The following is a 109,981-nucleotide window of genomic DNA, read 5'->3' as shown; positions in this document are numbered from 1 at the left end:
TCCCAGGGAGGCGGTGGCAGTTTCGTGTTGCTTTATCTGCTGATCGTTGGGCTGATCTGCCTGCCCGTGCTGGTGGCGGAGATGGTGTTGGGCCGCAGTACAGGCAGCAGTCCTTTGCTGGCTCCCAGCAAAGCGGCTGGCAAGGCTTGGTGGCCGATGGGGTGGATGTTCATCGCGGCATCCTGCGGAATCCTGGCCTTCTACGCCGTGTTGATGGGATGGACGGGGCATACCCTCGTGCACGCCCTTCTGGTTGGTCTGCCTGAGAACAAGCAGGCTGCTGATGCGTTCTTCGCGTCCATCAGCGAGGGCAACAGTGCGCTGGCGGGTCAGGGAATCAGTCTCCTGCTCACCGCCCTTGTGGTGGCTGCCGGTGTTCAGGCGGGCATCGAACGGCTCTCGCGCTGGGCCCTGCCTCTGCTGCTGCTGCTGCTGATCGGTCTGGCGATCTGGGCCAGCACGCTTCCAGGCGCTGGCGAGGGTTACCGCACCTTCCTGCTCCGCTGGGATGGGGAGGAGCTGATGAACATCACCACCATCCGCAATGCCTTCAGCCAGGCTTTCTTCTCAATCGGTACGGGCATCGGCTCGATTCTTGCCTATTCGGCCTATCTGAATCGCAAGGCGCCACTGCCTCAGGAAGCCGTGGCTGTGGTGGGTCTGGATACAGCCGTGGGGCTGCTGGCCGGCATGCTCACCTTTCCTGTGGTGATCAGCTTCAACCTGGCAGATGTGGTGGGTGACTCCACGATCGGAGCCATCTTCATCGCCTTGCCCACCGGACTGGCCTCGATCGGCATCACCGGTCAGGTGGTGGCTGTGCTGTTTTTTGCTTTGGCCTATCTGGCGGCGATCACATCGTCGGTGTCTCTGTTGGAGGTGCCGGTGTCCTCCCTGATGGATCGCTTGAACTGGAGCCGCAGCAAGGCCACCTGGGTCAGTGCCGCTGTGATTTTTGTGCTCGGGATCCCCGCCAGCATGCGTACGGAGGTGCTGGGAACGATGGATGCCCTCTTCGGCGGCGTGCTGCTGATTGCTGGTGGTCTGCTCATCGCCGTGCTGATGGGTTGGGTCGTACCGAATCTGTTTTTGGAAGATCTCGAACAGAGTGACTCTTCACCCTTGCTCAGACGGGTGTTGATGTTCTGCCTGCAATGGATTTCCCCAGTGGTGATTGCTGCTGGCTTGCTGATCAGCACCGTGGATCTGCTGCGTAACTGGTTCGGCGCAGCCTGATTGGTGGGCAACCCGCTGGATTAAATCAGCCGGTTCAGTTGGACAGACGCCATGCGCACCTCCCTGAGAAAGAACACTGTTGCAAGCATCACCAGCACCATCGAGGTGATGAATAAAGGCACCACCACCAAGGTGAGATTCACCCTGGAAATCACACTGAGGAACATGGTGGCCACCATTCCTGCGATCAGCAGCGTGGCAGCGGTGAGCAGCTCGATCGAGCGGATCACCAGTTGCATTCGGCGCCTGGCCAGTCGTCGTTCCAATTCATCCACTGCACCGCCGGCATCGGCGGTCAGGCGCAACTGCTTGGCGCTATCGACGATCCTGGCCAGTCGTCCTGAAAGGACATTCATCAATGCGCCGATTCCCGCCAACAGGAACACCGGGGCAACAGACAGCTGGATTGCTTTGGAGAGGCTTTCCGGCTGCATGGGCTGTTGACGATTCAAATCCTCCTGAAGCTAGGTCTGATGACCGCTTGAATCCGGTAGACAGGTGCCCTGATGCAGGTCTTCCCATGCTCTGGCTCAAACGCTGGAACTTCATTGAGCGAGCTCGGCTGGAACGGGAGCTATGGGATGCCTTTGAAGCCAGGGAGAACCCAGAAGCCAAGATCACGGCATTGCAGGCCTGGATCGACAGTGCGGACCCTGCCGATCCCACGCTTGGCGACCAACGCTTTCGGCTTGAGGTGTGGACCACCACCCTCACGAGAATCCGCAAGATCGAAGCGCTGATGGCCAATCAGCAGCGCAAGCCCTGAGCTCTGCTGGTCAGCCCCGTCGCCACTCGGTGATTCCGCCCGGTTTGTCGATCAGTTCGATGCCCTGGGCGGTGAGCTCCTCCCGGATTCGATCCGCTTCCGCGAAATCCTTCGACTGTTTGGCCAACCGGCGAGCCTCAATCGCTGCTTCGATGACCTGGCTGTCGAGATCCGTCTCCGCCTCCTTGCCTGAGGGGCGCTCCAGCCGCAGCCCCAGAACCCCTGCGAGCTCCCTGAGCAGCAACCAGCGCTGTTGAAGCTCCTGGCCTTCCTCATCAGGGTGGTTTGGTGCGTCACCCCGATCCAAACGATTGGCTAGTGCTCTTAATGGACGGGCCAGGTCGAACAGCACCGCAAGCGCTCCGGAGCTGTTGAGGTCATCGTCCATGGCATCGCTGAAGCGCTGCCGGGCGCTGAGCAGCGTGTCGATGGCTGAGGGCTCCGATGCGAGAACGGCTCCGCCGTCCATGGGGTCTGAGGCACACCATCCCAGTGCTTCTGCATGGAGGTCCCCAAGGCTGAGTGCAGCGTTCAGCCCTTTCCAACCGGTCGTTGCGGCCTCCAGGGCCTCGGCGGTGAAATCGAGCGGTTTGCGGTAATGGGCCTGGAGCACAAAGAGCCGCAGGGTCATGGCCGACAGGCCACTTTCCAGCAGGGCGCGGATGGTGGTGAAGTTGCCGAGTGATTTGCTCATCTTTTCTCCTCCCACATTCACCATGCCGTTGTGCATCCACACGCGCGCCAGCTCCTGGCCGGTGGCTGCCTCGGATTGGGCGATCTCATTCTCGTGGTGTGGGAACACGAGATCGGCGCCCCCGAGGTGGATGTCAATGGTGTCGCCGAGCTCCTCGCGCACCATGGCGGAGCACTCGATGTGCCAGCCCGGCCGGCCTTCACCCCATGGTGAGGGGAAGCTGGGTTCACCGGCCTTGGCTCCCTTCCAGAGGGCGAAGTCGAAGGGGTGTTGCTTGCGCGCTTCTTCAGCATCGGCCACCCGCCCGTCCGCGTTGGTCTGTTGGTCGGCGAGGTCGCGGCCGCTGAGCTTGCCGTAGCCGGCGTGTTTCATCACCGCGAAGTACACATCTCCATCGGCGGAATAGGCAGCACCCTTCGCTTCCAGCTCAGCGATCAGGGACCGGATCCCTTCAAGGCAGCGGGTGGCTCGGGGCATGCGATCGGGACGCAGGATGCCGAGGGCATCCATGTCGGCATGAAACGCCTCGATGTTGCGCTCACTCACCACCTCCATCGACGAACCTTCCTCCGCAGCACGCTTGAGGATCTTGTCGTCGATGTCGGTGAAGTTCTGCACAAAGGTGACGGCGTAGCCACTCCAGATCAGATATCGGCGCAGCACGTCCCAATTGATGTAGCTGCGGGCATGGCCCAGGTGGCAGAGGTCGTAGACCGTCACGCCGCAGCAGTAGATGCTCACCTGCCCGTCCTTCAGGGGCTGAAACGGTTCCGTGCGGCGGGTAAGTGTGTTGGTGAACCGCAGGGACACAGGCATTCGGGATCTGCGGGCGAGGTTACGGCCTAACCGGTGAACCCCTGCGTGACGGCTATTTCGCTTCCATCCAATTGCTGCCGCAGCCGGTTTCGGCCACCAGGGGCACGCTCAGTTCCACGGCCTTCTCCATGGTGGAGACCACCAGAGCTTTCACGTTGTCCAAAGCAGAAGGCTCCACCTCCAGCACCAGTTCATCGTGCACCTGCAGCAACAGGCGAGCGGGTAGGGAGCGCTGCTGCAGAGCTGCCTGCAGCTGAATCATGGCCAGCTTGATGATGTCGGCACTCGAGCCTTGAATCGGTGCGTTGGCCGCGGCGCGCAGCTGCTGGGCTTCCATGCCACCGCGTCGGGCCACATCGAGATCGATCTCGAAGGGATCCTTGCCAAGCAGACGACCGAGACCGTTGCGGTCGAAGTGGAAGGGCCGGCGCCGGCCCAGGATCGTCTCCACATAGCCGCGGCTCAAGGCCAGGCGTTCCTGCAGTTCGAGGAAGGCGAACACCTTGGGATACCGCTCCCGGTATTTGCTCAGGAACTCTTTGGCCTCCGCTTGGCTCACCCCGGTTTCGCGGGCGAAGCGCTGGGCGCCCATGCCGTAAATCACCCCGAAATTGATCGTCTTGCCCAGCCGGCGTTCATCGGCGCTCACCTCGTCTTTCTCAAGCAGGAGCCGTGCGGTGAGGGCATGCACGTCGTCGCCATCGCGGTAGGCCTGCAGCAGCACCTCCTCCCCGGAGAGGTGCGTGAGGATGCGCAGCTCGATCTGGGAGTAGTCCGCACTGAGCAGGGTCCAGTGCTCCTGAGGCAGGAAGGCTTTGCGGATGCGACGGCTGTACTCGGTGCGAATGGGAATGTTCTGGAGGTTGGGATTGCTGCTGCTGAGCCGTCCGGTGGCTGTCACAGCTTGGTTGAAATCCGTATGCACGCGGCCGGTTTCAGCCTCCACCAACTGGGGCAGCGCATCCACGTAAGTGCTTTTGAGTTTGCTCAGCACCCGATGCTCCAACACCAGCGGCACCACCGGATGGTCGTCAGCGAGCTTGTCCAGCACCGTGGCATCGGTGCTGTAGCCCGTTTTGGTGCGGCGTGATTTCTTGCGGTCAAGCCCCAGCGTTTCGAAGAGCAGCTCTCCCAGTTGTTTGGGAGATGCCAGGTTGAAGTCCACGCCTGCCGCTTGTTTGGCATCAGCTTCAAGCCGCGTCAGGGTCTCGCCCATCTCCTTGGAGAGAGTGTCGAGATAGGCGAGATCAATGCGGATGCCGGTGGCCTCCATCAAGGCCAGCACAGGCTCCAGCGGCAGTTCCACCTGATCGAGCAATTGGGTCAGCTGCTGGCTACTGGCCTGGAGCTTCTGGCGCAGATCAATCGCCAGCCTGCGGGTGAGGTGCACATCCATGGCGCAGTAGAGCGCTGCCTGATCGCTGGGAACCTCGGCAAAGCAGCTGGCCTTGCCGTCCTTGGCCTTGCCCACCAGGTCACTGAACACGGTGGGAGTGATGCCGTAGTCCCGCTCGGCCATCACATCGAGGCTGTGTTTGGCCGCGGCATCGCGGAGGTAATCCGCCAGCAGGGTGTCCATCACCACGCCGCCGAGAACCAAGCCGTGACGCAGCAGGATCAGGCGGTCGTATTTGGCGTTCTGCAGCGCTTTGGGATGACTAGGGCTGCTCAACCAGGGGGCGAGCTGCTCCAACACGACCTCCAGCGGCAGCTGGGCAAGCGCGGGATCTGTGTGTCCCACTGGGATGTAAGCCAGATCGTTGAGTCCGGCCCCCCAGCACACGCCAAGGCCCACCAGTTGGGCTTTGAAGGGGTTCAGATCGGTGGTTTCGGTGTCTACGGCCACCGGCTCCGATGGGTTGGTGCATCCCATCAGCTGCTGCATCAAGCCCTGCAGTTGATCCTGTGTGCTGATCACCTGCGGCGCGAGTTGGGGCAGGCTGGATGGGGCGATCTCCTGCGCAGGCGCTGAATGCGCAGGTGCTGGATCCGTGCCTGCAGCGGCGGCTTTGGATGTTGATTCTTTGCTGCTTGCAGCCTCCAGCAGATGGGCGTTCGCCGTCAGTCCGCCGCTGGAGAAGGTGGCCACGAAGCTAGGGATCTGGCGGACCAGGCTGTTGAGCTCCAGGTCCTGAAGCTGCTCCTCCAGACCTTCACCATCCACCGGTCCCAGCTCCAGGACAGGCTCCTCAGGCAGGGGGATGTCGATGAGGATTTCAGCGAGATGGCGGGAGAGGTAAGCGTTGTCGCGATCGGCGCTGAGCTTCCCCTTGAGCGCACCTTTCACGGCACCGCGGCTGGCCTTGGGCCCCTCGGCCTCGACCTCCTCCAGCACGCGATACACGCCATCGAGGTCGTTGTTTTCCTTGAGCAGATTGATGGCCGTTTTGGGACCGACCCCCTTCACGCCAGGGATGTTGTCGGAGCTGTCGCCAGTGAGGGCCTTGAGGTCCACCACCTTGTTGGGCATCACGCCCAGCTTGGCCACCACGCCGGCTTCGTCGATCAGGGTCGGTCCGCTGCTCTTGGCATACGGTCCGCCCCCCATGTAAAGCACGGCAATGTCCCGCTGGTCATCCACCAGCTGGAAAAGGTCCCGATCCCCGCTGAGAATGCGCACGCGCCAGCCCGAGTCGGCAGCACGATTGGCCAGGGTCCCCAGCACGTCATCGGCTTCGTATCCAGGCGCCAGACAGAGAGGAAGTTTCAGGCGTTCGCGCAGGATCGTTTGCAGTTGATCCAAGTCTTGGAAGAACACCTCAGGAGCCACATCGCGATGGGCTTTGTAATTGGCATCGGCTTGATGGCGAAAGGTGGGTTCAGCGGTGTCGAAGGCGATGGCCACCCCTTCCGGTTTCAGGCCTTTGCTGTTGTCGAGCAGGGCTTTGAGAAAGCCGTAGGTCACGCTGGTCGGCCGGCCGTCTTTCGTGGCCAATCCACCCTCACCGCCTTTGCTGAACGCATAGAAACTGCGAAAGGCCAGGGAGTGGCCATCCACTAGCAACAGCAGGGGTTTCTCGAGGGTTTCAGGCATGGAGTCGGGCAGGTCGGATCTCGATCAGTCGCGCTTCTTCGCCCAGGGCGGAAGGTCGATGAACACCTTGGAGCCGGGTTTCACCCCCGAGAGAATCGCACTCTGGCCGCCGCTGCTGGAGCCCAGTTCCACCGGTTGGAAGCGGGGCTGGTCATCCTTACCTACGAGCAGAACGCCGGGTTGGCCGTTTTCGGTCACGATCGCCACGTTGGGAACCAGGGTGCTCTCTGCGGTCCGACCCGTTTGGAAATCCACGTCCACCGTCATGCCGATGCGCAGGGTTGGGGGTGGATCGATCAGGGTGAGCTCCACCTCAAAGGAAATCACGTTGTCGGTTTTCTCGGCCCGCGGAGCGATATCTCTCACCCGGGCAGGGAAGCGCTGATCGGGGAAGGCATCCACACGCACCGTGGCGTCTTGGCCGATCCGGATGCGGCCGATGTCGCTTTCGGGCACTTTCGCCGCCACTTCCAGGCCCTCGGAGAGCTCAACGATGGAGGAACTGGTGGCTCCGGCATTCGCTGAAGCGGTGGTGGTGGGAGTCACGAAAGCACCCGGTTCAGCGAACCGTTCGGTGATCACACCGCTGAAGGGTGCTCTGATCAGGAGTTCGTTCCCTTCCACATCGCGCTGCTGAATGCGTTCCCTGGCTGCCGTGAGCGCTTCCTTGCTGCTCAGGAAGGCTGCGCGGTAGCCATCCAGATCCGACGCACTGATGGCTCCGCTGTTTTCGAGTTTTTGATAACGGATGTAGTCGGCCCGTTTCGCCTCGAAGTCCGCCCGGGCCTGACGTTCGAGGGCCGAGAGCTCATCCATGCGATCGGTGAAGTCTCCGCTGTCCATGCGGGCCAGCACCTGCCCTTTCGTGACCGCATCGCCTTCATCCACATACAGGGCATCCAGTAGGCCTTGACGCTTGGGGCTCACATTCACGCGCCGGATGGGCTCCAATTCACCACTGGCAGTAATCACTCCCGGAAGGGTCCCTCGTTCAGCGGTGGCGGTGTAGTCCGCCAGTTGGCGCCGTCCTGTGCCGGCTCCACGGCTCCAGATCAGGGCCCCGCCACCGACGACCAGAACGACAGCTGCAGCAGCCATCAGGCGTTGTCGTCGCCGTTTGATGCCGCTGAGGCGGGTGAGCGGCCTGAGGGCTGCGTGCGTGGCCCCGGCGGAGGTCTCGCTCTTCTGGCTGCCCATGGCCCCTGAACATGTTTCGTTACGCAGTCTCGCGCGTAGGCGGCGCAACCGTGTAAGCCGCAGCCCTGCCGATAGATTCGCCGGCATGCTTAAAGCCGGAATCGTCGGGTTGCCCAACGTGGGCAAATCCACTCTGTTCAATGCCCTGGTGGCCAACGCGCAGGCGCAGGCGGCCAACTTTCCGTTCTGCACCATCGAGCCCAATGTCGGCACGGTGGCCGTCCCGGATTCCAGGTTGGAGCTGCTGTCTGATCTCAGCAGCAGTGCGGAGATCATCCCCACGCGGATGGAGTTCGTTGACATCGCCGGGCTCGTGAAGGGCGCCAGCCAGGGGGAGGGACTGGGCAACAAATTCCTCGCCAACATCCGGGAGGTGGACGCAATCGTTCACGTGATCCGCTGTTTTGAAGACGACGACGTCATTCACGTGTCCGGTGCGGTGGGCCCGGCCCGGGATGCGGAGGTGATCAACCTTGAACTGGGTCTGGCGGACCTGTCGCAGCTCGAGAAGCGGCGGGAGCGCCTCAAGAAACAGGTGCGCACCAGCAAGGAAGCTCAGGTTGAAGATGCTGCTCTCGAACGCATTCAAGCGGTGCTTGAGCAAGGAGGTGCCGCCCGCAGTGTGGAGCTCAGCGATGAGGAGGCGCTGATGCTGAAACCCCTGGGCCTGCTCACTGCCAAGCCGATCATCTACGCCACCAACGTGAGCGAAGACGATCTGGCGGGCGGCAATGCGTTCTGTGAGGAGATTGTGGCGCTGGCGGCCAAGGAGGGTGCCGAAACCGTGCGCATTTCAGCCCAAGTGGAGGCCGAACTGATCGAGCTCGGGGATGAGGAGCGACAGGACTACCTCGATGGCCTGGGCGTGAACGAAGGGGGATTGCAAAGCCTGATCCGGGCGACCTATCAGCTCTTGGGGCTTCGCACCTACTTCACCACCGGGGAAAAGGAAACCCGCGCTTGGACCTTCAAGGCCGGGATGACCGCACCGCAGGCTGCAGGTGTGATTCACACCGATTTTGAAAGGGGTTTCATTCGTGCTCAGACGATCAGCACCGACAAACTGCTGGAGGCCGGTTCTCTCGTTGAGGCGCGCAATAAAGGTTGGCTGCGCAGTGAAGGGAAGGAGTACCTAGTGGAGGAGGGAGATGTGATGGAATTCCTCTTCAACGTGTGATCACGTTCAACCTTTTCGTCACAGCGCATCGAGGGCTTTCATCGCTGGGATGAAGTCAGGGCTGTTCTGATCGAAGTCGTCGCAGGTTTTGTTCATGGCTTCGCTGGTGAGGGCCACCACCCGGATGGCTTGGGGCGATTTCAACCATTCAGCCTGCTGCTGCCAACCGTTGCTTTGGATGCCGCTCTGCACAATCGCTTGCGCCCTCTGCCGGCTGTAGCCAGCGTGCAGCACCTTGCATTCGGCATAGGCCGCCAGTCCCACCAGAGCCTGGCGGGTGTCGCTGTCGGCGGCCTGCACGGGGTGAGCAAGCTCCCCGATGCTGCAGGCCAGCAGCGCGAGTGCGCTCGAAGCCCCCGCCAGGATTTGCACGGTTGCGCGAGAGAACGCCATGGCTGTGGCAAGACTGGCGGCAGTTTATGGATCTCGCCGATCCCTCATGCCATGGACGTGGATGCGATCGGTTACACCGCTGCAGCCCTCACCACGATCAGTTTCTTCCCTCAGGCGATCAAAACCCTGCGTCTGGATGACACGCGATCCATTTCGCTTTCGATGTATGGCTTGTTCACTACTGGTGTGGCGATCTGGGGACTGTTCGGTTGCCTCACGGGGAATGGTCCTTTGATCGTGGCCAATGGCCTCACATTCATTCCGGCGGCCTTCGTGCTGCAGAAGAAGATCCGCCATCGCCTCCTGCGCGGCGAGCGTTAATACACGGCCCCGAAGGCTTCGCCTTCCGCGCTGCGAACACCAAGTTCCTGCCGCCATTGGCGCAGGGGCTTGTCCCAGGCCTCTTCCCAGCGCTGCAGCACCAGGGGCTTCGCCTCCAGTCCGATGCGGTTGCCGAAGGCAATGCTCCGGCTCACGCTGGCCAGGTTGGCCGGGGCGAAGCGGAAGGCGCGGAAGGACGCCAGGGTATTGATGAGCACGTAGGCGGGAAAGCCGATCTGCGTCGCTGTGATCGCCAACACGCCCGACTCACCAGCGCTTTGGGTGTTGAACCCGCCGATCACGTGATGAAGGTCGTGGGTGGTGGCGATTCGCTGGGTCAGCCAGAGCGCTTCACTGCTGGTGTCCCGTGGGCGAAAAAAGTCGGGGTCGTAATTGAGCTTGCGGATCATGCCTGCGTAGGCCCGGCCCAGGCTTCCCTCTGGAAGCGCCTCCAGCGCAGCAAGATCGGGCTGGAAGGGTGGGTAGCGCTGCTCGATCATCTCCGCACCTCCCGGCAAGGCCTTGAAGCGCTCTAGGCAGACGACCATCGCCTCGCTGTCGATGAAGTTGTCGACCAAATCGCCGACGCTCTGGAGGCCACCTTCACTGACGGCCATCTCACGGATGATCGCGAGATTCCTAACGGAGCGAAGCAGTTCTCGGGCTCGAGACATCGTTGGGCTTCTCCAGGGGAATGGCGCTCAACCCTGGTGTATAGCGGGGCCTTACCGCTTTGAGCAGCGGCACCATCAGAAGGCACACCGAAGCCATCAGGATCCAGAGCAGCAGGCCATGCCCCTGCCGATCGAGCAGGAACCCCGCCATCAGTGGAGCTCCAGTGGCGCTGATGGCAAAACACTGGGAAAACAGCGCCATTGCCAGCCCGCGATGCTGAAGGGGCGTTTCCTCCACCATCGCTTCAGCGGCGGTGGGAAGGAAGGCGGCTTCCCCGAAGGCAATCGGCAGCATGGCCAGCGCAATCAGGGCGATTCCACCACTCCAGAGAGCGGAGGCGGCCAACAAAAGGCACCCCAACACAAACCCTCCAAGCCCCATTCCCAGCCCAAAGCGCAGGCTGCGACGGGCTACCCAGTTGCCAACGGGCCATTGCAGTGTCACCAGTAGTGCCAGCTGCAGGGCAATCAGTGCGCCGCTCCAGGCTTCACTCAGGGGTGCTCTGGCCATGCCGCCGCGCACCAGATCGAGGGGGAGGGCGCTCTGCATGAGCGCAATGATCCCGGTGGCCACAATGCTCACCGCCAGTACTGGTGCTAGTGGGGGCAACCAATGCCAGCCTTCTGAAGCCGCATCCTTGTCGGCTGGGTCTTCTACGGCTGGATGCAGCAGGGCGGCCCGGCCATCCGGAAGGGGGCGCAGGCTGAGCACTACCAGCATCAGGATCACCGCTGCCGCCTCCACCAGATACACCGCACGGATCAGCCCTAAGGCGGTCACCACCGCACCCATCAAGGCTCCGACGGCGACGCCGAGGGCGTCGGCACTGCGCGCGAGGGCATAGCCACGGCTGGAGTTGAATCCTGTGCAGCTGAGGGGAACGGCTAGCTCAATCGCTGGGAAATACAACCCCGCTGCAACACCGATCAGTAGCTGGCCGGCGAGGTATCCGTTGAACCCCTGGGCCTGGAACAGCACCAGATCAGCGAGAAAGGCCAGCACGGCTGCTGCACGCACAGGCCAGGAGCAGGACAGGCCCCGATCGAGCAGCACACCACTCATCAACCGTGCTGCTGTGCCGATCAGTGCAGAAGCGGCGAGTCCCTGACCAACCTGACTGGCGGTGAAGCTGGCCTGATGGAACACCATCGGCGTCATGTAGATCACCCCTCCCGCACCGAGGGACGCCAGTAGACGGATGGAGGCCACTTCCTGCAGAGATGCGGGAAACTGGTTCCACCAGTGAATTGGCCTTGGCCTTGGGAGGACGCTTAACAGGACGAAGGGTGGCCGCAGGATTCTTGAGCAGTCTGCTGCTCTGCGCTGCCTCTCCGCGACTCGCACAGGCAGCCGGTGAGCTGGAGGTTCGTCTGGATGGGATGGCCTTACCGATTTCCATCGACGATCTCAGTGCCTGGGTTCGCAGTGGTGGAGAGCGTTCTTCTGAGTTGGGCGTTTGGTTCAACCTGCTTGAGGAACAAAGCAGGTCAGGGGTGATCGATCTGCTGCAGGCGCCTCTTATTAACGACAGCAGCATGACGCGGCAGATCCTCAAGAGCTGGGCAGGGCGGCAGCTGTTGGATCAGGTGGGTGATCTGGTGCAGGTGGATGATGAAACAACAGGTCTGACGGTTCAGACCACCCTCGAGCAGCTTCTGGAGCAGCGCCCGGAGGTGACCACGCTTGAGTTGCTGGAGGCTCTCCCGGCCAAGAAGGTCCGTCTCGATCTCGATGCTCTGCTGGAGGTGGCCGCCAGTTGGCGCCTGCAGCTCGAACGTCAGCAGCTGCTGGTGGAGCGCTTGGGACGCCAGCCAGTGTCCCTGCAACGCCTTAAACAATCCACTGAATCGGCAGCGTCCGCCGATGGGTCGCTCGAACGCTTGGCGTTGCCGGTGCCCCATCGCGAGCGGGCTCTTCAGCTGCAGCTTTGGCTGCCAGAGGCATCGATGGAACGAGAACGTCGCTCCTGGTTGGTGCTGATGCCGGGGTTGGGCGGAAGCCCTGATCACTTCGGTTGGTTAGGGCGTGCTCTCAGCCGCAACGGTTGGCCTGTGGTTGTGTTGGAGCACCCAGGAAGTGATGCGGTCGCCGTGCAGGCCCTCTTGGAGGGGCGGCGTCCGCCGCCGGGCGCCGAAGTGCTTCCAGAACGTCTGCGCGATTTGCAGGAGGTGCTCTTGGCTCAGGAGAGGGGAGAGCTTCCGCTTTCGGGGGATCAACTGGTGCTTGTGGGTCACTCTCTCGGTGCTCTAACGGCTCTGCTTGCCAGTGGAGCCCAGCCAGAGCCGGGACTGGGACGACGCTGCAAGAAGGTGATGGATGACCTGCCGCTCAGCAATCTCTCTCGCCTGTTGCAATGCCAGATCCAGGATGTGGCGCTGCCAGCCTCGACTCCGCCAGCTTCCCTGGCGGGGGTGGTGGGTCTCAACAGCTTCGGCAGCCTGCTCTGGCCGCGGCGCTTGCCTGTTGCCAGCGATATTCCCGTGTTGCTCAGCGGTGGCTCTTTGGATTTGATCACACCTCCACTCAGCGAACAGCTGGGTCTGCTGCGGGCATTGCCGTCCAATCCGGGCACGCGCGCTGTGCTGGTGGAGGGTGCTAGTCATTTTTCACCGGTGCGTGTCGAGGGACAACGCGGTGGCGAGGGGGAGGATCTCTTCCAGCTCGGCGAGGAGTTCGTTGGCGTGCAGCCGCTTCAGGTTCAGGCTCTGCTGGAACAGGAAATTTTGCGTTTTCTCGAAGCCTTGGAAACCGGTCGCCGGGTGACGACCGCAGACGCAGACGCGGAACATGTCCAGGTGGGGGCCCTGCATCTCTATCGCTTAAATCAAGCGGGAGCAGCGCGTCTGTTGGATTGAAGCCTTGAACATCTGGCCTGCAGCTGGGCCAGCTTCATTTCCAGGATCGGCAGGGACTGGCTATCCCGCAGTCTGTAAATCCCCAGAGGACTCAGGTCTGACTGTTGGGCATCGGGGGTCAGGCGTGGTGCAGGACCCTTGAGGTGGTCATAAATCAGGCAGGCCATGTCGAACGCTTCGGCTTCCGACAGTCGGGGGCGTTGCATTGTTGACCAGGTGGATCTGCCGGAATGGTGCAGGGGAGTCCTACCCCCTGATGCAAGCCGGTGGTGAGGCTTCGCTGAGAGTTCGCTGATTGATGGGCAGCCGTTCTTGCTGCCTCAATAACGCACCCGAGGATCCAGAAGTGCCACCAGCAGATCCACCGCCACACTCACTAACACCACCAAGGAGGCCACCACCACCACGATTCCTTGCACAACGGGGTAGTCGCGTTGGTTGATGCTTTCCTGAAGACGCAAGGCGATCCCTGGCCAGGAGAACGTCACTTCGATCAACAGCGCTCCACCGATCAACGACGCCACGGTGATGCCAGCGATGGTGAGCACGGGGAGTAGGGCATTGGGCAGCGCGTGCCGCAGCACCACCTGCGTCTCATTCAGTCCGCGGCTGCGAGCCGCTTCCACGTAATCGGAACGCAGGCTGCGATTGAGATTCAGGCGCAAGGCATTGGTGAACACACCGCTCAAGAGCAGTCCCAACGTGCAGGCAGGAAGCACCAGGTGGCGCAAGCTTCCTTGCAGAGCTCGCCAATCACCGCTGAGCAGGCTGTCGGCAATCAGAAAGCCGCTTCCTTCTGGCGGAACCATCCCCGGTGGAAAACGCCCACCCACCGGTAACCAGCCGAGCATCACGGCAAACAGAAGCTGGGCCAGCATCGCCACCCAAAACGGCGGCAGGGCGTAGGTGCCGATCCCGTAAAAACGGCCAGCAAGATCCAGGCGTCCTTCCGATCGGGCGATGGCGGTGAATCCCACGGCGAGTCCGACCACCGCCGCCACCACCAAGGCGGTGACACTGAGCTCCAAGCTGGCGGGGAGGGCTCGGCCGATGATCCCGGTGACTGGGTTTTCATCGATCAGCGACAAGCCCAGATCGCCATGCACAAGGTCCCAGAGGAACTTGAGGTACTGCTTGCCCAGGGATTGATCGAGGCCGAGTTGGGCGCGGAGTTCAGCTTTGACCTCCTCAGGTGCGCGGCTGCCCAGAACCGCATCCACAGGATCGCCAGGGGCGACCCTCAGGAGCAGGAACACGAGGGTGGAGATCAGCCAAAGCATTACTGGCGCCAGCGCCAGGCGCGTGCTGACGTAACGCAGCAGTTCGCGTCCGCGACTCATCGGCGCACCTCCTTGAGTTGGGCCAGCTTGACCTGACCGTTGCCGTCGAATTCCGGGGTGGCGAGGCTGGTCTGGCTCCAGGCCCGGGCTGTGACCAGCCAAACGGGGATGTAGGCCGAGCCTTGAGCGGCCATCGCTTCGATGGCTTCGAGCTCATCCAAACGCTTGCGGCCCCGGTTGCGATCGGACTGTTGCAAGGCGCGATCGAGTCCCGGTGTCGTCCAGAAACTGCCGCTCTTCGCCGCTTCACCGCGTTCGCAGATGAATCCTTTCGAGGCCTTGCAGCTCAGCAGCGGGGAGAGGTAAGCCTCAGGATCCGGATAAGGCCCCCGCCAATCGAGCATCACTGCTGCAAAGGTTCCATCCCCCAGCTGGCGATACACGGTGGTTGATTCCATGCCGTTGAGGTCCAGAGTCAGGCAGTCGGGGAGGTCGCGCTGCAGCTGCGCTTGCCAGATCAGGGCCATCAGGCGGTCCGCCGGCACATTGGAGCGATAGGTGAAGGGAACAGAGAGCACCCGTCCGTTGCAGTAGCCGGCGTTCTGCAGCAAGGTTCGAGCCTTGGCGATGTTGAGGCTGGGCCAAGGATCACCCTCCCCCCCTTCCAGACCGGGCGGAACGAGCGAGCGCAAAGGTGGTCGCAGGCCGTGGCTCACCCTTTGGCTGATGAGGTCGCGGTCGAGGCTGAGGGCCATGGCCCTACGCACCCGAGGATCCTGGAACGGTGGGGCGTTGCTCAGCAGGGTGACGTATCCGATCACCAAGGCCGGACCTTTGCCCTCGCGCAGCATCCCCTTGTCGGCCAGGCGATTCAAGGCCAGGCGCTGATCTTCGTCGATGGCATCGGAGAGAAGCACATCGACCTCACCGCTGCTCATGGCGCCGAACAGTGCCGTGGAATTGCTCAGGTAGATCATTTCGAGCCCCGCATTGCGCGGTTGCTCTCCCCAGTACTGGTCGAAGGGCTCCAGGCGCTGCTCAACCGCTCTGAAATGGGTCAGGCGGTACGGCCCGGTGCCGACAAAGCGGTCGTTGAGAGCGCGATTCTCGTAATCCCTGTAAGCGGTGGGGGACACCGGCGTGAGATTTGTGGAGGTCAGCAGGTTCACCAGGGAGGTGGACGGGCGGCTGAGCTGAAGGCGCAGCAGGAATGGTTCCAGGGTCTCCACCGCGGTGATGCGTCCGCCCACGATGTAATTCAGACGTCCGATGCGCAGAAACCGGCGCAGGCTGAAGGCCATCGCTTCAGCGTCGAAGCGGGTGCCGTCGTGGAAGAGAACATCCTCACGCAGCGGAATCGTGATGGTGCGTCCGTCAGCGCTGATGTCAGGCAGGGCTGAGGCCAGGGATGGTTGCAGATCACCGCTGGCTGAGCGCTTGTAGAGGGTGTCTCCGATGGCACTCAGCAGCTGCAGAGCTCCGAAGGTGTTGGCTCGAGCTGGATCAAGGGCACTGATCCGCCCCGCGCTGGCCACGATGAGGCGGTCGCTGGTGCGGCTGGGCTGACAGGCCGTCTGGCCGAAACAGAGCGCCAGGGTCCCAATGAGGGTCAGGGAGCCCTTGATCCAAGGAAACGCGGTGGGGCCGCGGCCTGTCGTGCTCGATTCGCTCACGCCTGGGAGTTCAGACCCAGCCATTCAAAAGCCCTGAGGCCTCAATCGGCACGGGATTCACTGTGAATCTGATCGAGAGGCACCTCGAACACGGGCGACCCTTTTGGTTCCAGAGGCCATTGGCGCACCCAGCAGCGATCGTGATCGCCATCGATGCCAATCACCTGAAACAACCCGTTATTGCTGTGAAGCCGGATGCAGTCGCCCTGGTGAAGGCTCATGACGGATCTTGATACGAGCTGGTCGCAGCGTTGCCCGAGCAGGACGGAGGTTTCGTTCGGCATGAACGGTTTGCAGCACAGATCTGCGAATGCAGACCCGCTCTGTGATGGTTCTTACGACTCTGCCCTATGCCGGGGGGTGTTCGCCAGGGCTCAGAGGCAACCCAGGTGGGAGGCCAGGAGGCGAACTTCCGGCAGGGCCGTGATCGCGCTCAATGCCTTCTGCATTGCACCGCTGCTCACTTCATGGGTGATGACAACGATCTCAGCGCCTTCATCGCAGGCATCGAACTGCACGATCGACTGGATGGAGACCTCCTGGTCTCCAAAGCAGCTGCCGATTCGGCCGATCACCCCGGGGGCGTCATCCGTGTTGAATCGCACATAATTCCGCTGGCGGATCTCGCCTCCCTGCACCAGGCGGCATGCACGCCAACTGCTGGCTGCCAGAAGCGGGTCGAGGCCGCCAGGCGCGGCATTGAGTTGGCGGATTCCAGCGATGTTGAGAATGTCGGCCACCACCGCCGATGCGGTTGGCCCTGATCCGGCGCCAGGTCCGTAGAACATCACCCGACCCACCGGGTCTCCCTCGACGAGAATGGCGTTGTTGACCCCGTGAACCCCTGCCAGGGGATGGTCTTTCGGGACCAGAGTGGGTTGCACGCGTACGGCTAGAGGCAGCGCCGGTGAAGCATCGCTCGTGGTTTCAATCCGCTCAGCAATGGCCAGGAGCTTGACGCCGTATCCGAGCTGCGTGGCGTAATCCACATCCTTGCTCTGCAGGTTGCTGATCCCGCTGGTTGGGATGGCGTCGCGATCGATCGGTCCACCGAAGGCCAGGCCCGAGAGAATGGCAATCTTGTCTGCGGCATCGTGGCCTTCGACGTCCGCGGCAGGATCGGCTTCGGCGTAGCCGAGATCCTGAGCGTCCTTGAGAACGGCGTAGTAATCAGCCCCCTCATCAGCCATGCGGCTGAGGATGTAGTTGGTCGTGCCGTTGATGATCCCGCTCACCCGGTTGATCCTGTTGCTGCCCAGGGACTGCTTGAGCGGTTCGATGATCGGAATGCCACCGCCAACAGCGGCTTCGATCAGCACGTACACCCCGGCTGCAGCGGCGGCGGAAGCGATCTCCACGCCATGGCGGGCGATCACGGCTTTATTCGCGGTCACCACCGACTTGCCCGCAGCGATCGCGCGCATGATCAGGGTGCGGGCTGGCTCAATCCCGCCCATCACCTCCACCACCACCTGAACCTCGGGGTCGTCCACCACGGCCTCCGGATCGGTGGTCAACCTTTCTTGGGGGATGGCGACTGGACGGGAACGGTTGAGATCGCGCACGGCGACGCGAACGAGGTCCAGCTCGGCGATGAGTGGGTGACGGCCCTCAGGACTCGTGAGAATGCTGGCGACACCGGCGCCGACGGTTCCGAGGCCGAGCAGGCCAATGCCGATCCTTGTCGCCATGGGGCGGGTCCGTTAACTGCGGTGAACTCCCGACTTTAGGCAGCGGTCGAACCGGATCCGGTCGTCAGGGCTGCGGCCTGAGCTTGCATGGTGCGCAGGATGTTCAGAAAACCGTTGGCGCGTGATGGCGTCAGGCTGGCCTGAAGTCCGGTGGCGGCGATCACGCCTGGGTCCACAGCCATCACCTCGGCTGGGGTGAGATCCGTCAACCCCTTGATTAGAAGGGCCAGAAGTCCTTTGGTGATCAGGGCATCCGAGTCACCCTGCCAGCGAAGGCGTCCATCGACCAAGTCGGAGGCGATGAACACCTGAGAGACACATCCCTTCACCTTGCGCTCCTCGGTTTGAAGCTCGGCGGGCATGGCCGGAAGTTTTTTGGCCAGCCAAAGCACGTATTCGTAACGCTTGCGTGGGTCTTGCGTGCCACTTAGGCGCTCGGTGAGCTGATCCAGGGCTGCGCTGCCATAGCGGGTCGACGCGTTGCCTTGGTCTGCCATGGCCGAGTCAGTGATCGCGATCGTGGCCTCGAACCTTAGCCATCGTGCGCACCAAGCCAAGCAAAGCCGGTGCGGACAGCCAGGCGATCCAGGGAAGAGGCTTTGGGGTCTCAACCACCTCGTCGAGATTCACGACGCCCTGTTGAAGCGGAAGGGTGAGGTAATCGCGGTGACCGGGCCCCCCGTCCACCTGAAGGTCAACCAATCCATCCTCCAGTGCCGAGAGTTGAAGCTGGAGGCGCCCGTCGGCGTCGATCGTGCCCAGTTCTTCGCCAGCGCTGCCGTCAGCCTGAAGCAACCTCACAACAGCCCCTTCCACGGGCTCTCCTGTCGAGAAACTGCTGGTTAACTCGAGCTGTCCATCGAGGTAGCGCAAGCTGCTTTCCACCCCGTGGGCATCAGCTGATGGCTGGTGGATCACTCCGGAGATCAAGGCGATGGCGGAGAGTGCAACAAGGCGTGGCCACACGGGCATGGGCTTCCGGGACTCGGGACCCCATCCTGCGGCTGATGCGGGCCTGAGGCCAGAGGGGGGCTCAGGATTGGTGCGCAACAGCGCGGAACATGTGCCCCATGGAATCCAGCATCAACCCCACCGCCTGAGGCTGATCGCTGCCTCGCTCGCTGAGTTCACGGGCAATCACCCTCTGGGCAAGGGTCAGATGTTGCGGGTCTGATGAATCCTGCAGGCGCCGCGCCGGGCTGATCGGAGTGTTTGGATTCACCAGCTTGCCTTGGGATCTCACCCTCCGACCCTACAAACGCCCTGTTCAGTCGCCCATCCATCAAAGGGGCGATCCCAGGGATCCCGGGGCAAAGCGTCTCGGCTGATGCAGGCTCCTGGAAGCACCACCAAGGCCGGCACCTCGCACCAGAGTGGCTGGGCCCTGAGGCGGTCGTAGTAGCCCCCGCCGTAGCCAAGGCGAATGCCGTCTCGGTCAACGGCAAGGGCTGGAACCAGCAGCAGATCCAGCTCATCAGCCGTGAGTGGGGGATGGTTGAGAGGAGCAGGAATCCCGCACCCGTCAGGGATTAAGGGTTCAGGTCCCCAGGGGTGATAGCTGAGATGACCCTGGCCATCGGCAGCCGGCAGGGCCAGCTTCAACGTCAGTTCCTCCTCAAGGCGGGGGCGCAGCACCGTGAGGTTCACTTCCCCCGGGAGGGGCCAGTACAGACCGAGATGTCCCTGGAATGGACGCTGCGCATGCCGCTCGCGGATCTCGGCGAGAACCTGTTGGGCGATGACGGCGTGCAGCGTGTGGTGATCGTTCAGAGCCTGGGATCGTCGCTGCCGATACGTGCGGCGCAGCTCCTGCTTGCTGGTGTTCATCGGGATCAAGCCAGTCAGCGTTGAAACCAACCGGTCAGAGCGACAGCAAGGGCGTCAGCGGCATCATCCGGTCTTGGTGGGGTCTCCAGCGACAGCTCGCGCATCACCGCTTCGAGCACTTCATCCTTGTCCGCATGCCCATGGCCTGTGAGGGCTTGTTTGATCTGCATCGGCGGAAATTCCACGATCGGCAGTCCGAATCGGGTCAGGGTCATGATCACCACACCGCGGGCCTGGACAACAGCGATCGTGTTGCTCGAGCGGTAGAAGAAGAATTTCTCGACGGCTGCGAGCTCTGGTTTCCAGGCTCGGATCAGCTGGCGCAGATCCCGGGCGATCTCCACCATGCGTTCACCCTCTGGACGCCCTGAATCGGTTCGGATGATTCCGCAGTCGAGCATGGTCTGCTCCCCACCTGCGGTCTCGATCACGCCGTAGCCCACCCGAGCGAGGCCGGGGTCGATGCCGAGAATGCGCACTGGGTAGGAGGGCGGGGCTCAGGCTGCCAGAGCTAGTTCGAAGTCGGTGCGATCGCCGCTTTCGCTGCGTTCGAACACCTTGCAGAACACCTTCACCACCCGATCGCCGGAATCGATCTGCTCGAGTGGATCCTTGCGCAGGCGGTGACGCAAACAGCAGGACGCCACGCGGGCCACATCGTCTTCAGTGACTTCCGTACGACCCTCAAAGGCAGCGAGAGCCCGGGCCGCTCGGTTGGTGACGATGTCTCCGCGCAATCCATCCACATCGAGCTCGCCACACACCGCGGAGATGCGCAGACGCAGGTCATCGTCGATCTCGACTTGATCCAGGCGCTGCTGTGCCTCAACAACACGCTGCTGCAAGGCTTTCTGCCCTTCTTCCACGGCGTTGGAAAAACCATCTGGATCCGTGTCGAAGGCTGTCCGTTGGTCCACCACCTGAACACGCAGCTCAGGGTCGCGGACGGTGCGAACCTCCACGCTCATGCCGAATCGGTCGAGCAGCTGCGGGCGCAGTTCGCCTTCTTCAGGGTTGCCGGAGCCGATCAGAACAAAGCGCGCTGGGTGACGCACCGATACCCCTTCCCGTTCCACGGTGTTCCAGCCCGAGGCTGCTGAATCCAGCAGCACGTCCACCAGGTGATCATCGAGGAGGTTCACCTCATCCACATAGAGAAGCCCTCGGTTCGCTTTGGCCAGCAGGCCAGGTTCAAAGGCGCGCACTCCCTCACTGAGGGCTTTCTCGATGTCGATCGTGCCGCAGAGCCTGTCTTCAGTGGCGCCCAGAGGGAGATCCACCATGGGCACCTGACGCTCCTCAGTGGTGAGGGTCTCGCCATGGTCCAGGCGTTGGCGCACATCACTGCTCTGCAGATCGGGATCGCTCGGAGAGCTGTTGTAGGGATCACCGGCAACCACCTCGATTCCAGGCAGAAGATCAGCCAGGGCTCGGATCGTGGTGGATTTCCCCGTGCCGCGGTCACCCATGATCATCACGCCGCCGATGCGGGGATCGATCACGTTGAGGAGCAGCGCAAGCTTCATTTCCTCCTGACCGATCACGGCCGTGAAAGGGAAGACTCTGCGCTTGCGCGGTGAACTCACGGACGACGGTTTGAAACTGTTGAGGATTGTTTCACAGGCAGGATGGACAAAACCTGTGGTGGGGTCGCATCCGCCGGGTAGATCAGCCTGATTCGCACCTGGCGACGCCCGCCCGGTGCCAGGGTCACCCGACCGAGTTCCGGGCCCTGCTGACCGCGGCGCAACACCAGGTGGAATCGCCTCCGGCCTTGCGCTTGGCCCTGCGCGTCATCCAGGCCGCGGATTTCAATCGGTCCGCGGAACATCACCGGGCTGCTGTTTCCGCCACCAAAGCGAAGCTGCTTGGCGTTGCTGCCGTTTTTATCGGGTGATTCCAGGGCCAAAGCCACCGTGCGGGGCGTGGAGCCTGGATTCTTGAGGGGAAGGGTGAGGTCGTATTCCACGCCGTAGTTGCCATGGGCGGCCCAGGCGGTGCCCTCATCAAACACCTTGAGTTCAGCCGTCTGCACCTGGCCCGTCTGCAGATCTCCGCGTTCCAGGCTGCTGATCGGCCAAGACACGGGCTTTCCGCTCAGGGCCAGATCACTGGATCCTGGATCGGTGAGTGTGGCTGTCCAGGTGGAGCCGATTTGGACGCCGCTCACCCTGGAATAAATGATCTTTCCCGTGCTGCCGCGCGGCGTGGGGGTGTGCTCCTTCGGGCTTTGCTGGCCAGATGACAGCAGGCTCTGCAATCGGCTGAGCGATGGTGCCCGATCGCCCTCTCCGTAGGCAGCCACCGTGGCCAGATGCACGGGCCCGGAACTCTGCAGGCGCATCTGCAGATTGCGGCCGTTCAGAAGGGGGTCGAGACCTTCCACCGGAATCGGCAGCACCACGAGGGCACTGGCTGATCCAGGGGCGATGCGCCAGGTCTGCGGCAGTTCCGGTGCGCTCTCACCCCGCAGCAGGTCTCCGGCAACACGGCTTCCAGGACCGGCGGCGATGGGGGTGCCGGTCTCGCTCATCAGCGCAGGCAGAGGAAGGAAGGGAGCCGCTGTTTGCCCCTTTTGGGTGGCCTGCGACAGGGAGGTGCTGCCTCCTAGCAGCTCCAGGCTGACCGCTGCATCGCCGGCCGGTTGCGCCAGCACTGCAAGCCAGAGCGTGGACTTCAAGGCGTTTTCTTTGCCTGCAAACACGTGATGGCTGAACAGGTCGAAGCGACCGTTCAACGCCAGATCAAGGCCAGGCGGTTGCCGGAATGTGGAGACCAGAATGCCTTCCCCGGTGATCAGTTCCGGGTTGTTGTCGTTCACCACCAGCACCTCATCCAGCTGGCCAGGAAGGGCACGCACCTGCTGGCTGCGAATCACAGCCTGGGGCGCATCGGCCTTGGAGGGTGTGCCGATCCAGGGCAACACCATCAAGGTGACGGCTGTTAAGGCGCGCCGGGAATGAAAACAGGTCATGGGTTGATGCTGGCGGCAGCGGCGGTGTTGCGGGCTACGGCGGGTTTGGGTTTGAGAACCGGCGCCATGGCGGCAGCCAGTTTTCGGATCAGTTCTGTGGAACGGGGATCATTGAAGGGGCCTTTCACCAGAAAAGCGGCCACGGCTCTGCTGCCATCAGGAAGTTCAATCAGCCCAGCGTCGGCGTAGGCGATTCCGATATCACCGGTCTTGTTCAGCACCCGGTATCCCTTGATCATCAGGCTGTCGTCAGGTGCACCCTGTTGACCGCCAAGTCCTCGCAGCAGGCCTTTGGGCAGCAGCGTGTTGGTTACCGAAGTGCCCATCACTTCGCGAAAGAGATCGCGGCTGCGGATCGACAGGGCTTCGCCAGTGTCGACCAGGGCGATGGAGCGGGCCAGATCCCTTGCGCTGGTTGTGTTCGTTCCCTTGAGGTCGGGCAACCAGTTGTTCACTGCGGTGGCGCTCAAGCCAAGGGCGTTGAAGCGGGCATTGAGGGCGTCCTTCCCCCCGAGCCGTTCAATCAGCAGGTTGGTGGCGGTGTTGTCGCTCACCCGGATCATTTCCGTGGCCACCTCATGGGTCGGGAAGCGGGTCCCCAGGGGCTTGGTCGCCATCCATCCCGCACCGCCGCCCACCACGGGTTTGGTGAGTGTGAGCGGTTCATTCCAGCTGAGCTGTCCTGCGTCGAGTTCTTCAAGGGTCACGACCAAGATCGGAGTCTTGATCGCGCTCGCTGCTGGGAGGGCCGTGTCGGGTGCCAGCTGGGCATAGCGGCCGTCATCGAGCACCAGCATGAAGGCGCTCACTGTGAGATCAGGCTGGCCTGCGGCCAGTTGCGTCCAGCGATCACTCAGGGCCTTGAGCTCATTTTTGGTTTGAAAACGGCCGAGCGATTGGGTGCGCTTGGCTTGCTGAGGCAGTGGGGTTTGCGCTGCGGCTCCCGTGTCAGCCGTGCGTGGGGAACCGGGCAAGGTCAGCCACGGCGGCAGGGAGAGGTCTCCCCTCTGAACCGCTGGGCCCGCCAGTTTGAGCAGAGAGCCTGTGATCACGCCGAGCCCGACGCCCATCAGGATGAGTCTGAGCAGCAACCGCAGCGGGCGTCCCCAGCCCGAGGACTGGCGACTGGATCGACTGGAGGACAAGGGGCTGCGCTGGAAAACCAGAGATTACGGGCGGTGGCAACGGATCGCCCAGCGCAGTTGACGCACCATGCCGCGCAGCATGGCGAGCTCCTGCGCCTGAACACTGGCTCGCCGCAGCAGGCCCTTGATCTTCGCCATGCGCGCTCTGGCGGTATGGGGCAGCAGAAATCCCGCCTCCAGCAGCAGCGCTTCAGCGTCCTGCAGGCAGGCATCCAGCTGGGGTGGTGCGGCTGCTTCTGATGGCTGCGGCGGCTGCGGGTCGTTCGCTGCAGGGAGATGCCTGCTGCGTTGAAGGTCGTGCAGCACGATCGCCACGGCATGGGACAAATTGAGCGACGGGTAGTGATCGCCCGTATGCAGCCGCACCGCGCGATGGCTGAGCAGCAACTCTTCATTGCTTAGACCTCGATCTTCACGACCGAAGACCAGGGCCACCTGAGCGCCGCCCCTCAAGCCTTCCTCAACCCAGGGCAACGCCTGATCGGGTGTCTGCAGAGGGATGTCTCCATGGTCAATGCGCCCGCAGCTGGCCACCACACGCTGGCAGTCGCTAAGGGCCTCAAGGAGCGTCGTGAAGGTGCTGGCCCGTTGCAGCACCGTTTGACCATGCACGGCCATGCGCAGGGCTTGTGCATCGGCGGGGTCGCAGCGCGGGGCGACGAGCCGTAGATCGTCGATGCCGAAATTGGCGCACAACCTGGCCACGCTGCCCACATTGAGAGGGCCTGCTGGCTCAACCAAGACAACGGCAAGACCCAAAAGCTTTAAGTAACGGTCTTGAGGTAGCTGAGCAGATCGGCCATGCCCTGGGGTTCGATCTCGAAGCGAGGCATCGGTGGCGTCTCTCCGCTCACGATCTGATGAATGATCGATCGATTGGATCGCTTTGCCGCGACCCCTTGAAGGCTCGGTCCCACAAGACCCTGGCCGGCGATGCCATGACAGCCAGCGCAGTTGATGCGAAACAGTTGACCTCCGTGAACCACATCACCACTCAGCGACAGGGTCGCCTTGCTGTAGGGGTCGAGACGATTCACGCCGAACATCCACACCAGCATCACCAAAGCGGTGGCCCCTGCAACGGCAACGAGTGCTGAAACCAGCCCGCGTTTGCGGTCAGCAGGTGCAGCAGTTGATGACGGAGCCGTCACAGAGGCCATGAATGCATGGAACAATTGTGCTTAATCAATCAACCGGGCGCGACCAGATGATCGAACCCCTTCTCTGCGGCATTGTTTTGGGGCTGATCCCGGTCACCCTTCTGGGTCTGTTTGTGGCTGCTTGGAACCAGTACCGCCGCGGCAGTGCTCTCGGGGGCTGAGAAACAGAAGCGAGCTCGTTCCATACCGTCGACGATCCACTTCCGTCCAGTCGGATGGTGGGTGGAGTTCGTTGCCGCTGGCGTACTCGCAGATCACGAGCCCATTGCTGGTGATCCACTTCCTCGTTCGTAAGCGTTCAAGGGTCGATTGATAGTGGCCAGCTGCATAGGGTGGATCGACATACACGTGGGTGAAGGGTTCCACGCTCTCGGGACGACCAGCGTCGAGCCAGGGCATCAGATCCCTCCGAATGACGCGGATTTCGACAGGTTCACTCCTGGATGCCGCCACCAGTTCCAGGTTTTGGCGGCAGACGGCTGCGATGCGTGCATTGTTTTCAACAGCCCACACCCGTGCGGCTCCCCGTTGAATCGCCTCGCAGCCCATCACGCCGCTGCCGCTGAAGAGATCAAGCCAGTGCGCATCCTCAATGCCATTGGCGAGCACATTCATTAGGGCTTCGCGCACCCTCGCCGTGGTGGGTCGTGTTCCCTGACCCTGGGGACTGCGCAAGCGCCGACCACCGATCATCCGCAACTGGGCGCTGCTCACGCGGCCAAGGGTGCCCCTGCCTCAAGCCACCCCAGCCAGCGTTGCAGCAGCACAGCGCCGGCCCGCCCAGACTTTTCAGGGTGAAACTGACAGGCGCCGACCCGTCCGTGCCAGACCATGGCCGTGGCGACGCCGCTGCCGAAACCCACATCGGCAGCACGATCCCGTTCGTGATCGGGATGGGCTGCGAAGGAATGCACGAAGTACACCCAGGGGGTGTCGTCTTCGGCGGGAAGGAGAGGACTGGGATGGCGTCGCTCTAATTGGCCCCAGCCCATGTGAGGGATGCGTTCTCCCTGATCGCTTGGCAGGCGGCAGACGCTGCCTTTGAACAGCCCCAAGCCTTGGGACTCACCCTCATCGCTGCGTTCGAACAGAAGTTGCAAGCCGAGGCAGATGCCCAGGAGCGGGCGATCCCTTTGGCCCCAGTCCCTGAGGTGGGGAATTAAGCCTGTGCTGCGCAATTGCTCCATGGCCGGATCGAAGGATCCGACCCCTGGAAGGATGAGCGCATCACAGTGCTCAAGGTCGTCTGGGGCTCGAACAGGGGTGAGTGTTTGGCCGAGCCGCCCGAAACACATGTTGACGGAATGGAGGTTTCCCATTCCGTAATCGATCAGGCCGACTGTTGTTGAAGCCAGTGGTGGACTCAGAGATATTTGGCAATCGTGCCAGACAGGGTTGCCTTGGGTACCGCACCCACAACCGTGTCAACCTTCTGGCCACCCTTGAACACCATCAGGGTCGGGATGCTGCGGATCCCGAACTGACTGGCAACGTTGGGATTTTCATCGGTGTTCAGTTTGAACACCTTGATCTTGCCCTCGAATTCCTTGGAGATCTCATCAACGATGGGCGCCACCATCCGGCAAGGGCCGCACCAGGGAGCCCAGAAATCAACCAGCACGGGGACGTCACTTTGAAGGACGTCCTGTTCGAATGAAGCGTCGGTAACAGCGGCAGCGCTGGACATTCCGTGGCAGTCGAGATGGGCGAAATTTAGCAACCGTTTTCTTGGTTGCCCTTCATTGTCATCACTCAGCGCCTGAACTGTGATGGATGACTGAACAAGACAGAAAGCCCGAACGCGTCGGGCCGGGGGGTGTGAGGAGTGTGTGGGCATACGCCCGCACACTTCGAGAGTACCGCGCGTCTCGCTTTTGCGTCATGTGTCTTGTCGTGAGACTTGTGACTATTTGCCCATGCCCAGTTGCTGGGCTTTCTGGTACACCTTGCCTTCGGTGAGCAGGGAAGGGGCCACAACCACTTCAACCGATTGCATCTCCTTGATGGTGCGGGCTCCGAGGGTCCCCATGGAGGTTTTCAGGGCGCCGAGCAGGTTGTGAGTTCCGTCGTCCAGCTTGGCTGGGCCCCGCAGGATTCTCTCCAGACTCCCTGTGCTCCCCACGTTGATCCGAGTTCCTCGAGGCAGCACCGGGCTCGGTGTGGCCATGCCCCAGTGGAACCCACGTCCTGGGGCTTCCTCCGCCCGGGCGATGGGCGAGCCGATCATCACGGCATCGGCGCCGCAGGCGATGCACTTGCAGATGTCTCCGCCAGTGACGATGCCCCCGTCAGCAACGATCGGCACGTAGCGACCGCTCTCCCGTTCGTAGTCGTTGCGTGCGGCGGCGCAGTCGGCAACAGCGGTGGCCTGGGGGATGCCGACACCGAGAACCCCCCGCGATGTGCAGGCCGCGCCAGGGCCGATCCCCACCATCACGCCTGCAGCTCCAGCGCGCATCAGCTGAAGCGCCACGTCGTAGGTGACGCAGTTGCCGATCACAACCGGTACACCCATATCCCGGCAGAGAGCTTCCAGATTCAGGCTTTCGCGCCCTTCCGGGCCGATGTGCTCTGTTGAGACCACCGTGGCCTGAACGAAGAACAGATCGGCACCTGCCTCGGCAATGGCTTTGCCGAAGCGCATGGCGGCAACGGGGGTGCCGCTCACGGCGGCGATGCCGCCGTGGGCCTTGATGTCCTGGATGCGTTTGCGGATGAGGTGCTCCTGCACGGGCGCGCTGTAGAGCTCCTGCATGAGCGGGACGAAAGCGTCTTTCCCTACGGACGCAATGCGATCGAGGGCATCGTTGGGATCGTCGTAACGGGTTTGGACGCCCTCGAGGTTGAGAACACCAAGGGCACCCAGCTTGGAGAGCTGCACGGCCATGTCGACATCCACCACGCCATCCATGGCGCTGGCGATGATCGGGATCTCCCGTTCGATGCCACCGAGCGTCCAGCGGGTGTCGGTGATCTCGGGATCCACGGTTCGACCGCCCGGAACCAGGGCGATCTCATCAATGCCATAGGCCCGGCGTACAACCTTGGAGCGTCCGAGCTGAATGTCCACCGCAGTCGTCACAGAGTGTGATCAAGCTACCAATCGGTGGCGCGGAGGATCCCCTCCATCAAGTGGATTGCTTGCCGCGCATGCTGCTCCAGAGGTCGCTGACCCCGGCGCTGATTTTGCGTCGCTCCTCGCTGCGAACCAGGCGTGTGGTGGCAAACCAGGTGGCGTAAATCACGCCCACCAGCTCAAAGAGTCGTGGGGCGAGGGGAATGGTGGCAATGGCATCCAGGATCCCTCCATAGATTCTGAGCACGAGAACGAAGGCGATCAGCCCTGCCGTGAGCAGCAGCGGCTTGCGCAGCCGCTGCCATTGATCGGCCAGATCGTTCTCGCTCCACCACTGGCGAACCTTGGTGCTGAGTAGATCCCATTCACCGCCATCCTCTGAGCCGTCGCTACTGGAGGGCGTTTCAGGAACGCTCACGCGCTCGGCGATCGAGGGCGAGGTGAGTTCGGGAGTTGGGGCTGGGTCTGCCGCCGGAGCAGGAGCTGGGTCTGGAGCCGGGGCTGCGTTTTGAACATCCTCTTGGCCTAGCACCGTGATGTCGGCTTGGGTGGGCTTTGATTCGGAGGGTGTGTCGGACGCCATCGACTGCGAGACCAGCAAGATGCGGCAAATGGTAGGGGCGTATCGCCTCTTGATCCGCCAGCGCCAGCAAACGAAAACCGGCTCGGTTGTGCCCTGCCGAAGGCGCGATAAAGTGGTCTACGGCATTTAGGTCTTGTATGGCGGATCCAGTGGGGCCAGGCAGTGGTGGTCCCGGAGATTCCGACGATCGGATCATCCAGACGGATCTGCGCATCGAGATGTCGCGCTCGTATCTCGAGTACGCGATGAGCGTGATCGTGGGCCGGGCGTTGCCCGATGCTCGCGATGGCCTGAAACCCGTGCATCGGCGCATTCTTTATGCGATGTACGAGCTCGGGCTCACCAGCGATCGGCCTTACCGAAAATGTGCCCGTGTGGTGGGTGAGGTGCTTGGTAAGTACCACCCCCACGGCGACACGGCGGTTTACGACGCCCTGGTGCGCATGGCCCAGGACTTCTCCATGTCGATGCCCCTGATCGACGGCCATGGCAATTTCGGATCGGTGGACAACGATCCGCCGGCGGCCATGCGTTACACGGAATCGCGGCTGAAGGCGCTCACCACCGACAGCCTGCTGGAAGACATCGAGGCGGAGACGGTCGATTACGTCGACAACTTCGATGGCTCTCAGCAAGAGCCCACGGTGTTGCCGTCGCGAATTCCTCAGCTGTTACTGAATGGGTCTGCCGGCATCGCCGTGGGGATGGCCACCAACATCCCTCCTCACAACCTGGGGGAGTTGATCGCCGGCCTGCTCGCACTGATCGAGAACCCCGAACTCAGTGATCAGGAGTTGATGGCTCTGATCCCTGGGCCGGACTTTCCGACGGGAGGCCAGATTCTTGGCCGCACAGGCATCAAGGAGACCTATCTGAGCGGGCGCGGGTCCGTGACGATGCGCGGCGTGGCAGCGATCGAGACCCTTGAGGTCCCTGGTCGCCCGGACCGTGATGCCGTGATCATCACTGCGCTGCCATACCAGACCAACAAGGCGGCGATGATTGAGCGCATCGCCGAGATGGTGAACGACAAGAAGCTCGAGGGGATTTCCGACATCCGCGATGAGAGCGACCGCGATGGCATGCGCATCGTTGTGGAGCTGCGCAGGGATGCCTATCCCCAGGTGGTGCTGAACAACCTCTACAAACTCACCCCACTGCAGAGCAATTTCAGCGCGCACATGTTGGCGCTGGTGAATGGGGAACCGATCCTGCTCACCTTGCGCAAGATGCTCGAGGTGTTCCTCGACTTCCGGGTCGAGACCATCGAACGGCGCACCCGTTATTTCTTGCGCAAGGCCGAAGAGCGGGACCACATCCTGTTGGGCTTGCTGCTGGCCCTCGATCAGCTCGACCCGATCATTGCCTTGATCAGGGCTGCTCCCGATACGGCGACTGCACGCCAACAACTGCAGGAGCGTCATGGTTTGTCTGACGTGCAAGCGGACGCGATCCTGCAGATGCAGCTGCGCCGCCTTACAGCTCTGGAGGCGGACAAGATCCGGCTAGAGCATGAGGATCTGGTCACCAAGATTGCCGATTACAAGGACATCCTTGGCCGGCGCGAGCGGGTGTTCGGAATCATCCAGGACGAACTGGCCCAGTTGCGCGACCGCCATGCCATCCCCCGGCGCACTGAAATTCTCGATCTTGGGGGTGGTCTGGATGACATCGACCTGATCGCCAATGAGCGCTCGGTGGTGCTGCTCACCGAAACCGGTTATCTCAAGCGCATGCCGGTGAGCGAGTTCGAAGCCACCAGTCGTGGTACCCGCGGCAAGGCCGGCACCCGTAGCCAAGGGGAGGAGGCCGTGAAGCTGTTCATCGGCTGCAACGACCACGACACCCTGCTGTTGTTCAGCGACCGGGGCGTGTCCTATGCCCTGCCGGCCTATCGGGTGCCCCAATGCAGCCGAACCGCCAAGGGCACGCCAGTGGTGCAGTTGCTGCCGATTCCGCGCGAGGAGATGATCACTTCGCTGCTGGCGGTGTCGGAGTTCAACGACGACACCGATCTGCTGATGCTCACCCAGGGGGGCTTCATCAAGCGCACGCGCCTGTCGGCCTTCAGCAACATCCGCTCCAACGGTTTGATTGCTATCGGCCTGGAGGAAGGCGATGCGCTCACCTGGGTGCGCCTGGCGGTACCGGGCGACAGCGTGCTGATCGGCTCACGGGCCGGCATGACCATTCACTTCCGTCTCAGTGACGATGAGCTGCGGCCCCTCGGACGCACCGCCCGCGGCGTGCGCTCGATGAATCTGCGCGACGGTGATGCCCTGGTGAGCATGGATGTGTTGCCCGTGGAGCTGGCCGATCGGGTGGCCCAGAGCAGCGACGACGACTCAGGCGATGACGAGGCCGGCGCGGCTAGTGATGGTCCCTGGGTGCTGGTGGCTTCGGCCTCTGGTTTGGGCAAGCGCGTGCCCGTCACCCAGTTCCGTCTTCAGAAGCGGGCGGGCATGGGCCTGCGGGCGATCAAGTTCCGCACCGATGCCGATGCCTTGGTCGGCCTGCGGGTGCTTGGCGCGGGCGAAGAGGTGTTGCTGGTGAGCGAGAAGGGCGTGATTGTGCGCACCAGCGCCGATTCCATTCCCCAGCAGTCACGGGCGGCCACGGGGGTGCGCCTCCAGCGGCTCGACAAGGGCGATCGTCTCTCCGAGGTGGTGCTGGTACCGCCGGAAGCCGAATCCGATGCTGAGTCGGATGAGGTGACCGACGCTGAAACGGAAGGCGAGGCTGCTGAGACTGCCGTTAGCTCTGAGCCCCAGGACAGCTGACCTTGGCTGAGCCGGTGGATGTGTTGGTGCTGGGGGGCGGCCCTGCCGCCCTCTGCATCGCCTCGGAACTGAACCAACGCGGTGTGGCTGTTGCGGGGATTGCCCCCGATCCGGTGGATGCCCTCTGGCCGAACACCTACGGCATTTGGGCTGATGAACTGAAGATGGTTGGGCTCGAGCACTTGCTGGAGCACCGCTGGAGCGACACCGTCAGTTATTTCGATGCAGGCGGCTCAACGGCTCAGGATCAGAGCCATGCCCACGGGATCGACTACGGCTTGTTTGATCGTGCTGCCTTGCAGCGCTACTGGCTGGAGCGAGCTGAGGGTGTGGTGTGGCATCAAGACACGGCTGAACGGGTGGAGGTTGCTGGTGCAACCACCAACGTGATCTGCGCATCGGGAACAATGTTGCAGGCGCGCCTGGTGATCGATGCTTCCGGCTCGCGCACGCCCCACATTCGCCGGCCAGATCAGGGACCGGTGGCTGGGCAGGCGGCCTACGGCGTGGTGGGGCGTTTCTCCAAGCCGCCGATTGAAGCGGATCGGTTTGTGCTGATGGACTACCGCTGCGATCACCTCAGTGAGGAACAGCGCAGCGAACCACCCACGTTTTTGTACGCGATGGATCTGGGCGATGGGTTGTTCTTTGTGGAGGAGACGTCGCTCGCATTGGCACCGGGGGTGCCCTACGACGTGCTCAAGCAACGGCTGCAGCAGCGCTTGGATCAGCGGGGCGTGCAGATCACCGAGGTGATCCATGAGGAGTTCTGCCTCTTCCCGATGAACCTGCCGCTGCCAGACCGGAGCCAGCCGCTGCTGGCTTTTGGTGGTGCGGCGAGCATGGTGCATCCGGCTTCGGGCTACATGGTGGGAGCGCTGCTGCGGCGGGGGCCTGATCTGGCCCAATCCTTAGCGGATGCCCTTGCCAATCCAAACCTGAGCTCAGCGGCCTTGGCAAAACGGGGTTGGCAGGCGCTCTGGCCGATGGAGCTGGTGCTGCGCCATCAGCTTTATCAGTTTGGGCTGGGGCGGTTGATGGGCTTCAACGAAGCTCTATTGCGCACCCATTTCTCTACTTTCTTCTCTCTGCCCCGGGAGGAGTGGTTTGGCTTCCTCACCAACACCCTGCCGTTGCCGCGCTTAATGGCGGTGATGCTGCGCTTGTTTGCTTTATCCCCTTGGGAGTTGCGGCGGGGGTTGGTGCTGGGTGTTTCTTCTTCTCAGTTGCCGATGCTCACCCAGTCGGCCGGCTGAATCAGCGGGAACACAGCGTCTTCAGCTTCCACGTCCTCCAGCCAATGCTCGGGTAGGTCTTCGCGCCGGTCGATGGCCGCCATCAGCCGCCAGAAGCGCGCGAGGTGACGCTCGATCCTCTCCTTGGCGAGTTCGGTGGTAGTGCCGGCCCGCAGGATGAAGCTCCAATCGGATGACTGGGCCAGCAGCAGCTCTCGGCCCGCCTGGTGGAGCAGCCTCAGATCGGCTTCGCTTCCCACGCCGCGGCTGCAGCGCTCCACCATCGCCCGCCCGGCCCGGCTCCATTCAGGGATGATCCAAGCATTGGTTTCATTGAGCCAGTAATCGTGAAACCCTCCCCGTCCCCAGCTGGATGGGCACGGTGCACACAGCTGCAGGTTCGGGCTGCTAGCCAGCACCCCGCGCAGGCTCGTGAAGCGCACGCCTTCTGCAGGCCCCTGACGGAAGAGCTCCCGCAGAAAGTGCGGCCCCTCAAACCACCAGTGGCCAAACAGTTCGGCATCGAATGGTGCCACCAGGAGGGGCTCGGTGGCCATGCCCGCCTGCAAGCGCTCGAGCTGTTCGCGCCGACCCTGCAGAAAGTGTTTGGCATGCTCCTGTGTTCGCTGGCGTGCTCTCTCCGGTTCATAGGGGCATTTGCCATCAAGACCCCCGCTCGGATCACTCACCCGATGCAGCTTGAGACCCAGTGGACGTCCAGTGGGCAGGCCATGGGCCTCGACCTGTGCTGCGGGTAGATCCCAGCCCAGATCTCGGTGGAATTCCCGGTACAGGGGATCACCGGGGTAGCCGTCCCTTGCGGACCACACCGGCAAGGTGGCATCGCTGTCGCGCCCGAAAAATGCCACGCCTTGCCGGCTCACGATCGGGGCATAGACCCCATAACGCGGACGGGGCTCAGCGTGGAGCAGGCCATGGCCATCCAACACCGCATAGCGCAGGCCGGCATCCCGCATCCAGCGGTCGAGGCCCTCGTAATACGCGCATTCCGGCAGCCAGATTCCCAGCGGTCGTTCGCCGATCAGGCGGTGGTGTTCGCGCACGGCCGTGCGCAGCTGGGCGCGCACGGTTTCCGGGTGTTCCCGCAGCAGGGGCAGATAGCCGTGGGTGGCCCCGCAGGTGAGTAAATCCACCACCCCCTGCCGCTGCAAAGCCGCGAAGCGGCTGATCAAATCGCCTTCGCAGGCTTTCCAGGCCTTCAGGTGTTTTTGAAATGACAGGCCGAGGTCGTTGGCTGCCTCCCGTCGATCCTTGGGTGCTTGCTCCAGCAGCCTCAGCCTGGCCTCAACCCAGGCGGGAAACCGGGATTGCAAGGTGCGGTCGGCCAGCAGCGAGAGCAGGGTGGGCGACAGGCCCATGGTGAGCCGAGCCTCTTGCAAAGGATCGGCTGCCGCTGCCTCCAGGGTGTCCAGAAGCGGCAGGTAGCACTCGATCAGGGCCTGAAAAAACCAGTCCTCTTCCAGCGACTGCGGTTCAGCTCCGCGCACGTAAGGAAGATGGGCGTGGAGAACGAGCGCGAGAGCTCCGTTGGCCACTATCCCCCTGTGCAGTGGCATGAATGTACCCGGCATCAGGGCCATTTCCCTGGGTTTTCCCAGGTCCGTTCCCTTAAAGTGGGCTAACTCATAGTCATTCCGACTAAATCGCGTCGAGGCTGTTGCCATGGCCCATGATCCAGGCCGCGTTCTGATCTTCGACACCACCCTCAGGGATGGTGAGCAGTCGCCGGGCGCCAGCCTCAACCTCGAGGAAAAGCTGGCCATTGCCCAGCAACTGGCGCGGCTTGGCGTCGACGTGATCGAAGCGGGCTTTCCTTTTGCCAGTCCTGGCGATTTCAATGCCGTTCAGCGCATCGCCCAGCAGGTGGGTGGAGAGCAGGGGCCAATCATCTGCGGCCTGGCCCGCGCTTCCCGCGGGGACATCAAGGCCTGCGCGGATGCGGTGGCCCCTGCACCTCGCCGCCGCATTCACACCTTCATCGCCACCAGCGACATTCACCTCGAGCACAAACTGCGCAAGAGCCGCCAGGAGGTGTTGGCGATCGTGCCCGAGATGGTGGCTTACGCCCGCTCTCTGGTCGACGACGTGGAGTTCTCCTGCGAGGACGCCGGTCGCAGTGACCCCGAATTTCTGTATGAAGTGATCGAAGCGGCCATTGCCGCCGGCGCCAGCACGATCAACATCCCCGACACCGTGGGCTACACCACACCAGCCGAGTTCGGCGCCTTGATCGCCGGTATCGATCAGCACGTGCCCAACATCGGCGATGCCGTGCTGTCAGTGCATGGCCACAACGATCTCGGTTTGGCTGTGGCCAACTTCCTGGAGGCCGTGAAAAACGGCGCCCGCCAGCTGGAGTGCACGATCAACGGCATCGGCGAACGCGCCGGTAACGCGGCTCTGGAAGAGCTGGTGATGGCCTTGCATGTGCGTCGCCGCTACTTCAATCCCTTCTTCGGCCGAGAGGACGACTCCCCCACCCCGTTAACAGGTGTGCGCACTGAGGAGATCACGAAGACGTCGCGTTTGGTCTCCAACCTCACCGGCATGGTGGTGCAGCCCAACAAGGCAATCGTGGGTGCGAATGCCTTTGCCCATGAATCGGGCATTCACCAAGATGGCGTTCTCAAAAATCGCCTCACTTACGAGATCGTCGATGCCCGCACGGTTGGTCTCTCGGACAACCGGATCTCCCTCGGGAAGCTGAGCGGCCGCAGTGCGGTGCGTGCCCGTCTCGAAGAGCTCGGCTACGACCTCAGTCGTGAAGACCTCGACGACGCCTTCGCCCGGTTCAAGGAGTTGGCTGATCGCAAGCGCGACATCACCGATCGCGATCTTGAGGCGATCGTGAGCGAGCAGGTTCAGCAACCCGATGCCCGCTATCAGCTCAAGTCTGTGCAGGTGAGCTGCGGTACCAACCTGCAGCCCACGGCCACCGTCACCCTGCTCGATGAGGAGGGCCGAGAACAGAGTGAGGCCGCGATTGGCACAGGCCCTGTGGATGCCGTGTGCCGTGCCCTCAATGCACTGGCCGGTGAACCCAACGAACTGATGGAGTTTTCGGTGAAGTCCGTCACCGAGGGCATTGATGCCATGGGTGAGGTCACGATCCGGCTGAGACGTGACGGTCAGCTCTTTTCCGGCCATGCTGCCGACACCGACGTGGTGGTGGCTGCCGCTCAGGCTTTTGTGAATGCCCTGAATCGCCTGGTGGCCGGGTCCCTGAACCCAACCCTTCATCCCCAGCGGGATGCCACTCCTTTGGATGCCAGCCCCACCCTCTGATCCGATGGCCCGTCACCAGAAGACCCGCGCACTGGCGAAGGACCGCATCACGCTTCTCACCGTGCTTCAGCTTCTGTTGCTGATCCTGCTGGCTTTGGTGGTGCTGGTGCCGCTGCTTTGGCTCGTGAGCACGTCGCTCAAAGGCCCGGCCGAGGACATCTTCACCAGCCCTCCGGCGTTGCTACCGGCGCAACCGAGCCTCGACGCCTATGGCCGATTGTTCCAGGACAATCCTCTGGGGCAATACCTGCTGAACAGCACCATCGTGAGCCTGGTGGCTGTGGTGGCCAATCTTCTGTTCTGCTCGCTGGCGGCCTATCCCTTGGCGCGCATGCAATTTGCAGGACGGGGACTGGTTCTGGCCCTCGTGGTCGCCACCATCCTCATCCCTTTCCAGGTGGTGATGATTCCTCTCTATCTGCTGATGGTGCAGCTGGGCCTAAGAAACACCCTCCTAGCCCTCGTGATTCCCCAGGCTGCAACCGCCTTTGGCCTCTACCTTCTGCGTCAAAGTTTTCTTGGCGTGCCGGTGGAACTGGAGGAAGCCGCTCGCATCGATGGCTGCAGCAAGCTGGGTGAATGGTGGAACGTGATGATTCCGGCGGCCCGGGCCGACCTGATCACATTGGCGATGTTTGTGTTCATCGGAACGTGGAGCGACTTCCTCTGGCCCTTGGTGATCCTTGATGATCCCCAGCTGTTCACTCTGCCCCTCGGACTGCAGCAGCTTGCCAGCAGTTTCTCGAACGACTGGCGTGTCGTCGCGGCGGGGTCAGTGGTGTCGATCCTTCCGGTTTTGATCCTGTTTGTGATTCTTCAGCGCTTCATCCTTCCAAGCGCCAGTGGTGATGCGGTTAAGGGCTAGGGGCTGATGGATCGGTTGTGACGGGATTGGGGATTGCCGGCTCGTCGGCCGATCGTCCTTTCGGTGTGGATGGAAGGGTGTCGCCTTGGCTGAGGCTCTCCAGCAAGCGCACCTCCCGTTTGGCGGATTCACGCTGAAAGCTCTGCAAGCTTTGGATGTCTGTTTGCAGCTTCTGTTGACGGGTCTTCAACATGCCCAGCTGCTGCTCCAAGAGCTGCCGGCTGTTCACTTCTTCGCGTTGTTCGAGATCTTTCAAGCGATTCGTGAGGCCCTGCAATCGGTTGTTCTGGTATTGGATGGCTTGCCAGAACACCATGAATAACACCAGCAAACAGCTGAAGCCGGCAACTGGAATCAAGAGCAGGAGGCGCTCACGCATCGGTATTGAGCAGCTTCAAGTTGCCGCCTGGAACGGCCATTCTGTAACGGAACCCTGGGGAGTTCGGATCGCTGCTTCCGTCGCCCCCAATTGGCGTCAGAACCGCGCCGGCCGCTCTGAGAAGCACCGGGCTCAGGCGTTGGATCGCCAATCTGAACCGGGTTGAAGCAGTCTCAGCAACGTGTGGTGATGGAATGGTGGGCCTCAACATCAGCAGCGAATGTCGCTCCAAGATCTTGATGCCTTCCTACGCCTCCGTGAGACCGACGCGGCTCTGGCAGCCAGCTTGGCCGAGCCTGTGTCTGTTGAAGCTCTGATCGAGCTCGCTCGTGAGCACGGCCTTCACATCACCGAGGAGGATGTGTTCTCTGCTCAGGCCAGGGAAGAGGCTCATGCCCCGTCGGCTGAGTTGCAACGCAGGATGGCTGAAGACTCCAGGCGATTGCGCCATTTCATTCAGGGTTGATTTTGTGCCCCTGTGCACCTTCTCAGGTAGCCCTGGACACGGATATTTCGAAGCGGAAACTCAATGCTGGTCTCAAGATCAGAGATTGAGATGTCGTTCTGGCAAGAATGGTCGGGAAGTCGCCCCGCCGATCACGCTCCTGAGTGCTTCGACGAAGAAGTTGGTCCCCTTCGCGATCAATGGACTTCATCCATGGATCAAGTGGATAGTCGTCAGTTCCTGACTTGGGAAGACCTGATTGGCCAGCGTTGAGCGTTGATCCGTCAGGGATCACGCACGCAGTGCTGCTCTCTGAGTCGTAGATCACTACCAAAGAACTGATTGCTTGAAATCCCATGGCATCCTTCACCATCACCCTTGAGGGCGGAAAGAGCTTTTCCTGCGCAGACGATCAATACATCCTTGATGCCGCAGAAGAGCAGGGTGTCGACCTTCCTTATTCTTGCCGTGCCGGTGCTTGCAGCACCTGTGCCGGCAAGGTGTTGAGCGGAAGCGTTGATCAGTCAGATCAAAGCTTCCTGGATGATGAGCAGATGGGGAATGGTTACGCCCTGCTCTGCGTCAGCTACCCCATGGCTGATTGCACCATCAAGCCTGAGGTCGAAGACGAGCTCTGATCGCGTTGGATGCTCAGCGCATCTTCACCACATCAGGGGTTTGTCCATGCACCTCGCCGATCCAGAGGGCATGGGTGATGGCCCCTTCATGGCTGTGGAAATTCCAAGCGGATTCGGGGCTTTCGATCGCCTCGATCTGCTGGCTTTGGTCATTGACCCGCAGATACTGGCCGCTGCCCCTGTGGCGCAGAACGTAGCGCTCCGGGAGGGGTGTTCTCATCTTTGATCCACTGAGACTTAATTCCGGGTTAGCCAGGCTCGCGCGTTCGTGCGCTGGCTTTCAGCTTTTTATGGGTTTTCCTCCTCCAGAGTTTTTTCGACGTCCTGGTAACGGGCTTCCCGCGTCCAGAGCAGGGGCGTCGGGAGTGTCAGTCGCTGCTGGTGGCCGCCATCTCGAAACCAAGGGTCGTCGCAGGAGTGGAGCGCAATGTCGGTGAGATCCCAGGTTTCGCGTAGGTAGTGCTCAACAGCGTTGTGATCGGCGGGTTCTGGGTTCTGCCAGTGGACCAAGGCGAGCTCCTCGGTTCTGGCTTCGAGGCGGGCAATGCGTCCATGGGGCGGGGCTTCTGGGTCGGGGCTGATGGTTTCGTTGAGGTTTTCGCGGGCCACAAACAGGCGTAAGGGGCTTTCGCTCTTGCGGCCATCCAGGGCGTACTTCTTGAGGTAGAGGTCTCTGGCCTTCTGAAAGAGAGGGGCTGGGGCGCAGCTCAGCAGGGCCTCGTAGGCGTTGGTGAGAACGTGGCTCGTCATGGCGTTGGGGTGGATGGATTCGGCTCCCGGGATGGCGCACCCTTCGGAAGCATGGAACACTGGTGACAGTTGCGAAAGTGGAATAGTGCCCGACTCCAAACACGCCCTCTATCGATTGGTATCACTGGATGGCACTCCCCATCCAGTGCTGGATGCGCCGTATGAATCGATTGCTGCTGCGGAGGCGGCCGCCAGCCGTTGGTGTGAAGGGCAAGGACGCTCCCCGTCAGCTTTTGAACAGGGGATCGGGCTTGAAGTTCAGACAAGTTCCGGTGACTGGCGCACGCTTAGCTATCCCAGCGCTTGCCTGATCGGGCACGGTGACCGGTCGAAAAAAACTGGAGCTCCCTAAGGAGCTCCGCAGCGCTGGGGTTCTCGCCGGCCTTGCCGCCCCCGCTTGGGCAAGTCTGGCCTGTTGCATGGGCTTGCATCTGTCTGAGCTCCTGACTAACCATGACAGGACATGACTGGAGCCACCGATGCGCGTGAGCGTTGATCTCTGCCTCGTGCCGCTCGGTGTGGGGGTGTCCCTTGCGCCCTACGTAGCGGTTTGCCAGGAGGTGATTGAGGCTTCGGGTCTTGAGCATCAGCTGGGGCCCGATGGGACAGCGATTGAGGGTGATTGGGATGCCGTTTTTGCCTGCGTCAAGGCTTGTCATGAGCGCTTGCATCACAGCGGGGTTCCGAGGATCCATGCCACGTTGCGCGTCAACACGCGCATTGATCGCGAGCAGTCCTTCCGGGACAAGGTGGCCAGCGTTCAGCGGTTGAATCAGTAGAAGAACCGCACCTTCAGCCTGTTCGTGTCTCGCTTGTCTCTAATGGGAGCAGGAGTGGGATTGATGGATGGGTTGTCGGCTTGGTCGTTCCGTTGCTGCAGTGCTGGCGATGGTCTCTCTTGCGTCTCTGGCCTCCCGGCCAGTGCGCGCGGAGAGCTGGGATCGCATTGGCCGCTATGCCTCTCTGATTCGGCGTGCCGGCACCGACACGATGGTGGCCAAAGATTGCCCACCCTCGCTTTTGGGAGCGTTTCATTCGCAGCGCAACGCTCTCCTTCTCTGTGCCAACAATCTGGACAACGACCCCAAGCAGATCTGGGTGGTGCTTGCCCATGAATCCGCGCACGTGATGCAGCACTGCCGCGGCGGTGCCCTTCTCGCCGACCATCAGATCGATGATGCCCTGGAGGCCATTGAAGCCCGATCCAGAACAACGTTTCAGGAGCTCCGTCTTTATCACCAGTCGCAGCAGCGTGAAGAGATTGAAGCCCGCTTGGTGCAGAGTCTGCCTCCCAGGGAGGTTGAAGCCCTGTTTCGCCGTTTCTGCGCCGATCGTTTGCCTCGGGCCTCTGTGTCGGCTCCCCCAGCGATCTCCCCCGACACTCCGTGAGGCTGAAGCAACCATGGACGATCCATCAGTCACTCCCATCACCGCACCAAAACTGGATGATGCGGGTCACCTGACGTATCTCGGCAACGATGGTCAGTTTTATCAGGTGCTGGATCGTCTTGAGATTGATCAAGACGCGTCCGAACGCGTGAGTGAGGCGTTGCAGGCGACAGGCCCCTTGCTTGAGCAGATCGAAGCGCTCTGCCACGCCTGGATCAGTCGGGTTGCTGAGGGCGCCATGGATCGTGATGAAGCCGTTGCGATGCTGCTCAGCACCCTGGAATCCGTGTTGCACGCCGACGATGAGAAGAGCGGCGGCCACGGCCCCTTACGGTGAGCAAGTTTGCACGCTGACTCCATGGGGCCCAGGCTGCGCGGGTATTGGTTGATGACCTGGATTGGGTTGCTGGCCAATCTCCTGGCCTTACCCGTGATCGGTTGGGGGGCCTTCCAGCCTGATCAATCCACAGGCCTTGAAATCACCAACATCACTCTGGCCTTTTCGCTGGCCTGGCCTGCAGCGATCGTGGGCATCGTGGCGGCGGCCGGACTGCTGGCGCAGCGGCGCTGGGGGGTGATTCTCACCATCGTGGCCCTGTCCATGGCTCTGGGTGGTGCCTTGCCTTACGGGATCGTGCGCCTGGTGCTCGGCCCTGAGGCCCGCCCCCTCGGATTTGCTTCGGTCGCGCTTGGGCTTGTGAACGTGCTGGCTCTCATCTACTGGTGCCGTCCAGCGCATCGACGCGGTGGCCGCCTGTAGGCCAGGGATTTCGGCAGACCGCCAGCTGGCTGGGCTGCCCCTCATTCTCGATCATCCACGTTTGATGGTGGTGGACAAACCGGCAGGACTGCTGTGCCAACCCGGTCTGGGGACTCACCAGCAGGATTCGCTGATCAGTCGCCTTCAGCTTGCGTGCCCAGATCTACGCCTGGTGCATCGCCTCGATCGCGACACCTCGGGACTCGTGCTTCTGGCGAAGGACCCAGGCACACACCGGTTGTTGGGGGCTTTGTTTGCAGCGCGAAGGGTCAGAAAGCTGTACCTCGCCGATGTTCAGGGACAGATGGGGACTCTCAGCGGACGGATTGATCTCCCTTTGGCGCGTCTGAAGCGTCAACCGCCCACCTACGGCATTCATCCCGATGGGAAGGCATGCCTCACGCTGTGGCGTCGTTTGCAATTGATGGAGAACAGCACGCGTCTCTGGCTCTGCCCAAGAACCGGCCGGTCCCATCAGCTACGCGCCCATCTGGCAGCCCTGCACCATCCGATCATCGGGGACCCGATCTACAACCCAGGGTGTGCAGCCGGGGGGCTGCGGCTCAGGGCGATGGCCTTGCGTTTTCCTGATCCTGATGATCCCCGCCATCCGTTGCGGGTGCGTGCTCCTGAGCCAGCCTGGGCCCACCGTTAAGCCGTGAATCGACGTTTGGCTGGGATCGGGTAGGGAATGCGGCGATGGCGCATGCGGCGCCACACCTTCACAAATGCCCGCATCACAAGCTCGAGCTCCGCGCGACTGAGGCCGCTTTGACGCAACTGGCCATCGCTGAGCCGCGCTTCCACGATCCGTTTCACGGTGGCTCGGGCTTCCGCATCGCTCGTGTCGGGCGGCAAGGAGCGCAGGGCGGCCTCGCAACCATCAGCCACCATCATGATTCCGGTCTCCTTGGAGCGAGGAGTTGGGCCGTGATACCGAAATCGCTTCTCTGAAATCTCGGGATCTTTCAGCCGTGCCTGGTGCAGGAAATACCCCATCCGCAAAGTTCCCTGATGCTCGGGAATGAAGTCAGCGATCGGCCTGGGCAAGCGGTGGCGTCTGGCCAATTTCAGGCCTTCATCCACATGGGCCTGCAGAACACCCGCGCTGGCGATTGGATCATTGAGTTCCGTGTGCGGGTTGTGGTCGGTGGTCTGGTTCTCGATGAACCAATCCGGCGCATGCAGCTTGCCAACGTCGTGATACAGCGACCCAGTGCGGATCAGATCCACATCGGCACCGATTGCGCGCGCGCCCTCCTCGGCCAAGCTGCAGATCATCAGGGTGTGCTCGAACGTGCCTGGAGCTTCTGAGGAGAGCCGGCGCAGGAGGGGGCGTTCCTGGTCGGCCAGCTCCATCAGCCTTGCCCGGGTCAGCAGACCAAAGGAACTCTCGAGCAGGGGAATGACCAGGATCGCCAGCATCATCAGCAGGCCCAGCAACAAGGCTTCGGATGCCAGATCTCCCGAGTTGGGAAGCAGTCGGCTCCAGTCTTGATCCACAAGGGATCCTGAAGTCCTGTTGGGGAGAAGCAGCTCCAGAGCAAGCGCTCCGAGGGGAAGGAGCACCGCCAGTTGCAGAAGCTGGGCACGACTTCTGAGCCTGCCCGCTTGAAGGGCGGCCACGGTGGCTGTTGCCGCGGCAATCAGCAGGCGCCCCTCCCCAAGCCCCGTCACCGGTGTGGGCCAGAGCAGGCTGGCAACGGCCATCCACGCCAGGGCGCTGCTGGTTCCAAGGCCCTGGGCCAGAAGCAACGTGGGGGGCACGATCACCGCCAGTGGGCTTACGGCCGCGCCGAACCAGACCTTGCAGGCCTGAGAGATCAGCAGCAACCCCAGGGCCAACAGTCCATGGGGCGCTTCGAGGCAAGGGCGCTCGCGGCGCATCACGAGCAGGAGAATCCCGCAGGCGGCGAGGGATTCTGTAAACCGGATTAGCCAGATTCCCAGTTTGGGTCTGCGGTTCACCAGGCCGAAGAAATCGAGTACGTCGTAGGCCTGGGAACTGATCGGTTCGCCCTTCTGCGTGATCAGGTCACCCTGGCTGACCTCGATGACTGGGATGCCTTGCTGGGTGATCAGCTTCTCGATCAGCCTTTGGCTGCGTTGCGGATCGGTTTTGAGATTGCTGGCACCCTGCAAGGTGGTGGTGAGCAGCTTGGAGCCAAGGGTTCGCGCTGGCGCATCTGCAGGTCCCAGTTCCTCCAGCTGCAGGGATGTGGCCTGACGCAGCTGTTCTTCGGCCAGGTTGTTGACCAATCCCTGGCTGAGCATGCGTTCCAGCGCCCGGCGCAGACCCATATCCCATTTCAGGCGTTCATCCGGTAAGCGCTCCTCAAGCCAGTCCTGTTCTTCGGCGCTCAGGTTCACCGGGCCGATCCGTTCGGCATCGTCGCTGCTGGCGACCCGTTCCAGCTCTCCCAGATAGCGCTCGAGACGCATGCGCAGTTGCTGGTCCTGCTGGTTGTCGATCACCTGAACCAGCGTGCTCGGCACCAAGCTCGATCGTCGTTGCTTCAGCGCTTCGCTGTCGACCACCCGTGCATCCTTGGGTGCCACTGCGTCAAACGGTGCTGTTAGCCCCGGTCGAATGTCTGGCTCCACCAGCCACGGCCAACTCGAGATCAGCGCCACCAGCAGGCACAGCGCCAGGAGAACACCGCGTTGAAGGCGATTCCAGCGCAGCACCGGCCGCCGAGGAGATTCACTCCTGAGCCAAGATCTCCAGAACCTTGCTAGGGGATGCGAACGCAAGATTGGCGGATGCTTTCAGATGAAACGCTAGCTCTGCTGGAGCGGCATGCTGGTTTCACATGCATCAGTCGGCGATGGCCCTCAGATTGGATGGAAAAGCTCTGGCCAAGGAGCTTGAACAACGACTGGCACAGCAGGTCCGTAGGGGTTGTGCTCAGGCCGGCCGCCCGCCGGGTCTCGCCGTTCTGCGCGTGGGTGATGATCCCGCCAGTGCGGTGTATGTGGCCAACAAGGAGAAAGCCTGCGCCAGAGTGGGAGTGGAAAGCTTCGGGGCGCACCTGCCTGCTTCGTCGCAACCGGAGACTCTTCTGAAGGCCATCCGAGCGCTCAATGCCGATGAGCGGGTGGATGGAATTTTGCTGCAGCTGCCCCTGCCGGAAGGCCTCGATGAAACCCCTCTTCTGGCAGCAATCGATCCCGACAAGGATGCCGATGGCCTGCACACACTCAACCTTGGACGGCTATTGAAAGGTGAGCCAGGTCCCCGCAGTTGCACGCCCGCAGGCGTGATGGCCATGTTGCGCAGTCAGGGCATTGATCCCTCCGGCAAACGGGCTGTTGTGGTGGGACGCAGCATCCTTGTGGGCCAGCCGATGGCCCTGATGCTTCAGGCGGCCAACGCAACAGTCACCGTGGCGCACTCCCGCACCCGCGATCTGCCTGCCCTCACCCGTCAGGCCGACATCCTTGTGGTCGCAGCGGGACGTCCGGAAATGATTGGGGCTGAGCATGTAGCCCCCGGTGCCGTTGTTGTGGATGTGGGAATTCATCGCAGACCCGAGGGTGGGTTGTGCGGAGATGTCATCGCTGCCGAGTTGGAGCCCTTGGTTGCAGCCCTTTCCCCCGTGCCGGGCGGCGTCGGTCCGATGACCGTCACCATGCTTCTGGTGAACACTGTGCTGGCCTGGAGCCGACGCCATCAGCTCGATCACGATCTTGATGACCTGGTGCCGTGATCGCACTGATGGGACCTGCGGCCTGACAGAATCCGGCCAGCATCATGTTCTTCATGACCGCCACGGCGAGAAGCCCTGAAGGTGTCACGCCGTTGGGTGAGGATCAGGCAGGTTTTGACTTCGCTGCCTACCTGGCCAAGACCCGCGACGTTGTCGAGCAGTCCCTGGATGCGGCTTTAGGTCCTGAACGACCGGAGTCTCTTCGTGAGTCGATGCGCTACTCCCTCCTGGCTGGAGGCAAGCGACTCAGACCGATCCTTTGCCTCGCAGCCTGTGAGCTGGTTGGCGGTGATGCCTCCCTGGCGATGCCGACGGCAGTGGCTCTGGAGATGATTCACACCATGTCGCTGATCCATGACGATCTGCCGGCCATGGATAACGATGATTTGCGCCGTGGTCGCCCCACCAACCACAAGGTCTACGGCGATGCCATGGCCATTCTCGCTGGCGACGCTCTGCTCAGCCGGGCCTTCGAAATGGTGGCCGTGCGCAGTCCGGGGGTTCCGGCTGAACGGTTGCTGAAGGTGGTGGCTGAGCTTTCACTGGTATCTGGCGCACCGGGCCTGGTGGGTGGCCAGGTGGTGGATCTGGAAAGTGAGGGTCGCGAGGTTGATCTGGAAACACTGGAATACATCCATCTCCACAAGACCGCTGCTCTGCTCCGGGCCTGTGTCGTTACCGGTGCTTTGATCGGCGGTGCTGATGCCGATCAGGTTGATGCCATGCGCACATACGCCAATGGAATTGGCCTGGCCTTCCAGATCGTGGACGACATTTTGGATGTCACGGCCAGCAGTGAAGTGCTCGGTAAAACAGCGGGTAAGGATCTGATAGCTGATAAAACCACCTATCCGAAACTTCTTGGTCTCGAACCGTCGCGGGTTCGCGCTCTTGAGTTGGTGACCCAGGCCAAGTCGGCTCTCGAACCTTGGAAGTCCAAGGCTCAGCCGCTGTTGGCTCTCGCTGACTACGTGGCGAGCCGGGACCGTTGACCATGCTGTTTGCCTCGTTGAGCGCGCCCCTTCAGCTTCTCGATAACGCCTCCCTGGCCTGGGGGCTCGCTGCCTGCGGGCTGGCGCAGCTGTCGAAGCTGTTCATCGAGTTGGTCACCCAGCGCCGCTGGCGCCCGCAGGTGTTGATTGAAACCGGAGGAATGCCATCAAGCCATTCGGCACTGGTGACCGGTACAGCCGCTGCCGTGGGTTGGCTCAATGGATTTGACTCCCCCGCTTTCGCTTTGGCCTCCACAGTGGCCTTTGTGGTGATGTACGACGCCAGTGGCGTCCGGCGGGCGGCGGGCTTCACCGCCGAGAGAGTGAACGCTCTGCCCAGCAATCTCTGGGATCCATCCCCTGACAAACCCCTCAAAGAACGATTGGGTCACTCCAGGCTCGAGGTGCTGGTCGGAAGCCTGCTCGGCCCAGCAATCGCTCTTCCAGGCATTGTGTTTGTCGGCTCGCCCCTGCATCTGGCCCACGTCCTGTCCCAGGCGTTCGGGTGAGCTCGCCCGCCCATTCCGAGCTGGCTCTCACCAGTGATCAGCAACAGGCCGCCGATGCCTTCGCTGACTGGCTTCATCAAGCCGATGCAACCGTCCCGTTTGTGCTGAGTGGTTTCGCCGGCAGCGGCAAGACCTTCCTTTCGATGCGTCTTCTCCAGCAGGTGGAAGCCAGAGGTCTTTGCTGGACTGTCGTCGCCCCGACCCACAAGGCTGTGGGTGTGCTCAGGCAGGCCCTGGCCCTTGAGGGTCTGCGCCCAACCTGGTACCCATCCACCATTCACCGTCTGCTGCGCCTCAAGCTCAAACGACAGGGGGATCGTGAACTGTGTGAATCCACCGAGCAGACGGCCGCAGCCCTTGAGCATCTCGGGTTGGTGCTGATTGATGAAGCCTCCATGGTGGACAGCTCATTGCTGGCGATCGCCCTGCAGTGCGCCCACACCTTCAGCACCCGACTGGTGTTTGTGGGGGATCCGGCCCAGCTGCCGCCGGTGGGAGAAAGCGACAGCCCTGTCTTTGCCATGACGCGGGCCGTGAATGCCTGCCTAAAGCAGGTGGTGCGCCATCAAGGCCCCGTGCTGCAGTTGGCCAGTTGTCTGCGTGATGGCCGCCTGCCCTGTGAGGTGCCACCGCTTCTGGCTCCGGTGCGCACGGATCTGGGCCAGGTCGGGGTGATGAACCGCTCCGATTGGCTCAGTCGCGCTCAGGAGGCTCTGCGTCAGGCGGCAGCCTGCGATAACCCTGATGCAGCCAGGATTCTTTGCTACACCAACCGCAGGCTTGAGCTGCTGGTTCCCCACGCGCGCCGGGCGATTCATGGCGAGATGGCCGATCAGATGGCGGTGTTGCCGGGTGAGGTGCTGATCACCCGCACCGCGGTGATGGCCCCGGCCTCACGGGATGGTGGCGAGACCGGAGAGGAGCCCGATCTGGTGCTGGGTTCCAATCGGGAACTCGTGGTGGAGGATGTCGCCCCTGAACGCTGTGACCTGGCGGAATTCGGTGTGGCCGGCGATGCCCAGCTCGCGCTGGCTGGTCTTGGTGCACCTGTGATTGAAACCCTGAATGCACGGGTGCGTAGCGGGGAGCTCGAGCTCAATCTGCGCCTGCAACCGCCTGCCGGCACCCCCGCCAGGCAGCAGCTGGATGCCCTGCTCCAGCAGTTGCGCACGCAGGCTCGTGACGCTGGTAAGCAGGGGGGACGTCCGCTCTGGCGCCGTTATTTCCTGGTGCGTGATGCGTTCGCGTCGCTGGGACCTGCCGCTGTACTCACCGTGCATCGCAGTCAAGGCAGCAGTTTTGGGGAGGTCTTCGTTGCAGACGATGTGTTCTGGCCCCAAGACCTTGATCTGCGCCGGCAGCTTGTTTACGTGGCCGTCAGCCGGGCCCGTCAGGGGGTTTGGATGGCAGGCCGCACGGGTTCTGAAGGGGCCACCCAACGTTGGGCCCAAGCCCTCAGAGCAGGCTGAGACCGCTGATTCCCTGCCATCCCAGATAGCCTCCCAGGCCCAGGCTGACGCCCCCCACCACCAGTCCGCCTCGGGCAAACAGCACTTGCTTGCCTTTCTCGAGGATTGGAATCACCTTGTCCCGTCCGATGATCACGGCGATCAGTGGGGCCAGGAGAAAAAGGCTTGCTCCGATTGTGAAGGCTGCCAATCCCACGATCTCCTGCCAGGTGGGCAGCTGGGCTGCGAGAACAACGCCAGCCGACTTGGCGAAGAGCACGAGGTCGTCGGGACTGATCACCTCCCCCGCCGCGCCAAGGAGCAGGAGCAGTGGCAACGGCATGGCCACAAAGCGGTCGATGCTGGTGGTCCAGGCCGGTGGTTCGGCTCCATCGGCGAAGGAACGCAGCAGCTCCCTGCCACCGATGGCCACCAAGGCTCCTCCCGCCAGCAGGTCAAGGCCCGTGCGGTGATGAGAGCCATGGCTCATGTCGAGTACAAGGGTGTGGCCCACGGTCACCAGCAGGGTTGCGGTGAGCAGGGTGGTGACCACCCAGCCCGCAACAAACCAGCCACCGCGGCGTAGGGGCTGGGGGCCCAGCAACAGGAGCAGCAGAACGGCAATGTGGATTGGCGAGAGGCCGATGCCCGTGCCGTAGGCCAGCAGTTCCGCCCAGAGAGTGGTGTCGCTCATCAGAACCGGCCGTCGGCCGGAGCATTCCAACGAACGATCGCACGGTTTTCGCGCTCGAATCCCAGCACGCAGATGCTTCCTGTACCGAGCTTCAACAAGCTGCCACCCACAGCACCCAGACCAAGCCAGGTTCCAGCCAGCGCTCGCAGCAGGTGTCCGTGGGCGAACAGAGCCACATCTCCTGGTTCGGAGACCTCCAGGGCGCGTTGGATGGCGATTTCGCAGCGCTTCTGCACGGCCTCCGCATCCTCGCCGTTGGGGCAACCATGGCTCCAGACGGTCCAGCCCGGCACCGTCTTGCGGATCTCCGGCGTGGTGATCCCCTCGTAGTCGCCGTAATTCCATTCGAGCAGTTCCGGCATCACGGTCAGGCGGTCTCCGAGGCCGCCGAGCTCACAAGTGCGACGGGCGCGCTGCAGAGGGGAGCTGAAGACGGCTGCGAAGGTCTGGCTTGTCAGCGTCGGCGCCAGGCGTCGGGCTTCATCCTCCCCTTCCGGCAACAGGGGAAGGTCTGTGCTGCCGGTGTGGCGTCCGTTCTTGGCCCATTCCGTGGCGCCATGGCGCAACAGCCAGAGCTGACGATGTTCGGCCATAGATCACTGGCAACGACTTAACAGGATTGTGACCAGCAGCGCGACCAATGGAGGTGTCGCCGGTGTCACCTCAGTGCATGCTCAGTTGCGGATTTCGAACCAGTCCGCTCCTGTGATGGGCATCTGCGAGGGCCTCACTAGGCTCACCTGCGCATCAGTGGGACCGCGCTCACACCAAAGCCGCAAGTCACTGAGCGCCATGGGAGTCCCTTCGGCCTGCACTTCCACCCGGCCATCGGGGAGGTTGCGAACCCAGCCGCTCAGGCCAAGATCCATGGCGCGACGGCAACACCCTTGCCTGAATCCAACACCTTGAACCTTGCCCTCCACGAGGAAGCGCCAACGTTCCTTCAAGAGTGTGGGTTTGTGTTTGCCTCGGTTCAGGAAACGGCCGCGTTCCGCCTCGCCGCGGTTTCGAGAGCGGCGCGCCATCGGCATGAGGTCGTCGAGGAGCCGGCCCAGTGGAGGTGTACCCAGCTGGCGTGCAGGGTCGGAAGGCTCCATCCCTCGTTTCTCCGCGAGATTTTCCACCCATCAACCTGCCATAAAGGTTTCGCCTTTCCCAAGAAATCTCCGGATTCTTTGCTCAATTGCCACCGGTGGAATTCATGCCCTTTCAAGCTTTCCCCTGCGCGCAGAATCAAGCCATCGTGCGCTGCGGACAGCGTTCGATAGCCCACCTGCAACGCTCCGCGTTCTGCGCGGAAGGGCAGCACGCCAGCCATGGGATGGTGAGTCCCCTCGGCGTCACTCAGTGACTCACCCAGCATCAGCATGCCGCCGCATTCGGCATAGAGGGGTTTCTGGGCGATCCACTGCTTCAGGGCCGAGAGGCTGCGCTGGCATTGACTGAGTGACTCTGCATGCAGTTCTGGAAATCCACCGGGTAGCACCAGTCCCAAGGCTTGGGGTGGTGGCGGCTCATCCGCTAATGGGCTCCAAGGAATCACTGGCATGGCCATGGCTTCCAGGCATTCCTGCATTTCTGGGTAACGAAAGTGAAAGGCCTCGTCCTGGGCGACCGCCACAGGCATGGGCGTGCGTTTGGGCTGCTGTTCCAGGACCGGGGCCAGAACGGTTTGGATGGGATCCGAGCCGGCGGCAGGTGCCCTCAGTAACGGTTCGAATCTCTGCAGATTCAGATGGGAGCTCGCCAGCGCTGCCCAGCGACCGATCCGCTCTTGCATCGGTCCGAGCTCATGGGCCGGAGCCAGGCCGAGGTGTCGACTGGGAAGACTCAGGCTCGCGTCCTTCGGCAGGCTTCCCAGGCAGGGAACGTTGATTTCGTCGAGCACGCTCTCCAGAAGCTCACGATGGCGCTGGCTGGACACGCGATTGAGCACAACCCCCGCCAAGTTCACGCGCGGTTCCAGGCTCTGGAACCCGCGCACCACTGCCGCTAGGGATCGGGCCTGCCTGCCGGCATCCACCACCAGCACCACGGGCAGGTTCAGATGCCTTGCCACAGCAGCCGTGCTCCCTTCGGAGCTGGCTCCGATGCCGTCAAACAGACCCATCACGCCTTCGACGACGGCCATGTCGCACCGTCCGCCAAACCCTCGGAAACTGAGATCGACCCACTCCTTGCCGCAGAGGGAGAGGTCGAGATTCCGGCAGACTCTGTTTGCACTGAGGCTGAGCAGCTGAGGATCGAGATAGTCCGGCCCCACCTTGAAGGGCTGGATGCTCTTTCCTTGATGCCGCGCCCAGGCGATCAGGCAGAGAGTCAGCAGGGTTTTGCCACTGCCGCTGGCCGGAGCAGCGATCACACAGGCCATGAACTGAGCGGAACAGCGAAACGTTGGCCCCGCTCAGCGGGACATCATTTGATCAGCTTGGCAGCCAGAGGGGCAGCAGCTTCCAGCAGCGGATTGGTGGAGTCATGTCCACCCTCGAGCAGCTTGGCCACATCGGCCTCGACCGGCATGGGCTGAACCGCGACCACTTCTTCAATCAGCTCCATGCTCGCCATCCCACCGGCTTCAAGGCGCATGCAGCCCCCCGACTCTGCACAGAGGATCACGCAGATTGCTGGTTTGTCCTCGGGTTTACAGATCAGGCGCAGTCCCACGATCTGGCCAGGGTGAATGCTGGGCTGTCCCATGGGCACTGGCGAGACGCGCATTTGCACCGCGACGCCATCCGCTCTCACAAATTCAGCACTGATGCTGTGGTCATCGTGATGCTGGGTGCGTTGCAGATGCCATCCCAAACGATCAGCGATCCAGCTGGCCAACAGGAGTCCTTGAACCGGATGGTCTCCTTCCACGTCGATGTCCAGCTGCACCACGTGGCTGAGGGCATTTCGACGATTCGGCGGATCGAACACCATGGCCAGGGTTTGATGCCAGCTTCCGAGCCTTAGCCAATTGAGGTCGTTGACGGCCTGGCCGCTTTCGATCCTTGTGGCCAGCAGATTCAGGCAGAACCCGGGATCACCCAGTGCCGAATCAATGATCAGGCGTCGGGGAGTGCCTGCGAGCTGCATCAGAAGTTCGGGCGCTTCATCGAGGGCGCCGTTCCACCACACCCAAGAGGGCAGATCCTCAGGAAGCAGTGGTTGCAGGATGGAGAGGCCGTCTTCCAGCGAAGGTTGGCCCCCGCGCAGAACCACCACATCACCGCAGGCAACGGTTCCACCCCCCTCCTCAGGCAGTGGGCAGTAAGCGGCAACAAGGGTTTCCAGGGCCTGCTGGTCATCCAGGCTTGGGGCCAGGGTGATCAGCCGACGTGGCCTGAGGGCGCTGAGAGCTGCATCGATGTGTTGGCCCCTGAGGTCATCAGCTTGCTGGGATCCGCCCATGCTGCTCAGGCACGCTGCCACCGGCGCGGTGATGGGTGATGTACTCAACGGCAGATCTCCATCCACCACGGCTTGGCGACCGGCCTGAATCAATTCGGCGCGCTGCACCCCGGTGATTGGTCCTTCGAGGCGACCGGTCCGCACCAGCTGCTGTTCCACCCAGGACGGCTGCCAGATCAGCAGACAGAACGTATGGGATCCAACGCCCCCCTGTTGGTCGCGTGACCAGAGCTGTTCCAGGTAGCTGGGGACCTCCGCGGGGGGGAGTTCGAGGGGGGTCTGAAGCGTGAGCTGGGGTGACATGGTTCAGCTGGTGGGGAAGGGGATGGGTGTCAATCGAGAACAATCAGGGACGGCGCCAGAGCAGGCCATCGCGGGCCATCAGAGCGTCAGAGGCTGCGGGCCCCCAGGTTCGTGACTCATAGGGATGAATCGGCAGCTGCCAGGGGCTGTCTTCAATGAGCTCAAGCAGGGGGGTGTAGAGACGCCAGGCGGCCTCCACTTCATCGCTGCGGGTGAACAGGGTGGGGTCGCCGAGCATTGCATCGGCAAGAAGACGCACATAACCCTCGTCGGAGGGTTCCCCGAAGGATTCGTCGTAAGAGAATTCCATCTCCACGGGTCGGCTGCGCATACCTGATCCGGGGGACTTCACCTCGAAACGGAATTCAGCACCCTCGTCGGGTTGGATGCGCAGGATCAGCTGGTTCGCGGTGGGACCGCCGCCTGCGGCATCAAACAAGTGAACCGGCGCTTCCCGGAACGTGAGGACCACTTCGCTGAGACGTTTCGGCAGTCGCTTGCCGGTGCGCACATAGAACGGCACCCCTTGCCACCGCCAATTGTCGATGAACAGCTTCATGGCCACGTAGGTCTCTGTGGTGCTGTTGGGATCCACCCCCGGTTCCTGTCGGTATCCGGCCAGGGGATTCTCTTGGGTGCCACCCGGTCCGTACTGTCCGCGAATACAGCAATTCCAAGGCTCGTTTTCATCCGCTAGACGGGCTGCCTGCAGCACCTTGGCTTTTTCACTGCGAATGGCCTCGGGGTCGAAACGGCCCGGCGTCTCCATGGCCGTGATCGCCAACATCTGCGTCAGGTGGTTCTGCACCATGTCGCGCAATGCACCGGACGTTTCGTAGTAACCGGCACGCTCTTCGACGCCGACGGTTTCAGCCGCTGTGATCTGAACACTGGAGATGTAATTCCGGTTCCAGATCGGTTCGAAAATGGTGTTGGCAAAGCGCAGAACCATGATGTTCTGCACCGTTTCCTTGCCCAGATAGTGGTCGATGCGGAAGATCTGGTTTTCCTGGCCACAGCTTTGAACGATGCGATTCAGGGCCTGGGCGCTTCCGTAGTCCCGTCCAAAGGGCTTTTCAATCACCACACGGCTGCGTTGAGGATCCTTCAGCAGGCCGGCATCGGCCAATGCCCGACACCCACTGCCGTAGAACTTCGGTGAGACCGAAAGATAGAAGGTGCGGTTGCTGCGGGTTGCCCTGAGGCGGTCGATGCTGTCGAGCCGGTGACCCAGCTTCACCAGATCCTCGGGCTGCTGGAGATCCACCGGCTCGTAGAACATGCCAGCTGCGAACTGGTCCCATGCCACGCGGTTCTCGTTCACCGTCTTCTCCATGGCCTGGGCCATTTTCTGGCGGAACTCTTCATCGCTCCAGGGCCGACGGGCGCAGCCAAGAAGGGCGAATTCGCTCGGCAAGCGTCGCTGCAGAAAGAGCTCGAATAAGGCTGGGACCAGCTTCCGATGGGTGAGGTCACCGCTCGCACCGAAGATCACAAGGCACTGGGGTGCGATGACTCGCTCCTGACGCAGTCCGACCCTCAGCGGGTTCGTCATCGTTGCGCTCATGGCACAGATCGTTCTGTCGCAGGTTTAACCAGGAATTTCCGTCCTGACAGTGCTCTAGAACAACCCGCCATGTTTTTGTTGCTGGCTGTTCCCAGCACCTGTGCATCAAAAAAGCCCGCCATCAGGCGGGCTTCCATCGTTTTCAGACGGCGAGGCAGACCTCAATAAGTCTCCACATGCCAACGATCGGCTTTCTTGAGCTGGGGGCGCAGCTCCGACCAATCGAGACCCTTGGCCGCAGCAGCGGCGCTCATCGCCTCATCGATGCCTGGTTCCATGCCCCGCAAACCGCACATGTAAACGTGCGTTTTGGGGTTCTCGATCATCGAGAAAATTTCATCGGCGTGTTCGAGGACGCGGTCCTGGATGTACATGCGTCCGCCCTTGCTGTTCTGCTGCTCGCGGCTGATGGCCTTCGTGTAGCGGAAACTGTCGGGATACTCGCGCTCGTAACGCTCAAAGTCCTCGTCGTAGAGAAGGTTCGGAGTTTTCGGTGCACCCATGAACAGCCAGGCCTTGCCCCGGAAGGTCCAGCCGTTCTTTTCCCGTTCTGAGGGCTCGAACATGCGGCGGAGGTAGGTGCGCATCGGCGCAATACCAGTGCCGGTGGCCAACATGATCACGTTGGCGTCCTCGTCATCGGGGAGGAGCATCTCCTTGCCCACCGGACCGGTGATCTTCACTTTGGTTCCTGGCTCGATGTCGCAGAGGTAGGTCGAGCAGACCCCTTTGATCTCTTCGCCGGCATCATTTTTGTATTCCAACTGGCGAACACAGAGGGACACCGTGTGGTCAGCCATGTTGTCGCCGTGACGCGTGCTGGCGATCGAGTAGAGACGCAGCTTGTGGGGTTTCCCCTTCGCGTCTTCACCTTCGGGAATGATGCCGATGGATTGGCCTTCGACGTACTCGAGATGGGGATCACCACCGCTGAGGTCAAAGGTGATGTGTTGCACCCGTCCGATCGCCCCTTCTTTCAGCAGGCTGTAGTTCTCCGTGACGGTGCCCATGAAGGGTGCCCTGGGCTTGTAGAGGTTCACAGGCACAGCCTTGTGTGCAGGCTTGTGTGGGGTTTCGGTCACGGTGGAGGTGGCGGAGGCTTTTGAGACGTTGGAGGCTGCCGAGCCAGTGGTGTGGGCTGCGGCAGAAGCGGTGCCGGCTGTCACCGACAGAATTCTTCCACCACAAGCATTAATGCGCTGAACGGTGGACTGCAGGCGGTCGTAAGACACTGTGAAGGTTTGTTCGGACCGGCGCTGCTTTGACGACTGCAGGCCGACAACAACCAACGTGAACACCCGTTCGTTGTAGGTGTTGTTCGCTGCAGAGCTGACGCGCATGAGATCCCGCTTGCCTTAAAGACGGCGCGATCATAGGCGTGACCTTGGATTGTCATGCGTTCTGTCGTGGTTCAGCTCAATGAGCTGGTCGTGTGGCTGACTTTCATTAAGATTCCGTTGTTATCTTTCTCAGGTTGACCATCGAAGTCTCCTTGAAGACTCTTCAGCGCGCCCCACTGGGCCAGCACCAGCCGATCGAGCAGACCATGGAGCGCCTCCCCCAGGGCGTGCGTCGTTTGGCCGTGCAGCTGCGGACTTCACTGCCTGTGAAGGAGCTCTGGGAGGTTTTGACCGACTACGAAGCGCTGAGCGAGTTCATCCCAAACCTGTCGCGCAGCACCCTTCTGGCCCGGCAAGGCAGTTTGGTGACGCTCTCCCAGATCGGCAGCCAGCAGCTTCTGGGGCTGAAGTTTTCCGCTTCAGTTCAGCTTGAGTTGACGGAACATCGGCCGGAAGGGCTGCTTCAGTTCCGCATGCTGAAAGGCGATTTTCGCCGTTTCGAAGGATGTTGGCGACTTCAGGCTGTTCCCGATGCCACCCTTCTTCTTTACGACCTAACGGTTCAGGGATGTCTTGGCATGCCTGTGGCGCTGATCGAACAGCGCCTGAGAACTGACCTCACTGAAAATTTACTTGCAGTAGAAAAAGAAGCGATCCGTCGACGTTCTCGTTAATTCAAGTCTTTAATCAATGATTCAAGTCTTCAATCATTCACTTGATTGAATTCAATGACAAACTGATTGATTGATACCCCCAAGGGGATTCGAACCCCTGTCGCCTCCGTGAAAGGGAGGTGTCCTAGGCCTCTAGACGATGGGGGCGAGGCCGTGATCTTGGGTGTGCTCCCGATCACTAAATGAAATTACGGGGCCAACTGACCCTCCGTCAAGACTGTGGACATCTTCTCCTGACCCTGTCCTTGCCACACAGGAACAGTGAAGGTGAAGCATGCACCCTTGCCCGGTTCAGAGATCACCCAGATGCGTCCGCCATGCACCTCCACAATGCGTCTGCAGACCGATAGCCCAACACCGAACCCAGATGTCCCCCCGGAGGTCTGCGGAAGGCGGACCCTGTCGAGAAAGATGCGTTGCTGCTCCTCTTCTGGAATGCCTGGACCGCTGTCGCTGATGCTGACCTGGATCCACTGACTGGTGCGGTGCAGCATGCTCACGGCAATCGTTCCGCCGTCCTGGGTGTATTTAAGGGCGTTTTCCAGGAGATTCAGAAGCACCTGGCGCATGCGTCGTTGATCGGCATAGGCCAGGGGAAGGTCGGCAGGAATATCGGTTTGGATGGTCACATTTCTGCCGAACCAAAGCTTCTCCAGCTCCAGGATCGCTTCCGCTGCAACACTGGCCAGATCAAGTCGCTGAGGGTTGAACAGGGCCTCCCAGCGGGTGCTCCCGACCTCCAGCAGATCTTTCGACAGCAAAGCGATCTCCTCGAGGCGCCGTTTCAGAACATCCCTGAAGCGATTGAGATCGATTTGCCCCCGTTGTTGACTCTGCAACGCGAGGGTGGCTGCGGTCAGAGGCGTTCGCAGTTCATGGGCCACCATGCGCAGCAATCGTTCCTGGGATTGCAGGCGGTCGATCAGTGTTTCATTTTCCTGACGCAGAACAAGAAGTTGATCTTCCAGTTGGAGCTCTCGTTGTGTGCGACTGCCATCCAGCTCCGTCGGCTTGAGGCTGAGCCCGAGCCCACTGACGACTTCGTCCTGCTGCCAGCGCGGTAGCCATCCCCTCAGCTGCTGAAAAATGCTGCTGCCAGCAAACACCTGCTTCGGAACCGGCTGAAGTTTCACCAGCGCTGGTGTCACTACCAATCGGTGAAGCTCCAGCAATTCAGGCTGCTGCAAAGGATCAGCAACCTGAAGCGTGACGTCGAAACCGCAGTCCTCATTCTCCAGAAACTGGATCAGGGAGCGCAGATCACCGCTCGAAAGGTGGTGACGACCAGCAACAAGAAGAAGGCTCAGTTGCTGTCGTGGTGTGGGATCCATCCCGACCACCAGGTGAGGCTCCCAAAGTTGAGCCTCACCTTATGGGTTTTTGCAAAGAGCGGCAGAACCGCTAAGACTTTTTTGTACAGACTGTTGTCACCCAGGACACAGCATGCCCCTTCTGCCTGTCGAACGTCGCGGCGCTCAGCCGCCAGACGGGGATTCCCCCGCTTCTCCGCGGGTTCCCCTCGACGGCAACCTGCGTCGTTGGTTTGCTCGCAATTTGGGACTTTGGCGCTCTCGGCGTCAGTACGTTTTCAAGAACGAGGAAGTGTTGTTCCTCGACATGATGATTCGTGTGGAGATTTTTGCGGAATCCCGCGTCGGCAAACCGCGTTACCGCATGAGTTGGTGGCCTGAACACGAAACCGACTTCTTCGAAAAAAAACCTCGCTATCAGCGTGAAGGGGTCATGGAGGCCACCTTGCTGGGCCATCAGCTGCAGCGAAGCCGTGCCTATCTCGAAGAGGTTGAATCCAAAACGCGCATCCGTCAGGTTGACGAACATGAGGTTGTGTTCGAGTCCCATTACCTCGACTGGGATGTACAGGAATACACGCGCCTGATTGATCAGGATCGTTTCCGCTCAAGAGCCATCTACAGCTGGCAGAAGGGAGATTTAGAAATCGTGGAACATCATCATGAAACGCGTGTGGAAGATGCGTCCGCACCGATTCCCGGCTAGGGGATAGGGACGGTTCAGGTTCAGTGCCTCACCCAGTGGTGCGAATCCTGGGGAATGGTGCAGCATGGCTGCGTTAATTGGTCAGGATTCTTGGCTTCACTCCGTCAATTCCGTTCCGTGATGGCCGCTCCTCTGGCCATGTTGTCTCTTGCTCTGGTGACTCCTGCCGTTTTGGCCCAGGGCGCAGCCAAGCCCCAGTCGAAGCCTGCCTCCGATAGCGACATCTTCCTCTACCGCGGGATGGGTTCCTCTTATGTCTGCAACGCCAGAACCGCTGGCGTTGAGTTCCCGAAGGCTGTTGGTATCGCTGCAGCGACCTATGTGCAGCTGCTGAACGGCCGCCATGGTGGTCTTGTGGCATCCACCGGCAGTAAGAAGCTCACCAATGAACAGCTGTTTGCAGGCGCGGAGTTCCAAATCATCACTGGGGCACTTCAGTTCTGTCCTGACAAGGTGCCTGCCGATGTGAAGACCAAGGTGGAGGAAGCGATCAAGAAGCAACAGGCCGGCGGTCAGTAATCAACAGATACGAGGGTGAGGTTTTCACCCTCGTCAGCACCGTGATGGGGGAGTCAGGATCTGTTGAGCGTGAGACGTTCATGGTCAGCAGCCCCTCCCCTCAGCCCACCGTTCGTCTTGAGGATTACCGGCCGTTTCCCTTCAGGATTCCGAAGACAGAGCTGAACGTCGTGATTCAGGAGCACGACGTTCAGGTAACGGCTGATCTCCATCTTGAGCCGGTCCTGCAATTCCCTGAACCCCTGCGTCTTCAGGGGGTTGATCTTGACTTGCTCTCCGTGGCTCTTGATGGCCATGCCCTCGATGCTGACTCCTACAGCCTGAGCGGCAACACACTCCAGATTCACGCAACTCCGAATCAACCCTTCACCGTGACGACGGTGTGCAAGCTCGATCCGGCAGCCAACGGTTCGCTTGAAGGGCTTTACGCCAGTGGGGGCATGCTCACCACGCAATGCGAAGCCGAGGGATTCCGGCGCATCACCTTTCATCCTGACCGTCCGGATGTGCTCAGTCGCTTCCGAGTGCGCATTGAGGCGGACCGTGAGTGTTATCCAGTCCTTCTCTCCAACGGCAACGCTGTTGAAGCCGGGCCCATTCCTCAGTCACCCGGCCGTCACGCTGTGGTTTGGGAAGACCCGTTCCCGAAGCCGTCCTATCTCTTTGCCCTGGTGGCGGGGGACTTGAAGGAAATCAGAGATCACTTCACCACTTCATCCGGCCGTCGCGTGACGTTGCGGCTGCATGTGGAAGCGGGGGATGAGCCCTACACCGCCCATGCCATGCAGTCCCTCAAGCGATCCATGGCCTGGGATGAACAGGTTTACGGTCTCGAGTACGACCTTGACGAGTTCAATACGGTTGCGGTGCGCCACTTCAACATGGGCGCCATGGAGAACAAGAGTCTGAATATTTTCAATTCGAAGTTGGTTCTTGCTGATGCAGAAACAGCCACTGATGGAGAACTGGAACGCATCGAGAGCGTGGTCGCTCACGAATATTTCCACAATTGGTCTGGAAATCGGATCACTTGTCGCGACTGGTTTCAACTGTCGCTCAAGGAAGGTCTCACAGTGTTCCGCGACCAGTGCTTCACCGCCGATCTGCATTCCTCAGCGCTTAAACGCATCGAGGATGCCGCGATGCTGCGCAACACCCAGTTTCGTGAGGATGCTGGACCCACAGCCCACCCAGTGAAGCCTGATGCCTACCAGGCCATCGATAACTTCTACACAACGACAATCTATGAGAAAGGTGCCGAGCTGATTCGCATGCTGCGCACCCTTCTGGGGGATGAGCGCTTCATGCGGGGGATGCGTCTGTATTTCCAACGCCATGACGGAGACGCCGCCACAACCGAGGATTTTTTAGCGGCGATTGTTGAAGGCGCGACTGAGGATGGCACTCCTCTCAACTTTCAGCCTGAGCAGTTCAAGCGTTGGTATCACCAGGCCGGCACTCCCCATGTGTCGGTGGATCGGCAATGGGACGCAACGGCAGGACGTTTGACGCTGACGTTTCGCCAGTCCACGGCACCCACACCTGGCCAGCCAGACAAACTGCCGGTTGTCATTCCCGTTCTCTGGAGTGTTCTGAACACTGATGGTCGCGCTGGTGATGAGCGCTTGCTTGTTCTTGATCAAGACCAGCAAACTGTCGTTCTCGAGGGTTTGGCCTGCACTCCTCAGCCTCCAGTGCTCTCGCTGTTCCGGCAGTTTTCAGCTCCGGTGACCTGGACGGCTCAGCAGGGCGACGATGACCTCTTTGCCCTGTTCGCGCAAGACACCGATGCGTTTGCCCGCTGGGATGCCGGGCAGCAGATCTGGAAGCGTCTCCTGCTGGCTCGGGCATCGGGTGGTGACGATTCACCTCTCGAGGAGCGGATGCTGGACGCACTCAGCCAGTTGCTGTCCCCTGCCGGGGAAAAGGATCCCGCCGTTCTCGCCACACTGTTGGCCTTTCCCGGATTGGCTGAGTTGGAGGCCCTGCAGGATGAGGCCGATCCACCGGCCCTGTTTCAGGCCGCCTGTGCGCTGCGCGAACTGTTCGGATCACGACTCGCTGATGCGCTGCGGCAGCGACTGGCGTCCAGTGCGGAATCTCTGCAAGCGCCCTGGCCTGCTGGGCAAGGGGAGCGTCAGCTCACGGCCCTGATCTGGAGCTGGCTGGCAGCGGCGGGCGACGAAGGGGTGCGCAATGCTGCGCTGGCAGCTGTGAGCGGTCCATCGATGACCCTCGCCCGTGCAGCCCTGCGAGCCCTTCAACCGATCGACTGTCCCCAGCGTCTGCAAGCGCTCCAGGTGTTTCATGACCGCTGGCAGGACCGCCCAGTGATCTTCGATACCTGGTTTGCGTTGGAAGCATCCACTCCTCGACCGGATGCACTCGCGCGCGTCGAGGCCCTCCTGCAGCACCCTCGATTCGATCCGATGGCTCCTAACTCCGTGCGGGCCGTGCTGGGTGGGCTTGTTGGCAATCCCAGCGTGTTTCATGCGCTGGATGGCAGCGGCTACAGATTCATGGCCCACCAGATCATCGCGGTGGATGCCAGGAATCCGATTACAGCCTCAAGACTGGCCAAGGTCTTCAGCCGTTGGCATACCTACGGACAAGAGCGCAAAGCTGCTGTTCAACATGCTCTAGCTGTGCTGGCGGAGGCTGATCTCTCGACCAACACCCGTGAAGTGGTCACACTGATGCAGGCCTGAGAAAGCCAAAGCCTCGATGTTCAATCCTGAGCACCGAGGCTTTGAAAAGCATCAAAGCGGAAGGCAGGCCCCTCTTGTCCGCTGTATTGACCCCAGAGACCTTCCCAGTAGAAGTAAATGACTCCGTAGCCTTGTTGGTTGCTGAGCCGTTTTTTTTCAGCCAGCACAGGAATCGGTGTGGTGCGTTTTCCAAACCCCGCGAGGATGCCAATCTGCACCGGTAATCCCCATTGGCGAGCTTTGCGCAGCGCTGGCTGATTGAGATCTTTGGCGAAACCTTTTAGGGAGTAAGCGTAATTCTGAACGACCAGATCATCGATCAACTCGCCAACCGCCCAGAGCTCCCAGTCCTGCAGCCAATGGTTATAGGCAAATCGAAAAGGGCCTGGTGAGAGGCTGATTTTCTGTGGAAGCGATTCCTCATCCAAGCGCTGGCGTAGCTCGCGAAGCAGTCCAGTCAACTGACGCCGTCGCCAGGTCATCCAGTAGCGATTGGTGTGGTCTTTGGGTGGTTGAAGCCCGGTGTCTTGCTGGTAAAGCGCCGATGTGTAGGGGTCATAGCCCAGTTCCACAGGCCAGGCGAAATGATCATCGAGCTGCAGTCCATCCATCTTGCAGCGCTTCATCACTTCCACCACAAGACCGATGAACCGCTCGCGCACTTCAGGGTGGGCTGGGTTGAGCCAAACCATCTCTTTCCCGTGCATCCTCATCACGGGATTGCCATTCCGGCGTGTCAACACCCATTCCGGATGCTGCGCCACCACCGCGGCACTCGCAGGCTCCATCAGGCCATATTCAAACCACGGAATCACCTTCATGCCGCGTTTGCGGCCCTCCTTGCTGATGGTGCAGATCGGGTCAAGATTGAGTCCTGCCTTGCGCAGGGCTGGCTCCACCGGTGCGAACCGACTGCGATGAAAGGTGGTGCCTCGGCTCCATACATTCGGATACAACGCTGTGAACCCTGCCTGCTGCAATTCGTCCATCGCCTTTAACAGCGTTGTTCGGTCGTAGTACAGAGGGCTTGGGCTGTTGGTGAGCCAGACACCCAGGGTGCGTTTCGGTTGAACGGAGGGGAGTCCGGCCTGAGCGCCCGTCGTGGTCATGACCAGGGCCAACGCAGCGATGGCACCAGCGCTGCTTCGACGAAAAGTTCGCGGTGAAAGCATCACAACCCGAGTTCAGCGGAACATCGAGCTGACGGAACTCTCCTCATGAATGCGCCAGATCGCTTCACCGAGCATGTTGGCGACCGACAGCACCTGGAGTTGGGGGAACATGCGATCCGATGGGATCGGAATGCTGTTGGTCACCACAACTTGCTCAAACAGTCCGTCCGTTGATAAGCGCTCGGATGCCGGCGGCGAGAACACGGCATGGGTCGCACAGGCGATCACCCGGCTTGCCCCCTGTTGACGCAACAGCCGGGCACCGGCGCAAATGGTGCCCCCGGTGTCGATCATGTCGTCGATGAGGATCGCCGTGCGTTGGTGCACATCCCCGATCACGGTGAGGCTCTCGGCCATGTTGTGACCTGTGCGGCGTTTATCGATGATGGCCAGCGGAGCATCGTTCATTTGCTTGGCAAAGGCTCTCGCCCGTGCCACACCACCCACATCCGGTGAAACAACCACAACCTCGCCGAGCTCCTGGGCGGAGAGGTAATCCACAAGCACTGGGGAGCCGTAAATGTGATCGCAGGGAATGTCGAAGTAACCCTGGATCTGCGCGGAATGAAGATCCATGGCCAGCACCCTGTCCACCCCTGACTTGACCAGGAGATTGGCTGTGAGCTTGGCCGTGATGGATTCCCGGCCTGCGGTCTTCCGATCCGCCCGTGCGTAACCGTAATAGGGGACGACTGCAGTGATCTGCCTTGCTGAAGCACGACGACAGGCGTCGACCATGATCAGCAGCTCCATCAAGTGATCATTCACCGGAGCACAGGTGGGCTGGATCAGGAAAACATCGCAGCCTCGGATGGATTCCTGGATCTGCACATAGAGCTCACCGTCGGCAAAGCGTTTGCAGACCCTCGGGCCATCGGGCACGCCCAAATACGCTGCGATTTCCCGTGCCAGAGCAGGATTCGACGTGCCGCTGAACAGGCGGAGTCGCCGCGTGTCGTGCTGGATCTTCTCCTGTTCGGCGCGGGCTGCAGTCAGGAATCCGGTCACGATGCCCGCGAACGAGAAACTTGGTATTCCGATGGTAGTGGTGCATGGGACACCCCAACCACACCTCTTCCACCCATCCACGGCTTCTAGGGTGCCGCCATGGCGAACAACCTTCTCGTGGTGATCGGAGCCGGAAGGCTGGGTGAAGGGGCCATGGCCTCGGCCTCCCGCAGGCTGGCGGAAGCGTTTGGGGCGACCCTGATCGAACAGGCCTCGGGAGCCGCACCCCATCCCTGTCTGCAACAAATCACCAGCCGATTATCTGGCGGATCATCGGAGCCCACGCTCTTGCGGGTGAGTGGCGATGTCGCCGTGGATGAGTGCGGGGAAGGCAGCTGGCTTGAGGCCCTCGCCTGCTGGCATGTTCCTGTTTTGATGCTGGCTGAGCCACGGAAGGACGGACGTTTTGCCGGCATCGTTCCCGCATCGGTGGCCCTGGCCCGATCGCTTCACGTTGAGCTGCTTGGTCTCGTGCAACTGGGCGGATCCTGGAGCCGTTCCGCCCGCAGGGCCGATGGCCTTCCCTGGTGTGGATGTCTCCAGGGACCCGATGACGATCTCTGCGGTCTGATCAGTTGCCTGCGCTCGCGTTGGGCTCAGGTGGCCAGAGAGGAAGGGCCTGATCGGGCTTGAGCTCGCGAAGTTGCTGCTGGCCGGCTCGTGGTGCCAGCGTCAGCTGGCTGATCACAGGGGGCTCGGTGCTGCTCAGGGCTGCTGCCGCAAGGCTGAGCATTTCGGAGGGGGTGAGGTCGGTTGAGACCTGCGCTGAAACCTCGCCAATCACATCCGGAAGCAAGGCGACGGCATTGGGTTGCCTGAGCTGGTCGTGAATACCGCGCACCAGACGCTGTTGGCGGGCTCTGCGAGCACCATCGTCATTGGGATTGGGGCGGTGTCTGGCCAATTGTTCAGCTTGACGGCCATTGAGCGTCTGGCGGCCGGCCTGCAGGTTGACGGTGTAGTTCTGCGCTTTGTCTTGGCGGTTGTACGACTGGTTGAGGCTCACCTCCACTTCTCCGAGACTGTCCACAAGTACTCGCAGAGCCTGACGGGGCATCACCAGGTAACGATCGGGTTCGCCGGCAGGGAGTCCCACGACTTCAGCGATGACATCGGCGGTGAGCGCCACCCCCCCTTCTCGATAGGCCCTGGCGAGGGGCTGCAACCCTTCGCGACCGGGCAGTTGCACGGCCAGCTCCGTTGGTACCTGAAGCACTTGCAGCGCTTCTCCAGCCTCAACCCTGATCAGCATCAGGCTGTCGGCGTTGGCTGGACCTTTGGGAGCTGCACGGTTTGAAGGATCGTTGATCGCATCCGAATCAAGGCCAACCAGCAGCACCATGACCGACCGCTCCGGGAGGGGTGCCAGGCTGGCAGGGTCATCAGGGGAGGGTGGAGCTGCGGCAATCGGATCAGGTTTTGGCCAGATCAGCGCGAGCCCTCCGCCAATCAGTCCTGCACCGATCACTGCAGCGGCGATTCTCAGCACAGTGCGGCTTGGTTTCGTCCCCAGCCATCGCTTCACACGTCCCTGTGCTGCGTCTCCTGCCGGTGCCGAACCCTCCATGACGCGCTGTTGTTGCTTCAGGCGTTCCAGTCTTGCTCAACTCTCACTGATTAGCGTTGACCTCTCTCCAGGCTTGAGCTGTCTGTGACGTCTTCCCCCGCTTCACCGCTTCCCCACGATCAGGCGCGGCCGATTCCCCGCGATCGGATCCGTCCTGCCAAGGACCTCTGCAGTGATTGCGGCCTCTGTGATTCGCGCTGGGTTGCTTATGTCCGCCAGGCCTGTGCCTTCCTTCATCAAGACTTCGATGGGATGGAACGCAAGGCCCACGGCCGTACCCGCAATCTCGATCAAGACGATGAGCTGTATTTCGGTGTGCAGCAGCGGATGCTCACTGCGCGTTTGCAGACACCGATCGATGGAGCCCAGTGGACCGGGATTGTCAGTCGTCTGGGAGTCCGCGCGTTGGAGACGGGTCTTGTTGATGCCGTGCTCTGCGTTCAGCAGAGCCCTGACGATCGCTTCACGCCGATGCCTGTTCTGGCACGCACTCCGGAGCAGGTTCTTGCGGCAAGGGTCAATAAGCCCACCCTGTCGAACAACCTCTCGGTTCTCGAGCAATTGCCAGGCAGTGGGATCAAACGACTGCTGGCGATTGGTGTGGGCTGCCAGATTCAGGCGCTGCGTGCCGTGCAGGACACCCTCCCGCTCGATGCGCTTTACGTGCTGGGTCTCCCCTGTGTGGACAATGTCTCCCGCGAGGGGCTTCAGACCTTTCTGGAGAGCGCTAGCGCCTCACCGGACACGGTGGTGCACTACGAATTCATGCAGGATTTCAGGATTCATTTCAGGCACAGCGATGGTCACGCGGAAACCGTCCCCTTCTTCGGTCTCGATACGCCGACTCTCAAGGATGTTTTCGCGCCAAGCTGTCTGAGTTGCTTCGACTACGTCAACGCCGGTGCCGACCTGGTTGTTGGCTACATGGGTGCTGAATTCGGACGCCAGTGGTTGGTTGTGCGTAATTCACGAGGGGAGGAATTGCTCAAGTTGGTGGAAGCGGAACTCGATCAGGCGCCGGTGTCGAGCCGAGGAGATCGTCGCCAGGCTGTTCAGCAGGGCATCGACGCCTATGACAAAGCCCTGCGACTGCCCATGTGGCTGGCGGAGGTTGTGGGCTGGATCGTGCAGCGGGTCGGGCCGAAAGGACTGGAATACGGCCGCTTCTCCATTGATTCCCACTTCACCAGAAATGCGCTCTGGCTCCGGCGGCATCATCCTGAGATGGTGGAGCGCCATCTGCCCGCCTTTGCGCGACGCATCGTTGAGCGCTATCGCTTGCCCGCCCGCTGATTCATCGCGTCTATGCCCCATCCAAGAGGGACCGCATCGAGTCGCAGGGTTGGTGTGCTCCTGCACCCCACAGCTCTTCCAGAATCACCGGTGTGCGGCAGTTTTGGTGCTGCGGCTCGTGGCTGGCTTCATTCGCTCGCTCGCCAGGGAATCAAGGTGTGGCAAGTGCTGCCGCTGGCCCCACCGGACGGCACGGGCTCTCCATACAGCTCACCATCCAGTTTCGCCATCAATCCCTGGTTGCTCGATGCCCAGGATCTGAGCGACGAAGGGTTCATCGCCCCCGATGATGTGTTGGCCCTTCCCCAAGGGACTGAGGCAAACGGAGAAAGAGCCGAGGGCCTTGATTTCGCTTTGGCTGATCAACGGGCCAACGCGCTCGCCAGATCACTGCGCCTCCGTTGGTCAGAGCAATCTGCCGATCGCCACCAGGCCTTTCAGCGGTGGTGCGTTGATCAGGCGCGTTGGCTTCGTGATCACTCCGCCTTCATGGTGCTGCGTCGTGAGTCAGCAGGTTTGCCTTGGTGGGACTGGGCACATGAGCTGGCGGTCCACCGCGATACGGCATTGGAGCAATGGCGCTGCTCACATCAGGATGAACTTCTTGAGCAGGATCTTCTTCAGTGGCATCTCGATCGTCAGTGGCGCCAGCTCCGCGCCCTAGCAAGCGACCTTGGCGTGGAAATCCTCGGCGATCTTCCGTTCTATGTCGCTCGCGACAGCGCCGATGTATGGAGCAACCGCTCGCTGTTTTCGATTGCCGGTGATGGACGTCTCCGTCAGCAGAGTGGTGTTCCTCCGGATTACTTCTCCGCCACTGGCCAGCTCTGGGGGACCCCCGTTTACACCTGGGGACGGCATCGTCAGACAGGATTCCGCTGGTGGCGTGATCGCTTAAGGCGTCAATGGGATCTCGCCGACAGGCTTCGGCTCGACCATTTCCGTGCTCTGGCTGCTTACTGGTCGGTTCCCGGCGAGGATGACACGGCCATCAACGGACGCTGGCAACGCTCCCCTGGTGGCGAACTTCTGGCCTTTCTAAGGCGTGACATCGGTGGATACCTGCCCATCGTGGCTGAGGATCTCGGAGTGATCACCCCGGATGTGGAGCGACTTCGCGATCGTTTTCATCTCCCCGGCATGAAGGTTCTGCAGTTCGCCTTTGATGGGAATGCAGACAATCCCTACCTTCCAAGCAACATCAAAGGCAATGGCTGGGTGGTTTATACCGGAACCCACGACAATCCCACGAGCCTGGGTTGGTGGGAGCGTCTGGATCAGTCGTCAAAAGACCAGTTCACCGCCACGCTTGAGCGCAGCGTTGAGGCCCCCGGATGGCAGCTGCTTGAACTGGGTCTCTCGACGTCTGCTGCGTTGGTGGTGGCCCCTCTGCAGGATCTTCTTCACTTGAATGATTCGGCCCGTTTCAACACACCGGGCACGGTGGGCGGAAACTGGATGTGGAGATTGCCGGCCTTTGATGCCGCTCTCGAAGGTGCATTGGAAGGCTATGGGTTGCGTGCCGAGGTCTGGTCCAGGCGGTAAAGCCCGGGCTGGTCTTTCACCGACTTCAGAGCGGCACCGTCCCAGAGGACAGAGCCTGCTTGCGGAGCTGGCTGGATTTTGATCTGCACAGGCGGCAGGAGCTGGAGCGTGAAAGTTCCGATCGCGCCTTGCAGCTTGGTTCGATCCCCTCCTTTGCTGCTCAGATCCACAGCGCTTGGCTGATTGAGTTTGATCTCCAGGACTCCAGGGAGAGGTTGGGGGGCCGTCAGATCGGGAATCGCCTCAGCAGGACTCGCATTGCGCAGATCCTGGAGAGGGCGAAGCCCTTGCAATAAAGCCTCGGACTCGCTCGTGAGATCCAAGGGGACGGGCGTGAGCGTGATCGCGTTGTTGAGGGCCAACTGACGTTGTTGGTGATTGAGGGCCAACACCGAACCAACGATCACCACCCCGTAGAGAACACTCCCCTGCCAGGTGGTGAAGATGTCGATGCTGCCAACGGTGAAGCGGGTGCGCCGTGTTTGTGGAGAGCCCTGAAATGGAAGCGCCTGTTCCCGTAGGGCTCCCCGAAGACTGTCCGGCTCAAGTTCGAGACACTCTTCCAAGCGATGCAACATCGCCACCAGATAGGCAGCCTCCGGCAGGCGCTCTGGCCAGTTCCGCTCCAGCGCCTCCAAAACAGGAGTGGTGATGCGCACTTGCCTGGACAAGTCCCGCAAGCTCAGGCCGCGTTGCTCGCGCTGTTGTCGCAACAGTTGCCCGGCGGCTTCAGCGGGGTCTGCATGACTGGTCGCATTCGAGCGATCGACCGCATCCTTGCTGGATTGGCGGCGGCGCCATGGGAGAAAGCGTTTGATCCAAGCCATGTCTGGGTTATGCCCGATCGGCCTCGGTGCTGATCAAACCTGTCCATTCTTGCTTGGAAAGCTCTCTCCAGCAGCCCTCCCCCATCGAACCGAGGGTGAGATCACCGATGGCGATTCGCTGGAGATCGAGTACGCGATGGCCCAGAGCGAGCGCGATTCTGCGGATCTGCCGATTGCGTCCTTCACGCAGGACGATCTCCAGCACACTGGTCTGGTGAGTCCCCTTTACAAGTTTCACCTCAGCAGGGCGCGTGACCGTCCCATCGAGAACGACTCCCCGTCTCCATTGATTGAGCTTTTCGGTATCGGGCAAGCCAGCCACCGTGATCCGGTAAGTCTTGCGGTGGTTATACCGGGGATGGGTCAGTTTCAACGTGAGCTCCCCCTGGTTGCTCAGAAGCAAGGCGCCTCGGCTGTCTGCATCCAGCCGGCCGACGGGGTGCAGGCCCTCTCTCAGATCCGCAGGTACGAGCTCGAGCACGGTTCGACGTCTCTGTGGGTCCCGGCAGCTGCAGATCACTCCCGCTGGTTTGTTCAGTAGAAGCACCCGGGCTGGGGGGGCTTTCTGAAGCGGACGGCCGTCCACTTCAATGGTGTCAAGGTCTAGATCGGCCTGGTCTCCAATGGTTGCCAGCTGTCCATTCACGCGGACCCGATGGTCTCGCAAGAGATCCTCAGCCTTGCGTCGGGAGCAGACCCCTGCAGAAGCAATCAGTTTCTGCAGTCGTTGGCGCGTCAAGGTTGAGCTCCACTCATGCCTGTCCTTTCGGAAGCAGAAGTTCCATCGATGTACCTCCATCAGGATGATTTCTGGCCTGGACGCGGCCGCCATGGTTCACCGCGATCTGCTGAACGATGGCTAGGCCGAGACCACTGCCACTGCGGTTGGATCGGGCTCTGGAGGGATCGCCCCGATAAAAACGCTGGAACATATTGCTGAGATCGGTTTCGCTCAGCCCTGGCCCGTGATCTCTGACAGAGAGCAACCACCAACCGCCGCTGGGAAGAATGTCGACTTCGACGGAGTCGTGATCGGGGGAATAACGCAGTGCGTTGTCGAGGAGATTGAGAACGGCTCGATGCAGCCGGCGTTGATCGCCCAGAAGCGGCCCGGGCTCATCGGTGTTGATCGACAGAGACACATCCCTTTGATCAGCGAGCGGGCGAATGCTGTTCCAGGCTCCTTCAACAAGCTGATCCAGATTCAGGGCCGAATAATCAACTTGGTCCCGAGGGAGGATGTTTTCAAGGCGAGAAAGCTCCAGAAGATCTTCCACCATTAATTGCAAACGGCGGAGCTCTCTTTGCAGGCGTTCAACCAAAACACCATCGTCTTCGCTGACGGCTCCCTCGAGCCGGTCACTCACCAGCATCAACGCCGTCAGCGGGGTTTTGAGTTCGTGGGCGACGTCGCTGACCCAGCGCTCCTGCTGCTGCTGCTGGGCTTCCAGGGACTGCCTGTTTTGAAGCAGGACCAGAAGCCATTCATCCGAACCCGGCAGCACGATTGCTTCGAGGGGAATCCTCTGCTGTTCCCACTCACAGCGTTGCGGTCGCTGTTGATGGCGCACGCTGATGATCGCCTCCTCTAGCTCAGGCACTGAAAGCACCTCGTCGAGTGGCTGGCCGCGGACCAGCAGATTGCTGGAGAACTGCAGTAGGCGTTCAGCCCGGGAATTGATATATCCGATCGTCAGATCAGGCGTGAGGATCAACCATCCCTGGGTGGCCGCATCGATCCAGGCCAGCAATTGGGGTGTGGTCAGCGAATGACCTGACAGCACTGATGGCATCAGGTGCGCTTTGGAGCCTCTGGCTGCGGAGCCTCGTTGTCTGCCAGCGAGAATCCAACCTCCAGCAATTCCGATGATGAGTCCGAGAACAACTCCAGTTCCTGCGCTCACGATGATTAACCGAAGCGGTAGCCGAATCCCCTAACGGTGCGAATGTGTTCGGGAGAGGATGGCTCCTCCTCAATCTTTTCTCTTAACCAGCGGATGTGGACATCAACGGTTTTGGTGTCTCCGACAAAGTCGATCCCCCAGATTCTTTCCAATAACTGATCTCTGCTCCAGACCCTCTTGGGATTTCGAATCAGTAGTTCGAGGATTTTGTACTCCTTGGGGGAAAGCGTTAGGTCCTCGCCGTCGCGGGTGACACGGCACTCCTGGGCATAAAGACAGAGGTTGCCACTCTGAACAACCTGGCGATCCTCATTTGGGACGGACGCGATCTGTTGGGTGCGTCGCAGCAAGGCTCGACAGCGTGCGACCAGTTCTCGCAGGCCGAAGGGTTTGACGAGGTAATCGTCAGCGCCCACTTCAAGACCGAGCACTCTGTCGGTTTCACTGTCCCGCGCACTGATGACCAACACGGGGGTCTGGTTATTGAGTTTGCGCAGTTGCCGGCAGAGATCGAGCCCACCAAGGCCTGGAAGCATCAGGTCGAGTACAAGCAGATCCACATCTTTGGTGCCTGGTTCGGCAAGGAGAGCCAGGGCGTCGGCGCCATTACCGCATGACTTCACATCGAAGCCTTCAGCACGAAGGGCTTCCTCCACCGTTTCTCTGATTGAATCATCGTCTTCAACCACGAGCAGTTTTGCTGTGCCCACTGTGCTCGTTGCGGAAGCAACCACGAGAAAACGTTTCGCTGAAGCCATTCTGGACATGGATACGCCTTTTTGCTTTTGAAACCACGTTCTTTGGTGTTAGGTTAAGAAACATTCTGGTTTCGTAACTGATGGCGCCCTTGGCCCTGCTCCCAGACGCAGACATGGTGCGCTCCTATCTGCGCGACATCGGCCGGGTGCCGTTGCTGAGCCATCAGCAGGAGATCACCTTGGGCCGTCAGGTGCAGGAGCTGATGGAGCTGGAGGCAACAGAAGCAGAGTTGCAGGAGAAGCGCGGTGGAGAAGCCGTGCCTGCAGCGGAGCTGGCCAAAGCAGCGGGATTGAGCGCGGTGCAACTGAAGCGCAAGCTGCAGGCGGGCCGCCGCGCTAAAGAGCGGATGGTGGCGGCGAATCTGCGCCTGGTGGTGAGCGTGGCCAAGAAATACACCAAGCGGAACATGGAGCTGCTGGATCTGATCCAGGAGGGAACGATTGGTTTGGTGCGTGGTGTGGAGAAGTTCGACCCAACACGGGGCTACAAATTCAGCACCTATGCGTACTGGTGGATCCGCCAGGGAATCACGCGGGCGATTGCGGAGAAGAGCCGGACGATCCGGCTGCCGATCCACATCACCGAGATGCTGAACAAACTGAAGAAAGGGCAGCGTGAACTGAGCCAAGACCTGGGGCGGACGCCATCAGTGACGGAGCTGGCGGCATTTGTGGAGCTGCCGGAGGACGAGGTGAAGGAGCTGATGTGCCGTGCCCGTCAGCCGGTGAGCCTGGAGATGAAGGTGGGCGATGGGGATGACACGGAGCTGCTGGATTTATTGGCCGGTGATGGAGAGCTGCCAAGTGAGCAGGTGGAAGGTGAGTGCCTGAAGGGTGACCTGCGGGATCTGCTGGGCCAGCTGCCGGAACTGCAGGAGCGTGTGCTGCGGATGCGTTACGGGATGGACGGCGAGGAGCCGATGAGCCTTACAGGGATTGCCAAAACGCTCAAGATGAGTCGTGATCGCACCCGCCGGCTTGAGCGGGAGGGCCTGGAATCCCTTCGTCAGGCACCACTTGAGCTCAGGGACTACACCGTGGCTGCCTGAACACGGCCGATCAGAAAAATTCGTCGAAGTTGTCGAAGTCGACCGCCTTGAAGTTCCCGCTTTCTACCTGGCGCATCAGGCTCTCCAGCTGAACCCAGAGCGCTCCGCCGGTGAGAATCGAGAGCAGGAAGGCAATCAGGTAGGCAGCTCCGGATGCAAACCCGAACACCTGCAGTGATCCGCCGATAAATAGGCTAATTCCAATCAGAGTTCCCGCAAAACTGAGACTGGTTTCAGCGTTTCCGAGGGGGAGCATCGCCAATCTGTCGTTTTTCCAGCCGTCCAGACGATTTTGCACAAGCTTGGCAAAGGTGAGCCCGCAGAGCACACCGATGGCCAATCCAAGGCCGGCAACAAGGTAAGGAGGCTGCTGGAGCGGGGCGAATTCCAGAAGAATCTCATCTGCGCTGAGATCACCGAATGCTCCTGAAAGGAAATCCAGGTCGGCTTGGTCAAGATCGATCGGTGCGAAGTCTGGTGCGATCGACATGAGGGGCCGTACGTCTGAATCAAGTTGGCATTATCACCGCTGGAACCTGGGGCCGGAGGGTCTAAGACAAGCTCAGGCTGCAAGCGGATTGAGACTCTGGAGCATGCCTTGGGCGAGGCGAGCCGGTCCAAAGGTTCTGCGCATGAGAGCCGTGAGATTTTTCAGATCCGTGGTGTCCAGTCGATCGTCCTTGATCAGCGTGAGCAGCAGCCTTCGGCGCAGGTCTCCTCCATCGCGCCCCAGCAGCAACTTCAGGCCTGCCCCTGCCACGGGGAGCAACTCTGTCCCGACTTGCGTCTGCTCTTTCCCCACAACGTCCAGAAGGCTTTCAAGCCGTTCAAGCCTCAAGCTGCCATCCCCGTCGAAAATCACCTCCATCAGTTTTTCCCTCATCTCATGGGTGTCGCCAGCAAGCAATCGCTTGGCCACATAGGGATAGGCCACGGCAATGATTTTGAACTGTGGGTCGAGGCGCAGGGCCAAGCCCTCCTGGCTCACCACGGCTCGAATGATCAGGGCAAAACGGGCCGGCACTCTGAAGGGATAGTCGTACATCAATTCTGAAAAGCGATCAGTAATCGCCTTGAAATTGAATGACCCCACAGAATCACCGAGACTTCCTCCTAAAACATCTTCAAGCGCCGGAATGATCGGAGCAAGATCGGCATTACTCGAGAGAAAACCAAGTTCCTGAAAATCGCGCGCGACAGCCTCGAAGTCACGGTTGATCAGGTGCACAACGGCGCCTGTCAGGGTGAGACGGTCGCTGTCGCTGATGGAGTCCATCATGCCGAAATCGACGTAGGCCACATGCCCGAGGTCACCGCTTCGGCCACTGAGTGCGAACAGATTGCCTGGGTGGGGGTCAGCGTGGAAATATCCGAATTCAAGAAGTTGTTGCAAGCCACTGATCACGCCGGTTCGGATCAGAGCGGATGGATCCAGTCGTTGAGCTTTGAGTTCCTGTCGATCGCGCAGTTTGGTTCCATGAATCCAGCTCGTCGTCAGAACTCGCCTGCTCGATAACGAACGCTCCACTGTGGGGATCGTGACAGCAGGGTTGTCGGCAAACAGGGTTGCGAAACGTTCGGCATTGTCGGCTTCGCAGAAGTAATCAATTTCCTCAAACAAGCTGCGGCCGAATTCATCGATGATTTCGCCAAGGCCGAAGCCAAGGTTGAGCGGTAAGAACGGAGCTGCGAGCACGCCCAGGCTCCGGATCAGCACCATGTCGCGCCGGAGGATGAACACCAGATTGGGGCGCTGCACCTTGACGGCAACCCAGTGCTGACCGTGAACCCTGGCTTTGTACACCTGGCCCAGGCTGGCTGCAGCAACAGGACAGTCGGGAAAATCGTCGAACAGTTGATCGGCCGGTGACCCCAGCTCGGCTTCGATGGTTTTCAGGGCAATGGCATGGCTGAACGCAGGCAGATCGTCCTGAAGTTTCGTGAGTTCATCGAGCCAGTCCCGTCGAATCAAATCGGGGCGGGTGGACAGGGCCTGCCCCACCTTGATGAAGCAAGGGCCAAGATTCGTGAGTGTGCGCAGGAGCATGCGCGCCAGATTTCTCTGAACCTTGGGATCACTGCTGTTGCCTCGGATCAGCAGGCTCAGCACCAGCCCGGATAACGCCCAGACAATTTGGAGAACACGGGGTACGGCGATCCATGGACGCAGCAGCAGCCAACGGGCATCTCGGCCAGGGTTGTACCGCACAGACTCCACGCTCAGATCTCAACGCCTTCGGGAAATCCTAGAGAGTTCGCTTAAACAGGGCGCCGAAGCTCGCGATCCCCGAGCCACTGCATCAATTCAGCCATCACCTGGACACCCACAACAACGACGCCGATCCAAATCAGCGCATCGATGTGATGAGAGACCAGAGGCGATGTGGTGAAGGCAAAAAGGGCGAAACCGATCCCGAGAACCATGGTGATCAACGACCAGGTCGGTCTCAGTTCGCTGGGATCAACCAGCTGACTGAGACGGTCGAAGGTGAGGCTGGCCGTGAGCCAGATCCAGGCACCCACGCAGAAGGTGGCTGCAGCCAGAACATTGGCGCTGCTTCCAGTCAGGAAGAGGATGTTGCCCAAGAGACCTAGGCAGGCCACGACCGGCAGTAACACCACGGTGGTCCAACGCCGCGGAAATGTGCTGGCCAGCAAGGCCCCAGTTGTACTGCCGGCGCCAAAGACGGCCAGCGATGTGCTGCTCAGCATGGGTGACGCACCCAGGCGTTCACTCACAAGCAGAGGTTCGTAGAGCGCGACTGGTGTCTGGCTAGCCCCGAGCAGCAGGTACCCCAGCGTCAACGCTGCCAGGGGGAGCACTGACGAGAAAGGGATCTTGGGAGCTTCTCCCCGGGCCAATGGTGCCTCCGGGTCGTGCCTTGCTTCGTCTCGGAACCCCACGAGCAACAACCAGCCCACCGGAATCGCCAGGACCGCAGCCACCGTTCCCAGCACCACCCAGCCGAGTTCGGGCGTTTCCATCGGCAGGCTGCCCACGCTCAGTGCCCCAATCAGTGCACCGATCCCTGCGCCCGCCATCACCAGCGCACTCGCCCGTCGTCGCTGACCTTCTGCACAGCCAAGGGTCGCTAAGTGGGGGATCCCGCTCATGAGGTGCCCTGAAGCCCAGCCAGCCAGAATTCTCCAGAAGCCATGCATCGCCAGGGTTCCACTCACTCCCTCTGCAAAGAGTGAGATCGGGACGATGAGCAGGGCGATCCAGAGTGTGACGCGCCGGTCCCGCAGCATGCGCAATTGGGAATGATGCAGGCAGCCGAGGATGTATCCGGCCAGATTCAGCGAGGAGAGCTCTCCAATTGATGACGCGCTGAAGAGGCCGCTTTCGATCATCAGGCGCCCCACGATCGCGAAGTCAAATCGCACCACCCCCAGGCCGATGCCGATGGCACAGCTTCCGGCGAGGGCCTTTGTGTACCGGTATTGCGTCATGGGGCGGACACGGTTGATGTCACGATTCAGCTTCTAGCCGCAGTTCGAGCGGGTGGCTGCGGTCTTGTTGATTTTGTGCTCATGTCCCTGCTGAGGATCCTGCTCGATTCAAACCCGCGATTCGCTCTGCATCTTCCCGTGCATGGCCGGGGTGAAGCCCTGCCACCACGGCTCAAACGTCTGCTGCGTCAGCAGCCTGGTTGTTGGGATCTGCCGGAACTGCCGGAAATCGGAGGACCTCTGGATGTCGATGGGGCTGTCGCAGAGAGCCAGGCCCTGTTGGCTGCCCGCATGGGTGTGGACTGCTGTTGGTTTGGGGTGAACGGAGCCACGGGTCTTCTGCAGGCAGCACTGTTGGCGATGGCCGCTCCTGGCGAGGCTGTTCTGCTGCCTCGCAATGCTCACCGAAGCTTGATCGCCGCATGTGAACTGGGGGGATTGCTGCCGGTGTTCCTGCCGGTTCCGTTCGATGTGGAACGGGGCCACCCCGGTGCGATGACGGCCGATGGTCTGAGCCGCTCCCTCGATGCCCTGCCCGATCTTGGCTGTCGCCTCGCGGCAGCCGTGCTGGTTCATCCCACCTATCACGGGTATGCCGCAGAGATCGCTCCCCTTGTGGACCGGCTGCACGCGCGTGGGTTGCCTGTGTTAGTGGATGAAGCCCATGGCAGCCATCTCGCCTTTGCCACGGGGATGGGATTACCCCCGTCTGCTCTGACGACCGGGGCTGATCTTGTGGTGCATTCATTGCATAAATCAGCACCTGGGCTGGCTCAGACCGCGGTTCTCTGGCAGCGGACGACGCGCATTTCCTCGGCATCGTTGCGTTTGTCCCTTCAGCGACTGCAGAGCAGCAGTCCCAGTGCCCTGCTGCTGGCGTCCTGTGAAGCAACCCTGGATTGGATGCTTTCAACCCGCTGGAGCAGGATTCTGCAGCAAAGGCTGGAGCAAGCCCGCAGGCTGCATGATCGTCTGGATCGCCATGGCGTACCGCGCCATCCAAGCGACGACCCCTTCAGGCTGATTCTGAATACAGCCACCGTTGGCGTGAGTGGTTTGCAGGCGGACACCTGGTTCATGAGCCATGGGCTGATCGCCGAGCTGCCGGAGCCCCTTTGCCTGACCCTTTGCCTTGGCTTTGCCAGGCATCGCGGGCTTTCAGCGCGGCTTCGGCAGCTTTGGCCGCTGTTCATCAAGGAGCAGGGTGGGCCATCCCTCGCTGCCGTTGCGGCACCTCCCCTTGATTCGGTACAGGTTGCGGAGTTGTCTCCCTCGTCTGTCCCCCATCGGCCCAGTCTTGAGCTTCCTTTGCATCAGTGTGCTGATCGGATCGCAGCGGAGATGATTTGTCCCTACCCACCGGGGATTCCTTTATTGGTGCCTGGAGAGCGTATTGATCCCCCCCGGGTGCAATGGCTGCAACTTCAGCATCGACGCTGGCCCGAGCAGGTGCCGGGTAAGGTGAAGGTTCTGGCCTGAAAGGCCGCGGGATCCAACGGGTGGTTGCTGACGGCAAAACCAGTGAGGCGACGCTCAGGCGCAGTGGCGTCGATCGCAAGCGTCTCAGTAGTGGTCTTCTGGCTGGCGTGTTCGGGGTCGTGGTCGTCGGTTTGGGTGGTTGGTGGTTCACCATTGCCCTCGGCGTGATCGTGCATCTCGCCCTGTTGGAATTCTTTCGGATGGCCCAGTTCAAGGGCATGCGTCCAGCCACGAAAACGACCCTGGTGGCTTGCCAGCTTCTGCTCGTCAGCACCCAGTGGTCTGTCAACGGCGGACTGGCCTCTCATCTTGTTGATGCCGTTTTGCCCCTCTCAGGTGCTGCGATTTGCGGTTGGTTGATTCTCCAGCCCATCACAGGATCAATTGCCGATATCGCAGCATCGATCTTCGGGTTGTTTTACCTCGGGTTTCTGCCCAGTCACTGGTTGCGTCTGCGCAACCTCGTGACCCCAGATGCTGCGCCGATCCTCCAGTCGATTGATGGATCCTGGATCAGCTCCGGTTTGCTGATCACCTTTGCGGCCTGTCTGATGGTGGTGGCCAGCGACATCGGGTCCTATGCCATTGGCCGTCGCTTTGGATCCCGTCCTCTCTCGCCGATTTCACCGGCCAAGACTATTGAAGGTGCCTACGGCGGTTTGGCCTCCGCCATTGTGATCGGAGCCTGTACCGGTGCGCTGTTGATGTGGCCTCTGGGGTGGTTCACGGGGGGATGTCTTGGCGCTCTTGTTGCTCTTTTCGCCCTCGTCGGTGATCTCACCGAATCGATGATGAAACGGGATGCAGGCTTGAAGGATTCCGGCGATGCCTTGCCAGGCCATGGCGGAATCCTGGATCGCATCGACAGCTATCTGTTCACTCCTGCTGTTGTGTTTTATGCCGTCACCCTGGTGTTGCCGGTGCTGTCCTAAGGCTGAACGCTGGCCGTTCCCTTCAGGAGGAGCTGACCGGCTTGGAGACGGGCTTCCTTGATCTGGATCGCAGGGTCCATGGGAATCAGCATGCCTCCTTCAGCGTCACAGTGATCAACGCGGATCGTTCCCTGTTCGGCGTTGAGGCGGAAACTGCGATGGACGGGATCTTTCCCAGTGATGACCTCAGCCGTCAGCTTGAGGATGTCGTTGTCAATCGAGAGGGATCGCAACGGCGTCAGTCCCATCAACTGTTCTGAAAGCAGGTCGCCCAACCAGCGCCAGCGATCACTAGCGAGGGCTTGGTTGAGTTCGACACCCGAGAGCACCACTTCTCCTGAGATCAAGAAGGGTTCTTCCAATTGCACCGGTTGATTGGGCTGACCAGGCCGCAGCGAAGCCTTCAGCTCGCTCGATTGAAGGTCTGCCCTGACCAGAGGCAGTTGCTGGAACTGAACACGTTTGGCCTGCAATGTCACACCCTTGAGGCGGCCTTTTAGCAACGCGAAGGCGGATCCTTGCAGTGAGAGATTCAAGTCCTCAACGGAGTCGCATTGAGAGCGGATCCATCGCTGCAGACCGCTGGCCAGCAGCTGTAAAACCGGGCCTGAACTGGGGCTGGACATGGATCAACCAGGCAGGAACACAGTGTTGCATCGTTCCGAGACGTCTTGAGGTCGATCAATGTGCGGCAGATGACCACAGGCGTCGAGGCCTTCCACCGGATGCTCCAGCAGGGCGCTTAAAGCTTTTTTTTGTGCCGCCCTGAGAATCCTGTCGTTGTTTCCCCAAAGCACATGCATGGGCTGTTGCGGGAGCGGGTGACCACTGCCTGAGAAGCCACCGCTGCGGGCGAAGGCCGCCAGCGCTTCGTTCCAGCCTGGACTTTGAAGATGGAGAGACGCAATTTGCTCTTCCGCAGGACCGACATCACGGTCTGGATCGGCAAACGCCTGTCGGCAAAGACCACGGCGCACCCCCGGGCGGCTGAGAAACCAGGCACCGAGTCGATCCAGTAGGGGGGGGACGGGCATGGGACGCCCGGTCAGTCCAGCCGGAGCCAGCAGGAGCAGTGTGTTGATCCGATCTGGCTGGCGACGGGCGATTTCCACCGCAACAGCCCCGCCCATCGATGCGCCGACGACACCAATCGCACGGTTGCCGGGTATCCGTTGAAGAACACGCTCCAGATGGAGCAGAACCGCTTCTCTGCCGTAGTGAGCCGCGCGTGGTCTTGGGCTGAAACCGAAACCGAACAAGTCGGGGATGAACAACTGGAACCGACTGCAAAGCAGTGGTGCGAGCCGTCTGTACTCCAGAAAACTGCTATCGAATCCATGGAGCAACAAGAGGGGCTGCCCTTGGCCGAGAACAGCCACAGGAAAAGGAGAATCGATGCCCAGTTCAGGGAGGTCCCACCATTGCAGCTGGTCGAGCAGCGCAACGGCCTGGGGGTCCAACAGGTTGGAGCGGATGGCCTCGAGTTCGGTTTTCAAGGGCGTCGAACGCTGGGTTCGGCTGCTCCCACAAGTGCTTCCAGAAGCGCTCCTGGCGTCACAGAGAAGGGGAGATGGTGAAGGTCTGATCCTTCACGGCAGGCAAACTCGCAAACCTGCTGAAGCTCACTCAAGCTGGCATTGGAGAGACCGAGATCGTCGAGGCTCACCGGTAGTCCGAGTTGGCTGAGCAGGGGTAACAGCTGGCGATGGGCCTGTTCTGCCAAGCGATTGCCGCCCAAGCGTTCTTCGAGTCGCAACTGAACCAGCACTCCGAAGCCCACTTTTTCGCCGTGGAGGGATCCGTGGCAAGCCTGGAGTTGGGTAAGCCCGTTATGGACAGCATGGGCCGCAACCGTGCGGCACCGTGCTCCCCCCAGCCCTCCGATCAGGCCGGCTGTCAGTCCGCAGGCTTCAATCACCCGCACCCAGGCATCTCCGCCGGGGGACTGCATGGCATCCACACTGTCGATCAGGAGCTGATCCCGCAGGACCCGCGCCATTTGGACAGCTTGCTGAATCAGGCCATCGTGACTTGCGCCGCTGCTGACAGAGGCTTCGTACCACTTGGCAAGAGCATCAGCGATGCCACTGGCGAGAGTGCGGGGTGGTGCCTGGCGAAGAAGATCGTGGTCGAACACCAGAAGATCAGGACAGCGTTTCAAGGCCTGATCGCCGAGAAAGGCGCCTTCAGGGCTGTACAGATTGGAGAGCGCCGTCCAGCCGGCACAGGTTGAAGCACTCAAGGGAACGGTGATGCAAGGCAGATCAAGACGATCGGCCAGGAGTTTGCCCGCATCAAGCACCTTGCCTCCGCCTGCGGCGATCACAGAATCACTGCGGTGAAGTGTGAACTCTGCTTCGAGACGGCGCAAATCCTCTTCGCAGCAGTCGTGATTCAGGCAGGTTGGTGTGACCTCAAGTCCGGCTGACACAAGGTTGGCCTTGAGGGCGTCGCGTAGTGGTTGGGTAGCGGGGCTTCGACCCAAGAGAAGCGGTCTGAAGCCAAGCTCACGAATCCGAGGAAGTGCGTCGAGCCATGCACCGGAACCGCGAATCACGCGGGCCGGTGCGATGGAGTGATGAGAGATCAAACAGCTGTTGTCTGTTGTGGACATCCAGGTCAGCGACCGGCACTAGCCAGCTCAGGGGTCTCAGTGGCTGCGCGGTTCAAGTGTTTGACAACCACCTTGCCATCTTCGACGTCAACCTCAGCTTCGTCCCCATCCTTAATGCGACCAGTGAGAACTTCCTCGGCCAGGCTGTCCTCGAGCAAGCGCATGACGGCACGACGCAGTGGTCTGGCGCCGTAGGCGGGGTTGTAACCCTCCTCCACAAGCCGTTCCTTGAAAGCATCGGAAACAGTGAGAGTGATCCCTTTCTCACCGATACGACCGAAGACTTCACGCAGCATGATTTCTGCGATCTCTTTCACTTCGTCGCGGTTGAGTTGCCTGAACACGATGATTTCATCGAGTCGGTTGAGGAATTCAGGGCGGAAGTACTGCTTCAGTTCTTCGTTAACGAGAGAGCGAATCCGGTTGTATTGATTCTCTTCGGCGTTTTCACCGGAGAATTCGAAACCAAGCCCGCCGCCACCTTTTTCAATCACTTTCGAACCAATGTTCGACGTCATGATGATCAGGGTGTTTTTGAAATCAACGGTTCGGCCCTTCGAATCGGTCAGGCGGCCATCCTCGAGGAGCTGAAGCAGCAGATTGAAGACATCAGGGTGTGCTTTCTCGATCTCATCAAACAGAACCACGGTGTAGGGCCTGCGTCGCACAGCTTCCGTGAGCTGACCACCCTCATTGAATCCCACGTAGCCCGGAGGAGATCCGATCAATTTGCTGACCGTGTGCCGCTCCATGAATTCCGACATGTCGAGGCGGATCATGGCGTCTTCGCTTCCGAAGAAGTAAGCAGCTAACGCTTTGGTGAGCTCGGTTTTACCCACACCAGTCGGGCCAGAGAAGATGAAACTGGCAATGGGGCGATTGGGATTTTTAAGACCCACACGTGCCCGACGGATCGCCTTGGACACTGCTTTGACAGCTTCGTCCTGACCGATCAAGCGCTTGTGCAGCGTCTCCTCCATGTTGAGAAGTTTCACCGACTCACTCTCCGTGAGTTTCTGAACAGGCACACCCGTCCAAGACGCCACGATCTGAGCGATGTCTTCTTCGTTCACAACCGGTGTGGTGCCGGCTACGGCCAATTCCGTGGCTCCCGACTCAGCACTTGGCGCTGTAGCGACTTGCGATGCGCTGTCTTCAGACTCTTGCTCCTCAGCAGAGGACTCCTGGCGTGTGGACTGCAGCAGAGAACGGATCCTGTCCCGCAGCTCAACCTCCTTGTCGCGCAGTTCGCCGGCACGGGTGAAATCTTGCTCGCGGACAGCATCTTCTTTCTCTTTCTGAACCGTGCGGAGTTCCTTGTCCACCTCTTTGGCTTCTGGCGGAAGCTTGGAATTCATCAGGCGCACACGGCTGCCGGCTTCGTCGATCAGATCGATGGCCTTGTCGGGAAGGAATCGGTCGGAGATGTAGCGATCGCCCAGGGTTGCAGCGGCCTCTAGCGCCTCATCGGTGATTCTCAGTCGGTGGTGCTGTTCATAGCGTTCGCGCAGACCCTTGAGGATTTCAATGGTGTCCTCGATCGAGGGCTCGCCAACTGTGACCGGCTGGAAGCGTCGCTCAAGGGCAGCATCACGTTCGATGTGCTTGCGGTATTCATCAAGCGTGGTGGCTCCAATGCACTGAAGCTCACCTCGCGCCAGAGCTGGCTTGAGAATATTGGCTGCGTCGATGGCACCTTCGGCAGCACCGGCCCCGATCAGGGTGTGAACCTCGTCGATCACAAGGATCACGTTCCCAGCGGACTTGATTTCCTCCATGATCTTTTTGAGACGCTCCTCGAATTCACCTCGGTATTTCGTCCCTGCAACGAGCAGTCCGATATCGAGGGTGAGCACGCGTTTGTCTTCAAGAATGTCGGGGATTTCTCCCTGCTGAATCCGTTGCGCCAGGCCTTCAGCAATGGCGGTCTTGCCGACACCAGGTTCTCCGATCAACACGGGATTGTTCTTGGTGCGGCGGCCAAGAATCTGGATGACACGGTCGATCTCGCTCTGACGACCAACAACAGGATCCAACTTGGCTTCGGCTGCAAGCTGGGTGAGGTTGTTGCCAAATTCATCGAGTGTTGGTGTTTTGGTGGATCCTTTGCCTCCCGATCCACCTCCACCAGCTCCAACCTCTGCGGTTTCTCCGAGCATGCGGATCACCTGAGTTCTCACTTTGGAGAGGTCCACTCCAAGATTCTCCAAAACCCTGGCAGCAACGCCCTCGCCCTCGCGGATCAACCCGAGCAGCAGATGCTCGGTGCCGATGTAGTTGTGACCTAATTGACGGGCTTCTTCGAGGGAGAGCTCAAGGACGCGTTTGGCTCGTGGTGTGAAGGGAATCTCCACGGCGACGAAGCCTGAACCGCGCCCAATGATTTTCTCAACCTCAACCCGGGCGTCTTTGAGGTTCACGCCCATGGACTTGAGAACCTTGGCTGCAACCCCTGTGCCTTCACCAATCAAGCCCAGCAGGATCTGCTCAGTACCAACGAAGTTATGGCCGAGGCGACGAGCCTCTTCCTGGGCCAGCATGATCACCTTGATGGCCTTCTCGGTAAACCTCTCAAACATCGTTCAGGCCGACAACTGGTGTCCCCAAGCTATCAGGAGTGACGGGTCAGTGTGGCCACGTCTGCTTCAGCCGGAAATCCCTGTGATGCCGAGGGTTGAACGCCGCAAAAAGTATTAATCAATGCCGAAAAGTATTCGAGTTTTCTGTTTGATCAGTGTGGATATCCCTACTGTTTTCGATTTTCAGCCACTGCAGCAGTGCGTCGCTTCCATCTCGGTAGTACTTCCGTCGGGATCCGGTGGTCACAAACCCCAAACTTGCGTACAACGCGATCGCGGCTTTGTTGTTGCTGGCCACATCCAGGCTTGCCTCCACAGCCCCTGCATTCCCTCCACGCTGGATCAGGGCCTTCATGATCAGGGTCCCGAGCCCCTGCTTGCGCTGATGGGGGGCAACAGCGACAGCCGTGATCTGGAGTTCGTCAGCCACCAGCCAACCTGCTGCGAGGGCAATCAGCTGCCTCTCTGCATCGTCGATCCCCAGGGCAATCCTGTTGTCGTCGGTGAGTTCTCGCGTCCATTGCTCTGAAGTCCAGAGACCATTCAGGGCCATGCGATCAAGGGCCAGGCATGCCTCCAGGTCCCCGATCCCGAGAGGGCGCGGTTGGTTTTGACCGTGAGAGCCCTCCATGCACTTTCTCGACAACGTGCCTCTTACGATTACCTATCGGTTCCGTCACACGCTCCATGTCTCAGCCTTTTGAACTCGGGTGTGACACAAACAGTCCAAATCGAAACCTCGCTCCGATCACGGCCGAGATCGATTCACAAGGAAAACTCACGGTTGGCGGCTGTGCGTTGAGCGACCTGGCAGAGCGTTACGGAACGCCCCTTTACGTGCTCGACGAAGCCAGTATTCGCCAGGCATGTCGCGCCTACCGGGAGGCCCTTGAACGTCATTACCCCGGACCTTCTCTGGCGATCTACGCCTCAAAGGCCAACAGTTCGATGGCCTTATCGGCTTTGGTCGCGTCGGAGGGGCTCGGCCTGGATGCTGTTTCGGCCGGTGAGCTGATCACAGCCCTCGATGGCGGCATGCCGGCTGATCGCATGGTGCTGCATGGCAACAACAAATCGTTGGAGGAGCTGGCACTCGCCTATCGCAGCGGCGTGATGGTGGTCGCCGATAACCAGCACGACCTGGATCTGTTGCAAACTCTCGTTCCGGAGCACGGCGAGCCGGTGAGGCTCATGCTCCGCTTCACTCCGGGAATCGAGTGCCACACCCACGAGTACATCCGCACGGGACACCTCGACAGCAAGTTCGGGTTCGATCCGGATGAGCTCGAGCCTGTGCTCCGCTCTCTGCAAGGTGCGACTTGGGCCAGGGTCGAGGGTTTGCACGCCCATATCGGTTCGCAGATCTTTGAGCTGGAACCCCATCGCGACCTTGCTGCCGTGATGGCTGATGCCCTTGGGTTGGCTCGGGAGCTTGGACATCCAGTCCGCGATCTCAATGTGGGTGGTGGTTTGGGCATTCGCTATGTGAGCAGCGACGATCCGCCGAGCATCGATGCTTGGGTTCAAGTGGTTGGAACGGCGGTGGCATCCGCCTGCCAACAGCGCAACCTGGATCTTCCTCGCCTCCTGTGTGAGCCTGGCCGGTCGCTTGTGGCGCCTGCAGGCGTCACCGTGTACACGGTTGGGGCTCGCAAGGTTGTCCCGGGAATCCGCACCTACCTGTCTGTTGATGGGGGCATGAGCGATAACCCCAGGCCGATTACCTATCAATCGCAGTACACAGCCTGTCTGGCCGATCGGCCCAAGGCGGAGCCTGAAGAGACGGTCACGATCGCTGGAAAGCACTGTGAGTCTGGGGACGTCCTGCTGAAAGATTTGGCGTTTCCGGCTTGCACCAGTGGAGAGATTCTCGTGGTGCTCGCAACGGGGGCTTACAACGTATCGATGAGCTCGAACTACAACCGCATTCCCAGGCCTGCCACGGTGTTGGTGAAAGGTGCTGAGGCGGAGCTGGTGCAGCGCAGGGAGCAGCCAGAGGATTTACTGCGATACGACCTGCTGCCAGAACGCTTGCGATCGGTAGTCTGAAGAGAGAGCAGGTGTGGATGAACGTGTTGGCGGTGTTGCAGTGGCGCCAGCTGTACGACCAACTGTCATCTTCACTTTTTCAGTGGCGCCTTCTCGACGTCTTCTGTGCTGTTGTTCTCGGCTTCCTGCTGTTTTCCCGCGTCAACGAACAGCGAACGCTGTGGTTGCTCAGGGGGTACCTCTTCCTCGTCTTCTTGGCGTGGTTCGTTCAGTGGTCCGAGACGCTGCCCCTGACTTCAACGTTTATTGATGCGTTGGTGCTGGCCTGTTCTTTATCCCTGGCCATCCTCTGGCAGGGGGAATTGCGCAGGCTGATGGAATTGCTGGGCACTGGCAAGTTGGCTGTGCTGCTTGGTAATCCTCAGAGCCGACTGCGAACGACCGCCAGCACGGTGGCTCAACTCACTGACGCAGCCGGGCGTTTATCCAAGAGTCGTCGTGGTGCCTTAATCGTGGTTGATCTTGGCAGTGATCTGAGGCCTGAGGACTTCCTCAATCCGGGAATCACGATCGACGCGCAGCTCAGCAAAGAGCTGCTCTTGAACCTCTTTGCCGCCGATACACCGCTCCATGACGGTGCGGTGGTGATCAAGGGAAACCGCATCATTTCGGCAGGGGTCATCCTGCCCCTGTCCAGGCAAGGGGTCAGTCGCTATGGAACCCGACATCTGGCTGCACTCGGGATTACTGAACGCTTCGATCGCTGCATCTGCGTGGTGATTTCCGAGGAATCCGGCACCTTGTCCCTCGCTAACCAGGGCAAGCTTGAGCGACCGATTACCAGCTCTCGTTTGCAGGACCTGCTCACCGAACTGATCGCCGCGTCGGTTTCATCGGCGGCAGTGAAAGCACCATCCCCACGTAGCGTGAAGCAAGGAACTCAGGAATTTCGGCCTTGAGTCGTCAACTGGCCACCAGTGCTGATCAGCTCGAGTCCAGGCGTTGTCCCGATGGTCTGGACCCCTCCAGGCTGCCTGGCCATATCGCGGTGATCATGGACGGCAACGGTCGCTGGGCCAAAGCGCGCGGCCTGCCCCGGGTGATGGGGCATCGGGCTGGAGTGGAGGCCCTCAAGACCACGCTCAGGCTCTGCAACGACTGGGGCATCGGTGCTCTCACGGCCTATGCCTTTTCAACGGAGAACTGGTCGCGCCCTGGTGAGGAGGTGAATTTCTTGATGACCCTGTTCGAAAGAGTGCTGCAGCGGGAGCTGGATGCACTGGAATCAGAACAGGTGCGCATCCGCTTTCTCGGAGATCTTGAAGCCCTCCCGTCGCGTTTGCAGGCGCTGATCGCTGATGCCACAGCGCGGACGGCCGCCAACCGCGGCATTCATTTCAATGTTTGCACCAACTACGGCGGACGCCGGGAACTGGTCCGCGCGTCCCGTCGCCTCGCTGAACGGGTCGCAAGCGGAGAACTTCAGGCGTCACAGATTGACGAAAACGCTCTTGCAGCAGAGCTCTACACCGTTGGAGAGCGCGATCCAGATCTCCTCATTCGTACCAGTGGAGAGCAGAGGATCAGCAATTTCCTGCTCTGGCAGCTGGCCTATGCCGAGATTCATGTCACTGATGTGTGCTGGCCTGATTTCGGTTCTGATGCCCTTCTGTCCGCTCTGAGCGACTACCAAAGTCGTCGTCGGCGCTTTGGCGGATTGGACGGGGTGATGCCCGACGTTCTGGGATCCTGATCACTGCAGGACACGTGGCTGGTGCGATGAGCGAACGGTTAGATCAACGCCATGACTGGACTGTGGAAGAGATCGAAGCGCTTCTCCAGAGCCCTTTGATGGATCTGCTGTGGAACGCTCAGGCTGTGCACCGCACCGCCAATCCCGGCTACAGAGTGCAGTTGGCTTCTCTGCTCAGCGTCAAGACCGGAGGCTGCGAGGAGGACTGTGCGTACTGTCCCCAGTCGATGCATCACAGCAGTGATGTCACAGGCCAGCCTGATCTTGAGGTGCAGGCGGTTCTCGACAGGGCCCGTGTGGCTGCTGAAGCCGGTGCTGATCGCTTCTGCATGGGCTGGGCCTGGCGTGAAATCCGCGAGGGCCCTGCCTTCGAATCGATGTTGTCGATGGTGCGTGGCGTGAGGGAGCTTGGCCTTGAGGCCTGCGTGACCGCCGGCATGCTCACAGACACCCAGGCTGAACGACTGGCAGAGGCAGGGCTCACGGCCTACAACCACAACCTCGATACCAGTCCGGAGCACTACGACAACATCATCACCACGCGCACCTATCAGGAGCGTTTGGAAACGCTTCAAAGGGTCCGACAGGCGGGCGTGACGCTCTGTTGCGGCGGAATCATTGGTATGGGCGAGTCGCTACGTGATCGCGCCTCAATGCTGCAGGTGTTGGCGTGTCTGGATCCCCATCCTGAAAGTGTGCCAATCAATGCGCTCGTTGCGGTGGAGGGCACCCCACTGGAGGCCCAACCCAGCATTGACCCCTTGGAGCTTGTGCGCATGGTGGCTGTCGCCCGGATCCTGATGCCCTACAGCCGCGTGCGGCTCAGCGCCGGGCGTGAGCAGCTCAATCGCGAAGCACAGATTCTCTGCCTGCAGGCCGGAGCTGACTCGATTTTCTACGGAGACTCCTTGCTCACCACCAGCAACCCCGCGGTTGAGTCCGATCGTGCTCTTCTCGCTGCAGCCGGAGTGCAGGCCAGCTGGCAGGAGGCTCCCGCTGCATGAGTCCGCTGCCCTCAGCTCCATCGCGGTTCCTGGTGGCTGCGTTCTACGCCTTCACCCCGCTGGAGAGGGACACGCTCTCTTTGTTGTTGAAGGAGCTTCCAGCACTGGCTGCTCAGGAGACTGTTCTCGGTTCCGTGCTGCTTGCACCGGAGGGGGTGAACGGAACCATTTCCGGGCCTGATGAGGGGGTGGAGCAACTTCTCCAGCGCTTGCGGTCTGATCTGGATCTTGGCGAAGCGCATTTTGAGCGCCTTCAAGTGAAATTCAGCCGCTGTGACCGCCAGGCCTTCCGGCGCTTCAAAGCGAGGCGTAAAAAGGAGATCGTGACCATGGGCGTCCCGTCGGTCGATCCGCGCGCGCGGGTTGGCACATACGTTTCCCCAGCCGACTGGAACGCTGTGGTCGATGATCCTGACACGCTTCTCATCGACACGCGCAATCGCTATGAGGTGGCCATCGGCAGCTTTGAGGGTGCTGTCGATCCAGGCACCGAAAGCTTCCGAGAGTTTCCGGAATGGGTTGAAAAGGAACTTCGCCCGCTGGTGGAGCGCAGGGCTCCGGCGCGGATCGCCATGTTTTGCACTGGTGGCATCCGTTGCGAGAAAGCCAGCAGTTTTCTGATGCAGAACGGTTTCCCTGAGATTCATCATCTGCAGGGAGGAATTCTGAGCTACCTGGAGCAGATTCCCGAATCCGCAAGCCGATGGCGGGGGGAGTGCTTTGTGTTTGATCAGCGCGTCGCCCTCAACCACCAGCTTCAACCCGGGCAGCACAGGCTTTGTCATGCTTGCGGCCTGCCGCTCACGCCTGAGCAACGGGCGATGGAGAGCTACATCCCCGGGGTGCAGTGTCTTCACTGCAAGGACCGGTTCTCGGATCAGGATCGTGCCCGTTTCCGTGAACGCCAACGCCAGTGGGAGCAGCAGCACGCAGGCGGACAATGACCATGGCACCCCTGCCGATTCTCTACAGCTTCCGGCGCTGTCCTTACGCGATGCGAGCCCGCTGGGCCATTCTCGAGGCAGGCCTCCTGGTGCGATGGAGGGAAGTGGAGCTCAAGGCCAAGCCCGCCGCCATGTTGGAGAGTTCGCCGAAAGGAACCGTTCCTGTTCTTGTGCTCGCCGACGGGACGACCGTCGATGAAAGTGTGGATGTGATCCACTGGGCTGTGCATCAGGCTGATCCCCGCGACCTCGCCCGTCGGCAGTGCCTCAAGCAGCAAGCCGAGATCCGCGATCTGATCAACGCCAACGACGGTGCGTTCAAGCATCATCTGGATCGCTTCAAATACACCGATCGTTATCCCGGCGCCTGCAAAGAACACCACCGACAGGCTGGTCTGGAGATTCTCCGTCGCTGGTCGCAGCGGATCGACGGCCATGGAGGCTGGCTTTTGGAGGATGGATGTTCGCTGGCGGACGGGGCCTTGTTCCCCTTTGTGCGTCAGTGGCGGATTGCCGATCCGCAGGGATTCGACAGTGCTCAGGGGTTGAAGGGCCTGCGTGGCTGGTTGCAGGGCTTCCTCGACAACCCTGGATTTGAACGCTTGATGCAACGGGCTGATCCCTGGTCTCCGGGGGGGCATCAGCCCCATTTCCCAGCCGACGCCATCGCCGTACCCAAGGACCAAGCCCTGTTCCATCTGGCTCTTGCTGAGGACTGGTCGCAGGCCGAGCGATGCGGCCACTACTCCACCTCAACCCGAGGGCTGTCTTTGGAACAGGTGGGTTTCATTCACCTGTCCTGGCGAGACCAGATACCCGATACCTTTCGGCGTTTTTACGCTGATGCCGGTGATGTTCGCTTGCTCACCGTGGATCCGATGCAGATTCAGGCTCCCTTGCGCGCTGATGCTGTTCCCAGTGGAGAGCTGTTCCCCCACCTTTATGGCGCCTTGCCTGTTGAGGCGGTGACCTCGGTCACCTCTTACCCCTCAGACTGAGCCGATGCTGGATCAACTTGAACGCGAGGCTTGCAGTCGCGACCTTTTGCTGAGGCTGCAGGTGGGACGTCCCTTGGGCCTGTGGAGTCTGCGGCTGGTGGTGGCCCGCTCCAGCGGGGAGAGGCTGCAGTTGCTAGGGGAGATGAAAGCCTGGGCCTATGGACGGGCCGGTGGGCTTCAGCTCGACACGTTGCGTGTACTTCCCGGTGCACCGGCGGGATGCGCTGATCTGATCTGGGCCGCGACCATGGCCTGGGCCCTTGAAGCCACCCCGTGCCGCCGTGCCCGTCTGCTTGCGATCAGAGATGACGAGCGTCAGCATCGGCGACTGGTCCGCTACTTTCAGGCCAAGGGATTCCAGTCGGTGCGGGAGGTGCAGGCTGCTCTTTTGGATCTCCCTCTGCGCATGGTGTGGGGAGGTGCGGGTGAACTGATGGTGGGCGATTGTGCTGTTGTGCTCGAAGGCGCGCTTGGGCGTTGGCGTGCTCAGGCCGCGGCGTGATAGCTGCTGCGCACCAGTGGAGCGCTGCGTACCACGGAGAAGCCAAGCTCCGAGGCGATGTGGCCCAGTTCTGAGAATTCATCCGGATGCCAATAGCGGGCGACGGGAATGTGGGCCAGGGAAGGCCGCATGTACTGACCGATGGTGAGGCGTTGGCAGTCCACAGCCCGAAGGTGCTCCATGGTTTGGATTACCTCCTCTCGGGTTTCGCCCAGTCCGAGCATCAGTCCACTTTTGGTGGGGATCGCTGGTGCGAGTTCCCTGGCAGCGGCCAGCAGTCCCAGCGAGCGTTCGTAGGTCGCACCACGTCTCACCTCGCCCTGCAAGCGCTCGACGGTTTCCAGATTGTGGTTGAAGCAGACGGGGGAGGCGTCGAGAACCGTTTTCAATCGCCGCCGTTGCACCTGGATCCCTTTGCGCTGGTCCGGCTGGCCGCCCCAGAAGTCTGGAGTCAGCACCTCGATCGCGATCAGCGGATTGCGCTGTCGGATCGCTTCCATGGCCGAGGTGAAGAGAGATGCGCCATGGTCTTCAAGATCGTCGCGGGCAACAGCGGTGAGCACCACATAACGGAGCCCCATGGAGATCACGGCATTCGCCACCCGTTCCGCTTCCATGGGGTTCAGCTCTTCGGGAGCCCGGCCCTTGTCCACCTGACAGAACGCACAACTGCGCGTGCAGATGGACCCACCCAGCAGAAATGTGGCGGTGCCGGCGGCGTAACACTCGCCCCGATTCGGGCAGCGTCCTTCTTCGCAGATGGTGTGAAGGGCGTTGGATTTCACAAGGGTTTGAACACGCTCGATCGCGGAGGCGTCGCCGATGGAGCGCCGCAACCACTCGGGCAGACGTTCCCGGGGTGGAATCGAGGAGTAGCGACTGATCTGACCCATGCCAATCACTCCACAGCTCGCCGCCCTTCGAGCGCTCGGCTGAGGGTGACATCGTCGGCATATTCCAGCTCGCTGCCCACCGGCAGCCCATAAGCAATCCGACTGACACGGGTGAAAGGCTTGAGCAACCTGGCCACATAGAGGCTGGTGGTGTCGCCTTCCACACTGGGCGTGAGTGCCAGGATCACTTCTTCAGTGTTGTTGGCTGCGACCCTCTTCACCAAGCTGGAGATCTGAAGCAGGTCGGGGCCGATTCCATCCATGGGTGAGATCAGACCTCCGAGAACGTGATAGTTACCTGAAAATTCCCTGGTGCGTTCCAGTGCCAGAAGATCGCGTGAATCAGCCACCACGCAGATCTGGCCGTTGGACCGTTCCGGATTACGGCAGATTTCACAGATTGGCTCCGCGCTGAGGTGATGGCAGGTCTGGCAATGGCCAACCTCCGTTCGCGCCGCCAGGAGTGCATCGGCAAAACTGCGGATCTGCTCCTCCGGTTGGCGAAGCAGATGCAGGGCCAGTCGCTGGGCAGTGCGTGGGCCAATACCAGGCAACCGCTCGAATTGATCGATCAGCCGTGCCAGTGGGCGGGTAAAGCCGCTCAGAACTCTTTGGCAAGTGTCTGAAATCTAGGCAGGCATTTGCACGGGCAGAATGCTCCCATCCTGACGATGCCCCGATGCGTTTTCCGCTGCACTCTTCGCTCAGAACATTGTGCGCACTTCTCTGCGTCTTGATGCTGACCGCTTGCAGCGGAGCGGGGGCCGGGCTCAACTCCTTTAAGAGCCCTGATGGACGCTATGCCTTCCTCTACCCGGCTGGGTGGACTCGCGTAGCCGTGACCGGGGGGCCGCAGGTGGTGTTTCATGACCTAATCAACAGTGATGAAACCGTCAGCCTGGTGGTTTCGGATGTGGATCCAGACAATGACCTTGAAGGGTTGGGAAGTGCCGTTGCCGTCGGCGAACGACTGCGGCGTGAGGTGATTGCTCCCGACGGCAGCGGCCGTGATGCTGAACTCATCGAAGCGCGCGAACGGGAGAGCGCTGGTCACAGGTTCTATGACCTGGAATACGCCGTTCATCTTCAAAACCGCGATCGTCACGAGCTGGCCACGGTTGTGGTCGATCGCGGTCGCCTTTACACCCTGGCTACCAGCACTAACGAAGAGCGCTGGACGAAGGTTCAGGGATTGTTTGAGTCAGTGATCACCTCCTTTACCCTGCTGATCTGAATTGATGCCGTTGGCATGAACTGTCCTCCTGCCTGCAGCGGCAGTCGCGAGTCAGCAGCAGGATGCTTCTATGACGACATCCAGCCGGGTTGAGCAACTCAGAGGTCGCTGGAATGGCCTCTCGGAGCACCAGCAGGTTGGTGCGTCCCTGATAGGCGTTGGTGGATTGTTTGGCCTCTGGCTGCTGTTCTGGCCTGTTCCCACGCAAGTGGAAGGCCAGGGCGTTTTGATTTACCCCGACAATGCGGGGATCCTTAACGCCCGCTCGGGAGGCCAGGTTCTGAGCATTGACACCAAGGTGGGTGATCGGGTGCGCCAGGGGCAGGTGTTGATGACCTTGTATCTCCCAGTGCTGGAACGACAGCTCGATCAGCAGCAAGGCAACCTCGAGCAGCTGATCCGTCAGAACGAGGAGCTCAACCAACGCGATGCCTTGCGTATCGCCACTGCCAAGGCAGCCTTGGACACAGCTCTCGCCAAGCTCGATGACGATCAGACAAGGCTGGCTCAGCTGCAATCCACCTACACCAGCAAGCTCAAGAATCTCGATTGGCTTGCTCAACGCGATGTGGTTGCGCCGCTGTCAAGGGCTGTGGTGTCTGCAGAACAAGGTCTGACAACGACCAGTGTTCAGTTGGATGACATCAAGATTCAGCGCAAGGATGAGATCACACAGTTCCAGCAGATCAAGCTGGGCATCGAAACCGAGCAACTCGATCGAACCTTCCAGATCGACGATCTCAAGCGTCAGATCAAGGTGACCGAAGCCAAGATTGCCTTCGATGGCAAGGTGATCGCCGAGCGCAGTGGAACGGTTCTCGATTTACAGGTCATTGCTGGTCAGACCGTGAAAACCAGTGACCGCCTCGGCACCATCGGCCGAAACCAAACGCCAGCGGCTGATCAACGCAAAACCGGAGGCGATCTGATCGCGGTCTCCTACTTTTCTCCGGCGGATGCCCGTCGTCTCCCGCTCGGGCTTCCAGTGGAAGTGGTTCCGCACTGGAACCAGCGTGGTCGTTTCGGTGGGATCGAAGGCAGAGTGCGCAGCGTGCTTACGCTGCCTGCGACGCAGGAAGACATCTCCACAACCGTGGGCAATGGTCAGCTGGCCGAAGAACTGGTGAAGGATGGGCCGGTGATGCGTGCCGAGATCGAACTCGATCGTGTCCCCGGCAGCGATGATGGCTACCGCTGGACCTTGTCCCAAGGCAGCGGCGTGTTTCCGATCCGCGATGGCCTCACCGTCGATACGTTTGCCTACGTCGAATGGCGATCTCCGATCACCTACATCATTCCCGGCTTGCGCTCGCTGACGGGTGGGTTCCGAACCTTCCGCATCGATCGTGTTTGGGATCTGCCCTTCCTGCGGCAGCCCGGAACTCCACAGTGATGCCCTAACTCCATGGCCATCCGTCCTCTTCTCCGTCAGGAGCTTCCCTGGCTCATTGCTGAGATCGTTCTGCTGATCGTTCTGTTGAATGCCAACCCCCCAGAACTGTGGTTTTGGCTGGTTGTGTTCCTGGTGGTGTTCGGCTACAGGATCGAGCGTTGGTGGTCTTCAAGGCCAGGGAGCTGACCGAAGCGACGACTCCTCGAGGGTGAGGGTTGCTGGAACGGCCTGCTTCGGGTTGCGAGGCACGGGAAGTAGTTCCCTAAGCAGCTGGGCATAGGTGACATTCACATCCACGGTGGCGACCAGGCGATTGACCAGGGAGTTCACCAGCTGGGTTTGGGTGACGGACAGATCCACTTCATTGGCCAGGCCTGTTTTGTAGCGAAGGGTGCTGTCACGGAAGGCTTCCTTGCTGGCTCCAACGGCACGACGCGCTGAAAGCAGCTTGGCAAGGCTGGCCTCATGGTTCAAGAAGGCCCGTTCAAGGCGCAAGCGGATGGCATTGCGAGTGGCCGCATAGGCCTGGGTTGCGGCTTGTTCCTGGATGGACAGCGCTTTGACGGCATTGGAGGTGACGCCGGCATTGAAGATCATCCAGTTGAACGCCAGACCGATCGACCAGTCGTATCCGGCGACCTGTTCCAGAGGCAGAAATGTGGCACCACAGCAGCCGTCACCGATGAGTGAAAAGTTGAAGATGCGCTCCACAGAGGCGAGTCCGCCAACGGAGGCAAAGAGGCTGAGCTGGGGAAGCAGCTGGGCCGCAGTCTCGTCCTGGCGCAAGGCCAGTGCCCGCCTTGTGGCAAGAATCGCGTCGAGTTCTGGGTTGTTCTCATAAGCAGCCAGGAGCGTCTGTTCGAGATTTAGAGGCCAGGCCGGTGAGAGGTTGATCGGGTCAGCGGCGCTGGGAATCACATCAGCAGGCAGATTGAGCACGCTCCAGAGAGCCCGTCTGGAGACCGCGCGATCAGCAAGAGCCTGGATGAGATCTTCCTGATCTGTGGCAAGAGTGGCACTGCGTCGCAGCAGGTCTACGCGTGGCACCAGGCCAGCCTGTTTGAGATTCAGGGTGTCTTCCAACACGATCAGATCTGTTCTCACCACGGCGTCGCGAATGCGCACCAACTGCTCATTGAGTTGAAGCTGGTAATAGGCCTCGCTGACTTCCAACTGCAGGGTCCGAAGCTGGTTGGCGTATTGCTGTTGGAACTGTTCCAGCCTGGCTTCCGCGGCGCGCACCCTGGGGGTGCGCGCGAAATCGATCACTGCATAATTCAGTTCCAGTCCAGCCTGGGATTCCACTCCGTTGGCTACGGCATAGAGACCGCCGCCGGCAGGAACGAAAAAGGGGCCGTCCTGCTCAGCACTGACCGATGTGCCATTGGTGGTGAGGGCAAGATTCGGTGTCTGTCCTTTTTCGGCGAACAAAGCTCCGAACCCAAACGAGTTGTTGGCGTAGGGCGAATAAGTCGTGCTGCCGCTTTGGAATCCTTCAGCGTCGGCAAACACACTGATCGTGGGCCAGTAGGTGCCGGCCAGCGACGCCACCCTGGCGGCCTGCGCTTCGATCCGATCCCGCTGGACCTGCAGGGAAGGGTTGTTTCGGAAGGCAATGGCGACTGCCTGCTCCAGGGAGACCGATTGCACGGGGGTGTCTTTACTGGCGCTTCCCGGCAAGGCCAGGGGATTCTCCGGCCGACTGTTGTCGTCCAGCAACGGACCCTCCGCCGGTCGGTTGGCGTCCATCAGATTGGCGGGTAACTCCGGGGTCAGGAGGTCATCGCTTGCGTCCAGCGCTGGTGCAGGTCCGAGCAGGGTGTCGAGGCTGTCGAGCTGTTGATTGAGGCGTTCCCAGCTGCGCTCCAGTTGCAGCGTGCTGCCGCCCAGATTGAGGGGCGGTGCAGCAGCGCTCGAGGGTAATGGGGCAGAGCGAACAATGGCAGGGAGGACGCCTCCGATCAGTGGGATCAGAAGGGTTCCTCGGATGGCAATCCTGAGCAAGGAACTGTCCTGACATTGCATGTCCTTGATCCTGCCGAAATGCATTGCTCAGACCTTTAAGCAGTGACAGGCGTTGAGCTGGCCATTCCTGGTTTGCATTGGCGAAGTGCTGAAGCTGCGTGATCGATCAGTGAGGCACGCAGAACAATTTGTCGCATTCTTGCTGCAGCGATCGCTTGGGCGTCGTGGTCCTGGAGTGTCTCTCTTTCAAGACTCCTCATCAACTGGCCTGAAGCGGCATCCAGGTCGCGGTTGAGCTTGCTGAGCTTGACCAGATTGAGAGTCTGGTTCACTCCCAAAGATGGTTGGCGCAGATCCGTGGCCAGGGTGTTAAGGATGACGATCAGTTGGCGCAGAACCTCAGCCTCTTGCCGATGCAACGCTTTGATCACTGCTGGGGACTGAATCGGGGCAGCCAGACCGCGAAGCCCATCCAGAACAGACAGCAGTTGGGAGCAAAGAAGATCCAGTTCGCTCCAGAGCTCATGCAGTGGGTGATTTTCGGGATTGACTCCAAGCTCGAGTTGCGCGCTTTGTCGCTGGGTACGAATGGCGTTGAGCTGCCTAAGCAACTCCTGGCGACGTTCCCGGCGGTAGGGCATCGACAACCGAGCTGGTGTGTCTTGTTCAAGACGCTCGGCCTCAAGAGAAAACTCTCCACTGAGGTCATCCAACAACGTGGCTAAGCCCTTGTTCTGGTTGGGGATGCTGTTGCTGGGCCAGATGTAGCGGGTGGCCCAAAGCGACAGAACAATGCCGACCGCCGTCCAGAACAGGCGTGCTGTTCCCCAGCTGGTTTGCCCAGCTTCATGGACAATCCAGCCCATGACCACGATATTGCCGGCCACCTTGTAGCCAACCTGCAGACCGAGAGCTCCACCCAGTAGACGTATCGTCGCTAGAGCCAAGCCGAGCGCCAGAGCGAGGGGCATCTGAAGGCCACGGGAAAAAACGGTGAGCACCACAACCCCCAGTACACTGCCGAGCATCCGTTGGATGCTGAGATTCAGGGAGTTGCCGTAGCTGCTCGATAAAACCGCTGCGGTTGTCAGGGGGATGTAATAACCAAAGCCGAGCGGGCTGAGCAGTCCGAATCCCGCGCCCAACCCAGTGATCAATGCCAGGCGGAGATCGGAGCGAAGGACCCAGGGACGGGCTGAAGAGGGTTGCTTGCTCATGGCTGATGGGCTCGCTCGAGGAGCTGTTGGCTGTGGATCAGTCGCAGGAAACGTGTGACCTGCTCTTCCAGGGCGATGCGTTGAGGAAGCGGTAGCGAGGATCCGCTCAACTCCAATTTCAGCGCTTCTGCTCGGGCTCCCTGCTGACTCAGGTGCTCGCTCAGGTAGTGACTCAGCTCGGGGAGCGTGTCCGTGCCCAAGTCCTGATGCACGCGCTGGATGAGCCGTTCCACCAAAAGCCAGCGCACCTGTAGACATCGCCAGAGGCTCATCCTCTGAGCCCAGCGCAACCGTTTCAGCGTGCGGACATGCCCGACCCCGAGACTGTTTTCAACGTTGATCAGGCGTTGCAGTTCCAGAAGCTGCTTGGTGACTGATTCTGTGTTGATTGCTGGAGGCGTAGGACCTTCTCCCTTGAGTGCGCTGCTGTGAGCCTTGAGCCGTTGATGCAGCGTGGTTTCAAGTTTCTGATGCAACTCCTGCATGCGGGCCAAACGATTCTTGGGCCAGAGCAGTCGTCCCATCACCAGCGCCACCGCGATGCCTACGAGCGTGTCGAGGCTGCGGTTGAACACGTAGCTCCAGTTGAGTTGGGTGTAGGCGTCGATGCCGAGAAACATCACCGTCACCACAACGGCCGTTGAGAGCCCACTCGACCAACCCATGCGTCTGAGCACGGGAATGGTGATCAGCAAGCTCACAAGGATTCCGATCCAGCCCGAGAGGATGGTATGGACCAGAAAGGTGACAAGGCCTCCAACGGCTGTGCCGAGCATCCTGCCCCGTGCAGCTTGCAGGCTGTTTTCATCCTGGTCATCGACCACGGTGATGACGGCCAGCAAGGGGTACCAGAGATAGGTGATGCGTTGAAAATGCTGGGCAATCGCACAGGTGATCAGGATGCTGAGACCCAGTCGAAGACTTTGTCGCAGCAGATTTCCGTCCAATGCATCCCTGGCGTCGCCGACAGTCTGCTCGGAATGTGGGGTCTTGGCTCAGAACAAAAAGCGGTAGCGCCAACTGCTGGATTCGGTGGCATCGCTGCCCCGGGGCCGCTCGCCCGGCCACTCCGTCTCCAGATAACTGATGCCGTTGCGAGAGAAAGGCCGTGCCGGCAGCCGTTCTGTTTCTAGTTCGGTGAGTCCCATCGCTGTGATCAACCCCCCCAGTTCCATTGCGCTGAGATCGGTGTCGAGATTGCGGCCTGCCGCGTTGATCAGCGCTGGGAGCTTCACCAGATGTTGGGGTTTTGTCAGGGTGCTGAACAGGCTCTTGAGCACCAGCTTCTGGCTTCATTGGTATCGGTACCAATGTGGAAAACTCTGAGCCGCTTTTGAGATTAAAAAGGCCCGATGGCACATTGCTGCTTCAAGAAAGATAAGATCCACCGCATTGCAGTGGATCTGACTTTATTCAGGAAGCCTCAATTAGAGGATTTGCTGAGCGACAAAGTCAAAGACCATGTCATTGAAATCCTGATCGCCACCTCCAAACAGATCTTCCAGGCCAATTTTGTTGGCACCTAGCATCTTAAAATGCTCCATGCCATCGGCATTGGCCTCGCTCCAGGCAAACCAAGTATTGCCATCCGAGATTGCATAAGGAGCAAGATAGCTTGCATCAGTCAATTCATAACCAAGCTTTTGCGTTTGACCATTTGCAACGTTTACATTGGTGATCTCGTCCACGATATTTAGAGGACTGAGTGCGTAATATGCGTAGTCAGCATCTCCAGGTTGTACTGGATTTCCTAGGGCATCGAAAACGGTGCCATCAGTGTCTTGAACCTGATAAAATCCAATGATGACATCGTTTTCGGCATCTCGTGTTACGGATGCCTCGCCGATCAGCCGCTGAGCAGCTGTTAGATAAGAGAGATTGAATACTGGCGCTTGATCTTGGCCAATCTGTGTCAATGAGCTTGGCCCTTGCCATTGCTGCGCAATTTCAAGTGATTCATAAAGATTGGCTTGATAACCTTGATCAACGTAAGGTTCGAGGCGTTGATTTTTAACGGCGCCAGCACGCAAAATCGCCAGAGTTTCAGGGGCTGTAATTGAATCGCTTTGCGCTCGGATCAAGGCCGCCATGCCGGCAATGACTGGAGCCGCCTGAGAGGTGCCAGCCATGAAGCCGTAATCGCTTCCGTTTATACCTGTGCCAACAGGCATGGTGCTTAGGATTTCTGTATCAGGTAATTCCTGATAGATTGATTGACCATTTTGGTCTTTATCGACAATTACACTGCTCCCATCTCCACCAGGTGCACTGATAGTGATGGAACGACCGTAGTTACTAAAGCTGGATCTTAGATCCTGCGCATTAGTTGATGCCACTTGCGCGATGTTGCCAAATTTATTGGCAGACACGGCTGGAGTGGTGGAGTAAACATCCAGATTGCCAATGTCGTTCCATTTGTTCCTGTTTTCATACTGGGCACCTTCATTCCCTGCTGCGATTGAAATAAAAACATCATTAGCGTAGGCGAATTCAAAAGCCTTCTCGAGCTCTTGATCTATTTCATCGATCGACTGCTCGGGGCTCAGTTTTTGATTCCCGCCGAGTGACATATTGATAACTTTAGCGCCATTCTTGACGGCATACACAATTGCATTAGCAATATTTTTATCATCGGCGCCCTTTCCGCCGCCGAATACATCCAGTGTCATGAGTTGAGTATCCCATGCTACGCCGGAGACGCCAATACCATTGTTGCCTTTCGCCCCTGCAATGCCTGCAACATTAGTGCCGTGTTGGTTATTATCATTAGCTACGACATTGGGCGAGTTGTCTACAAAATTCCACCCATGAACATCATCTTTGAAACCGTTATCGTCGTCATCATTGTCATTGCCAGGAATTTCACGCGGATTGGTCCAAAGGTTGTCAATAAGATCGGGATGTTGGGTGTCAAAACCCTCATCAATGATAGCGATAATGATATCGGATGCGTCATGGGACAGCGTCCATGCTTCTGGGGCTCTGATGTCAGCGTTGGGGCTTGCGATCCACTGTGTAGCTCTGGTTTGGCCAGCGAAGTTGCCACTAATTCCCGTATTGAAGAGGTGCCATTGATTTTTTAGGTAAGGATCGTTGCTAAGAGTTCTCGTCTCGTCAAATGTGCTTGCATCGATTTTCCATGTGAAAGGCTGTTGAAGCAAATCATAGTTTGAAGGTGGTGTATTAAATTTGATTTGCAGCCAGTATTTACCTGGCTGGAGTTGCGCAAAAATTGTCTCGGACTCTCTTCCGGGATTTGTAGAACTATTGTAAACTACAGGGGTGCCATTTCTCCAAAAATCTGGGACATCGTTGCTGGGGTTGATTGCCCCCAAGTAGAGATCGAAATCCGCGGGTAGCCCTTCAAGAGTTGCGAATATATTGCTAGTGGCATCGACTTGGAATGGAATATAGTGGAAACCATCTCCTAATTTCTGCGCGGTATTATAATACTCGTATAAATTTATTTTCTCTTCTTCAACGAAGCCAGGTGATACTCTGAACTGTGGGGCTGACATTTAGTAAAATGATATATAATTTCAGTCTATGCTGCAGTGGATTCAATATTAGTCTTGTTTATAATCTTATTAGGTTTACCGTGTTTGATTGAAGCTCTGTGCGGTTTGTCATCCTTCGGCGTTTATTAAAAAACGGTTATATCCTTATTGATTTGTGTTCAACTTCCAATTGAAATGTGGTGTCACCTAGAGCTCAGAGATTCTCTGCTCTGCTCTGCTCTGCTCTGCTCAGTCACGATCGAGTCGCCCGAATTCATTGTGATGGCGTAATTCCCTGGGGTTGGCAGCCCAGCGTCGTCATGGTTGAGCGCGCGGCTCAGGCGTCGTGTTCGACGGTTGGCGTTGCAGGGGGGTGAGTGGGCGACCGAGCAGGACCAATGGCTGCAAAAACAAGGTTCCGAAAAGACATTGAGGGCTGTCCATGCCACAAGCCAGGCTTTCGGTAGAGCTCAACAGGATTGATGCGGCGGCAATAACAGTCTTCTAGGGGCGGGCGTGACTACGTCTACACCGTCGATTGTGAGCTCGCTCTGGTGTTGGCCCTGATCGTGCTCAGCTTCGAGGCTCAGAACAGAAAGCGGTAGCGCCAACTGCTGGATTCGGTGGCATCGCTGCCCCGGGGCCGCTCGCCCGGCCACTCCGTCTCCAGATAACTGATGCCGTTGCGAGAGAAAGGCCGTGCCGGCAGCCGTTCTGTTTCTAGTTCGGTGAGTCCCATCGCTGTGATCAACCCCCCCAGTTCCATTGCGCCGAGATCGGTGTCGAGATTGCGGCCTGCCGCGTTGATCAGCGCTGGGAGCTTCACCAGATGTTGGGGTTTCGTCAGGGTGCTGAACAGGCTCTTGAGAACTAGCTTTTGGCGTTCGAGTCGTCCGAGGTCTCCTTCCCCGTCATGGCGCCAGCGCAGGAATCCTTCCAGTTCACGGCCGCTGAGCACCTGGCGGCCTGGCTGCAGATCGATCAGCAATCCTTGGCTGTTGTCTCGGTAGTAAAGCCGCTTCGGAACATCCACCTCAACGCCGCCAACCAGCTTGCTCAGGGTGCGGATCCCTTCAAGATTGACAAGGATGTGATGGTCGATCGGACGTCCCATCAGCCGTGAGAGCTCCTTTTTCACGGCATCTGCACCACCACGGGCAAACAGGGCATTGGCCTTGAGCGGCCCGAAGCTGCGTGAATCGATATAGCTGTCCCTTGGAATCTGGGTGATGGAGGTTCGGCCCGCCTCGAGCCTCACGGTGAAAATGGCGTCAGTGTTTCCGCCTCCTTCATCCACTCCCAGAACCAGGACTTCGCGATTGTCGAAGACAGACCAGGCAGAGAAGGGATTGCTCACCGGAATCAGTGGCGGGACGTCTGCTTCCGGCATCAGGGCCCGGCTCAGCGGTATCGCCAGCAGAAATCCTCCGGTCAGCCCTGCGACTGCTGCCGTAAGGAGGGTTTTGGTTCCGACGCGTTGCCGGTCGTTCATCCCTTCAACTTAGGCCGTTATTTCCTGGCTCTTAAGCTTTTCTTTCTGTTGTTGCTCAGAGCAGGGGGTCGCTGATCACCAGGGATGCGCATTTCAGCTGATTCACCAGATTGCTGGTGCGGTCACTGGCGGGGATCGGCAAACCGGCAACGCGGCGTCGCTGAGAGCGCAGGATCACAAGGTCGTGGTGCCGACTTGAATGCTGGATGGTCTGCTCGATTCCTGGGCCAGGAGCAAGATCAATGCGAATTCGCTCTCCCGACTCACCTGGAGGCTGCCAGCGACGGAGCTCGCGCTCAATCCATTGGCGGTCGTGGCGGCTAAAGCGAGGGTCAACGATGTGCAGGAGTGTGATCACTCCAGAGCTCCCTTCGGCGCTCGCCAGCAGGCGTTGAGCGAGTTCGAACTGCTCCCGTGCGCTGGCGGAGAGGTCTTTGATCGGCACCAGGATCCGTTGAAGATCATCGACGCCCTGCCCGGCCAGATTCACAACCACCACAGGGCAGTGAGCTGTGCGGCAGACGCCATCGACTAGATCGCCGAATAACCAGTTGCGGAGCTTGTCGGGTTGGCCTGTGCCGATCAGAAGGAGATCCGCTCCCTGTTCCAAGGCACTTCTGCTCATGCCACCGGCGATGTCTTCGTCAAGCCTCAGCAGGCAGCGAGTGGGCACCTTCAGGTCCTCTCCGATCGAGGCGGCCTCGTTGAGGCGATCTCTGGCGGCAGCAACAGCCCGATTGAGACTTCCGCGTGCCTCCTCCAGGCTCGGGCAAACCAGAGCCATCGGCAGAAGCTGGCCCGGAGCGCTTGAGCCCCCGTTCAGAAGACGGGACGCCATGCTCAGGAGCCCATATTCGGTGGCGGGATTCGCCACGGGAACAACAATTTTCAAGGGGCGGCTGACCACTGGCAGCGCGAAATCGGCCGCTTCCGGATTCGATCGGTTCCGCTCGTCTGACGTGTTGATTGATGATGTTTTGATGCTGTCTTCGGGTTCAACCAGCTGGGTGACCGAACGGGCTGTCAATGCCGGCCCAAGAGATGCCGTGACGACCATCATGGCGAGAACGCCATTGAGAACTGACGCATTCAGAAGGCCTGCCTCATAGCCAACGAAAGCCGCAGCAAGTGTGGCGGCGACCTGTGGCATGGCTAAGGACCACATCATGACCATCTGGTTGCCGTTGTAGCCAAAGCCTCGCCCGGCAATGACGCTGACGAGGCCCTTGCAGGCAATCACTCCAACCACCATGAGAACCGTTAATTCAATGCTGCTGAAACTGCTTCGCAGGCTGTTGAAATCAATCAGTAATCCAAGGTGAATGAAGAAGATCGGGATGAATAAAGCCCCGCCAACAAAAATGACTTGTTGTTTTGCCTTTCCTTCTGGAAGGACAGAGTTAATGGCAAGACCGGCAAGGAATGCGCCTGCAATTTTTTCGACTCCAGCGAGCTCGGCGCCAAGGGAAGCAACGAAAAGAGTGAGCAGGACGGCGAGAAATATTCTGTTTTCGTCGTTGATGCTCTGTTTGAAAATTTTTCCTCCGATCGTTCGGATGCTGAAGACGACGATGACCGCAAAGAGGCTGACGCTGGCAATCAGTGAGGCGAGGTTTGTGGCTGAGAATGAACCCTTGCCAAGTCCCATCGCGATTGCCAGGACCAATAGAGATGCGATGTCAGTGAGGATTGTGCTTCCAATGCTGACAATGACTGACTCATCGCGCTGTGCGCCATAGCTGCGGATGATTGGGTAGCCTAGTGGGGTATGAGTGGCAATTAAGGTTCCTATTAAAATGGAGGGAACCATCGGAAAGTTGAATAAAAGGCCAATGGAAATCCCTGTGGCCATGCCAAATAGGAAGTGGAGAACTCCCAGCGTTAATGAGCGACTTTTAACCCGATTAAACTCGTCTAGATCAATCTCTAGTCCGACAATGAAGAGGAGGTAGATGGCGCCAATGTCGGAAAAGAGGGTGATCGTTTCGCCATTGGGCTGCAGCCAATTCAGGGCATTGGGCCCAACAAGCATCCCGGCAATCAGGAGGCCGACCAGATCAGGCAGGCCTGTTTTCCGGAAGATCGGTGGCACAAGCATGGCGATCGCCACCAGCAGGGCAAAGATGCCGAGTGGGTGATGCGTCAGATGGGCGATTGATGCGCCCGATGGCGCTGCTGCAGCGAGCAAGGCGTTCATCAGAGACGGAGAGCCTCGTCGCTCCGTAGGCCTGCTTGCACACGCCAGAGATCTGCATAGGCACCTGTCTGATGCAGAAGTTGGTCGTGGGTTCCGTCCTCAACAATGCGTCCCTGATCCATGACGACGATCCGATCGGCATGACGCACCGTGCTGAGGCGATGGGCAATCACCAGTGTGGTGCGGTTGGCAGTGATATGCATCAGGGACCGCTGGATCGCCGCTTCGGTGTCGTTGTCAACGGCAGCTGTGGCCTCATCGAGCACAAGAATCGGTGCATCTTTGAGGATGGCGCGAGCAAGGGCGATGCGCTGACGCTGTCCACCCGAGAGCCTCTGGCCTCGCTCACCCACCACTGTGTCAAATCCATCCGGCAAAGCATCGATGAAGTCCAGTGCTTCGGCCTGGCGGGCGGATTCTCGGACTGCCGCTTCGGTGGCCTCGGGAGCGGCGTAGGCGATGTTGTCCCGTACGGTGCCGTGGAATAGGTAGATGTCCTGGCTGACGAGAGCGATCGCCCTCCGCAGGTCTCCGAGTTGCAATTGATCGATCGGGATGTCATCGAGAAGGATCTGGCCTCCGCTTAGGGGGTAGAGGCGTAACAGAAGTTTCACGAGGGAGCTTTTGCCTGATCCTGTCGCGCCGACAATTCCCAGGGTGCTGCCTGCCTGAATGCTGAGATCGAAGTGATTGAGGAGAGCTGGCCGGTCCCGATAGGCGAAGTTCACGGCCACGTAACGCACATCACCTCGGATGCGGGCGTGATCGAGGGTCCGGGTACCACCGGAGATGCGGATCGGCGTGTCGATCAGGTCCAGCACTCGGTTGGTGGAGGCCATGGAGCGCTGGTAATCATCCAACGTGCGGCCGAGCGTGGTGAGGGGCCAGAGCAACCGCTGGGTAATGAACACGAGAAAGCTGTAGGTGCCGACAGCGATCACGCCCTGCCATGCCTGGAGACCTCCGATCAGGAGGATCGCCAGGAACGCGAACAGAATCGCGAAGCGAATGAGGGGGATAAAGGCCGCCGAGATACGGATGGCACTGCGGTTGCAGTGCCGGTAAGCGTTGCTCTCCTGCCGCAGTTGCTGCAGCTCCCAGGCTTCATTGGCGAAGCTCTTGATGGTGAGCATCCCGCCGAGGTTGTTGCTCAGTCTGGCTGCCAGGTTGCCGGCCCGTTCACGTACCTCGCGGTAGCGCGGGGCCAGTTGGCGTTGAAAACGCAGGGACCCCCAAAGAATCACAGGAATGGGCAGAAAGCAGAACAGCGCCACCCCTGGGGCCACAACGGTCATGGCGCTGCCGACCAGCAGAACAGTCGTGATCAGATGCAGGATTTCGTTGGCACCGTGATCCAGAAAGCGCTCGAGCTGATTGATGTCGTCGTTGAGAACGGTCAGCAGCCGACCGCTGCTGTCGCGCTCAAAAAAATCCATCTCCAGCTTCTGGAGATGGTCGTAGGCCTCGAGCCGAAGGCTGTGTTGCGTGGATTGGGCGAGATTGCGCCAAATCACGCCGTAGAGATATTCAAAAAGCGATTCAGCTGTCCAGACGATGAAGGACAGAACTGCCAATACGGTGAGCTGGGTAGGCACCGTTGTGGCCCCGAGCTTGGCTAGCCAGGACGTGTCCTGTTGGACGACCACATCCACAGCCAGCCCGATCAGCACAGGCGGAGCAAGGTCGAAGATCTTGTTGATGACCGAGCAGCTGGCAGCCATCCAGACTCTCCGCCGATAAGGCCTCAAGTGGAGAATTAGGCGGCTGAGTGCGGCCGGACTTGGTGCTGGAGCAACAGAGGACGGCATCTGCGAATTCTGCAGTCCTTGTATTCAAGCGTTGTGTTGCACCTGAACATCAACAAGAGCAAGGGCGCTGTAGACCGGTATCAGAACGAGGAGGACCTATGGCCCGTTCACGCGACAACACCCGATTCAATCGCTACCTGGCAAAGAAACATCGCCAGGCGTTGCGAGGAATTGTTCCGTCAAAACGCCAAGATGCCATCCATGCACTTGCTGTTGATGACAGTGATCGACTGATGCAACGTGCCATCAGCCTTGATCAATCTCTGGATCTCCTTTTGGGGGAAGAGCCGGCTCTATGAGCCGGCTCTGGCAACGATCACCAGCGGTTTCCACCGCCCTCATAACCGCCGCCGCCGCCGCCGCCGCCGTATCCACCGCGGCCGCCACCGCCACCGCCGCCACCACCGGTGCGCTCGCGAGGTGTGGCCTTGTTCACGCGGATCATGCGACCCATCCACTCAACGTTCTGAAGGTCATCGATGGCCTTCTGCTCGTCTTCGTCTGTGTTCATTTCCACGAAGCCGAAACCGCGCTTGCGGCCGGTTTCGCGATCGAGGGGAAGGCTGGCACTCTTCACCTCGCCGTACTGGCTGAACAGATCGAGCAGGTCTTCCTGCTCGGCCTGAAAGGAGAGGTTGCCGATGTAGATGGTCATTTCCTGGTTGGACCGATGGACATGTGATCAGTGAAGCCGTGGTCCGAATTGGAAAGTCCTTGATGCTGAAGCCGGAAAGCTGAAGCCTGGGGGAGCGAGCCGTTCAGAGCCGAACGCTGAATCTGATGCATCTCCAAGTTACAGCTTGGCCTGTAGATGCGTCACGGCAATCTGAAGGAAATCGGAAGTTGCGCCGCTTCAACTGCCGATCCCGTCATTGTCAGGAGACCCTGACGGAGTTGCCAGTGTCTGGACTCAGCCTTCGTTGCCTTGGATGGACTGCCGACGGTGAGCTAATGGCGGCTGATCAGTTCGAGCTGTTGCAGGAACTGATGACAAGCTCCCAAGTTGATGTGCAGATCGAGATGATTCACCTCATCGAGGCCACCGTGCTTCGTCAGCCCTGTGCAAGCCTCGACATCACGCCAACGCCGAGCTTCTAGATCTTGTAGCGCGCGGCTGCTTTCTGCTTACAGGTGTCCTGGGCGGCCTGGATTGAGCCTCCTGCATTCACTTCATCGAGAAAGCATTTGCAGGTGTAGTCGCCCATCCCCGCCGGAGGGGTCTTGCCGGCATGGGACATGGCGGCGTTAAAACCAGCCAGGCACAAACGGGTGATCGTGTCGTTTTCTCCCGCCGCAACAGCGGGAGCGATCGGAGCGACAAACAGGCTCAATGCCAGGCTGAGGACTGGAATACGCGTGTTCATCAAAGTCAGGAGGCTTGGGTGATCTGCAGTTCCCGATTCAGCACCTTCAGGCGTCGGAGTGCATTGAAGACATCCTCGGGCATCCCCTGCGGAAGGTCGACAAAGCTATGGGACTCGAAAATCTGAATTCGGCCGATCATGCGGCCCTGAAGCCCTGACTCATTGGCGATGGCTCCCACCAGATTCCCGGGCTTGACCCGGTCACGGTGACCAACCTCCACCCGATATCGCGTCATGTTCTCTTCAGGCGGGCGGGCATCTCGCTCGGGACGACGACGATCCCTTCCGCGCTCCCCCCCTCGCCGATCATCGCGGCGGTCGTTACGCACAGGTGCCTGAAGCCAACTCTCATCACCGCTCACCAGAAGCGGTTGGTCACCAACGGCCAGTTTCAATGCCGCTAGAGCCAGCTGATCCGCTGTGAGCTCTTGCTCCTGGCCCACACGTTGAATGAGTTCCTGCAAGAGGGAGGTCTCGTCGTTGGCTTCGCAGGAGGCAGCCTGACTGAGGCGCTCTCTGAGTCGATCCAACCGGCTCTGATTGATCTCCGCGTTGCTGGGAATATCCATCGGCTCGATGGACTGATTCACGGCGCGCTCGAGGTTGCCCACAAAGCGTCGTTCGCGCGGCGTCACGAACAAAATCGCTTCCCCTGTTCGACCAGCGCGGCCGGTGCGGCCGATGCGGTGCACATAGGCCTCGCTGTCGAACGGCATGTCGTAGTTGATCACCAACCCGATGCGGTCCACATCCAATCCGCGTGCAGCAACGTCAGTTGCCACCAGGATGTTGACGGTCCCCTTGCGCAGCCGATCCACGGTGCGCTCTCGCTGGTTCTGGGGAACGTCTCCATTGAGGACGGCCACATCGTGTCCCGCTGCTTCAAGAGATTCGGCCACCGTGAGGGTGATCGCCTTGGTGCGGGCGAAAATGATCACACCCTCGCCGGTGACCGCTTCCAGGACCCGGTTGAGTGCTTCGATCTTGTGGGAATTCTGCAGGGTGATTGAGCGCTGGCGGATGCGCTTCGCCTCCCGATCCTTGGTTTTGATCGTGATTTCAGCCGGTTCGCGCAGGTAACGCTTCGAAAGGCGGCGGATTTCGTTTGGCATCGTTGCCGAGAACAGCACCACCTGCCGTTCCTCGGGGAGTTGGTCAAGGATCCACTCCACGTCGTCGATGAAGCCCATGCGCAGCATTTCATCGGCTTCATCGAGCACCAGGCTGCGGAGGCCGGTGGTGTCAAGGGTGCCTTGTCGCATGTGATCCATCACCCTTCCTGGGGTGCCCACCACCACATCGACCCCACGTTTGAGGGTATGGATCTGGGAGCGGAAATCTGATCCCCCATAAATCGCCAACACGTTCAGGTGGGGATGACCGGCGGCATAGGCCTTGAACGAGTCAGCCACCTGCATGGCCAGTTCCCGGGTTGGGGCTAGCACCAGCACCCGAGGTTGGCTGCTGCGACCGTCCAGACGCTCGAGCAGGGGCAAGGCGAAAGCCGCTGTTTTGCCCGTACCCGTCTGGGCTTGACCCACAAGGTCTCGACCGAGCATCAGCTCGGGAAAGGCCGCTTTCTGGATCGGTGAGGGTTCCTTGTAGCCCTTGGCATCCAGGGTTTTCAACAGGGCTTCGCTGAAGCCAAATCCGGCGAAGCCAGACGCTTCCTCTGTGGACTCTGCTTCGCTGCTCTCTGCAGGCTCGGCGTCATTGCAGGGAGCGATCACGGTGGTGAACAGCTCCTCATTCGGCAGTGATTCAGGGGGATGCTCAGAAACAGTGAGATCCACGGCGCAAGGCACTGCGGCCTGCGGGGGTGTCTGGGTCATAGGAAACGGCGCTCAGCCTGATTGATCCTTCAAATCAGGCTTGCAACGTCCCATCGGCAGATGCCGCGCAGTATTGCTTGCCGTCTGTTCAAAGGTGAATCTCTAATTTATCACCCGACCAAAGTCATCTTCGAGGCGTTCGATATCACTTTCCTCGAGTGTGCTCCCGTGTTGAACTTCGATGATCAGGAGATCGCCTGGCCCGCCAATGGCGCGGTGAATCGAGCCGCAGGGAATATGAAACGTGGTTCCTGCCGTCGCATCCACCGCGTGGCCATCACAGAGCAGCTGTCCTGTTCCAGCCACGACGGTCCAGTTTTCGCTGCGATGGCGATGGCGCTGGAGGCTCAGTCTGCAGCCCTGGCGCACCAGCAGTCGCTTGAGTTTGTAGCCGGGGCCTAAGAGCAGGTCTTCATACCAACCCCAGGGGCGTTCCACCCGTGTTGACACGCTTTGAACCGTCGCTGCTTCCCTCAAGCATGCCGTCAATGACGGCCGGCGCCAGGCGATACAGCATCAGCCGTTGGCGTGCCCGAGTCATCGCTGTGTAGAGAAGGGCTGAAGAATCCGACCCGTCCTGGGGGGGCCATAGCACGATCACCTTGTTGACCTCACTCCCCTGCGCTTTGTGGATGGTGAGGGCCAGAGCTGGCTCCAGCTGGCGGATGCGCGCAGGATGAATCAGTCGGAACAGGCTGCCTGCATTGCCGTCGTTGCAGCGGA

At 60.3% G+C, this 109,981-nt stretch carries 115 protein-coding genes, 1 tRNA gene and 1 pseudogene (2 of these 117 running past the window's edge); 45 read left to right on the top strand and 72 right to left on the bottom strand.

Features of this window, described 5'->3' with window-relative positions:
• On the top strand, positions 1–1,236 hold the 3' portion of the coding sequence (locus tag SynPROS71_RS08715; RefSeq protein WP_186594524.1) for a sodium-dependent transporter. Its footprint begins 108 nt before the window's first position; 1,236 of the gene's 1,344 nt are visible here — the last part of the coding sequence; its start codon lies off the left edge, out of view; the stop codon is at positions 1,234–1,236.
• A 20-nt stretch (positions 1,237–1,256) separates the two neighbouring features.
• Here the strand turns inward: SynPROS71_RS08715 and SynPROS71_RS08710 are convergent, their stop codons facing one another.
• Complete coding sequence (locus SynPROS71_RS08710) at positions 1,257–1,670, bottom strand: DUF2721 domain-containing protein (protein WP_186594522.1); 414 nt, start codon at positions 1,668–1,670, stop codon at positions 1,257–1,259.
• Between the two features lie 86 nt (positions 1,671–1,756).
• On the opposite strand from SynPROS71_RS08710, the gene SynPROS71_RS08705 reads away from it, so the two are divergent.
• Entirely contained in the window at positions 1,757–2,002 is a 246-nt protein-coding gene (locus tag SynPROS71_RS08705) for a hypothetical protein (protein ID WP_186594520.1), read from the top strand.
• Positions 2,003–2,012: 10 nt separating this feature from the next.
• Here the strand turns inward: SynPROS71_RS08705 and cysS are convergent, their stop codons facing one another.
• The 3 genes from cysS to SynPROS71_RS08690 are packed head-to-tail and all read right to left on the bottom strand — an operon-like array spanning position 2,013 to position 7,743.
• Positions 2,013–3,512, bottom strand: coding sequence for a cysteine--tRNA ligase (gene cysS / locus SynPROS71_RS08700; RefSeq protein ID WP_186594518.1), 1,500 nt, complete (start codon positions 3,510–3,512; stop codon positions 2,013–2,015).
• 52 nt (positions 3,513–3,564) lie between these two features.
• Entirely contained in the window at positions 3,565–6,546 is a 2,982-nt protein-coding gene (gene polA, locus SynPROS71_RS08695) for a DNA polymerase I (protein ID WP_186594516.1), read from the bottom strand.
• A gap of 24 nt (positions 6,547–6,570) precedes the next feature.
• A complete protein-coding gene (locus SynPROS71_RS08690; protein WP_186594515.1) occupies positions 6,571–7,743 on the bottom strand; it encodes an efflux RND transporter periplasmic adaptor subunit in 1,173 nt (390 codons plus the stop codon).
• 85 nt (positions 7,744–7,828) lie between these two features.
• Here SynPROS71_RS08690 and ychF point away from each other — a divergent pair, with 85 nt between their 5' ends.
• The gene (ychF, locus tag SynPROS71_RS08685; protein WP_186594514.1) at positions 7,829–8,920 is read left to right on the top strand and encodes a redox-regulated ATPase YchF; all 1,092 of its coding nucleotides are present in this window, start codon (positions 7,829–7,831) and stop codon (positions 8,918–8,920) included.
• An 18-nt stretch (positions 8,921–8,938) separates the two neighbouring features.
• Here the strand turns inward: ychF and SynPROS71_RS08680 are convergent, their stop codons facing one another.
• Positions 8,939–9,313: a hypothetical protein gene (locus SynPROS71_RS08680; RefSeq protein WP_186594513.1), complete on the bottom strand. Its 375-nt coding sequence runs from the start codon at positions 9,311–9,313 to the stop codon at positions 8,939–8,941.
• 51 nt (positions 9,314–9,364) lie between these two features.
• On the opposite strand from SynPROS71_RS08680, the gene SynPROS71_RS08675 reads away from it, so the two are divergent.
• The gene (locus SynPROS71_RS08675) at positions 9,365–9,634 is read left to right on the top strand and encodes a SemiSWEET family sugar transporter (RefSeq protein ID WP_186594512.1); all 270 of its coding nucleotides are present in this window, start codon (positions 9,365–9,367) and stop codon (positions 9,632–9,634) included.
• Here the strand turns inward: SynPROS71_RS08675 and SynPROS71_RS08670 are convergent.
• Both SynPROS71_RS08670 and SynPROS71_RS08665 read right to left on the bottom strand, forming a co-directional pair.
• Positions 9,631–10,308: a Coq4 family protein gene (locus tag SynPROS71_RS08670; RefSeq protein WP_255442072.1), complete on the bottom strand. Its 678-nt coding sequence runs from the start codon at positions 10,306–10,308 to the stop codon at positions 9,631–9,633. The genes SynPROS71_RS08675 and SynPROS71_RS08670 overlap by 4 nt on opposite strands.
• Positions 10,274–11,518, bottom strand: coding sequence for an MFS transporter (locus tag SynPROS71_RS08665; RefSeq protein ID WP_186594511.1), 1,245 nt, complete (start codon positions 11,516–11,518; stop codon positions 10,274–10,276). The genes SynPROS71_RS08670 and SynPROS71_RS08665 overlap by 35 nt, the downstream gene beginning before the upstream one ends.
• Before the next feature lie 11 nt (positions 11,519–11,529).
• Here SynPROS71_RS08665 and SynPROS71_RS08660 point away from each other — a divergent pair, with 11 nt between their 5' ends.
• Positions 11,530–13,164 (top strand): alpha/beta hydrolase, encoded by a 1,635-nt coding sequence (locus SynPROS71_RS08660; RefSeq protein WP_186594510.1) that lies wholly within the window; start codon positions 11,530–11,532, stop codon positions 13,162–13,164.
• Here SynPROS71_RS08660 and SynPROS71_RS08655 read toward each other — a convergent pair.
• From SynPROS71_RS08655 to SynPROS71_RS08585, 15 genes are all read right to left on the bottom strand, one after another.
• Positions 13,134–13,370, bottom strand: coding sequence for a hypothetical protein (locus tag SynPROS71_RS08655; protein ID WP_186594509.1), 237 nt, complete (start codon positions 13,368–13,370; stop codon positions 13,134–13,136). The genes SynPROS71_RS08660 and SynPROS71_RS08655 overlap by 31 nt on opposite strands.
• A gap of 114 nt (positions 13,371–13,484) precedes the next feature.
• Positions 13,485–14,504: an ABC transporter permease gene (locus SynPROS71_RS08650; RefSeq protein WP_186594507.1), complete on the bottom strand. Its 1,020-nt coding sequence runs from the start codon at positions 14,502–14,504 to the stop codon at positions 13,485–13,487.
• A complete protein-coding gene (locus tag SynPROS71_RS08645) occupies positions 14,501–16,141 on the bottom strand; it encodes an ABC transporter substrate-binding protein (RefSeq protein WP_255442071.1) in 1,641 nt (546 codons plus the stop codon). The genes SynPROS71_RS08650 and SynPROS71_RS08645 overlap by 4 nt, the downstream gene beginning before the upstream one ends.
• Before the next feature lie 17 nt (positions 16,142–16,158).
• Positions 16,159–16,401, bottom strand: coding sequence for a hypothetical protein (locus SynPROS71_RS08640; RefSeq protein ID WP_186471452.1), 243 nt, complete (start codon positions 16,399–16,401; stop codon positions 16,159–16,161).
• A gap of 90 nt (positions 16,402–16,491) precedes the next feature.
• The gene (locus SynPROS71_RS08635; RefSeq protein ID WP_186594503.1) at positions 16,492–17,808 is read right to left on the bottom strand and encodes a homoserine dehydrogenase; all 1,317 of its coding nucleotides are present in this window, start codon (positions 17,806–17,808) and stop codon (positions 16,492–16,494) included.
• A 35-nt stretch (positions 17,809–17,843) separates the two neighbouring features.
• Positions 17,844–18,305, bottom strand: coding sequence for a SufE family protein (locus tag SynPROS71_RS08630; RefSeq protein ID WP_186594501.1), 462 nt, complete (start codon positions 18,303–18,305; stop codon positions 17,844–17,846).
• 7 nt (positions 18,306–18,312) lie between these two features.
• The gene (locus SynPROS71_RS08625; RefSeq protein WP_186594499.1) at positions 18,313–18,780 is read right to left on the bottom strand and encodes a hypothetical protein; all 468 of its coding nucleotides are present in this window, start codon (positions 18,778–18,780) and stop codon (positions 18,313–18,315) included.
• A gap of 61 nt (positions 18,781–18,841) precedes the next feature.
• Positions 18,842–19,030 (bottom strand): hypothetical protein, encoded by a 189-nt coding sequence (locus SynPROS71_RS08620; protein WP_255442070.1) that lies wholly within the window; start codon positions 19,028–19,030, stop codon positions 18,842–18,844.
• Between the two features lie 17 nt (positions 19,031–19,047).
• A complete protein-coding gene (locus SynPROS71_RS08615; protein WP_186594495.1) occupies positions 19,048–19,635 on the bottom strand; it encodes a 5-formyltetrahydrofolate cyclo-ligase in 588 nt (195 codons plus the stop codon).
• 14 nt (positions 19,636–19,649) lie between these two features.
• A complete protein-coding gene (ruvC, locus tag SynPROS71_RS08610) occupies positions 19,650–20,114 on the bottom strand; it encodes a crossover junction endodeoxyribonuclease RuvC (protein WP_186582889.1) in 465 nt (154 codons plus the stop codon).
• A gap of 18 nt (positions 20,115–20,132) precedes the next feature.
• Positions 20,133–21,221, bottom strand: a complete 1,089-nt coding sequence (gene bchI / locus SynPROS71_RS08605; protein WP_186594494.1) for a magnesium chelatase ATPase subunit I — start codon at positions 21,219–21,221, stop codon at positions 20,133–20,135.
• Positions 21,218–22,609 (bottom strand): DUF3370 domain-containing protein, encoded by a 1,392-nt coding sequence (locus SynPROS71_RS08600; RefSeq protein WP_186594493.1) that lies wholly within the window; start codon positions 22,607–22,609, stop codon positions 21,218–21,220. The genes bchI and SynPROS71_RS08600 overlap by 4 nt, the downstream gene beginning before the upstream one ends.
• Positions 22,606–23,754 carry a serine hydrolase gene (locus tag SynPROS71_RS08595; RefSeq protein ID WP_186594492.1) on the bottom strand — a complete coding sequence of 383 codons (1,149 nt, stop codon included), beginning with the start codon at positions 23,752–23,754 and terminating at the stop codon, positions 22,606–22,608. Before SynPROS71_RS08595 ends, SynPROS71_RS08600 begins: the two co-directional genes overlap by 4 nt.
• A 24-nt stretch (positions 23,755–23,778) precedes the next feature.
• Positions 23,779–24,513 (bottom strand): RNA methyltransferase, encoded by a 735-nt coding sequence (locus SynPROS71_RS08590; RefSeq protein ID WP_186594491.1) that lies wholly within the window; start codon positions 24,511–24,513, stop codon positions 23,779–23,781.
• Between the two features lie 5 nt (positions 24,514–24,518).
• The gene (locus SynPROS71_RS08585; RefSeq protein ID WP_186594490.1) at positions 24,519–24,914 is read right to left on the bottom strand and encodes a cytochrome c; all 396 of its coding nucleotides are present in this window, start codon (positions 24,912–24,914) and stop codon (positions 24,519–24,521) included.
• A 47-nt stretch (positions 24,915–24,961) separates the two neighbouring features.
• On the opposite strand from SynPROS71_RS08585, the gene petG reads away from it, so the two are divergent.
• Complete coding sequence (gene petG / locus SynPROS71_RS13890; protein WP_006041770.1) at positions 24,962–25,075, top strand: cytochrome b6-f complex subunit V; 114 nt, start codon at positions 24,962–24,964, stop codon at positions 25,073–25,075.
• Between the two features lie 10 nt (positions 25,076–25,085).
• Here petG and rsmD read toward each other — a convergent pair.
• The 5 genes and pseudogenes from rsmD to SynPROS71_RS08560 all read right to left on the bottom strand — a co-directional run.
• A pseudogene (rsmD, locus tag SynPROS71_RS08580) lies at positions 25,086–25,607 on the bottom strand (16S rRNA (guanine(966)-N(2))-methyltransferase RsmD); the annotation flags it as partial.
• A 17-nt stretch (positions 25,608–25,624) separates the two neighbouring features.
• On the bottom strand, positions 25,625–26,269 hold the full coding sequence (gene hisH, locus SynPROS71_RS08575) for an imidazole glycerol phosphate synthase subunit HisH (protein WP_186597998.1): 645 nt from the start codon (positions 26,267–26,269) through the stop codon (positions 25,625–25,627).
• Positions 26,270–26,277: 8 nt separating this feature from the next.
• Positions 26,278–26,601, bottom strand: a complete 324-nt coding sequence (gene trxA / locus SynPROS71_RS08570) for a thioredoxin (RefSeq protein WP_006041767.1) — start codon at positions 26,599–26,601, stop codon at positions 26,278–26,280.
• Between the two features lie 219 nt (positions 26,602–26,820).
• Complete coding sequence (locus tag SynPROS71_RS08565) at positions 26,821–27,984, bottom strand: GuaB3 family IMP dehydrogenase-related protein (RefSeq protein ID WP_186597996.1); 1,164 nt, start codon at positions 27,982–27,984, stop codon at positions 26,821–26,823.
• A gap of 58 nt (positions 27,985–28,042) precedes the next feature.
• Positions 28,043–28,573 carry a CAAD domain-containing protein gene (locus SynPROS71_RS08560; protein WP_186594489.1) on the bottom strand — a complete coding sequence of 177 codons (531 nt, stop codon included), beginning with the start codon at positions 28,571–28,573 and terminating at the stop codon, positions 28,043–28,045.
• 137 nt (positions 28,574–28,710) lie between these two features.
• Here SynPROS71_RS08560 and gyrA point away from each other — a divergent pair, with 137 nt between their 5' ends.
• Together gyrA and crtL are read left to right on the top strand one after the other, a co-directional pair.
• Positions 28,711–31,353 (top strand): DNA gyrase subunit A, encoded by a 2,643-nt coding sequence (gene gyrA, locus SynPROS71_RS08555; RefSeq protein ID WP_186594487.1) that lies wholly within the window; start codon positions 28,711–28,713, stop codon positions 31,351–31,353.
• 2 nt (positions 31,354–31,355) lie between these two features.
• Positions 31,356–32,609, top strand: a complete 1,254-nt coding sequence (gene crtL, locus SynPROS71_RS08550) for a lycopene beta cyclase (RefSeq protein ID WP_186594485.1) — start codon at positions 31,356–31,358, stop codon at positions 32,607–32,609.
• Here crtL and SynPROS71_RS08545 read toward each other — a convergent pair.
• Complete coding sequence (locus SynPROS71_RS08545) at positions 32,576–34,144, bottom strand: glycoside hydrolase family 57 protein (protein WP_186594483.1); 1,569 nt, start codon at positions 34,142–34,144, stop codon at positions 32,576–32,578. The genes crtL and SynPROS71_RS08545 overlap by 34 nt on opposite strands.
• Positions 34,145–34,271: 127 nt before the next feature.
• On the opposite strand from SynPROS71_RS08545, the gene SynPROS71_RS08540 reads away from it, so the two are divergent.
• Together SynPROS71_RS08540 and SynPROS71_RS08535 are read left to right on the top strand one after the other, a co-directional pair.
• Positions 34,272–35,894, top strand: a complete 1,623-nt coding sequence (locus tag SynPROS71_RS08540) for a 2-isopropylmalate synthase (RefSeq protein WP_186594482.1) — start codon at positions 34,272–34,274, stop codon at positions 35,892–35,894.
• 4 nt (positions 35,895–35,898) lie between these two features.
• Complete coding sequence (locus tag SynPROS71_RS08535; protein WP_186594481.1) at positions 35,899–36,759, top strand: carbohydrate ABC transporter permease; 861 nt, start codon at positions 35,899–35,901, stop codon at positions 36,757–36,759.
• Here SynPROS71_RS08535 and SynPROS71_RS08530 read toward each other — a convergent pair.
• The gene (locus SynPROS71_RS08530; protein ID WP_186594480.1) at positions 36,749–37,138 is read right to left on the bottom strand and encodes a signal protein; all 390 of its coding nucleotides are present in this window, start codon (positions 37,136–37,138) and stop codon (positions 36,749–36,751) included. The two genes, SynPROS71_RS08535 and SynPROS71_RS08530, sit on opposite strands and share 11 nt — an antisense overlap.
• 220 nt (positions 37,139–37,358) lie before the next feature.
• Here SynPROS71_RS08530 and SynPROS71_RS08525 point away from each other — a divergent pair, with 220 nt between their 5' ends.
• The 3 genes from SynPROS71_RS08525 to SynPROS71_RS08515 all read left to right on the top strand — a co-directional run bounded on the left by SynPROS71_RS08525 (position 37,359) and on the right by SynPROS71_RS08515 (position 38,221).
• On the top strand, positions 37,359–37,604 hold the full coding sequence (locus SynPROS71_RS08525) for a Nif11-like leader peptide family natural product precursor (RefSeq protein ID WP_186594479.1): 246 nt from the start codon (positions 37,359–37,361) through the stop codon (positions 37,602–37,604).
• A 90-nt stretch (positions 37,605–37,694) separates the two neighbouring features.
• Complete coding sequence (locus SynPROS71_RS08520; protein WP_186594478.1) at positions 37,695–37,856, top strand: hypothetical protein; 162 nt, start codon at positions 37,695–37,697, stop codon at positions 37,854–37,856.
• An 83-nt stretch (positions 37,857–37,939) separates the two neighbouring features.
• Positions 37,940–38,221: a 2Fe-2S iron-sulfur cluster-binding protein gene (locus SynPROS71_RS08515; RefSeq protein ID WP_186582875.1), complete on the top strand. Its 282-nt coding sequence runs from the start codon at positions 37,940–37,942 to the stop codon at positions 38,219–38,221.
• A 13-nt stretch (positions 38,222–38,234) separates the two neighbouring features.
• Here the strand turns inward: SynPROS71_RS08515 and SynPROS71_RS08510 are convergent, their stop codons facing one another.
• Both SynPROS71_RS08510 and SynPROS71_RS08505 read right to left on the bottom strand, forming a co-directional pair.
• The gene (locus SynPROS71_RS08510) at positions 38,235–38,441 is read right to left on the bottom strand and encodes a hypothetical protein (RefSeq protein WP_186594477.1); all 207 of its coding nucleotides are present in this window, start codon (positions 38,439–38,441) and stop codon (positions 38,235–38,237) included.
• A gap of 68 nt (positions 38,442–38,509) precedes the next feature.
• The gene (locus SynPROS71_RS08505; protein ID WP_186594476.1) at positions 38,510–38,971 is read right to left on the bottom strand and encodes a hypothetical protein; all 462 of its coding nucleotides are present in this window, start codon (positions 38,969–38,971) and stop codon (positions 38,510–38,512) included.
• A gap of 85 nt (positions 38,972–39,056) precedes the next feature.
• Between SynPROS71_RS08505 and SynPROS71_RS08500 the strand changes: the two genes are divergently transcribed.
• The 6 genes from SynPROS71_RS08500 (at position 39,057) to SynPROS71_RS08475 (ending at position 41,775) form a co-directional block, all read left to right on the top strand.
• Positions 39,057–39,323: a hypothetical protein gene (locus SynPROS71_RS08500; RefSeq protein ID WP_186594475.1), complete on the top strand. Its 267-nt coding sequence runs from the start codon at positions 39,057–39,059 to the stop codon at positions 39,321–39,323.
• A gap of 127 nt (positions 39,324–39,450) precedes the next feature.
• Entirely contained in the window at positions 39,451–39,750 is a 300-nt protein-coding gene (locus SynPROS71_RS08495; RefSeq protein WP_186471432.1) for an MTH1187 family thiamine-binding protein, read from the top strand.
• 67 nt (positions 39,751–39,817) lie between these two features.
• Positions 39,818–40,360: a hypothetical protein gene (locus tag SynPROS71_RS08490; RefSeq protein WP_186594474.1), complete on the top strand. Its 543-nt coding sequence runs from the start codon at positions 39,818–39,820 to the stop codon at positions 40,358–40,360.
• A gap of 13 nt (positions 40,361–40,373) precedes the next feature.
• Positions 40,374–40,697, top strand: coding sequence for a hypothetical protein (locus tag SynPROS71_RS08485; RefSeq protein ID WP_186594472.1), 324 nt, complete (start codon positions 40,374–40,376; stop codon positions 40,695–40,697).
• Positions 40,698–40,718: 21 nt separating this feature from the next.
• Positions 40,719–41,120 (top strand): hypothetical protein, encoded by a 402-nt coding sequence (locus tag SynPROS71_RS08480; protein ID WP_186594470.1) that lies wholly within the window; start codon positions 40,719–40,721, stop codon positions 41,118–41,120.
• A 64-nt stretch (positions 41,121–41,184) separates the two neighbouring features.
• The gene (locus SynPROS71_RS08475; protein WP_186597994.1) at positions 41,185–41,775 is read left to right on the top strand and encodes an RluA family pseudouridine synthase; all 591 of its coding nucleotides are present in this window, start codon (positions 41,185–41,187) and stop codon (positions 41,773–41,775) included.
• On the opposite strand, the gene SynPROS71_RS08470 is transcribed toward SynPROS71_RS08475, so the two are convergent.
• A complete protein-coding gene (locus tag SynPROS71_RS08470) occupies positions 41,772–43,877 on the bottom strand; it encodes an HDIG domain-containing metalloprotein (RefSeq protein ID WP_186597993.1) in 2,106 nt (701 codons plus the stop codon). The genes SynPROS71_RS08475 and SynPROS71_RS08470 overlap by 4 nt on opposite strands.
• Positions 43,878–43,948: 71 nt before the next feature.
• Between SynPROS71_RS08470 and folD the strand changes: the two genes are divergently transcribed.
• From folD to SynPROS71_RS08450, 4 genes are read left to right on the top strand one after another with little or no spacing between them, the layout of a single operon-like run.
• Positions 43,949–44,830 (top strand): bifunctional methylenetetrahydrofolate dehydrogenase/methenyltetrahydrofolate cyclohydrolase FolD, encoded by an 882-nt coding sequence (folD, locus tag SynPROS71_RS08465; protein WP_186597992.1) that lies wholly within the window; start codon positions 43,949–43,951, stop codon positions 44,828–44,830.
• 53 nt (positions 44,831–44,883) lie between these two features.
• Positions 44,884–45,822: a geranylgeranyl diphosphate synthase CrtE gene (crtE, locus tag SynPROS71_RS08460; protein ID WP_186594468.1), complete on the top strand. Its 939-nt coding sequence runs from the start codon at positions 44,884–44,886 to the stop codon at positions 45,820–45,822.
• A gap of 2 nt (positions 45,823–45,824) precedes the next feature.
• Positions 45,825–46,331 (top strand): divergent PAP2 family protein, encoded by a 507-nt coding sequence (locus SynPROS71_RS08455; RefSeq protein ID WP_186597991.1) that lies wholly within the window; start codon positions 45,825–45,827, stop codon positions 46,329–46,331.
• Positions 46,328–47,800: an AAA family ATPase gene (locus SynPROS71_RS08450; RefSeq protein ID WP_186594467.1), complete on the top strand. Its 1,473-nt coding sequence runs from the start codon at positions 46,328–46,330 to the stop codon at positions 47,798–47,800. The genes SynPROS71_RS08455 and SynPROS71_RS08450 overlap by 4 nt, the downstream gene beginning before the upstream one ends.
• Here the strand turns inward: SynPROS71_RS08450 and SynPROS71_RS08445 are convergent.
• From SynPROS71_RS08445 to petH, 8 genes are all read right to left on the bottom strand, one after another.
• Positions 47,787–48,473, bottom strand: coding sequence for a GAP family protein (locus tag SynPROS71_RS08445; RefSeq protein ID WP_186471427.1), 687 nt, complete (start codon positions 48,471–48,473; stop codon positions 47,787–47,789). The two genes, SynPROS71_RS08450 and SynPROS71_RS08445, sit on opposite strands and share 14 nt — an antisense overlap.
• Positions 48,473–49,066 (bottom strand): histidine phosphatase family protein, encoded by a 594-nt coding sequence (locus tag SynPROS71_RS08440; protein WP_186594465.1) that lies wholly within the window; start codon positions 49,064–49,066, stop codon positions 48,473–48,475. Before SynPROS71_RS08440 ends, SynPROS71_RS08445 begins: the two co-directional genes overlap by 1 nt.
• An 81-nt stretch (positions 49,067–49,147) precedes the next feature.
• A complete protein-coding gene (locus SynPROS71_RS08435) occupies positions 49,148–49,498 on the bottom strand; it encodes an acylphosphatase (protein WP_186594463.1) in 351 nt (116 codons plus the stop codon).
• A complete protein-coding gene (locus tag SynPROS71_RS08430; protein ID WP_186594461.1) occupies positions 49,447–50,844 on the bottom strand; it encodes a cobyrinate a,c-diamide synthase in 1,398 nt (465 codons plus the stop codon). Before SynPROS71_RS08430 ends, SynPROS71_RS08435 begins: the two co-directional genes overlap by 52 nt.
• A 44-nt stretch (positions 50,845–50,888) precedes the next feature.
• Complete coding sequence (locus SynPROS71_RS08425) at positions 50,889–52,172, bottom strand: glucose-6-phosphate dehydrogenase assembly protein OpcA (RefSeq protein WP_186594459.1); 1,284 nt, start codon at positions 52,170–52,172, stop codon at positions 50,889–50,891.
• A gap of 43 nt (positions 52,173–52,215) precedes the next feature.
• Positions 52,216–53,739, bottom strand: a complete 1,524-nt coding sequence (gene zwf, locus SynPROS71_RS08420; protein ID WP_186594457.1) for a glucose-6-phosphate dehydrogenase — start codon at positions 53,737–53,739, stop codon at positions 52,216–52,218.
• Positions 53,736–53,876, bottom strand: a complete 141-nt coding sequence (locus SynPROS71_RS13795; protein WP_222929527.1) for a hypothetical protein — start codon at positions 53,874–53,876, stop codon at positions 53,736–53,738. Before SynPROS71_RS13795 ends, zwf begins: the two co-directional genes overlap by 4 nt.
• A 24-nt stretch (positions 53,877–53,900) precedes the next feature.
• Positions 53,901–55,079: a ferredoxin--NADP reductase gene (gene petH / locus SynPROS71_RS08415; RefSeq protein WP_186594455.1), complete on the bottom strand. Its 1,179-nt coding sequence runs from the start codon at positions 55,077–55,079 to the stop codon at positions 53,901–53,903.
• 206 nt (positions 55,080–55,285) lie between these two features.
• Here petH and SynPROS71_RS08410 point away from each other — a divergent pair, with 206 nt between their 5' ends.
• On the top strand, positions 55,286–55,753 hold the full coding sequence (locus SynPROS71_RS08410; RefSeq protein WP_255442502.1) for an SRPBCC family protein: 468 nt from the start codon (positions 55,286–55,288) through the stop codon (positions 55,751–55,753).
• Between the two features lie 74 nt (positions 55,754–55,827).
• On the opposite strand, the gene SynPROS71_RS08405 is transcribed toward SynPROS71_RS08410, so the two are convergent.
• Both SynPROS71_RS08405 and SynPROS71_RS08400 read right to left on the bottom strand, forming a co-directional pair.
• Positions 55,828–55,900: transfer RNA gene (locus tag SynPROS71_RS08405), tRNA-Glu, on the bottom strand.
• Positions 55,901–55,941: 41 nt separating this feature from the next.
• Positions 55,942–57,084 carry a histidine kinase gene (locus tag SynPROS71_RS08400; RefSeq protein WP_186594453.1) on the bottom strand — a complete coding sequence of 381 codons (1,143 nt, stop codon included), beginning with the start codon at positions 57,082–57,084 and terminating at the stop codon, positions 55,942–55,944.
• Between the two features lie 112 nt (positions 57,085–57,196).
• Here SynPROS71_RS08400 and SynPROS71_RS08395 point away from each other — a divergent pair, with 112 nt between their 5' ends.
• The 3 genes from SynPROS71_RS08395 to pepN all read left to right on the top strand — a co-directional run bounded on the left by SynPROS71_RS08395 (position 57,197) and on the right by pepN (position 60,996).
• Positions 57,197–57,769: a hypothetical protein gene (locus tag SynPROS71_RS08395; protein WP_186594452.1), complete on the top strand. Its 573-nt coding sequence runs from the start codon at positions 57,197–57,199 to the stop codon at positions 57,767–57,769.
• Positions 57,770–57,823: 54 nt separating this feature from the next.
• Entirely contained in the window at positions 57,824–58,288 is a 465-nt protein-coding gene (locus SynPROS71_RS08390) for a cAMP phosphodiesterase (protein ID WP_186594450.1), read from the top strand.
• 80 nt (positions 58,289–58,368) lie between these two features.
• On the top strand, positions 58,369–60,996 hold the full coding sequence (gene pepN / locus SynPROS71_RS08385) for an aminopeptidase N (protein ID WP_186594449.1): 2,628 nt from the start codon (positions 58,369–58,371) through the stop codon (positions 60,994–60,996).
• Between the two features lie 20 nt (positions 60,997–61,016).
• On the opposite strand, the gene SynPROS71_RS08380 is transcribed toward pepN, so the two are convergent.
• Positions 61,017–62,105: a glycoside hydrolase family 10 protein gene (locus tag SynPROS71_RS08380; protein ID WP_186594448.1), complete on the bottom strand. Its 1,089-nt coding sequence runs from the start codon at positions 62,103–62,105 to the stop codon at positions 61,017–61,019.
• A gap of 75 nt (positions 62,106–62,180) precedes the next feature.
• A complete protein-coding gene (locus tag SynPROS71_RS08375) occupies positions 62,181–63,176 on the bottom strand; it encodes a ribose-phosphate pyrophosphokinase (RefSeq protein ID WP_186594447.1) in 996 nt (331 codons plus the stop codon).
• A 99-nt stretch (positions 63,177–63,275) separates the two neighbouring features.
• Here SynPROS71_RS08375 and SynPROS71_RS08370 point away from each other — a divergent pair, with 99 nt between their 5' ends.
• Entirely contained in the window at positions 63,276–63,809 is a 534-nt protein-coding gene (locus tag SynPROS71_RS08370; protein ID WP_186594446.1) for a hypothetical protein, read from the top strand.
• Here the strand turns inward: SynPROS71_RS08370 and SynPROS71_RS08365 are convergent.
• A complete protein-coding gene (locus SynPROS71_RS08365) occupies positions 63,748–64,743 on the bottom strand; it encodes an LCP family protein (RefSeq protein ID WP_186594445.1) in 996 nt (331 codons plus the stop codon). The genes SynPROS71_RS08370 and SynPROS71_RS08365 overlap by 62 nt on opposite strands.
• An 84-nt stretch (positions 64,744–64,827) precedes the next feature.
• On the opposite strand from SynPROS71_RS08365, the gene SynPROS71_RS08360 reads away from it, so the two are divergent.
• Positions 64,828–66,036, top strand: coding sequence for a Coenzyme F420 hydrogenase/dehydrogenase, beta subunit C-terminal domain (locus SynPROS71_RS08360; RefSeq protein ID WP_186594444.1), 1,209 nt, complete (start codon positions 64,828–64,830; stop codon positions 66,034–66,036).
• 12 nt (positions 66,037–66,048) lie between these two features.
• The gene (gene malQ / locus SynPROS71_RS08355; protein ID WP_186594443.1) at positions 66,049–67,581 is read left to right on the top strand and encodes a 4-alpha-glucanotransferase; all 1,533 of its coding nucleotides are present in this window, start codon (positions 66,049–66,051) and stop codon (positions 67,579–67,581) included.
• Here the strand turns inward: malQ and SynPROS71_RS08350 are convergent.
• From SynPROS71_RS08350 to SynPROS71_RS08335, 4 genes are read right to left on the bottom strand one after another with little or no spacing between them, the layout of a single operon-like run.
• A complete protein-coding gene (locus SynPROS71_RS08350; protein WP_186594441.1) occupies positions 67,545–68,408 on the bottom strand; it encodes a RodZ family helix-turn-helix domain-containing protein in 864 nt (287 codons plus the stop codon). The two genes, malQ and SynPROS71_RS08350, sit on opposite strands and share 37 nt — an antisense overlap.
• Before the next feature lie 7 nt (positions 68,409–68,415).
• Positions 68,416–69,147, bottom strand: a complete 732-nt coding sequence (locus SynPROS71_RS08345; protein ID WP_186594440.1) for a pseudouridine synthase — start codon at positions 69,145–69,147, stop codon at positions 68,416–68,418.
• Between the two features lie 13 nt (positions 69,148–69,160).
• Positions 69,161–70,312: a cell wall metabolism sensor histidine kinase WalK gene (locus SynPROS71_RS08340; RefSeq protein ID WP_186594438.1), complete on the bottom strand. Its 1,152-nt coding sequence runs from the start codon at positions 70,310–70,312 to the stop codon at positions 69,161–69,163.
• Between the two features lie 5 nt (positions 70,313–70,317).
• Positions 70,318–71,070, bottom strand: coding sequence for a response regulator transcription factor (locus tag SynPROS71_RS08335; RefSeq protein WP_186594436.1), 753 nt, complete (start codon positions 71,068–71,070; stop codon positions 70,318–70,320).
• 80 nt (positions 71,071–71,150) lie between these two features.
• On the opposite strand from SynPROS71_RS08335, the gene SynPROS71_RS08330 reads away from it, so the two are divergent.
• Entirely contained in the window at positions 71,151–72,119 is a 969-nt protein-coding gene (locus SynPROS71_RS08330; protein WP_186594435.1) for an RpoD/SigA family RNA polymerase sigma factor, read from the top strand.
• 10 nt (positions 72,120–72,129) lie between these two features.
• Here the strand turns inward: SynPROS71_RS08330 and SynPROS71_RS08325 are convergent, their stop codons facing one another.
• The 3 genes from SynPROS71_RS08325 to SynPROS71_RS08315 form a co-directional block, all read right to left on the bottom strand.
• Entirely contained in the window at positions 72,130–72,609 is a 480-nt protein-coding gene (locus SynPROS71_RS08325; protein ID WP_186594434.1) for a hypothetical protein, read from the bottom strand.
• Positions 72,610–72,681: 72 nt separating this feature from the next.
• Positions 72,682–74,328, bottom strand: a complete 1,647-nt coding sequence (locus tag SynPROS71_RS08320) for an AarF/ABC1/UbiB kinase family protein (RefSeq protein WP_186597989.1) — start codon at positions 74,326–74,328, stop codon at positions 72,682–72,684.
• Positions 74,329–74,378: 50 nt separating this feature from the next.
• A complete protein-coding gene (locus SynPROS71_RS08315) occupies positions 74,379–75,572 on the bottom strand; it encodes a YbfB/YjiJ family MFS transporter (protein ID WP_186594433.1) in 1,194 nt (397 codons plus the stop codon).
• A gap of 81 nt (positions 75,573–75,653) precedes the next feature.
• Here SynPROS71_RS08315 and SynPROS71_RS08310 point away from each other — a divergent pair, with 81 nt between their 5' ends.
• Both SynPROS71_RS08310 and SynPROS71_RS08305 read left to right on the top strand, forming a co-directional pair.
• Positions 75,654–77,051, top strand: a complete 1,398-nt coding sequence (locus SynPROS71_RS08310) for an aminotransferase class I/II-fold pyridoxal phosphate-dependent enzyme (protein WP_186594432.1) — start codon at positions 75,654–75,656, stop codon at positions 77,049–77,051.
• Between the two features lie 20 nt (positions 77,052–77,071).
• Entirely contained in the window at positions 77,072–77,983 is a 912-nt protein-coding gene (locus SynPROS71_RS08305) for a phosphatidate cytidylyltransferase (RefSeq protein ID WP_186594431.1), read from the top strand.
• Here SynPROS71_RS08305 and SynPROS71_RS08300 read toward each other — a convergent pair.
• The 5 genes from SynPROS71_RS08300 to SynPROS71_RS08280 all read right to left on the bottom strand — a co-directional run bounded on the left by SynPROS71_RS08300 (position 77,980) and on the right by SynPROS71_RS08280 (position 83,807).
• Positions 77,980–78,609 carry a DUF2993 domain-containing protein gene (locus SynPROS71_RS08300; protein ID WP_186594430.1) on the bottom strand — a complete coding sequence of 210 codons (630 nt, stop codon included), beginning with the start codon at positions 78,607–78,609 and terminating at the stop codon, positions 77,980–77,982. The genes SynPROS71_RS08305 and SynPROS71_RS08300 overlap by 4 nt on opposite strands.
• 3 nt (positions 78,610–78,612) lie before the next feature.
• Positions 78,613–79,479: an alpha/beta fold hydrolase gene (locus tag SynPROS71_RS08295; protein WP_186594428.1), complete on the bottom strand. Its 867-nt coding sequence runs from the start codon at positions 79,477–79,479 to the stop codon at positions 78,613–78,615.
• Positions 79,476–80,597 carry an iron-containing alcohol dehydrogenase family protein gene (locus tag SynPROS71_RS08290; RefSeq protein WP_186594426.1) on the bottom strand — a complete coding sequence of 374 codons (1,122 nt, stop codon included), beginning with the start codon at positions 80,595–80,597 and terminating at the stop codon, positions 79,476–79,478. Before SynPROS71_RS08290 ends, SynPROS71_RS08295 begins: the two co-directional genes overlap by 4 nt.
• A 5-nt stretch (positions 80,598–80,602) precedes the next feature.
• Positions 80,603–83,176, bottom strand: a complete 2,574-nt coding sequence (locus SynPROS71_RS08285) for an ATP-dependent Clp protease ATP-binding subunit (protein ID WP_186594424.1) — start codon at positions 83,174–83,176, stop codon at positions 80,603–80,605.
• A gap of 118 nt (positions 83,177–83,294) precedes the next feature.
• Positions 83,295–83,807 carry a GNAT family N-acetyltransferase gene (locus tag SynPROS71_RS08280; RefSeq protein ID WP_186594423.1) on the bottom strand — a complete coding sequence of 171 codons (513 nt, stop codon included), beginning with the start codon at positions 83,805–83,807 and terminating at the stop codon, positions 83,295–83,297.
• 56 nt (positions 83,808–83,863) lie between these two features.
• Between SynPROS71_RS08280 and lysA the strand changes: the two genes are divergently transcribed.
• Genes lysA through SynPROS71_RS08245 form a run of 7 tightly spaced genes read left to right on the top strand, consistent with a single transcriptional unit; the run spans position 83,864 to position 90,366 of the window.
• On the top strand, positions 83,864–85,225 hold the full coding sequence (gene lysA, locus SynPROS71_RS08275) for a diaminopimelate decarboxylase (RefSeq protein WP_186594422.1): 1,362 nt from the start codon (positions 83,864–83,866) through the stop codon (positions 85,223–85,225).
• Between the two features lie 17 nt (positions 85,226–85,242).
• Positions 85,243–86,124, top strand: a complete 882-nt coding sequence (gene cdaA / locus SynPROS71_RS08270) for a diadenylate cyclase CdaA (protein ID WP_255442063.1) — start codon at positions 85,243–85,245, stop codon at positions 86,122–86,124.
• Positions 86,121–86,918 (top strand): isoprenyl transferase, encoded by a 798-nt coding sequence (locus SynPROS71_RS08265; protein ID WP_186594421.1) that lies wholly within the window; start codon positions 86,121–86,123, stop codon positions 86,916–86,918. The genes cdaA and SynPROS71_RS08265 overlap by 4 nt, the downstream gene beginning before the upstream one ends.
• A gap of 26 nt (positions 86,919–86,944) precedes the next feature.
• Positions 86,945–87,922, top strand: coding sequence for a biotin synthase BioB (bioB, locus tag SynPROS71_RS08260; protein ID WP_186594420.1), 978 nt, complete (start codon positions 86,945–86,947; stop codon positions 87,920–87,922).
• Positions 87,919–88,866 (top strand): rhodanese-related sulfurtransferase, encoded by a 948-nt coding sequence (locus SynPROS71_RS08255; protein WP_186594419.1) that lies wholly within the window; start codon positions 87,919–87,921, stop codon positions 88,864–88,866. Before bioB ends, SynPROS71_RS08255 begins: the two co-directional genes overlap by 4 nt.
• 2 nt (positions 88,867–88,868) lie before the next feature.
• Complete coding sequence (locus tag SynPROS71_RS08250; RefSeq protein ID WP_186597986.1) at positions 88,869–89,864, top strand: DUF952 domain-containing protein; 996 nt, start codon at positions 88,869–88,871, stop codon at positions 89,862–89,864.
• Positions 89,865–89,868: 4 nt separating this feature from the next.
• On the top strand, positions 89,869–90,366 hold the full coding sequence (locus SynPROS71_RS08245) for a hypothetical protein (RefSeq protein ID WP_186594418.1): 498 nt from the start codon (positions 89,869–89,871) through the stop codon (positions 90,364–90,366).
• Here SynPROS71_RS08245 and lipA read toward each other — a convergent pair.
• Positions 90,351–91,250 (bottom strand): lipoyl synthase, encoded by a 900-nt coding sequence (gene lipA / locus SynPROS71_RS08240; RefSeq protein WP_186597985.1) that lies wholly within the window; start codon positions 91,248–91,250, stop codon positions 90,351–90,353. The two genes, SynPROS71_RS08245 and lipA, sit on opposite strands and share 16 nt — an antisense overlap.
• Before the next feature lie 14 nt (positions 91,251–91,264).
• Positions 91,265–91,843, bottom strand: a complete 579-nt coding sequence (gene recR, locus SynPROS71_RS08235) for a recombination mediator RecR (protein WP_370586871.1) — start codon at positions 91,841–91,843, stop codon at positions 91,265–91,267.
• Between the two features lie 95 nt (positions 91,844–91,938).
• Here recR and psbP point away from each other — a divergent pair, with 95 nt between their 5' ends.
• The 3 genes from psbP to SynPROS71_RS08220 all read left to right on the top strand — a co-directional run bounded on the left by psbP (position 91,939) and on the right by SynPROS71_RS08220 (position 94,072).
• Entirely contained in the window at positions 91,939–92,493 is a 555-nt protein-coding gene (psbP, locus tag SynPROS71_RS08230; RefSeq protein ID WP_186594417.1) for a photosystem II reaction center PsbP, read from the top strand.
• 70 nt (positions 92,494–92,563) lie between these two features.
• The gene (locus tag SynPROS71_RS08225) at positions 92,564–93,886 is read left to right on the top strand and encodes an NHLP bacteriocin system secretion protein (protein WP_186594416.1); all 1,323 of its coding nucleotides are present in this window, start codon (positions 92,564–92,566) and stop codon (positions 93,884–93,886) included.
• A gap of 12 nt (positions 93,887–93,898) precedes the next feature.
• Positions 93,899–94,072 (top strand): hypothetical protein, encoded by a 174-nt coding sequence (locus SynPROS71_RS08220; RefSeq protein WP_186594414.1) that lies wholly within the window; start codon positions 93,899–93,901, stop codon positions 94,070–94,072.
• On the opposite strand, the gene SynPROS71_RS08215 is transcribed toward SynPROS71_RS08220, so the two are convergent.
• The 8 genes from SynPROS71_RS08215 to SynPROS71_RS08180 form a co-directional block, all read right to left on the bottom strand.
• Positions 94,055–95,935, bottom strand: coding sequence for a TolC family protein (locus tag SynPROS71_RS08215; RefSeq protein ID WP_255442062.1), 1,881 nt, complete (start codon positions 95,933–95,935; stop codon positions 94,055–94,057). The genes SynPROS71_RS08220 and SynPROS71_RS08215 overlap by 18 nt on opposite strands.
• A gap of 11 nt (positions 95,936–95,946) precedes the next feature.
• The gene (locus SynPROS71_RS08210) at positions 95,947–97,068 is read right to left on the bottom strand and encodes an FUSC family protein (protein ID WP_186594413.1); all 1,122 of its coding nucleotides are present in this window, start codon (positions 97,066–97,068) and stop codon (positions 95,947–95,949) included.
• Complete coding sequence (locus tag SynPROS71_RS08205) at positions 97,065–98,015, bottom strand: aromatic acid exporter family protein (RefSeq protein WP_186594412.1); 951 nt, start codon at positions 98,013–98,015, stop codon at positions 97,065–97,067. Before SynPROS71_RS08205 ends, SynPROS71_RS08210 begins: the two co-directional genes overlap by 4 nt.
• A 48-nt stretch (positions 98,016–98,063) precedes the next feature.
• On the bottom strand, positions 98,064–98,348 hold the full coding sequence (locus tag SynPROS71_RS08200) for a hypothetical protein (protein ID WP_370586814.1): 285 nt from the start codon (positions 98,346–98,348) through the stop codon (positions 98,064–98,066).
• A 147-nt stretch (positions 98,349–98,495) separates the two neighbouring features.
• Complete coding sequence (locus SynPROS71_RS08195; protein ID WP_186594411.1) at positions 98,496–100,586, bottom strand: S8 family serine peptidase; 2,091 nt, start codon at positions 100,584–100,586, stop codon at positions 98,496–98,498.
• Positions 100,587–101,151: 565 nt separating this feature from the next.
• Positions 101,152–102,057 (bottom strand): LCP family protein, encoded by a 906-nt coding sequence (locus SynPROS71_RS08190; protein ID WP_186594410.1) that lies wholly within the window; start codon positions 102,055–102,057, stop codon positions 101,152–101,154.
• Positions 102,058–102,112: 55 nt separating this feature from the next.
• Positions 102,113–104,254 (bottom strand): cation:proton antiporter, encoded by a 2,142-nt coding sequence (locus SynPROS71_RS08185; RefSeq protein ID WP_186594409.1) that lies wholly within the window; start codon positions 104,252–104,254, stop codon positions 102,113–102,115.
• The gene (locus SynPROS71_RS08180; RefSeq protein ID WP_186594408.1) at positions 104,254–106,062 is read right to left on the bottom strand and encodes an ABC transporter ATP-binding protein; all 1,809 of its coding nucleotides are present in this window, start codon (positions 106,060–106,062) and stop codon (positions 104,254–104,256) included. The genes SynPROS71_RS08185 and SynPROS71_RS08180 overlap by 1 nt, the downstream gene beginning before the upstream one ends.
• A 98-nt stretch (positions 106,063–106,160) precedes the next feature.
• Between SynPROS71_RS08180 and SynPROS71_RS08175 the strand changes: the two genes are divergently transcribed.
• Positions 106,161–106,361: a hypothetical protein gene (locus SynPROS71_RS08175; RefSeq protein WP_186594407.1), complete on the top strand. Its 201-nt coding sequence runs from the start codon at positions 106,161–106,163 to the stop codon at positions 106,359–106,361.
• A gap of 17 nt (positions 106,362–106,378) precedes the next feature.
• Here the strand turns inward: SynPROS71_RS08175 and SynPROS71_RS08170 are convergent, their stop codons facing one another.
• Positions 106,379–106,717 (bottom strand): RNA-binding protein, encoded by a 339-nt coding sequence (locus tag SynPROS71_RS08170; protein ID WP_186594405.1) that lies wholly within the window; start codon positions 106,715–106,717, stop codon positions 106,379–106,381.
• A gap of 245 nt (positions 106,718–106,962) precedes the next feature.
• Here SynPROS71_RS08170 and SynPROS71_RS08165 point away from each other — a divergent pair, with 245 nt between their 5' ends.
• On the top strand, positions 106,963–107,160 hold the full coding sequence (locus SynPROS71_RS08165) for a hypothetical protein (RefSeq protein WP_186597982.1): 198 nt from the start codon (positions 106,963–106,965) through the stop codon (positions 107,158–107,160).
• Here SynPROS71_RS08165 and SynPROS71_RS08160 read toward each other — a convergent pair.
• From SynPROS71_RS08160 to SynPROS71_RS08145, 4 genes are all read right to left on the bottom strand, one after another.
• A complete protein-coding gene (locus SynPROS71_RS08160) occupies positions 107,157–107,426 on the bottom strand; it encodes a hypothetical protein (RefSeq protein WP_186594403.1) in 270 nt (89 codons plus the stop codon). The genes SynPROS71_RS08165 and SynPROS71_RS08160 overlap by 4 nt on opposite strands.
• Before the next feature lie 5 nt (positions 107,427–107,431).
• On the bottom strand, positions 107,432–109,258 hold the full coding sequence (locus SynPROS71_RS08155) for a DEAD/DEAH box helicase (RefSeq protein WP_186594401.1): 1,827 nt from the start codon (positions 109,256–109,258) through the stop codon (positions 107,432–107,434).
• Between the two features lie 102 nt (positions 109,259–109,360).
• Positions 109,361–109,696: a phosphomannose isomerase type II C-terminal cupin domain gene (locus SynPROS71_RS08150; RefSeq protein ID WP_255442060.1), complete on the bottom strand. Its 336-nt coding sequence runs from the start codon at positions 109,694–109,696 to the stop codon at positions 109,361–109,363.
• A protein-coding gene (locus tag SynPROS71_RS08145; RefSeq protein ID WP_255442059.1) for an ATP-dependent RecD-like DNA helicase crosses the window boundary here: on the bottom strand, positions 109,671–109,981 show its 3' portion. The gene runs 1,348 nt beyond the window's last position; the window shows 311 of its 1,659 coding nt (coding positions 1,349–1,659); its start codon lies beyond the right edge, outside the window — the gene reads right to left on this strand; the stop codon is at positions 109,671–109,673. Before SynPROS71_RS08145 ends, SynPROS71_RS08150 begins: the two co-directional genes overlap by 26 nt.

The organism is Synechococcus sp. PROS-7-1 (assembly GCF_014279795.1).
Classification (GTDB): domain Bacteria; phylum Cyanobacteriota; class Cyanobacteriia; order PCC-6307; family Cyanobiaceae; genus Synechococcus_C.
The sequence above is the reverse complement of the archived record's forward strand: the minus strand, read 5'-3'. Positions and strand labels throughout refer to the sequence as shown.

What these genes read in the sequence shown, in the direction of transcription:
- SynPROS71_RS08655 (WP_186594509.1), bottom strand. Translation starts at nt 13,370, where the DNA reads ATGCAACGCCCCCGACTGTCGGAAGCCGAAGCGTTCGACATGGCCTGC.
- psbP (WP_186594417.1), top strand. Translation starts at nt 91,939, where the DNA reads ATGCGTTTTCCGCTGCACTCTTCGCTCAGAACATTGTGCGCACTTCTC.
- petG (WP_006041770.1), top strand. Translation starts at nt 24,962, where the DNA reads ATGATCGAACCCCTTCTCTGCGGCATTGTTTTGGGGCTGATCCCGGTC.
- SynPROS71_RS08285 (WP_186594424.1), bottom strand. Translation starts at nt 83,176, where the DNA reads ATGTTTGAGAGGTTTACCGAGAAGGCCATCAAGGTGATCATGCTGGCC.
- SynPROS71_RS08525 (WP_186594479.1), top strand. Translation starts at nt 37,359, where the DNA reads ATGTCGCTCCAAGATCTTGATGCCTTCCTACGCCTCCGTGAGACCGAC.
- zwf (WP_186594457.1), bottom strand. Translation starts at nt 53,739, where the DNA reads ATGAGCGCAACGATGACGAACCCGCTGAGGGTCGGACTGCGTCAGGAG.
- SynPROS71_RS08650 (WP_186594507.1), bottom strand. Translation starts at nt 14,504, where the DNA reads ATGAGTCGCGGACGCGAACTGCTGCGTTACGTCAGCACGCGCCTGGCG.
- petH (WP_186594455.1), bottom strand. Translation starts at nt 55,079, where the DNA reads ATGCGCGTCAGCTCTGCAGCGAACAACACCTACAACGAACGGGTGTTC.
- bioB (WP_186594420.1), top strand. Translation starts at nt 86,945, where the DNA reads ATGAGCGAACGGTTAGATCAACGCCATGACTGGACTGTGGAAGAGATC.
- lysA (WP_186594422.1), top strand. Translation starts at nt 83,864, where the DNA reads ATGTCTCAGCCTTTTGAACTCGGGTGTGACACAAACAGTCCAAATCGA.
- SynPROS71_RS08400 (WP_186594453.1), bottom strand. Translation starts at nt 57,084, where the DNA reads ATGGATCCCACACCACGACAGCAACTGAGCCTTCTTCTTGTTGCTGGT.
- SynPROS71_RS08560 (WP_186594489.1), bottom strand. Translation starts at nt 28,573, where the DNA reads ATGGCGTCCGACACACCCTCCGAATCAAAGCCCACCCAAGCCGACATC.
- cysS (WP_186594518.1), bottom strand. Translation starts at nt 3,512, where the DNA reads ATGCCTGTGTCCCTGCGGTTCACCAACACACTTACCCGCCGCACGGAA.
- SynPROS71_RS08495 (WP_186471432.1), top strand. Translation starts at nt 39,451, where the DNA reads ATGCGCGTGAGCGTTGATCTCTGCCTCGTGCCGCTCGGTGTGGGGGTG.
- SynPROS71_RS08325 (WP_186594434.1), bottom strand. Translation starts at nt 72,609, where the DNA reads ATGTCGATCGCACCAGACTTCGCACCGATCGATCTTGACCAAGCCGAC.
- SynPROS71_RS08520 (WP_186594478.1), top strand. Translation starts at nt 37,695, where the DNA reads ATGTCGTTCTGGCAAGAATGGTCGGGAAGTCGCCCCGCCGATCACGCT.
- SynPROS71_RS08170 (WP_186594405.1), bottom strand. Translation starts at nt 106,717, where the DNA reads ATGACCATCTACATCGGCAACCTCTCCTTTCAGGCCGAGCAGGAAGAC.
- SynPROS71_RS08645 (WP_255442071.1), bottom strand. Translation starts at nt 16,141, where the DNA reads ATGGCTGGGTCTGAACTCCCAGGCGTGAGCGAATCGAGCACGACAGGC.
- SynPROS71_RS08515 (WP_186582875.1), top strand. Translation starts at nt 37,940, where the DNA reads ATGGCATCCTTCACCATCACCCTTGAGGGCGGAAAGAGCTTTTCCTGC.
- trxA (WP_006041767.1), bottom strand. Translation starts at nt 26,601, where the DNA reads ATGTCCAGCGCTGCCGCTGTTACCGACGCTTCATTCGAACAGGACGTC.
- SynPROS71_RS08365 (WP_186594445.1), bottom strand. Translation starts at nt 64,743, where the DNA reads ATGGAGGGTTCGGCACCGGCAGGAGACGCAGCACAGGGACGTGTGAAG.
- SynPROS71_RS08195 (WP_186594411.1), bottom strand. Translation starts at nt 100,586, where the DNA reads ATGTCAGCCCCACAGTTCAGAGTATCACCTGGCTTCGTTGAAGAAGAG.
- crtE (WP_186594468.1), top strand. Translation starts at nt 44,884, where the DNA reads ATGACCGCCACGGCGAGAAGCCCTGAAGGTGTCACGCCGTTGGGTGAG.
- SynPROS71_RS08280 (WP_186594423.1), bottom strand. Translation starts at nt 83,807, where the DNA reads ATGGAGGGCTCTCACGGTCAAAACCAACCGCGCCCTCTCGGGATCGGG.
- SynPROS71_RS08510 (WP_186594477.1), bottom strand. Translation starts at nt 38,441, where the DNA reads ATGAGAACACCCCTCCCGGAGCGCTACGTTCTGCGCCACAGGGGCAGC.
- SynPROS71_RS08185 (WP_186594409.1), bottom strand. Translation starts at nt 104,254, where the DNA reads ATGAACGCCTTGCTCGCTGCAGCAGCGCCATCGGGCGCATCAATCGCC.
- SynPROS71_RS08430 (WP_186594461.1), bottom strand. Translation starts at nt 50,844, where the DNA reads ATGGCCTGTGTGATCGCTGCTCCGGCCAGCGGCAGTGGCAAAACCCTG.
- SynPROS71_RS08710 (WP_186594522.1), bottom strand. Translation starts at nt 1,670, where the DNA reads ATGCAGCCGGAAAGCCTCTCCAAAGCAATCCAGCTGTCTGTTGCCCCG.
- SynPROS71_RS08425 (WP_186594459.1), bottom strand. Translation starts at nt 52,172, where the DNA reads ATGTCACCCCAGCTCACGCTTCAGACCCCCCTCGAACTCCCCCCCGCG.
- SynPROS71_RS08630 (WP_186594501.1), bottom strand. Translation starts at nt 18,305, where the DNA reads ATGGCAGACCAAGGCAACGCGTCGACCCGCTATGGCAGCGCAGCCCTG.
- SynPROS71_RS08335 (WP_186594436.1), bottom strand. Translation starts at nt 71,070, where the DNA reads ATGGCTTCAGCGAAACGTTTTCTCGTGGTTGCTTCCGCAACGAGCACA.
- SynPROS71_RS08330 (WP_186594435.1), top strand. Translation starts at nt 71,151, where the DNA reads ATGGCGCCCTTGGCCCTGCTCCCAGACGCAGACATGGTGCGCTCCTAT.
- SynPROS71_RS08615 (WP_186594495.1), bottom strand. Translation starts at nt 19,635, where the DNA reads ATGAACACCAGCAAGCAGGAGCTGCGCCGCACGTATCGGCAGCGACGA.
- SynPROS71_RS13795 (WP_222929527.1), bottom strand. Translation starts at nt 53,876, where the DNA reads ATGGAAGCCCGCCTGATGGCGGGCTTTTTTGATGCACAGGTGCTGGGA.
- SynPROS71_RS08440 (WP_186594465.1), bottom strand. Translation starts at nt 49,066, where the DNA reads ATGGCCGAACATCGTCAGCTCTGGCTGTTGCGCCATGGCGCCACGGAA.
- SynPROS71_RS08675 (WP_186594512.1), top strand. Translation starts at nt 9,365, where the DNA reads ATGGACGTGGATGCGATCGGTTACACCGCTGCAGCCCTCACCACGATC.
- SynPROS71_RS08455 (WP_186597991.1), top strand. Translation starts at nt 45,825, where the DNA reads ATGCTGTTTGCCTCGTTGAGCGCGCCCCTTCAGCTTCTCGATAACGCC.
- SynPROS71_RS08445 (WP_186471427.1), bottom strand. Translation starts at nt 48,473, where the DNA reads ATGAGCGACACCACTCTCTGGGCGGAACTGCTGGCCTACGGCACGGGC.
- SynPROS71_RS08600 (WP_186594493.1), bottom strand. Translation starts at nt 22,609, where the DNA reads ATGACCTGTTTTCATTCCCGGCGCGCCTTAACAGCCGTCACCTTGATG.
- SynPROS71_RS08585 (WP_186594490.1), bottom strand. Translation starts at nt 24,914, where the DNA reads ATGGCCTCTGTGACGGCTCCGTCATCAACTGCTGCACCTGCTGACCGC.
- SynPROS71_RS08705 (WP_186594520.1), top strand. Translation starts at nt 1,757, where the DNA reads ATGCTCTGGCTCAAACGCTGGAACTTCATTGAGCGAGCTCGGCTGGAA.
- SynPROS71_RS08640 (WP_186471452.1), bottom strand. Translation starts at nt 16,401, where the DNA reads ATGCCGAACGAAACCTCCGTCCTGCTCGGGCAACGCTGCGACCAGCTC.
- polA (WP_186594516.1), bottom strand. Translation starts at nt 6,546, where the DNA reads ATGCCTGAAACCCTCGAGAAACCCCTGCTGTTGCTAGTGGATGGCCAC.
- SynPROS71_RS08660 (WP_186594510.1), top strand. Translation starts at nt 11,530, where the DNA reads ATGCGGGAAACTGGTTCCACCAGTGAATTGGCCTTGGCCTTGGGAGGA.
- folD (WP_186597992.1), top strand. Translation starts at nt 43,949, where the DNA reads ATGGCCCTCAGATTGGATGGAAAAGCTCTGGCCAAGGAGCTTGAACAA.
- SynPROS71_RS08310 (WP_186594432.1), top strand. Translation starts at nt 75,654, where the DNA reads ATGTCCCTGCTGAGGATCCTGCTCGATTCAAACCCGCGATTCGCTCTG.
- SynPROS71_RS08635 (WP_186594503.1), bottom strand. Translation starts at nt 17,808, where the DNA reads ATGGCGACAAGGATCGGCATTGGCCTGCTCGGCCTCGGAACCGTCGGC.
- SynPROS71_RS08435 (WP_186594463.1), bottom strand. Translation starts at nt 49,498, where the DNA reads ATGGCGCGCCGCTCTCGAAACCGCGGCGAGGCGGAACGCGGCCGTTTC.
- SynPROS71_RS08190 (WP_186594410.1), bottom strand. Translation starts at nt 102,057, where the DNA reads ATGAACGACCGGCAACGCGTCGGAACCAAAACCCTCCTTACGGCAGCA.
- SynPROS71_RS08215 (WP_255442062.1), bottom strand. Translation starts at nt 95,935, where the DNA reads ATGCATTTCGGCAGGATCAAGGACATGCAATGTCAGGACAGTTCCTTG.
- SynPROS71_RS08380 (WP_186594448.1), bottom strand. Translation starts at nt 62,105, where the DNA reads ATGACCACGACGGGCGCTCAGGCCGGACTCCCCTCCGTTCAACCGAAA.
- SynPROS71_RS08390 (WP_186594450.1), top strand. Translation starts at nt 57,824, where the DNA reads ATGGTGCAGCATGGCTGCGTTAATTGGTCAGGATTCTTGGCTTCACTC.
- SynPROS71_RS08225 (WP_186594416.1), top strand. Translation starts at nt 92,564, where the DNA reads ATGACGACATCCAGCCGGGTTGAGCAACTCAGAGGTCGCTGGAATGGC.
- pepN (WP_186594449.1), top strand. Translation starts at nt 58,369, where the DNA reads ATGGTCAGCAGCCCCTCCCCTCAGCCCACCGTTCGTCTTGAGGATTAC.
- SynPROS71_RS08210 (WP_186594413.1), bottom strand. Translation starts at nt 97,068, where the DNA reads ATGAGCAAGCAACCCTCTTCAGCCCGTCCCTGGGTCCTTCGCTCCGAT.
- SynPROS71_RS08255 (WP_186594419.1), top strand. Translation starts at nt 87,919, where the DNA reads ATGAGTCCGCTGCCCTCAGCTCCATCGCGGTTCCTGGTGGCTGCGTTC.
- SynPROS71_RS08535 (WP_186594481.1), top strand. Translation starts at nt 35,899, where the DNA reads ATGGCCCGTCACCAGAAGACCCGCGCACTGGCGAAGGACCGCATCACG.
- SynPROS71_RS08540 (WP_186594482.1), top strand. Translation starts at nt 34,272, where the DNA reads ATGGCCCATGATCCAGGCCGCGTTCTGATCTTCGACACCACCCTCAGG.
- SynPROS71_RS08175 (WP_186594407.1), top strand. Translation starts at nt 106,161, where the DNA reads ATGGCCCGTTCACGCGACAACACCCGATTCAATCGCTACCTGGCAAAG.
- SynPROS71_RS08180 (WP_186594408.1), bottom strand. Translation starts at nt 106,062, where the DNA reads ATGCCGTCCTCTGTTGCTCCAGCACCAAGTCCGGCCGCACTCAGCCGC.
- SynPROS71_RS08245 (WP_186594418.1), top strand. Translation starts at nt 89,869, where the DNA reads ATGCTGGATCAACTTGAACGCGAGGCTTGCAGTCGCGACCTTTTGCTG.
- SynPROS71_RS08670 (WP_255442072.1), bottom strand. Translation starts at nt 10,308, where the DNA reads ATGTCTCGAGCCCGAGAACTGCTTCGCTCCGTTAGGAATCTCGCGATC.
- SynPROS71_RS08690 (WP_186594515.1), bottom strand. Translation starts at nt 7,743, where the DNA reads ATGGGCAGCCAGAAGAGCGAGACCTCCGCCGGGGCCACGCACGCAGCC.
- SynPROS71_RS08680 (WP_186594513.1), bottom strand. Translation starts at nt 9,313, where the DNA reads ATGGCGTTCTCTCGCGCAACCGTGCAAATCCTGGCGGGGGCTTCGAGC.
- SynPROS71_RS08290 (WP_186594426.1), bottom strand. Translation starts at nt 80,597, where the DNA reads ATGTCCACAACAGACAACAGCTGTTTGATCTCTCATCACTCCATCGCA.
- SynPROS71_RS08410 (WP_255442502.1), top strand. Translation starts at nt 55,286, where the DNA reads ATGGAGCGCCTCCCCCAGGGCGTGCGTCGTTTGGCCGTGCAGCTGCGG.
- SynPROS71_RS08475 (WP_186597994.1), top strand. Translation starts at nt 41,185, where the DNA reads ATGGTGGTGGACAAACCGGCAGGACTGCTGTGCCAACCCGGTCTGGGG.
- SynPROS71_RS08490 (WP_186594474.1), top strand. Translation starts at nt 39,818, where the DNA reads ATGGGTTGTCGGCTTGGTCGTTCCGTTGCTGCAGTGCTGGCGATGGTC.
- SynPROS71_RS08220 (WP_186594414.1), top strand. Translation starts at nt 93,899, where the DNA reads ATGGCCATCCGTCCTCTTCTCCGTCAGGAGCTTCCCTGGCTCATTGCT.
- SynPROS71_RS08155 (WP_186594401.1), bottom strand. Translation starts at nt 109,258, where the DNA reads ATGACCCAGACACCCCCGCAGGCCGCAGTGCCTTGCGCCGTGGATCTC.
- SynPROS71_RS08250 (WP_186597986.1), top strand. Translation starts at nt 88,869, where the DNA reads ATGGCACCCCTGCCGATTCTCTACAGCTTCCGGCGCTGTCCTTACGCG.
- gyrA (WP_186594487.1), top strand. Translation starts at nt 28,711, where the DNA reads ATGGCGGATCCAGTGGGGCCAGGCAGTGGTGGTCCCGGAGATTCCGAC.
- SynPROS71_RS08350 (WP_186594441.1), bottom strand. Translation starts at nt 68,408, where the DNA reads ATGGCTTGGATCAAACGCTTTCTCCCATGGCGCCGCCGCCAATCCAGC.
- SynPROS71_RS08300 (WP_186594430.1), bottom strand. Translation starts at nt 78,609, where the DNA reads ATGTCCAGCCCCAGTTCAGGCCCGGTTTTACAGCTGCTGGCCAGCGGT.
- SynPROS71_RS08160 (WP_186594403.1), bottom strand. Translation starts at nt 107,426, where the DNA reads ATGAACACGCGTATTCCAGTCCTCAGCCTGGCATTGAGCCTGTTTGTC.
- SynPROS71_RS08370 (WP_186594446.1), top strand. Translation starts at nt 63,276, where the DNA reads ATGGCGAACAACCTTCTCGTGGTGATCGGAGCCGGAAGGCTGGGTGAA.
- malQ (WP_186594443.1), top strand. Translation starts at nt 66,049, where the DNA reads ATGCCCCATCCAAGAGGGACCGCATCGAGTCGCAGGGTTGGTGTGCTC.
- SynPROS71_RS08480 (WP_186594470.1), top strand. Translation starts at nt 40,719, where the DNA reads ATGGGGCCCAGGCTGCGCGGGTATTGGTTGATGACCTGGATTGGGTTG.
- SynPROS71_RS08395 (WP_186594452.1), top strand. Translation starts at nt 57,197, where the DNA reads ATGCCCCTTCTGCCTGTCGAACGTCGCGGCGCTCAGCCGCCAGACGGG.
- ychF (WP_186594514.1), top strand. Translation starts at nt 7,829, where the DNA reads ATGCTTAAAGCCGGAATCGTCGGGTTGCCCAACGTGGGCAAATCCACT.
- SynPROS71_RS08530 (WP_186594480.1), bottom strand. Translation starts at nt 37,138, where the DNA reads ATGCGTGAGCGCCTCCTGCTCTTGATTCCAGTTGCCGGCTTCAGCTGT.
- SynPROS71_RS08315 (WP_186594433.1), bottom strand. Translation starts at nt 75,572, where the DNA reads ATGACGCAATACCGGTACACAAAGGCCCTCGCCGGAAGCTGTGCCATC.
- SynPROS71_RS08505 (WP_186594476.1), bottom strand. Translation starts at nt 38,971, where the DNA reads ATGACGAGCCACGTTCTCACCAACGCCTACGAGGCCCTGCTGAGCTGC.
- cdaA (WP_255442063.1), top strand. Translation starts at nt 85,243, where the DNA reads ATGAACGTGTTGGCGGTGTTGCAGTGGCGCCAGCTGTACGACCAACTG.
- SynPROS71_RS08625 (WP_186594499.1), bottom strand. Translation starts at nt 18,780, where the DNA reads ATGCCCGTGTGGCCACGCCTTGTTGCACTCTCCGCCATCGCCTTGATC.
- SynPROS71_RS08485 (WP_186594472.1), top strand. Translation starts at nt 40,374, where the DNA reads ATGGACGATCCATCAGTCACTCCCATCACCGCACCAAAACTGGATGAT.